Consider the following 114,349-nt stretch of genomic DNA (forward strand, 5'->3'; position numbering starts at 1 on the left):
GGCGCCGGTGGATGCGTATTCCGCAGGACTGCAAGCGCCCCTCGGCATCAGTCGTGCGGGGATCGATCGCCGCCCATCATCAGCGCCGAGCCGGTCATGCCCCGGAACCCAATGGCTGCATCTATCTCCGGCCGAAGTTTCGCTACCACCGAGCCGATCCGATGTTCACTCCAGCCAGCGATGCGCGTTTACAGGGACCTAAGTCTGACCTGCCTGCGCAATGGTCTTGTGCACGGCCGGCGTCGGGAACAACTGCGCCCGTCTTCAGTTGATGGCGTCACCTCCTCGAGGAGACATCGGCGCAGAATCAGTCCCTTCATGCGCTGATTAGGGTCCGCCTGCCATTGCTGGATTTGGCAGGCGGACCCTTGGTTCGGTACGCTCCAGATGGAAAGCGGGTAAGCTCGGGATCACTCATCATCCCAGAAATCCCGTAGAGACGTATGGCGGAGGTCTTCCTCGCCCCTGAGATGCTTGACCTGGCTTGACATCCGAGACGACCTCCCAGCGCGCGCATGCAGCGGGGTCGCCCTCAGCCTTCCAGCGCCTCGTGCTGGTAAAGCTCGTCCATGCTGAGCGTCGCCAGGGCGGCGAAGGGTGCCTGCTTTTTCACGCGGCCGTGGCTCAGGATCACGACGTCGTCGCAGAACGAGATGGTGCTGCGATGATGGCTGATGACGATGGTGGTGCGACGGCCGGCGCGCGACTTGAGCGTCTCGACGATTGCCGCTTCCGACAGGCCGTCCACCGCATTGGTGGCTTCGTCGAGGATGAGGATATCGGGATCGCGCACCAGGGCCCTGGCCAGCGCGATCCGCTGCCGCTGTCCCGCCGAGAGATTGACGCCACGATAGCCGACGACCGTCCGGTAGCCCTGCGGCAGTTGCTCGATGAAGCCATGCGCTTCGGCCAGTTTTGCCGCGCGCTCGGCGTCATCGGCCGAGGCCGCGTCCTGGCCGTAGATGATGTTGTCGAAAATCGTGCCGTCGACCAGCTCCAGCTCCTGGCTGGCGAGCGCGATGTGCTTTCGCCATTGGCTGGGGTCGATGCGGTCCAGAGGCGATCCATCAACGAGAATCCTGCCGCTATCCGGTTCGACGAAGCGGCACAAAAGGTTGACGATCGTCGTCTTGCCGGCGCCCGACCGGCCGATCAGCGCGGTCGAGCGGCCGCTACCGATATCGAAACTCGCCGCATGCAGCACCACCGCGCGCTGCTCCGAGCCGGAATAGGTAAAGGTGACGTCCTCGAACTTGATGCCTTGGCTGAGCCCGGGGAACGCTGCGCTGCCTTGCGGCGGCTGGGGCTTGTCTGACGGGTCCAGCATCCACGTCACCTCTTCCAGCGATCCGCTGAGGCCCTGCAGCTGGCTCCAGGCCATTTGCAGCGACCGCATGTAGGGCTGCAGCCTGTAGAGCAGGATGACGAAGGCGACGATCAGCGGGAAGGAAACATTGGCGAACCAGGCGCCGATCACCACCGCCAGGAACAGCATGGCGTGCAGAACCTCGGTCAGCGGCGGCAACGCTCCCTGGCGGGTTAAAAGCACGAAGGCCGCCCGGCGCACCGCGTCGGATGCCTGGTCGAAAGCCGCTTTCTCGCGTTGCTCCTGGCCAAAAATGCGGATCAGCCGCCCGGCATGCACCAGATGCAGCATCTGCGATGCGAGCTGGCTGTTGCGGGAGGCGACGCTGCGGCTCGGCGCCTTCAGATTGGCCGACAGCACGGCGTGCGCGACCTGGACCAGCGCCAGCCCGAGCGTCACCAGCAGCGTCATCTGCCACGACAGGAGCAGCAGGAAGGTCAGGAGGATGATTGCGGCCGACGCGTTGACGATTGCTCCCAGCGTGATCTGGATGGCATCCGAGGCCCGCCAGGATTCGTTGGAGATGATGTTGAGCAGCCGTCCGGGGCTTTGCTGCAGGAAGAACGGGTAGCCCACCCGCAGCAGCTGCTCCGACAGCGCGCTGCGGATCGAATGGCTTGCCTTGCCGTAGATGAAGGTGGTCAGCAGCGTGTTGGCAAAGGCGAACAGGTTCTTCAGCACGATCGAGCCGAGGATGGCGACCGAAATGACGATCAGCCGGTCGCGCTCGCTCAAGCTCGATCCGACATGCTGGAAGACGGCGGAGAAGCCAGCCATGCCGGTCTGCCCCTGTTGCCCCATGATTATGTTCAGCAACGGAATGATCAGGCCGATACCAAAACCTTCAAGCGCGGCGCTGAGCAGCCCGAGCACCACCACGGCAGGAAGCAGGCGCAACTGCTTTCTTCCGAGCGCGCGGCGCAGCATCGGCAGGCTGGGCGGCATCAATCGCATGGTGGCGGATCACCTCGCCTCGGCATTTGCCTGTTGCTCCTGTCGCATTTGCGCCGGTTGCGGCGATTTCGCCAGCAAAAGCACCGCGAACTTGGCCGCGCCGAGCAAATTCATGCCGACGATCGGCCAGTGCGACAGCTTGAGTTCACGGTCGAACAGAGGGCCTTTCACCAGTTCGCGCAAGGCCGCCCTCATCGACCAGTAGCAATGCCGAAGCAGCCACGGCGCGTGGCGGATATGTTTCAGGCAAAGCCCGCCATTACCCATGCTGTAGTCGCGGTGCAGCTTTTCGATGGCCTTGCGGTCGCGCCGGCCGTGATGGTGATAGATGGTCATGTCGGGCACATATTCGACCGGAATCCCAAGCAGCACCGCCCGCACCAGATAGTCCGTATCCTCGGCGGAGCGCAGCGGGCCGCCGGCGCCGAACCGTTCGTCGAAACGGCCGATGCGGGCGGCAACATCGCGGTGCATCGTCATGTTGCAGCCAAGCACGAAGCCGCCGGGATGGACATCCGGCGTAAGCCGCGCGCGCACCGGCGACCGCTTGATGGTGAACGGCAGGTCGCGAGGATCGCCGATCTCGACGCGGCCACCGCGGATGACCCGTTCGCCGGCCGCATAGTGCCGCTGCAGATCGCGCAGATAATCCTTGTGGACTGCGCAATCATCATCGACGAAAACCAGCACGCGGCCCCGCGCCCGCTCCAGCCCGGCATTGCGCGCGGCCGCCAGTCCAGGTCGTGGTTCGCGAATGGCCGTGAACGGAATGTCCGAAAGTTCGGCTATGCCGGCCAGCCGCTCTGCTGTGCAGTCGGTCGAACCGTTGTCGACAACCACCAGTTCGGCAGAGAAGGCAGCGTAGGCGCGGCACGCGGCCTGGATCGACTTTATGCAAGGCTCGAGCACGTTGACGCGGTCGCGTGTGCAGACAATGAAGCTGACCTCCGGTGCCGGCCCGTGCTGCGGCCGGGGCGACATGGCCGCCGGCACCGTCGAGCGGCCGCGCTGCTGGAGCTGATGGGATTTGACGAACATGCGCTGCTAGCTCAACTGGTTCGAAGGCAAAACCGCCGCGGCCGGCACGGACTGCAGATACCGCGACAGGGCATCCACCTGCCTGGTGACCGACATCGAGGCGAGACTGAAACGCGGCGCGAAGGCACCGGTGCGAAACACGTACTGCTCGCGCCGCCGGATGAGTTTCCATTTCGCCGTCCGCGTCAGGAATTCGTGCATCAGCAGCGGCTGTCTTTCCCCCGATATCAGCTGATAGAGGAAATAGAACAGGTTCAGCGTGCCAGCCTGGTAGCTCGGCCTCGTCTCGGCCGGCAGCGCGGCAATCCTTTCTTCAAGCGAAAGGATCCATTCGGCGGCACGGCGAACCGTGTCCATCGACAGGACTTCACCGATGCCGCGGAGGTCCTGCGTCTCTTGTACGAGCCCTTCGCGCTCGAGGTTCTCGGCGACGATCTTCAAATGCGTCCTGCGCATTTCGCGCTTGTGCCTGTTGGTCACGCTGTCGTCATGGATACGATAGGCGATCAGGCTTTCGGGGCTCATGGCCGCCGGGTAGCGGTCGGTCAGCCGCCTGAACAGGTCGAAATCCTCGGCATGCTTGTAGCTGGTATCGTAATATAGAACATCTTCTTCTATGACATTCCTGTTGTATACCACGGTGGAATGCATGAAGATCGTGAAGAACATCGACAATATACGCAGCGGATTGTCCTGGAATATCGGATCGGGCGAACCCCTGACGACGCGGTTGCCGAGCAAGGTATCGAAACCCGCGCCGCATAGAGCGAGGTCAGGCTGCTGGTTGAACAGCGCGACCTGCCGCGACAGGCGCTGGGGATAGGCGATGTCGTCGGCGTCCATCCTGGCGACCAGATCGCCGCGCGCCACGGCCAGGCCTTCGTTCAAAGTTGCGATCAGGCCGCGGTTTTCGCGTGAGATGATCGAGATGCGGCTGTCGGCCTGGCGGTATTTCTGCAGGATCTGCAGCGAGTTGTCGGTCGAGCCGTCATCGATGGCGATGACCTCCAGACGCTCGTAATCCTGCCGCAGGATGCTGCCCAGCGCAGCGGCGAGATAAGGTCCGGCATTGTAGATCGGCAGCACGACGGACACCAAGGGAGCAGCCATGATCAGCTCCGATCGGTTCGCTGCAGCTTGCGCGGCAAGGGTGACGTGCCACCATCGAGCGGCCTGCCCGGATATGCTCCCGCCGCGAGCCATCCGGCATTGCCCACGTCGATGCCTGCCGGGATGGCGCCGCGGCCCTTTCGAGCAACATAGGGGAAGTGGCGTTTGAGGCTGTTGAGCGGCTTCTCGAAAAGCAGCCACGAGACCGAGGCCAGCATGAGCGTCGCAGTTCCCGCGACCAGGAACCGTCCCGGCCCTTGTTCCGAGACGTTGAGCGGGATCCACGGCTGCGATTTGACGACCAACGCCAGCACTATCGGATGGTAGAGATAGACGCCGTAGCTGATGCGGCCAAGGCCAAGCAGCGGCGGCAGTTCGAGAAGTTTTCCGATATAGCCGCCAACCCCTGTCGAACAGCTTGCAACGATGACCACCAGCGGTACGAGAGGCAGTATCTGCAACAGCAGCCAGAGGCCCCATTCCTGCACCGGATTTGCCGGCGCCGGCGCAAACCACTGCAGAACGAAAAACGCCACAGCGAGCCCCGGCCAGCCATTTCGAAGCCATTGCGGCAAGCCGGCTGTTCTTGACCGGTAGGCGGCAAGCAGCGCGCCTGACGCCAATGCGTCCATCGACGCCGGCGGCAGCAGGTCGCGTGCCAAACCCGGCGTTCCAGCGATCGGCCAATAAAACCGATAGGCCAGCGACAGCACGATAACGCCGATGCAGATCGATTCGAGGCGCCGGCGCGGCGCCAGCAGGACGATCAGCGGCCAGACGATATAGAACTGCTCCTCGATGCTCAGGCTCCAGAAATGGCAGAGCAGCCAGGGCGTCCATTCATTCTGCGCCGCGTACCAGAAATTCGACAGATAGAACGCATGCCAGACCAGTGATCCTCTAGACTGCTCCAGGTCCACCAACCAGACGAAACCCAGCACGGCGAAATAGGGCGGGAATATCCGCAGCGCCCGCCTGATATAGAAGGATCTCAGCGCCGGTCCGGCTTCGAATTCGGCGGCCGAGCGGGCTTCGAGCAGCAGGCGGGTGATCAGAAAGCCGCTCAGCCCGAAGAACAGACGCACGCCGATATGGCCCCAGAACGAGGACCCTCCAGCCGCGAAGAAATGGGAGTACAGCACCATCGTCACGGCGATGGCCCTCAGCGCGTCCAATTGGGTGTCGCGCGCATTTCCCATTAGTGACGTACGCCGGCGGGACGGCGAAACTGCCAATCGGTCAATATAGCGGCTTCGTTCACGGCGCATTCCAATCGGAAGCGCCCCCCTTGCGCAGAATAGGACCACCATTGTGCAACGCAACACAAAAAGTTGACACATTTGAAACAGGAACGTGAGGCACGGCTAATAAAAGCCAAAAACAGCAGGAACCAGCCCGAATTGTCCATTTTTGACGATTTTCTCGCACTCCCTTGGCCCGCCGATATCGGCGGCAGGGTGCTGCGATGCAGCATGTTCGCCGCCATCACGGGCGCGCAAGATCTGGGTCTGGACACAGATGCCCCCACAGGACCGGCCGGCAACCGACGCTCGGCGACCTTTTTGCTGCGCTGGCGCGGCCTGCTGTTAACGCGACAACAGTGGGAGCAAGCGCAAGCTTCCCGCCTCCGAGTTACGCCTCCTTGCTGGCATTCGCGAGCACCACTGCGCGACGCTCCGGGAGCCCCAATCCGACGAGCGCGCCGGCGAGCGAGAGCAGAGCGGAGACGTCGATTGCCGAGGTGAAGCCATCGCTGAACGCGTCGGTGGACGAGAAGCTTCCAGTGCCGGCGAACACCGCACCGGCGATCGCGATCCCGGATACGCCACCGAGGAAGCGGAATGTGTTGAACGTGCCGGCAGCCTTGCCGACCTCCGGCCGGGCGACCGCATTGAGAACCGCGTTCTGCGCGGCAGGCATGGCCATCGACACGCCGGCACCGGTAATGATCAGCGGGGCGACTAGCTGGATATAGGGCAGATCAGGTGCTGCGATCTGCGCCAGCCAGGCCATTCCAGCCGCTTGCAGGATCAATCCGGCCACGACAAGCCAGCGCTCGCCAACGCGGTTGATCAGGCTGCCGGCGATCGGTGCGACCACGAAAAGCGTGGCGGTCCAAGGCAGCAATCCCATGCCGGCGCCGAGCGGCCCACGGCTCTGGGCAAACTGCAGAAACTGCGGCAACAGGAACACGAGCCCGTACATGGCGGCGCAGAGCAGGAAGTTCGCCCCTACGCCCGAGGAGAATGCGCGCGCCTGAAAGAACCGCAAAGGCAGCATGGGCTCACGGGTACGCAGCTGCCAAAGGACGAATGCGATGGCCAGAAGCAGCCCGGCCGTCAGCGCCGACAGCACTTCAGAGCTGCTCCAGCCCACGATGTTGCCGCGCATCAGGCCCCAGACCACTCCGAATGCCGCCGCAGTTACCAGCACGACGCCGAGGACATCGATTGCCGTGCCCGGCCCGTAACTCTCCGGAATCCGACGCATCACCAGCGGGATGAGAACGATTCCGACCGGGACATTGAGCCAGAAGATCCAGTGCCAGGAGAGCCCTTCGGAAATCGCACCGCCCGCCATCGGGCCGATGATCAGAGCCAGGCCGGTGATGCTGCTGAAGATACCCAGCGCCTTGCCTCGCTCCTCCGGGGGAAAAGCGACGCTCAGCAGCGCCATGGCCAGCGGCATGACCATTGCGGCACCTGCGCCCTGGACCGCACGGGCCGCAATCAGCAATCCGGCATTGCCAGCGAGCGCGCAGGCAACCGACGCTGCGACGAACAACGCCAATCCGGCAACGAGCGTACGGCGGCGGCCGAACCGGTCACCGAGCGCAGCCCCGGTCATGAGCAGGACGGCAAAACTCAAATTATAGGCGTTCATCGTCCATTGCAGCGTCTCCAGCGAGGCATCGAGCTCGACCCGCATCGTGCTCAATGCGGTCGCCACAACCATCGCATCGAGAACGACCATCAAGGAGCCTATCGACGTGAGGGCGAGAACCCAGACCTTCGTTGATCCCGCACTTTGCTTGCTCATGACTATGGCGCCTCCGGCTTGAACAAAGGGCTAGCCAAGTTCACGAGCCCATGATCCAGAGACGCGTAGGGATCATGAAAGGATTCCAGCTAGAGAAAGTTTTTTCGACCGAATCCTTTTGCCATCGTCGAGCGTCTATAGGACGCTGCGCCCGATGGCGGGCGCCTCTGCCTGGGAGATACGCATGAAATCGACCCTTGTGCGATGACCGGATCCGCAATCGGCACGCCAGAAGGACGGGAGCCATTTGACCGGCTGCTCGGCGAATTACGGCCGAAACTGCACCGTTATTGCGCCCGCATGACCGGTTCGGTGATCGATGCCGAGGATGTCGTCCAGGAAGCTACGGTCAAGGCGCTCGAGGCGTTCCCCGGGACCGGGCCGATAGCCAATGTCGAGGGCTGGCTGTTTCGCATCGCGCACAATGCCGCGCTCGACCACCTACGCCGTCGCGCCAGGGTGGATGCCGCGCATATCGTTGAGGATATCGATATGATCCCTGACCCCGGTATGTCGGCCGAGGGTCGACACACCGCAGCCGCAAGCCTGCAGACCTTCATGCGCCTGCCCGCGACGCAGCGTAGCAGCGTCATCCTCATGGATGTGCTCGGCTATACGATCGAAGAGATCGGCAACATTATCGACAGCAGCGTTCCGGCGGTGAAAGCCGCACTGCATCGCGGCCGTTTGCGCCTGCGCCAGGTCGCCGGCGAGCCTCACGATCGGCCTGTGCCGGTGTTGGCCGAGGCCGAACGGGCGCGTCTGGCAGCCTATGTAGAGCGGTTCAACGCCCGCGACTTCGATGCGATCCGCGACATGCTGGCCGAGGACGTCCGGCTTGACCTCGTCAACCGGCTCCGGGCGAGTGGCCGCACGAAAGTGGGCCGGTACTTCCATAATTACGCGGGTATCCACATTGGCGGCTGCTTCCAGGCCTGGTGGATCGGCAGCCAGCCATTCTGGTGATCGATCCGGACGACTCGGCCAGAGGGCTAAAATATTTCATCCTGCTGGAATGGGCCGGCGACAGACTGGCGAGAATTCGCGATTTCCGCTATGCGCGCTACACGCTTGATGGCGCCGAGGTGGTGCCTCTGCTTGCATAGCAATTCGCGTTTCATAATGCCGAACACTGCCAGCTATTTTTGGATCGCGGCCGCTTGCCATCCAAGCGGCCGCCCTTTTCCGCCGATCCTGCTTTAAGCCGGTTGCAACTCCCTGCGCGGCAGCGGCGGGAAGGCGATCGCAATCGCCATCGCGCCAAGCCCGACAAGGGCCGAGCCGATGAACAGCCAGGAATAGCTGGCATAGGCATCGAACACCATGCCGCCGGCGAGCGGGCCGAAAGCCATGCCGAGGCTGGACAGCATGGTTACGGCACCGAACACCGTGCCGAGGATGCGCTGGCCGAAATATTCCCGCGCCAGCACCGCATAGAGCGGCATGACGCCGCCATAGGTGGCGCCGAAGATGACGGCGAGCGTGTAGAATTGACCAAGCTCGCTGACCGCCAGATAGGCGGCGATGACCACGGCCTGTATGGCCAGCCCGGTGATCAGCACCGGCTTGACGCCCAACCGATCGGCAAGCACGCCGTAAAGCAGCCGGCCACCCAGCCCTGCCAGGCCCTCGATACTGTAGATGCTGACCGCCGCCATCGGCGCTATGCCGCACAGCATCGCATAGCTCACCATGTGGAAGATCGGCCCGGAATGCGCCGCGCAGCAGGCAAAGAAGGTCAGTCCCAACACGATGAATTGCGGCGAGCGCAGCGCCTGCGGAACCGTCATGCCGGCACCCTCGGCGGCAACGCTTGGGGTAGCGCTGTCGGCAGCGGGTTGGGGCGGCTGGCGCACCAGAAGCGCGGCCGGCAGTAGCAGCACCCACGCGGTTATGCCGATGTCGAACATCGCGGTGCGCCAGTCGTAGGCCGAAATCAGCCAGCGGGCGAACGGCGAGATGGTCATTGGCGCCACGCCCATGCCGGCCGAGACCAGCGAGACGGCGAGGCTGCGGTTCGTGTCGAACCAGGCGGAGGTCAGCGCGATCATCGGCGCGAAGAAGGCGCTTGCCGCGAGGCCGACGAGCACGCCGTAGGCCAACTGGAAAACGAGTAGCGAACCGGTGCGGCTGGCCAGGACCAGCGCCAGGCCGAGCAGCACGGCGCCGGTCATGACGACGATGCGGGCGCCGAAGCGGTCGTAAATGGCGCCCCAGGCGAAGCCGCCGAGACCCATTACCAGGAAGTTCAGCGTCATCGCACTCGATATGCCGGCGCGCGACCATTGTGTGTCGAGCGCCATCGGTTCGAGGAAGATCGCCAGCGAGAACATCGCCCCGAGGGCAACACAGGTCATCAGTGCGCCAGCCGCGACGATAACCCAACGATAGGGAAGGCTCATTTCACTTTTCTCCCATGTCGGAAGCGTTGATACGGCACGACCTTTTCGAGCTTCGCCGAGCCGCTTGCGTCCGAAGGACGTTGGAGATGTCTTGAATCCGACAATCCGGTTGCATTTTTTATCCAGTCGGCGCGATGGCGCCATTCCACGGCTTTCTGGATTGACCGCGCACCATTCGAAGCTAGATTTCCAATCGGCGATCAGGAGCTGTCAAGCATGGCAAATCAGGAACTTCATCGCGGCCGTCTCATCGACCACCTCCAGCTGGTGGTCAGGGATCTCAAGGCCAGCCGCCGTTTCTACGAGGCGGTTCTCAACGTGCTCGGCATCCCGATCGGTGGCGCCGGCAATGATTATTTCTGGGCCGACGAGCTGTTCATCTCCAGCCCCGACAGCCCGGCGGCCCTGGGAAAGCTGACCGGCCGCCACCACCTGGCCTTCCAGGCAAAGGACCGTGCGATGGTCGATGCCTTCTACAGGGCCGGGCTTGAGGCCGGCGGCACCGACAATGGTGCGCCGGGCGAACGATCCTACCATCCCGGCTATTACGCCGCCTTCCTGCTCGACCCCGACGGCAACAACATCGAGGCCGTCCACCACGGCCCGGCCAGCCGCAGCGCCGATTCAGTGAAGATCACCTTCTAGCTTCCGGTAAAGGTGGTTCGCACCGGCCGGCACGGTTGGTCTCTGCCAAACCTGGGTGCTTGCGTCAGACCGCGTCTGCCCTATCGCGTCAGTGCCGCCATTTGGCCCACCAGGAAATTGACGAACAGTCGCGCCCGGACCGGCAGCTGTCGCCCGTAGGCATGGACGATGTGCACCGGCATGGTCGGCATCGCCACCTCGGGCAGGATGCGGACCAGGCGACCCGTGTCGAGATCGTTCTGCACGGCAAACCGCATCAGATGCGCGATGCCGGCGCCGGCAAGTGCCGCATTGCGGATGGCGCCGCCGTCGTCGGTGTCTAACCGCCCATCCGGCACGATCATCGTACCGTCGGCAAACGTGACCGGATAAGGCCGGCCAGCCATCTGGTGGCGGACGAATTCATGGTCCCGTAAATCCTCGACCGATGCCGGACGGCCGCGCCGCTCGACATAGGCTGGTGAGGCCACCAGCATGATCGGCAGATTGGCGATCTTGCGCGCGACGAGCCCAGTGTCTGAGAGCGGCCCCATGCGCACCGCAACGTCATAGCCTTCGCGGATCAGGTCGGCGTGGCGGTCGGTGACGCTGAGCTCGACCTTCACTTCGCCATGCTGCGCAAGGAACGCTTGCGCCCATGCCGCGATCAGGCCGCGACCGAGTTCGACCGGCGCTGTAACGCGCAGCAGGCCGCGCGCCGTATCGGCCATCTGGACGATGTCTTCGGCATCGTCCAGCGCCCTTAGCAGTGGCGCCACGCGCTCGTAGTAGGCGAGGCCTTCGCTGGTGAGCCCGAGCCGACGCGTCGAGCGCTGGATCAGCCTGACGCCGAGCCGGCGCTCGAGCCGCGCCACGCTTTTCGACACCGCCGACGGGCTGGAGCCGACCAGCCGGCTGGCGGCATGGAACGAGCCGGCATCGACCGTGCGGACGAAGGCGACGAGACCGGCGGTCTTTTCGAGGATGGTGGTCATTCCGGAATTCCAGGCACGAAAGAACGGATTGTGGGCACCATAATACGCGTTTCGATCATGATTAAATACCGCTCATCGTCAACAAAGGAGAGATTTGATGAGCAAGCTGAACGGCAAGGTCGCCATCGTCACCGGCGCCTCCAAGGGTATCGGCGCCGCCATCGCCAAGAGTCTTGCCACGGCCGGCGCCGCAGTGGTCGTCAACTACGCCTCGTCACGGGAAGGCGCCGACCGCGTCGTCGCCGAGATCGAGGACCGTGGCGGCCGCGCCGTCGCCGTCCAGGGCGACGTGTCGCAAGCGGCTGATGTGCGCCGCCTGTTCGAGGCGGCGAAATTGGAGTTTGGCGGGCTCGACATACTGGTCAACAATGCCGGAGTCTTCGCATTCGAGCCGCTGGAAGCGATTACCGAGGCCGAGTTTCACCGCGAGTTCGACACCAATGTGTTGGGCATCATTCTGACCACGCAAGCAGCAGTGAACCATTTTGGCGCGGGCGGCGGCAGCATCATCAACATAAGCTCGGTCGCCAGCCGCAATCCGCAGCCGAACTCGCTCGTCTACGCCGCGACCAAAGGTGCGGTGGACACGATCACGCTGTCGATGTCGCGGGAGCTCGGCGCACGCAACATCCGCGTCAACGCCATCGCGCCCGGCGGCATCGATACCGAGGGCCTCGCGCGCATCGGCATCATCGGCAGCGAATTCGAGAAGCAGATTATAGCCATGACGCCGCTCGGTCGCTTCGGCCTCCCGACGACGTCGCCCGCGTCGCGGTGTTCCTCGCCTCCGACGAAGCGTCCTGGCTGACCGGCGAGCGCATCACCGCCTCCGGTGGCTGGCGATAGGCATGGAGGGCGCGAACCTGCCGGCTCGCGGACCGTGCTACCCGCGGCGCGACGCACTGCAATCGATGACGAGAGCGATCTAAGCCCTATGTAGCAGCGAGGGAGGAGCGCCGTGCGCCATCGATGACGGCGAGATGCCAGGGAGGTAACGGATGACGGGCGACGAAAAAGCAATCCGAAAGCTGGTCGAGACGTGGATGGATGCGAGCAAGCGTGGAGACATCGCGACCGTCCTCAGCTTGATGACGGACGACGCGATCTTCATGGTTCCCGGCCGGGAACCCTTCGACAAGGCGATCTTCGCGGCAGCCGCGCGGGAGACGGCCGGCGTTCATATCGACGGCACGAGCGATATCGTGGAACTACAGCTTCTCGGCAATTGGGCCTTCATCCGCAGCCGCATCGACATGACCGCGACCCCGCCGAATGGCGAGCCGGTCCATCGATCGGGATATGCGCTGACGCTCCTGCGCAAGGAGGCGGATGGTGAGTGGCGGCTCGCGCGCGATGCGAACCTGCTGACCCTGCAAGGCTAGAGCCGGTCTCCGGCATCGCTGCACCTGAAGGCGCGCCAGGGGGAGCGATTAGATGGCGAAGATGCGATGCAGGTCGCCCTGAACAGCGTTCCCCTCCTCTACCCGATCACACCGGCAAAAGGGCGTTCGGCTTGACATCGGCGATGGAGGCGAAGGTGTGCGTTTCGCGCACGCCGGGCAGCGGCAGGATGACCCGCTGCAGGAAATCCTGGAACACCGCCATATCGGCGATCCGCGCCTTGACCAGATAATCGAAACCGCCAACCACCATATGGCACTCCAGAACCTCCGGAGCTTTCGCCACGGCTTCGGCAAAGCGGTCAAAGACGTGCGGCGCCGTGTGGTCAAGCCGGACCTCGATGAACACCAGCGTTCCCCGGCCGACCTTGCGCGGATCGAGCATGGCCCTGACCGCGGTGATGAACCCGTCGCGGAACAGGCGCTTCACCCGCTGGCTGGTTCCGGTCGGCGACAACCCGACGCGCCCGGCAAGATCAAGCGTCGTCCGACGGCCGTCTTCCTGGAGCAGCCTGAGCAGGCTGCGGTCTATCTGGTCGAGATCCTCCATTCCACAATCCACGCTATCTCAGAGATTTTTGTGCTTATTTCACGCAGAGATGCCAAAAACAACGTATTTCATCACATAAAACGTCGCAATAACCTGCGCTTCCCTCTCTCACCTAAGCAAACGCGGTGAGCCGATTTCGACGACCACAGGAGTGCAGGATGACCAAACAAGCGTTCAGCCCAGCCGGCAGGAGTGCGGCGGAAATCAGCAAGGGAACGACCGAGATCCTGGTGCTGAGCGAAGCCGACGTGATGGCATGCATCGACCTCAGCCAGCTTCTCGATGTTCTGGAAGACGGCTTCAAGGCGCTGTCACAAGGCAAGGTCGTCAATCCACCCCGACCACAACTCGACATCCCCGGGGCCGGCTACAGCCTCGCCATGCCGGCCTGGATGGAGGGCATGAACCTGACCGTCAAGATCGTCAATGTCTTCGAAGGCAACCTGGCAATCGGCCTGCCCAGCCACCTCGCCACCATCAGCCTGTTCGATCCGCTGTCCGGCCTGCCGGTCTGCATCATGGACGGCACCTTCATAACCGCGGCGCGAACCTCCGGCTCCGCCGTGCTGTCGGTGCGCGCGCTTGCGCGCCGGGATGCCAGGATAGCGACAGTGGTCGGCGCCGGCGTGCAGGCCAACCAGCACCTGCATCTGTTGCCGCTGGTGCGCGATTTTGCCGAAATCCGTGTCGCTTCGAAGAGCTTCGACGATGCGGCAGCACTTGCCCGGCTGCATCCGTCGGTGGTGGCGGTCGCCGACCTCGAGACGGCAGTGCGCAGTTCCGACGTGGTGTGCCTGGCGACCCACTCCTACCAGCCGGTGATCGACGCAGGCTGGGTCCAGCCGGGCACGCATGTCTCCTCGGTCGGGGTGGCGCCGCCCGGCGGTGAAATGCCGATCGAGCTCATCGGCAGATCCAGTCTTTTTGTCGAAACCAAGGATGCATTCAAACCGACCCCGGTCGGATCTTGCGAGCTTGCCGGCTTCGACCCGGATTTCGGCACCGAGCTTGGCGCCATGCTGCTCGACCGCGCGCCGGGCCGCGTTTCGGATCAACAGATCACCACCTACAAGGCGATGGGCATTGCGATGGAAGACATGGTCGCCGCCGACCTCGTCTATCGTTGCGCCCGGCGTTTGCGCAAGGGAAAGCTCATCGTGCTGTAGGCGCGTACCGCGCGCCATGCGGGATCGACGGTGCTGACAATGGCGCTTTCGCGCAAGCGGCCGGGCTAAAGGCCGGCCCCTCAGGCCGGCTCGCGCTTCAGCGCCTGCGCCATGCAGTGAATGCCGCCGCCGGTCTTCGAGATCTCGCTCATGTCGATGGCCGCCACCTCGAAGCCGCGCGCCTTGAGCTGACCGATCAGCGTCTGGCTCGAGGTCGGCGCGATTACCCGATCCTTGCCCAGCGACATGAAGTTGCAGCCGAGCGCCATGGTATCCTGGAACGGCACGTCGATGATTTCGTGGCCCTTGCCCTTCAGCCAATCGACGATGCCCGGCTCCGTGCAGGCGAGGCAGACGGCGGTCAGTTTTTCAGCGATCGGCACCACCATCAGGTCGATATGGACATAATATTCGTCGATGAAGGCGATGCGGGTCTCCCAGCCATCCTTGTCGAACCAGGCCTGCACTTGGCGCGCGCCCTCCTCCTGCGTGCGGGCGCCACCGCAGCCGATCAGCACGACGCCGTCCTCGATGACGTTGAAGTCGCCGCCCTCGAACGTGCCCGCGGTGACCATGTCGTAGATCGGGATGCCGAGCTTCTCATAGGTGCGGATCGCCGCGTAGTTCTCGCCGCGCCGCCACCACTGGGCCATGGCGGTGATGATGGCGCCATACGGCGTCATGACGCTGGAATCGCGCGAGTAGACCTGCATCGGCAGTTCCGGCGTCGGCTCGTGCCAGTGGATGTTGACACCGAAATGCTCATAGGCGGCGACCAGATCCTTGTGCTGCGCTTGCGCGATCTGGACGTTGCATGGCGCTTCGCGCAGATGCTTGCGCGACAGCGAGCTGGTCGAGAGATGGCGCAGGAAATTCGGCGAGCCGAGCAGCACGTCGGTCAGAACATCGGTTTCGTTGGCGAAACCCCAGGCGGTCAGCGGCTTGGTGCCGCCGGCCGGGTTGCGGCGCTGCAGCGAAAACGGCTCGGTGACGATGCGGTCATGGACGGTCATGGGGTTTCTCCTCGTGAAGGGCGGCTTGGTTGATCATGCGGCTTGGTTGCTTGGTATCCACCAATCCCGCCCGCGCGGGGTGGTGATGTATTCCGGCCAGCGAAATCCAATCGGCGGATCGTAGTCGCAGAGCGGCGCGATCCAGTTCGAGCCGCCGATGCCGCCGCCGGTGCGGGTGACGAATTCATCCATCGCCGCGTCGCGCGCAGCCTCGTCTTCCAACAGGCGAAGTGCTGCCAGCGCGACCGTCTTTGCGGCGCAGATGACCATCGGGTCGATGGTGGCAGAAATGCCGCCCAGCGCATTCATCGCCCAGGACGGAAACGCGTGGCCGTTCTCGGATCGCAGCGCCGGCCGGGCGACGTAGAATCGTGCCGTCGGTGTATGCCACGACATGTCGGTGTAATCGTCGGAGGTGGAATTGAGCTGCCAAGGCGGCAGGTCGTGGCGCAGTAGCGTCTCGGCCGCCTGTGGTGCAATCAGCCGCTCCAGTTCGTCGATGAATGGTTCCTCGGTCGCCTCGCCCCCGGCATTGACCTGGATTTCGCGGGCGATCGCCTTGGCCGTCTCGTCCCAGCACGGCGGCCCGACCGCCGCCAGCGCGTCGAAGGCAATGCCGGCCATTGCGTGGTTGGCAAGCCCCGGCCGCGACTTCGACACCCAGTGCCGCTCATAGCGGCAGCCGCTCATCCTGGCTGCGGCTTCCGCATTGCGGTCGAGCATGGCGGTGACCTGCTCCGCCATGGCAAGCGTCGGCACGCGGATCATGTACTGGATCTCAGCCAGCCCGGCCGGCAGATTGTCGGCGGTCGCCTGGCCCGCCGTCAGGATCGCCTCGCTGATCGACCAGCCGCCCTGGTGCGGCAGCATGGAATCGCGCAGCGCCTTGGACGCCATATACATCATCATGAGCGCGTCGTTGGCGCCGGGCGCCCTGACTGCCGAATGCGCCTGCGGGATGGGTGCTGCATCGCTTGCGCGAACCCAATTTTCGGGTTCGTCGCACACAAAGCGGTAGATCATCGCATAGGCCGCACCGCAATGCGTGTCCCAGCGCGCCGTGTTGCACAGCGGCAGCATGTAAAAAGGATGGAAGGAGATCATGCCCGCCAGCCCATCGTAATAGCCCTTCGCGGCATGGATCGGCTTCGATCCCCTCACCTTCTCCGCCGGCTCGCCGGTGAAGCGCAGCGTGCCTGATATGCCGTGGCGCTGCATCGCAACCTTGGTCGCCAGCAGCCCGCCGAGGCTGGCAATGCCGAGGCCGGAATGCGGATCGGTGTGGCCGCCGGCCTGTTCGCCCAGCCCCGGGCGCGGTCGCTTCACCGTCGCCGCATCCTGGCAATTGCCAGGTACCGCGTCGTACTCGGCATACATGCCGATCGTCGGGCCGGTCCCGTTGGTCCAGTGGGCGCAGAAGGCGGTCGGCATGCCGCCCGATCCTTCCTCGACCGAAAACCCTTCGTGCTTCAACTGCTCCACATACCAGGCCGCCGACTGGTATTCGCGCCAGGCGGTCTCGCCGAAATCGAAGATGGTCCGCGTCCACGCCGACAGCGACGGCTGGATGTCGTCCAGACAGGCAAGCGCGGTCGCTTGCGCCGAGGTCACCGGTTTCTCCATGGCGGAAAGAAAGCAGTGAAGCGCCACGCCAAAAAGTGATATGTTTTCCCGGCTCATGCAAATTCGGTTCACCTCTTGAGAATTCCCTCGACGCAGGCGCTGCGCGCCCTCGACAGTTTTGCCCGCCACGGCAGCGTCTGGCGCGCCGCTGACGAACTGCATCTGACCCGCAGTGCCGTCAGTCATCAGTTGCGCCTGCTCGAACGCGATCTCGGCTTCGATCTGCTCGAACGCATCGGCAAAGGCGTGGCGCTGACGCCACGCGGCCAACGCTATGCCAGCGACGTGCGCAAGGCGCTGACGGTGCTGGGCGACGCGGTGACACGCCATGCCGGCACCGGCATCGGCGGCTCATTCAGTGTCAGTTGTACGCCGGGTTTCGCCTCCCTGTTCCTGTGCACCCATATCGGCGAGTTCCGGCAGATGTACCCCGATGTCGCGCTACGCATCCTGACGCCGCGGCGTCTCGACGACGTGAGCAATGCCGAGGCCGATGCCTTCATCGCCTTCGGCGTCGGCAATTGGCCCAACCGCGCGGTCGAGCTGTTGTGCGGGATCTCCTTTACGCCGCTGTGCAGCCCGACGCTGCTCAACAAGATCGGCGGCTTCTCCAAGCCGGCCGACGTGCTGCGCGCCAATCTCCTGCATCTCGGCGATACCGAGGACTGGGCGCGCTGGCTGGCGCTGTCCAAGGTCGAGAACCCCGACCCGGAAGGCGGCATCTTCTTTTCCGACATGAACCTGGTCTTTTCGGCGGCGATCGCCGGCCAGGGCATCGCCATGGGCGACGAGCTGACCAGCGGCCGGGCACTGAGCGAAGGCCGGCTGGTCCGCCCCTTCGACATAGCGATCAATTCACCGCGCTCGTATTTTCTGGTTTCCGAGCACGCCAAGGCGGCGCATCCGGTGCTGGAGGCGTTTGGGCGGTGGCTGAGGTCGAAGCTGTCGGAGAACCAGCGTTAATCTCCCCCCTCGAGGGGGAGATGGCCGCGAAGCGGCCAGAGGGGGTCGGTCCAACTGGGCTCGGCCTGCTGCTGCAGAGGAGGTTGGCACTTCAAGCGAAGCGACCCCCTCTGTCGCCTTCGGCGACATTTCCCCCTCGAGGGGGGAGATTGGCGCATAGATGAATCAAATTTGCCGATCAGGCGAAAACTATTCGGTTGCGGTGAGCCGCCGCCCTGCCTACGATTTCGCCTACGCTAAGGAAAGGGCAGGATGCAGCAACCCGGCCGGGCCGCAGAGATCAAGGCAATCGGGATCGGCAAGAGCTTCGGCTCGTTCCGTGCGCTGGACGATCTGACGCTCGATATCGGCCGTGGCGAGTTCCTCACCCTGCTCGGCCCCTCCGGTTCCGGCAAGACCACCTTCCTGATGATCCTTGCCGGCTTCATTCAGCCGACCGACGGTCGCCTTTACAGCGACGGCATCGACATCACCGAGCGGCCGGCCGAGCAGCGTGCCGCCGGCATGGTGTTCCAGGGCTATGCGCTGTTCCCGCATATGAGCGTCGAGGCCAACATCGCCTTTCCGCTCAGGGTGCGAAAGAAACCGGCGGCCGAGATCAAACGCCGCCTCGGCGAAATGATCGAGCGCGTCGGGCTGAGGGGCCACGAGAAGAAACTGCCGTCGCAATTGTCCGGTGGCCAGCAGCAGCGGGTCGCACTGGCGCGGGCGCTGGTGTTCGAGCCGGGCGTACTTTTGCTCGATGAGCCGTTTTCGGCACTCGACAAGAGCCTGCGCGGCCAGATGCAGGCCGAGATGAAGCGGTTGCACCAGGAGACCGGCACCACCTTCGTCTTCGTCACCCATGACCAGAGCGAGGCGCTGGCGTTGTCATCTCGCGTCGCCATCTTCAACCATGGCAAATTGCTGCAGGTCGGCGCGCCGGACGAGGTCTACGACCGGCCGGACAACCGCTTCGTCGCCGAGTTCCTGGGCGAGATCAACATGCTGCCGCTGAAGGGCGTGCGCCCGGCCGACAATGGCTCGACGGGCCTCTGCGAAGACCGCGCGATCAGCATGCGCTGCAGGGCAGAGAAGGTCCGTGGCGATGCCATCCTGGCGATCCGGCCGGAATACATGTCGATCGCCCGCGAAGCCGCGGCAGGCGAGAACGGCATTGCCGCGACTGCCGTCGCCTCGACCTATCTCGGCGCTGCAACGCGGCTCGATCTGACGACGCGCCAAGGCGCCAAGGTGACGGTCTCGGTGCCGAACGAGGTCGCCGCCTCTGCCCTCAGCAAGGGCAATTCCGTCTGGCTGACCTGGCCCGCGGAGAAAGGCTTCCTCCTTCCGGATGGAGAGCAATGACGATCGGCGTGGCGAATTCGCCAAGCTGACATTCAGGAAATACCAACGACAAAAAAGGGGAACTGACATGACAAACCAAACCAAGAAAAATTCCATCGAGGCGCTGTCCGCCAGGGCAGTGCGCGGCGAGATCTCGCGCCGGCAGTTCACGCAGCTGGCCGCACTGGTGCTGGCCGGCACGCCGATGCTGCTGCGCTCGACCGGCGCCTTTGCCGCGGCTAAGGAACTGGTGCTGGTCAACTGGGGCGGCGACGCCATTACCGCCTATGACGCCGCTTACGGCCAGGCCTTCACCAAGGAGACCGGCATCACCGTCAAGATGGACGGTTCCGGCCCGACCGAAGGCGCAATCGCAGCGCAGTTCAAGAGCGGCGCGCCGACCTGGGACCTGGTCGACGTCGATCCGTTCTCGGCCATCACACTCGGCGCCCAAGGTATGCTCGAGCCGATCGACTATGCGGTCGTCGACAAGAAGAAGATGCGGCCGGGATTCGGCTGGGAGTACGCTGCCTCGACCTATTTCTTCTCCTACGTCATCGCCTACGATGCCGAGAAATACGGCAGCCAGGCACCGACCGGCATGGCCGACTTCTTCGACGTGGCAAAATTCCCCGGCAAGCGCTCGCTCTACAAATGGGGCGTGTCGAGCTGGGAAGCGGCACTGCTCGCCGACGGCATCGCGCCGGCCTCGCTCTACCCGCTCGACCTCAAGCGCGCGCATGACAAGATCGCTGCCTTCAAGGAAAACGTCGTCGCCTATTGGGGCGGCGGCGCCGAAAGCCAGAGCGTGCTGCTCAATGGCGAGGCCTCGATGGCGATCGTCTGGTCGACCCGGGCTTCGCTCATCGAGCAGGATTCCGGCGGCAAGATCAAGTTCATCTGGGACCAGGGCCTGATCTCGCCCGGCGCGCTCGCCGTGCTCAAGGGCAATCCCGGCGGCAAGGACGCGGCGATGAAGTTCATCGCCAGCACCCAGGACCCGGAGAAGGAACTCATCATGTTCGACAAGCTCGGCCAGGGTCCGGCCAACCCGGCCACCGATGCGCTGATCCCCGCCGACAAGAAGCGCATCAACCCGGTCGATCCCGAGAACATGAAGAAGCAGATTCCGCTCGACATGGATTGGTACGCCAAGAACTACGGGGCAGCACTCGACGAATACACGAAGATCATCTCCGCCTGACAAGCCGGGATAACCGGATGAGAGCATACCTCTCCGACAGGATGGGCGCGGCGCTGTTGATGGCGCCGCTGCTCCTCTTTCTTGTGCTGGCCTACGCCTGGCCATTCCTTGGCGTGGTTAAATGGAGCTTCACCCTGCCCACGCCGGGGCTGGGGCAGTACAATGCGCTGCTCACGGATCAGTTGGTGCAGTCGGTCTTCATCCGCACGCTGCGTATCGCCGCGATCGTGACGATCGTTTCGGTTGCCGCCGCCTACGCCATCACCGTTGTCTGGGTACGCGGCACGCCGGTGCAGCGCGTCGTGGCCGAGTTCTGCATCCTGGTGCCGTTCTGGATCTCGGTGCTGACGCGCGCCTTCGGCTGGGTGGCGCTTTTGTCCAATCGCGGCCTGATCAACACCTGGCTGCAGGCGGTCGGCTTCATCTCGGAGCCGCTGGCGCTGGTGCGCAACGAGTTCGGCGTTATCGTCGGCATGACGCATTTCCTCATCCCCTTCGCGGTGTTTCCACTGGCCTCTTCGATGCGAAGCCTCGACGACCGTGTGCTGCTGGCGGCGCGCGGCCTCGGCTCCAGCCGCATGCGCACCTTCTGGTCGGTGTTCGTGCCGATGACCCGCTCCGGCATCATCGGCTCGGCGCTGATCGTCTTCGTCTTTTCGCTCGGCTTCTTCGTCACGCCGGCGATTCTCGGCGGCGGCCGCAGCGTGATGATCGCTGAGCTGATCTATCTCCGCATCTTCCAGAGCCCAGACTGGGGCCTGGGCGCGGCGATCAGCGTGGTGCTGGTGTTATTCGTCGGCGCGCTGATGGCGCTGCTTTTCCGCTATATCAGGCCGAAGCAGTTGGTGTAGCGCGATGCCGACCTACCGCCCCGGTCCCGTCTCGCTGGTCCTCGCCGCCCTCGTCGCGCTGTTCCTGCTGTTGCCGCTGCTCGCCGTCATCCCGGTATCGCTGACGCCGAGCCGCATGCTGGCGATGCCGTCGGGCGAATTGTCGCTGCGCCATTACCGGGCGCTGATCGAGGATCCGCGCTGGATCAATTCGATCTTGCTCTCGATCAGGATCGGCATCGTCAGCAGCGCCTTTTCCACCGTGCTGGCACTCTGCTTCAGCCTCGGCATCTGGATGTTCCAGCCGCGCTTCACGGCAGCATTGGTCGGTTTCGTGCTGCTGCCGATGGTGGTGCCGCCGGTGGTCTCGGCAATCACGCTCTACTTCCTGCTGACCTCGATCTCGGGGTTCTCGTCGTTCTTCGGCTATGACACCTGGCTGGGTGTCGCCATGGCGCATGCGGTGATGACGGTGCCCTTCGCCACGGTGCTGATCCTGGTGTCGCTCAGCCAGCTCGACCGCCGCATCGACCTCGCCGCCCGCGGCCTCGGCGCCACCGTGTGGGAGCGCGCCACCCGCATCATCATGCCCAACATCAAGTTCGGCATCGTCACCGCGGCGTTGTTGTCGTTCGTGCTGTCCTGGGAGGAGATCGGCGTCACCCTGTTTATCACCTCGGTCAACGCCATCACGCTGCCGCGCTTGATGTGGATGGGCCTGCGCGACAACATCGACCCGGCGATCGCCGCACTCTCGGTGATCCTGATCGTCATCACCGTGCTGGTGCTTGTGGCGCGCAGCGTCGTGGTCAGGCTGCGCGCGGCGCAGTAGACGCGCCTCACGCCGTGGTGACTGGCGCAAATGAAACCTTGCGCTACGATTTTCGTTATAAGTAGTTCAACACGTCGAAGGCTCCGCCATGACCCAAGGATGGTTTTCCAAGCCGGTTGCGGTTGCGGTCGGCATCGTGGGAGATATCCGCAACATTTCCAACGCACGGCAGGCTGTCGAGTTGCTGGAAACCCACTGGCGTGACGCCGGCAGCGCCAAACACGGCTTGGCACTGCGCACATGCCGCCGCGCCATGAGCGACGATCGCTGGACCGAAGCCGCCAGGGATGCGTTCGTCGAGGCCGCGCGGGAAGCGCATGTCCTGGTCGAGCGAGCCGTCGAACCGGAGAACCGGTCCAGGCAGGCGGGACCGTGATCGATTTGTGATAGCCTCGGTGGTCCGGCGGATCTATTGCATCTCAGGCAGCATGCAGCCTTGGAATGGCGCTGACGTCAACCTCGCGTTCCGCGTGCCACGCATCGTAGGCGGCCTGCATCCTGAGCCAGATCGCGGCGCCGTCGCCGAACATCTTTCCAAGACGGGCAGCGACAGCCGGCGACACCGGCTTCTTTTCGCGGATGATGTCATAAAGCTGCTGGCGCGAGATTCCGAGCAGATTGGCGATCTCCACCTTGGTCTTTCCGGTTGCCGGGATAATGTCGTCAAGCAGCGCTCCAGGGTGGGATGGGCAGCGCTCCATCGGACGCATCGGCTCATACACGCTCATAAATCGCCTTCTCCAATCTGGCCGCCTCAATGGTACTGTTCGAAATCGACGCGGGCGGCATCATTGGCGTCGAATTCGAATGTGATGCACCACGGCCCGTTGACATGCACCGTGTAGCGGGTCGGGTTAAAGCCCTCCAAAGCGTGGAAGTCGAAGCCGGGCAGGTCCATGTCATCAGGCCTTTCCGAGACTTCCAAGCGGTCAAGACGGACAAGGATGCGCTTATGCATCTTGGCGTCTATCTTTCCGGTCTTTCCGGTTTGAAAGAGATCTGCCAGCGCCTTGTGCTTGAACGACTTTATCATGCAACATGTAAGCATATTGCTGACGCGGGTCAAGCAGGTGTAAGCAAATAATTTACAGAATGGTCCGAGCCCATCGGAGGCAATAACTACGCCCGCTGGATGCTGGGCCCGGCCAGCCGAATACCTGGCGGACCTATGTCACGGCACTATCCGCTAACCCATCGCATGGCGGATTCTCTTGGACAGGCGGCTCAAAAATGCCGGCCTCGACGACGCATCAAGCTTCCACGACAGCACCGCGGTCGCCATTTTCCGCGGCAACACCCCGACCGACAGGAACCAGGCGGCAAGGATTGCACGCCGCCGCAGGGATGCGGTCATTTCGAGGCTGGCGACGGCGCCGGCCGCCCCGAGCGCCAGCCGGGAATCGTCGGCCACGGGATGTCGGTCTCTGTCCGCGCAAAGCGACGCCAGCCGCTCTTCCAGGTGGACCGGATCGTGGCGGACAGCATCCGACGGCACGATGGTCAGGCCGATCCCGGAGGCCTGGTCCGACAGCGCCTGCATGCGGCGGAAATCGTGAGTTACCCGCCAGCGTGCCCGCTCGGCGAGCTTTTCACCGAAGACCGAATGATTGGCGCCATGGATCCGGTAGGCGCCGAGGCATTCGTCGATCGATTGGACATGCCCGTACATCGGCGCCAGCGTTGCCAGATAACCGTCGGCGCCCTGGCGGAACTCCGGCTCCGGTATCGGCATGATCGAGTCGAGCGTTGCGCGGTCAAAGGCCAGCCCGCTGGTCACTGTCGTCTGATAGCGGCCCTTGTGCAGGAGTTTCGGCATGACGTCGCCGCTGTCGAAAGGCAATTCGGGCGGCGGAAAGACATCCTTGATGCGTTGCCCCTCGTCGACGATATGCAGTCTGGACTGGACCTGAGCGGTTGCATCATCCCAGGTTTCGACAATGGTGGAGACGGCGGTTGGATAAAGATAATCGTCGGCGTCGAGGAACAGGACGATCTTGCCCGAGCTCGCCGCAAAGCCGGTGTTGAACGCCGCCGCGTGTCCGCCATTTTGCGCCCGCGGGCATGCGAGTATCTCATCGCGATAGGATTCCATGATTGTCGTGGAATTGTCCTGCGATGCATCGTCGACGACGATGACTTCGACTTCCGCGTAGTCCTGCTCGAGGGCGCTGTCGATGCTGCGTTTGAGGAACCGCGCATAGTTGTAGTTCGAGATGATGATGGATACCGGAATGACAGGCTGCATCGCGTTTGACCTCGCATCTTGCTTTGGTTCGGCAAAGGCCCTCATGGGCCTGCCCCTCTTCAAGTGCCCCTCTTCAGGCGCGACGAGTTCCCTCAGAAAAGCTTGCGCTTTCCACCAGGAGGACGGGTCACGTTTCGCTTGCGACTTCGCAGTGAGGCCGCCATTGCCTTCGAGGGCTGCCGCCATAGTCAGAACGCGGTCGGCAGCAAAAGCTCCGACGGTTCGGCAAGGATGATGTTGCAAACCGAGCCCGACGGAAATGTCTCGCTTCACGATCAGGTCGGGAGCGAAGCGGACGGGTGCCCTGAAGGCATGGCGGATACTGGCCTGCAAATGCGGCTGGAACAAGCCCCGCCTCGAAAATAGCGCCACTTCAGGTTGCGTTTCAGGCGGCATGCCGCGACCCGCCGCCGCTGTTGCCCCGAAGCCGGCGAACCGCCTCCGGGGCCTTGTGGGCATGTGGCCTAGACGGTCAGGCGGCCTGCAAACCCGGCAGCGACAGGTCGACTTCCTCCGGCAAGTCGCCGGCCATGGCGGCGGCAAACTTCGTCTGGTCGAGTTCTCCCTCCCAGCGCGCCACCACGACCGTCGCCACCGCGTTGCCGATGAAGTTGGTCAGCGCCCGGCATTCCGACATGAAGCGGTCGACGCCGAGGATCAGCGCCATGCCGGCGACCGGCACGGTGGGGACGACCGAAAGCGTTGCCGCCAGCGTGATGAAGCCGGCGCCGGTAATGCCGGCGGCACCCTTGGAGCTCAGCATGGCGACGGCGAGCAGCAGGATTTGGTCGCCGTAGGTGAGCGGCGTGTCGGTCGCCTGCGCGATGAACAGCGCCGCCAGCGTCATGTAGATGTTGGTGCCGTCCAGATTGAAGGAATAGCCGGTCGGGATGACCAGACCGACCACCGAGCGGTTGCAGCCGGCGCGCTCCATCTTGGCCATGAGGCCCGGCAATGCCGCTTCCGAGGACGAGGTGCCGAGCACCAGCAGCAGCTCTTCCTTGATGTAGCGGATCAGCGCCAGGATCGAGAAGCCGTTGTAGCGGGCAACCGCGCCGAGCACCACCAGCACGAACAGCAGCGCGGTCAAATAGAACGTGCCGATCAGCATGGCGAGATTGGCGATCGAGCCGATGCCGTATTTGCCGATCGTGAAGGCCATGGCGCCAAACGCGCCGATCGGTGCGGCCTTCATCAGGATGGCGACGAGGCGGAAGATCGGCGTGGTCAGCGCCTGCAGGAAATCGACAACCGGACGGCCGCGATCGCCGACCAGTGCCAGGGCGACGCCGAACAGCACCGAGAAGAACAGCACCTGCAAAATGTCGCCCTGCGCGAAGGCGCCGGTGATGGTGTCGGGGATGATGTTCATCAGGAAGCCGACGATGGTTGTGTCGTGCGCCTTCTCGGCATAGGCCGCCACCTTGGTGGTATCGAGCGTTGCCGGATTGATGTGCATGCCGGCGCCGGGCTGGACGACATTCGAGACGACTAGGCCGACGACCAGCGCCAGCGTCGAGAACACCAGGAAATAGATCATCGCCTTGCCGGCGACGCGGCCGACCTTCTGCAGGTCGGAAACGCCGGCGATGCCGGTCGCCACGGTCAGGAAGATCACCGGCGCGATCACCATCTTTACCAGCTTGATGAAGGCGTCGCCGAACGGCTTCATCGCCTCGCCGGTTTCGGGATAGAAATGGCCGAGCAGCACGCCGGCGGCGATCGCCGCCAGCACCTGCACATAAAGATGCCGGTATAAGGGAAGTTTGCCGCGCGGCTCGGCGGCAGCGATTGCTGTCTGCATGACGTCCTCCATGGCGCCCCGATCGAAAGCTCGACTCCCCGGGGCAGTTGTTTTGAGACCAGCAGCCTCGCGACTGCTGAATTCGTGTTTGCAACAGCCGTGCCAGATACGCAGAAGAGTGCTTCAGCATTGATTTTATTGAGCATTCGCAAACGTCCGCACTGCCGGACGCATGGTCAAGTGCGACTCTCCGCATAGGTCGAATTGTGTTTTGTGCGAGTTCATGCACAAATGGGCGATGCTGCAACGCCCCGCCGGTGCCTTGTCTTCGACGCCCGAGCAACTCGCCAGGCGGGCGCGCCGAGCCTGGCTGCTGTTTGCGGCCGTCGCCCTGCTGATCGTCACCGCAGCGCTCTACGGCGCCGGCCTCTACGGCCGCACCGCCGAGGTCGAGACCCTGGCGGCGCAGGGGCGTACCGACGCCAATCTGAAGGTCGCGCTGCTGCGCGCCGTGCTCGAAAGCCCGCGTGCCCTGCCCCTGCTTTTGTCCGCAGACCAGCAAGTGCGTGACGCGCTGACGCAGAAAAATGCCGCGGCAATCGATGTGCTGAACCGCAAGCTCGAGGGGCTGGTCTCCGGCACCAAGGCGTCGGTACTCTATGTCGTCGGCACCGATGGACTGGCGATCGCCTCCAGCAACTGGCGCGAGCCGATCAGCTTCGTCGGCAATGACTACCGTTTCCGCGATTATTTCTCCGGCGCGATGCAGGCCGGAACCGCCGAGTATTTTGCGCTCGGCAATGTCAGCAAGCGTCCCGGCCTCTACATTTCGCGCCGCGTCGGCGATGCAGCCGCACCGCTCGGCGTCGTCGTCGTCAAGATGGAGTTCGACCAGCTCGAAGCCGACTGGCGCGAGGCGAACCGCCCGGCCTATGTCAGCGACGAGAATGGCGTCGTGCTGATCACCAGCGTGCCGTCCTGGCGTTTCATGACAACCGCACCGCTGGCCGCACCTAAGCAAGCCGCGATCCGCGACAGCCAACAGTTCGGCGATGCGCCGCTTGTGCCGTTGCCGATCATGCACGCGCAGGCACTCAGCCCGGATGTGTCGATTGTCCACGCGGTGACGCCCGGCGGCAGCGACGCGGAGTATCTCAGCCTTTCCACGACGGTTCCTTCGACCCCCTGGCGGCTCGACTATCTGATCCCGGCTGAAGCGCCGATCGCTGCCGCGGTCCGCGAAATGCGGCTTCTTGCGCTCGGCGTCGTCGTCCCGCTCCTCGGCCTTGCCGCGTATCTGTTGTGGCGCCGGCAGTCGGCGCAGATGCGGATTGCCGCTGAACAGGCAGCCCGCACCGAACTCGAACGCCGCGTCGTCGAACGGACCGAGGATTTGAGCCGCGCCCGCGACCGGCTGCAGGCCGAGATAACAGGCCACCGCAGCACGGAAGCCAAGCTCCAAATCGTGCAGCAGGATCTGGTCCAGGCCAACCGCCTCGCCATCCTCGGCCAGGTCGCGGCCGGCGTCGCCCATGAGATCAACCAGCCGGTCGCCACCATACGCGCCTATGCCGACAATGCCCGCACCTTCCTCGACCGCAAGCAGACCGGGCCGGCCGAGGAAAACCTCGGCGCTATCGCAGCCCTTACCGAACGCATCGGCTCAATCACCGAGGAGTTGAAGGCATTTGCCCGCAAGGGCCGCACCGCCGCCGAGCCTGTCGAATTACGTGGTGTTATCGAAGGCGCCGTCATGCTGTTGAGAAGCCGCTTTGCCGGCCGGCTCGACGCATTGGCCATCGACCTGCCGCCGCCGAGCCTCAAGGTCATGGGCAATCGGGTGCGGCTCGAACAGGTGCTGATCAACCTCTTCCAGAACGCGCTCGAAGCACTCGACGGCCGCGACGACGCTCATGTGCAGGTGTCGGTCGAGGAGACCGCGGACGGCGTGACGGTCGGCGTGTCCGATAACGGACCAGGCATTCCGCCAGGGATCCTCAAATCGCTGTTCACGCCGTTCAACACCTCCAAGGAAAAAGGCCTTGGCCTTGGCCTCGTCATCTCGAAGGACATTGTCGCCGATTATGGCGGCCGCATCGAGGTTTCAAGCGACGACAGCGGCACCCGCTTCACCATTCATCTCCAGACAGCAGCGTAAGCCATCATGACGAACGACAATGCCGCGCCGGTGATCCTGATCGACGACGACCGCGATCTCCTCAAGGCCACCGTGCAGACGCTGGAGCTTGCCGGCTTCTCGGTCTCCGCCTTTGCGGTGGCGGCTGAGGCGCTGGCCGGGCTCGACGCCGGTTTTACCGGCGTCGTGGTGTCGGATATCCGCATGCCTCAGATCGACGGCTTGCAGCTTTTCAATCGCATCCTGCGGCTGGATGCCGACATTCCCGTCATCCTCGTCACCGGCCACGGCGACATCGCCATGGCCGTCAAGGCGATCAAGGACGGCGCCTACGACTTCATCACAAAGCCCTTCGCCGCCGACCGGCTGGTACAGAGCGTGCGCCGCGCAGCGGAAAAGCGCCGCCTGGTGATGGAGAACCGCGCCTTGCGCGAGGCGGCCGGAGAGGCGCAGGACGGCCTGCCGCTGATCGGCCAGACACCGGCGATGGACAGGCTGCGCCGCACGCTACGCCAGATCGCCGACACCGACGTCGACGTGCTGGTGACCGGCGAGACCGGCTCCGGCAAGGAGGTGGTGGCAAGCCTTCTGCATCGCTGGAGCCGCCGCGCCAAGGGCAATTTCGTCGCGCTGAATTGCGGCACGCTGCCGGAGACCGTCATCGAAAGCGAATTGTTCGGCCATGAGGCCGGCGCCTTCACCGGCGCGCAGAAGAAACGGATCGGCCGCATCGAGCATGCCAGCGGCGGCACGCTGTTCCTCGACGAGATCGAAAGCATGCCGGTCTCGACACAGGTGCAGATGCTGCGCGTGCTGGAGATGCGCGAGGTCACCCCGCTCGGCACCAACGAGGTACGGCCGGTCGACCTGCGCGTCGTCGCCGCCGCCAAGGTCGACCTCGGTGATCCGCGCCAGCGCGGCGCCTTCCGCGAGGACCTCTACTACCGGCTCAACGTGGTGACGATCTCGATCCCGCCGCTGCGCGAGCGCCGCGACGATGTCGCCCTGCTGTTCTTCTATTTCGTCGACCGCGCCGCCGCCCGTTTCCACCGTCCGGTGCCAAATGTTCCGGCCGCGGTACATCGCCATCTGAGCGACCATGATTGGCCGGGCAATGTGCGCGAACTGGCGCATTTCGCCGAGCGGTTCGTGCTTGGATTGGAGGAAGGCGCCGAAGCACAACCCCCTGCCCCGACCCAATCGGACACCGCCATGAAGCTGCCGGAGCGGCTGGAGCTCTATGAGGCCGACATCATCCGCGAGACGCTTGGCCGCAACGACGGCGACGTCAGGCGCACGATCGAAGCGCTGGGAATTCCGCGCAAGACTTTCTACGACAAGCTCCAGCGTCACGGCATCGTGCGCAGCGATTTTTCCCGGTAGTCGCCGCCGGGCCTCGACCGGGCGGCTCGGTTACTTGGCGTCGTGGAAGATGATACCGACAGTGTGGCGCATGCCGGAGCGAAGCCGGCTGACGCCGTGCCTGAGATTGACCCGGTAATTACCTCGTGTGCCCTGGACCGGACGATTGTGGACCGCGAAGGCGACCGCATCGCCCTGGCGCAGCGGCACCACCTCGGCGCGGCTCTGCATGCGCGGACGCTGCTCGGTCAGCACGAACTCGCCGCCGGTGAAATCCTTGCCTGGTTCCGACAACAGGATCGCCACCTGCAGCGGGAAGGCAAGATCGCCGTAGAGATCCTGGTGCAGGCAGTTGAAGTCGCCGGGAACATATTGCAGCAGGAGCGGCGTCGGCCGCGTCTGGCCCTGCTCGTGGCATTGCTCGAGGAACGCGGCGTGTTCGTCGGGATAGCGCTGCGCGATACCCATGCGCTCGTTCCAGTCATTGGCGACCGCGGCCAGGCGCGGATAGAGCGCGGTGCGCAAGCCGCCGATCAAGTCGGGCAAGGGATAGCGGAAATAGCGGTACTCGCCCTTGCCGAAGCCATGCCGCGCCATATGGACATGGCTGCGGAAATGGCTCTCGTCCGAATAAAGTTCGGCAATCTGCCGGCACTCCTGCGGCGTCAGCAGCTTTTCCATCACCGCGCAGCCATAGCCGCTCAGCTCATCGGCCAGCGTCCGCCAATCATATCCGGCAACGCGCAGCTCCGCCGATTTCACCGCCGCTTTCGCGCCTGTCGAATGGATGGTCATGGCTTCGCCTCCTGTGGCTTCTGGTCATTGAGATGGGTGAAACGGCGCGCGCGGACCACCCGTTTCTTGCCGGGTGAGCCTCGCGGGATGGGACACCATCCAATTTCCCATTTCGTTGTTGTGCGCTAAACTTGTTCCACTTCAACGGGCCGCCACCCCCATGATCGTCCAGACCTGCATCAATGGCGCGCGCAGCGCCGATTATCATCCGCAACTGCCGCTGACGGCGGAGGCCATGGCGCGTGACGGCGCGGCCTGCATCGCCGCCGGCGCCGCCGAACTGCATGTTCATGCCCGCGGGCTGGACGGTCGCGAAAGCCTGGCTCCGGCGGCGATGGACCGGACGGTGCTGGCGCTCCGCCGCGCCTGCCCGGGGACGCTGATTGGCGTGTCGACGGGTGCCTGGATCGAGAACGACGACCAGCGGACGCTGGCCGCGATCGCCGCCTGGAGCGAGCTGCCCGACTATGCCTCGGTCAATCTCAGCGAGAATGCAGCGCCCGCCGTCATGGAAAGCCTGCGACGGCGCGGTATAGGCATCGAGGCCGGCCTCGCCTCGGTCGCCGATGCCCAGCGCCTGGTCCGCCTCGACCACAGCAGCCAGGTGCTGCGCATCCTGATCGAAATCTCCGAGCAGGAGCCGGACGCGGCGCTGGAGGTCTGCGACGGCATCGCCGCGGTGCTCGACGGCGCCGGGATGCGCCGGGCGATCCTACTGCACGGCGCCGACGCCACGGTCTGGCCTTTCGTGCACCGGGCGGCGGAGCGCAACTGGTCGACGCGCGTCGGACTGGAAGACGGCAAGGAGCTTCCTGATGGAACGGTGGCGTCCGGTAACGCCGCGCTGACAGCGGCAGCCGTCGCGATCTTCGAGACCAGCCGGTAACGCGAGGAAAGCGTTGATGACGGCCATTCTCCTCTTCACAGGGGAGATGCCAAGTTTTGGCAAGGAGGGCAGCACGAGGGGCCTGCCCGTTGACGCTCCGGACCAAACCCGAAAAGCCCCGGCCGAAGTCAGGCGGATCTAGAGTGCGGCCGCACGATAATGTCAGTAAATCTTATATAAAACTTTATGTATTAATTAAACCGGCGATTAATCAGCACATCAACGATCCCGTATGTTAATGTTCTCCTGCTTCGGGGACCATTTTTTAATGAACATCATTCCAGAGAATGATCACGCTGCGCCGCGTCGGGTTCAACAGTATACATCGATACAGGTCTTGCGCGGGCTGGCAGCTCTCATGGTTGTTGTCTATCATCTTCCGGCCGCACTGGGCATGCTCGATCTGCGTATTCCCATTCTAAACAGTGGCGTTGACCTGTTTTTCGTCATCAGCGGTTTTGTCATGGTTCTCTCGACGGAGAACAGACGTCGTGACCACCGTGCTTTTTTGATGCAGCGGTTCACGCGCGTCGTTCCGTTCTATTGGGTTATGACCTTCCTCATGGTCGCCGCACTTTGGTTGTTTGCCGGTCGTGCAGTGTCTCTTGAGCAGACCACCAATAGCCTGCTTTTCATACCCTATCTCGATACGGTCACAGGCTATGTCCAACCGGTGCTTGGCGTGGGTTGGACGCTCAATCTGGAAATCCTGTTTTACATTCTGTTCGCGGCGACTATGGGTTTTGGCAGGTTGACGCAAATGGCCGCGGTCGGCGTTGTCTTTGCAATCGCCGTTGCTGCACGCATCATCTTCAAACCCGCCGCCGACACTGTGCTGTTTTTCTACACCACGCCAATCCTGTTTGAGTTCCTTGCCGGCATGGCTCTCGGCCACCTGGTCCGCGGGCTGACGCGTTTGCCTGTTTTCCTGGGTGCCTCGGCAATCGTGTTCGCCATCATGTCCGTGCTGGTGATGGTACTTGGCTTCAACTTGCCGCGAACCCTTGCTCAGGGAATCCCGGCGTTGATCCTTGTCGCGGCTTGCATCAGCCTGGAAAGCTACTTCCGGCTTTTTGCTCCTCGCGTGCTGGCAATATTGGGCGATGCTTCCTACTCTCTCTATCTAACGCACCCTATCGTGCTGCTTGCGACCGCTCCTGTCGTTGCAAGCGCCAATCTGTCACCATGGCTTGCAGGCGTGGTTATTGTCACCGCCTGCATTGCCGTCTGCCTGGCCAGCTACAGTTTTATTGAAAAGCCGCTTTTGGCCATATCGCGGATGAGCCGTTCCGCCCATCAGGTGAAGGCGCAATGAGTTGCTGCTGCGCCCCCACCAACTTGGTCGGCGTGCTATGGAGGTGCGTTGCACCTCTTGCGCACCCTCGAACACAGCGCGTCCCGAACGGCGCTGTCCCGCCAGCCTCAAACCGGCGGCGCTGAACCTCCAAAGGTGTCCTGAACACAAAAAAACCGCCTCGGCGGGCGGGTCGTCGGTGTGAATCAGCACCATATCCAAATTAGTAGCATAGCTGCCGGCACAAAGCAAGAACAAAATGTGGCGACATCGACGAAACTGCCGATAGGCACAGCGGCACGGCGGATGACATGGCTCTTGCCGTTATTAAAAATCTCTCATAAGGTATTTTCATATCAGAAAGAAAATACGATAGTTTCTTTCCTTTTATGAAAGCCTGAGCGTTTGCGGGAACATCTGGATCAGACCGACCGGCGACTGGTCAAGCTGCTGTCGCAAGATGCGCAGCTTGGCGTCAACCGCCTCGCCGAGAAGATGGCGATCTCGGTGCCGACGGTGCGCATGCGGCTGCGCAACCTGCTCGACCGCAACCTGCTCAAGATCGTCGGGCTGCTCAACCTGACCGAACGCCCCGAGCTGATCTCGGCGATCGTCGGCATCAATGCGCAGGGACGCGGCCGCGCCCGGGAACTGGCGCAGCGCATCTCCGAACTGCCTTTCGTGAACTCGGCCGCCGTCGTCACCGGACGCTTCGACATCATCGTCGACGTGACCGTGGCCGGTGATGTCGCCGATCTCTACCGCGTCACCAGCGAGCTGATCCCCGGCGCCGGTGAGCCGGGCGAGGTCGTGCGCAGCGAAACCTTCGTCGTCATGGCGTCCTGCAACAAATGGGTCAGCCTGCCGGAAGGCTGCTGGTCGGACGAGACGCGAAAGGAAATGGCATGAAGATCGCGGTTCTCGGCGGCCTCGGCCTGCAAGGCCGAGCGGCGATCGCCGATCTCGTTGCCAGCGACGGCGTCGAGCAAGTGGTCTGCCTCGACACCGCAACCGACGGCGCTGCGCGGCTTGGCGGCCTGACCGACCTTGCCCGGGTGCGTTTCGTCGTGCCGGAGGGCGCGATCGGCCCAGCATTGGCCTATGTGATGAAGGACGTCGACGCGGTCATCGACCTGTTGCCGCAACCGCTGATGCGCGAGGCGGTGCAGGCGGCGATCGCGACGCGCACGCCGCTGGTCACCACCAATTACGGCAAGGCCATCGCCGACCTCGCGCCGAGGCCGAAAAGGCCGGCGTTTCGATCGTCACCGAATGCGGGCTCGACCCCGGCATCGACCTTGTGCTCTACGCGCGCGCCGCAGGCCAGTTCGACACCATCACCGCGATCGATTCCTACTGCGGCGGCATTCCCGAGCCGAAGGCGGTGGTCGAGCCGCTGCGCTACAAGGTGAGCTGGAATTTCGACATGGTTCTGGTCAGCCAGAACCGCGACAGCGTGCTGGTCGAGGACGGCAAACGGGTCGATGTGCCGGCCGCCCGCCAGCACGACAATCGCTTCATCCACGAGATCGAGGTGGCGGGGCTAGGCAGGCTGGAAGCCTTCCCCAATGGCGACGCGCCGCATTACGCCGGCATGCTCGCCGCCGCCAAGGAGCTGCAGCGCTCCGGCCGCTATTCGCTGCGCTGGCCCGGCTGGTCGGCGTTCTGGGCGCCGCTGAAGCAGCTCGGCTTCCTGTCCGAGGACAAGGTGCCCGGCACCGGCGTTAGCCCACGCGAATTCCTCGGCCGGCTGCTTGGCCCGCAACTGCAATATGGCGCGGACGAAAAGGACCTTTGCGTCATGCGCAACGTCTTTGTCGGCAGCGAAGGCGGCCGCCGCAAGACGGTGACCTCAGAGCTGGTCATCGAGCGCGACCTCGCCTCCGGCCTGTTCGGCATGAGCCTCGGCGTCGGCTATCCCGCCAGCATCGTGGCGCAGATGCTGGCACGGCGCGAGATTGCCGCGCCCGGCCTGCTCAACCCGCTGCTGCATGTGCCCGATGGCCGCTTCCTCGATGAGCTGGCCAGGCGCGGCATCAAGGTTGCCGAAATGGTGAGCTGGGACTGAAGGATTTTCGAACGGTGGTTGCCGCCGGCAACGGCGCCGCCGCTCAAAAGGCACCCCAAGGGGGTGAAACGACAAGTGGAACAACAAACGACAACAAGGAGGAATGCCCAAATGAACATTGCCAAGCTTTTCATCGCCGGACTTGCGCTCGCCGGCCTTACCGCTGCCGCCAGTGCGGGAACGCTCGACGAGATTACCAAGCGCGGTGAGTTGCGTGTCGCCGTGCAGACGCAAGGACCGCCCTTCTCGCTGGTCGGCGCCGCAGGCGAACGCACCGGCAGTTCGGTCGAACTCGCCGAACTGATGGCCAAGGAGATGGGCGTCAAGATCACCTTCCTCGACTTCGACTGGGACGGCCTGATCCCGGCGCTGCTGTCGGGCAAGGCCGATCTTCTGGTCGCCGATATGACGCCGACACTGGCGCGTGGCATGAAGGTCGCCTTCACCAAGCCTTACATGTACACGGGCAGCACCGTCTTCACCAAGGCCGGGACCGCCTTCAAGTCCACCGAGGACTGCAAGGCCAAGGGTACCAAGATCGCGGTGCTGCTCGGCGCCACCGGCGAGAAGGAAGCCAAGGCCGCCTTCCCCGATGCCGACATCAAGAGCTACAAGGGCGGCGGCCCGCTGCTGCTCGACGCCGTCAACAACGGCCAGGCCGATTGCGGCGTCAACGACGTCTCGGCGGTCAAGGGCCAGTCGACCGCTTACCCGGCCGGCAGCTTCATCATCATGCCGGACATGCTGTCGAAGGAGCCGCTGGCCTTCGCCACACGCTATGACGAGCAGGACCTGCTGGTCTGGATGAACCTGTTCCTCGACCAGGTCAGCCTCGACGGCCGCCTGCAGAAGAACCTCGATTACTGGGTGAATTCCGACGCCTGGAAGAAGGATCACTGAGTAGAGTGAATGGTGAATGGTGAATAGTGAATAGTAAGTAGGGAGTAGGGAGTAGGGAGTAGGGAGTAGGGAGTAGGGAGTAGGGAGTAGGGAGTAGGGAGTAGTAAAGCGCTACTCGCTACTCGCTTACGCCATACTCACTACTCACTATTCACTATTCACTATTCACATTCACCGCCCCACCATGCTCGAAAACTTCAGCTTCCGCACCATCGTCGAATATCTGCCCCTGTTCGGGCAGGGCCTCGTCACGACCGTGTGGCTGTCTGTCCTCTCCTTTGCCGGCGCGCTCGCCGTCGGCATCGTGCTCGCCGCAATGAATTTGCAGCGCGGCCGGCTGTTCCGCGTCCCGGCCAAGGCCTATATCGACGCGGTGCGCGCCACGCCGCTGCTGGCGCAGCTTTATTTCCTCTATTTCGGCCTGCCGCGGCTCGGCCTCATCCTGCCCGAGTTCGTCGTCGGCATCCTCGCTTTGTCGCTGAACAGCGGCGCCTATGTCGCCGAGATCATCCGCGCCGGCATCCTGTCGATCCCGCGCGGCCAGGTCGAGGCCGGCGTCGCCTCGGGCATGACCTATGTCCAGCGCATGCGCCTCGTCATCCTGCCGCAGGCGTTCAAGGTGACGATCCCGCCGCTGCTCGGACAGGCGATCGTGCTGGTCAAGGATTCCGCGCTGTTGTCGCTGATCTCGGTCGCCGAACTGACGCGCGCCGGACAATTGCTCGCCTCCGACCGCTTCATGCCGGCGGAAGGTTTCATCACCATCGCCGCCTTCTACCTCCTGCTCTATTACGGGCTGAAGGGACTGGCGGCGCTCTCCGGGCGCTGGCTCGGCCTGGCGGGGGCACGGACATGATCTGGCAGCAGCTGCAAAGCGTCGCCGGCAGCTATCCCCTGGCGCTGCGCGGCCTCGGCATGACCGTGGTGCTGTCGCTGATCAGCCTGGTGCTGGGCACGCTGCTCGGCTTCGGCCTCGGCATCCTGCGCACCGGCGGCAACCGGCTGATCAGCGGCGCGATCGGTGCCTGGGTCGACCTGATCCGCGGCACGCCGTTCCTGGTGCAGATCTTCCTGATCTTCTTCATCCTGCCGGAACTCGGCATCGAGCTCGACGCCTTCACCGCCGGCATCATCGCGCTGACCAACCTGGCCGCCTGCTTCATCTGCGAGATCGTCGTCGCCGGCATCCGCTCGGTGCCGACCGGCCAGGTCGAGGCAGCACTTGCGTCCGGCCTGTCGCGCTGGCAGCGCATGCGCCAGGTGGTGCTGCCGCAGGCGATGCGCATCGTGCTGCCGCCGCTGGTCGGGCAATATGTGCTGCTGATCAAGGATTCCTCGGTCGTCTCGGCCATCGGCCTCACCGACCTCACCCGCGTCGGCTGGCTGGTGGTGCAGCGTGTACCCAATGGGCTGCTGGTCTTCTTCCTCGTCGGGCTCGGTTACTTCATCGTCTGCTACCCCCTGATCATGCTGGCCCGCCGGCTGGAGCAACGTATCGGCGCGGCGCATGGCGAGGTGCAATTGTGATGTCGAACCCCAGCAAAAATGGCACCGGCATGATCGAATTTCGCGGCGTCAACAAATGGTTCGGCCAGCTCAACGTGCTCAGGGATATCACGCTGAGCGTCGAGCCTCGCGAAGTGGTCGTCGTCTGCGGCCCGAGCGGCTCGGGCAAGAGCACCTTGATCCGCTGCATCAATGGGCTGGAGACGATCCGCGACGGCGACCTGACGGTCGACGGCCAGCGCCTCGGCGACCCCGCCACCAACATGACGCGGCTGCGCACCGAGATCGGCTTCGTCTTCCAGTCGTTCAACCTCTACCCGCACAAGACGGCGCTCGAGAACGTCACCCTGGCGCCGATCCATGTCCGCAAGATCCCGCGCGCTGAAGCCGAGAAGGCCGGGCGCGAATTGCTCGCCAAGGTCGGCCTCGCCGACAAGGTGAACGCCTATCCGGCGCAGCTGTCTGGTGGCCAGCAGCAGCGCGTGGCGATCGCCCGCTGCCTCGGCATGCGCCCCAAGATCATGCTGTTCGACGAGCCGACCTCGGCCCTCGATCCCGAGATGATCTCCGAAGTGCTCGACGTCATGGTCGCGGTGGCCGAGGAAGGCATGACCATGATGGTGGTGACGCACGAAATGGGCTTTGCCCGCAAGGTCGCCCAGCGCGTTGTGTTCATGGACGCCGGCGCCATTGTCGAGAGCGGCACCCCGGACGAGTTCTTCTCCAACCCGAAGACCGACCGCAGCCGCGCCTTCCTGAGCAAGATCCTGCGGCATTAGGGCTAACAACTCAATTAGCTGACTGCCGGCTGCGACCGAGATGAGTGGAAATCGACCTTAGGACTCGCGCACCGTGACCTTGGTCACAGCTCTGTCGCCACGCTCAATCTTAATGCGCTTGTCACTCGGGATAGGCGGTGGAGCTACGTTAGCAATCTTTCCATCCTCTAACCGATCCGCAGTCAAAAGCTCTTCCCCTTTCGCCGTCTTTAGGCGCTCTAATTGATTGATTACAATCCTGACATGCCGGCCTCCCAAACGAAAAAATCGGACAAGAATATTGTTAATAGCGAGCAGGCAGGCGGAAGAAGCAACTTGCGAATTAGAGAAAGCGCATCACGCTTTCAATATAGCGGCCGAGTCCCTGGCCCTCAATATCAACTAACGGACGTGGTTTACACAGCATGCCGAGAGGTCTGCAGAGGGTTCAACTCGGTCGTTCAGAATGATTGGGTTTTGACCTAAAACGTCAGCCGGCCGTGGCCGGCGTCTTCAGCCAAACGTCGCCAGAGGGTCGGCGCTGATCTCGACCCAGCCGACGGGCTGAAAGAAGCACAGTTCCGGCTCGATGGCGCCGGCAGAGCCGATGGTCCCGCCAGCGCAATTCCTTTCTCTGCCCGTTTCGGACCGACGCTTCTCAGAACGCGAAATCCGCGGACTGAACGACATCGGCTGGGAGCCAAGTTTCATGAACTTGCAAGATCTCGGGCCCCCGGCTGTAGCCGCGATCGCGGACCACCATCGTCGTGACCCGGCCATTGTTCGGTTGATCGGAGTCCTTCGCGTCGCGTTGCCATTCGTGGTAGTTCACGACCGCCAGGTCGGCGCTTTGATGGCTGATCCGGATGTCGCGTATCTTGATACGGAAGGCCGGATTCGATCCGTAGATGCTCTTCATGTAACCTGCGAAGTCTTTTTTCCCGAACGCCCTGCCGCCTGGCATGATGGCGACCAGATCTTCGCTGATCCGGTCGAGCGCGTTCTTCTTGAACGTCGCATCGTCGCCACGGCATCGGCCCGTCACCCAGTCGGTGAAGAATTCGTGGACGTCGTGGATCGTCGCTTCGATTTCCTTCGTTTGAAGGGACATTTTTTCCTCCTGTCTTACGATGATGCTGGATCAGGCGCTTTGCGCTGTGGCTTGCCCGACCGGAGGCTCCTTGAGGACAGCCCGTACCACGCGAGCCACAGGCACATGAGAAGCGAGGAAATCAGCCAGATCGGACCTCCGATGCCGATCCCGAGCTGCTCACCGAGTGTCCACCCGGTTGCCGAAAGGATACCGAACGCCGAGCCGACGATCGCGGCCCATCGGGGCAGTATCCCGACGTCATCGCGGGCGTCGTGATACGCGACAAGCGCTGTCGCCAGGGCGAGCGCCCAGAATCCGTTACCCATGCCGCCGGAAAACGCCCACCAGGTCATGAAGGCGCTGGTGTCACCCCGGTCCGCCGCGACCGCGACCACCGATGCCTCGGCGACTGCGGTGGAGAACGTGGTCAGGGCGCCGAGAGCCATCACCATCCAGGCAGAACTCAGCATCGGCGAATGCCGGACCCGGGGGTTGAGCGCCAGGTTCAGGAACGAAGCGCCGGCGATCAGGAACAGCGCCGCTGCCGCCGTCCAATGGACCGTAGCCCATCGCCCATGGCCCTCGGCGATATTCTGCATCTGAACAGACAAATCCGCGTCCGGTGGCCCGTGAAAGACGAGCGCAGCCGCCAGCAGCAGCGTTCCGGTGGCGAGCCAGACACCGCCCGGCCCGCTCATGTTGTTATTATTCGTTTGCATCGGGAAAACCTCCTGCGGCCTTTACCACGCCATGAGGTTTAGACCCGCGCCACGGTTGCCCGCTTCGGCGTAAGTACCCACGCAACGAGAAATTTTGGCTTGGGTAGGATTACCCAAACACGTCCATGCCGATCAGGGCGTGCTCGACCGCATAGGCCGTGGCTGCCGCGCGCGTGCGCACGTTCAGCCGCGTCAGGATATCGCTAACGTGACGGTCTACCGTCCGCTGGCTCAGACCGAGCTCGCCGGCAACTTCCGGGTTGGTCAGGCCTGACGCGATCAGGCGCAGAACCTGCGTCTGTCTGGGGGTGAGAACTTCGCTGCCTGTCGCCGTCATAGTGACCCGCAGCTTGCCGGCAACGGCTTCGTCGGGGCGCGCGCCGAGCTCGCGGAAAAGTCTTATCGCTTCGTCCAGTTCGGTCCGCGCCGCTTCAGTATCGCCGGTTGCGAGACAGGCCCGCGCTGTCAGCACCCGCATCCGGGCAAGATGATAGGGCGCCCGAAGCTCCCAGAGGATCGCTACCGCGCGCCGGATATGGGCCAATGCCTCCGCGGCTCGACCAGCATGGATCAGCACCCGCGCGGTAGCCTCAGCGGCTGCGGCGCGGACTGCATCCGCGGAATATTGGCGCGCGCAGTCGTGCAGTGTTTCGCACAGCTCCCAAGCGTCATCGGCCGAACCGACAGCGAGAGTGATTTCCACCGCAGCCGGCAAGAGGCGGAGTTTGCCCGGCATGTCGTCGACGGACTGCAGTGCGCGGCGGATCGCCGAAAGGGCCGGCTGCTCGTGCCCCTGCTGAAATCGCATAAGCGCCAGCCCCGGCTGCGGATCGAACCCGAGCCTGCTCGCTGCGCGATAGGCGGCATCGGCCTCGTCCCATTGGCCGCGGAGGCGAAATACCTCGCCCTTCTGGTAGAATGCCGGACCGGCGTGGTGCTTCGAGGGCCCCTGCTGAAGGCGGATGCTGGCGACACCGGCCTCGCGGCCGGCCTCGTCCCAGTGGCCGTCGAGGATCAGGATTTCGGCCCGGTGGATCAGGCATCTGCCGGTGAAGGCAACGATGTCGGGCTGTCCCGCGCACCATCCGACCAGCGCCGATGTCCATTCCCTCGCCCGGCCCGTGGCATGAAATTTCTGACAGATCTCGATCACGCTGCAGTAGACCAGCCCGGTGACGATTGGTGAGAGCCGGCCCGAGGTGACCGAAACCATCACCTCGTCCAGCAGTTCGAAGCCGCGCACATAGTCGCCGCGCAGGATCAATATCCGCCCCTGAAGGTGGCGCGCGATAGCCAAGAGGTCCGGATCTTCGCAGCGCTGTCCGATCTCCGCGGCACGTGTTGCGTGCGCGAATGCTTCGTCCGGACTGTCGGCGGCGAGGCTTTGTTCGACCATTGGGAGCTGAAGGTAACCGTGTTCTGCACATTCCTGCGTATGATCCTCGACCAGCCGGTTGGCGCGCGTCAGCCATCCGCTGCCTTGGGCGAATTCACCGCGAAACATCAGGGTGAGCCCGATCCAGAAGCCGCAACGCGCTGCGGATCGTTCGCGTCCGTTCCGGAGATGCTCTTCGAAGGCCCTTTCGTAGTCCCGAACGAATTCCTCCTCGCGCCCAAGCATGTAGGCGGTTTCCCCGAGGCGCTGGAGCTCGGCGCCGCCAAGTTCACTGCAGCGGTCTCTGTCTGACAGTTCGCGGTGAAGTCTGGACCAATCGCCGCGATTGGCTAGCTCCGCATACGGATCCGATGCAACTGCACCGTCTTCCGGCGACTTGTCGGGTGATCGGTCGGAGGGCGCGGGCATAGCCTCAGAATAGCACATATTTTGCTGAGGAGGTGGCGGCAGATTACCGATGTGACAGAAGTTCGTTTCGGGCTCAATCGAGCCGTTCATCGCGTCCGCCGCCGAGGACCGGGAAGGGTGGAATGCTGCCATTCGTCTCGTCGACGGGAACGAGTAGGTAGCGCCAATATCGCGACATTCATGGCGCTTCTCAAAGCTCCCCTCGCGCAACGGCTCGATCGACCCATTTCTGCCGTTCCGATATCGGCCTCACCACCTCCAAGGCGGACATTCACCCATTATTCGGCGAAAAATTCGGCGAAAAATCTCGTTCCGATCAAAGCCGCCCTACTTCGTTGCAGCGGCTGCGGTTTCCCCCGGCGGCATAATCCGCATCATGAAGGTCGACACCGCTTCCCCGGGTTTGAACGGGCCGGGAACCTGGTGGCTGACCGGCTTCACACTTTGGAGGAATGCCGCGATCGCCATGGCGTCATCCGCGGTGAGATGCGCAAAATCGCGCCAAGGCATGATCGGCGCCAGGATGCGGCCGTCCGGCCGTTCGCCGGTCTGGATCGCGGTGACGATCTGCTCCGGGGTCCAGCTTCCGATACCGGTCTCCTTGTCAGGCGTGATATTACGGCCGACAAAGACACCAAGGCCAGGAATCTCGAAGCCCACATCTGAACCGCCAAGGAAGTGCGACATGTCGGGCTTCCCGAAGAAGTAACCGGATGTGTGACAGTCGCTGCAGCCGGCAATCGTAACCAGATATTCGCCGCGCGCGATCTGTGTGTCATCGGCCATGGCCGCGTAAGATGGCAGGGCAACAATCGACGCTGTCAAGAATGCAAGATGAACTGGTGTCCGAAACATTGCTTCCTCCCTGTGGTCTGTTCGTGGTTTGTCCGTCGACCTCCCGCGCCGTCAACCGGTCGCAATTCCCCGATTTTAACCGCGTCGGGGACGCTGAATTCTAGCATGGCCAGCACGTAGTAACTATCAGCGATCAATTGGACCGTCGGCACTTGTCGTGCCCCGTTGAGCGCAAGTGTGATGGAGCGTGCTCAGCCGACGCACAATGCCTTGTTTTGGCGCGATCGAGCCACGCACGGTGATGGATCGACTTCGTCGCCTGAAATGCCTTGTACGGTCGGACCGGGTCGAACTCGGTCGTTCAGAATGATTGGGTTTTGACCTAAAACGTCAGCCGGCTGTGGCCGGCGGCTTCAGCCGAACGTCGCCAAAGGTTCGGTTCGGACCTCGACCCACTGGCAGCGCCGGCTCTCGTGATAGAAGGACAGGAAGGGCGGCGGGAACGCAGGGTCCGCGAAAGCGCCCACCGGGATGACGGTCAGACCGGGCTGCGTGTCGATCCGGTAATGGACGGTGGTGCCGCAATCCGGGCAGAAGCTGTAGATGACGCGGCCGCCCTCGTCGCCAATGCGCGTGAACTCCGCCGAGCGGCCCTGGACAAAAACGTCACCTTCCTCAAACCACGCGTTGAAGCTGAACGCGCTGCCGGTGCGTCGCTTGCAGGCCAGGCAATGGCAGACGAGACGCGTACCGGCTCGCCCGAGCAGGTGGCTGACAGCTGAGCGCAGGAACATTCGGCGCGCCGCGTGATCATGGCTGGCTCCTCTCACGATTCCCTGAACGATATCGCTGCGTATCGGTGCTCAATTCGGCCCGCTTCTCATCCGAGACGACTGCGAGGTCTAGGACCTTCTGCAATTCGGCCGCGTGGCGGAACGACGGTTCAGCCTGGACGCCGCTGCGGACCGCATCGACGAAGCGCTGGTAGTTGGTCGGCACCGTTCCGGCGTCCAGAACTTGCCATTTGGCGTTCTCGACATCCTCGCCGATGCAGGCTTTCAGCTCCGAGCCGGTCAGATTGTGCACGACTTCGATGCCGCCCTTGTCGCCGTAGATGCGCAGGCGGAGTTCGTTCAAATGGCCGGTTGCCCAGCGGCTGGCATGGACGACGCCGAAGGCGCCATTGCTGAAATCAAGCGCCATGGTGAAGCTGTCGTTGGCGTCGAGCTCGTATTCGCCGATCCGGTTGCCGGGCGCCTTGTCGAAGGATCTCAGGCGGCAGAACACATGGTCGATGTCGAGCGCCGCGCCATAGCTGGCGAAATCGAGAATGTGGATGCCGACGTCGCCCAGCACGCCATTGGAGCCGTGGCCGCGCGACAGCCGCCACAGCCATTTCGGATCGGTGCGCCAGTCGCCCCAGAACTTGGATATCAGCCAGCTCTGCAGATAGGACGCCTCGACATGCCTGACGGTGCCGATCTCGCCTGCCAGCACCATAGCGCGCGCTCTCTGCAGCGGCGCGACATTGCGATAGGTCAGGTTGACCATGTTGATGATGCCGGCCCGCTCGGCGGCATCGGCCATCTCACTGGCTTTCTGGTAATTTTCGGCCAGCGGTTTCTCGCACAGCACCGGCTTGCCCGCCGCGATCAGCATCATGGTGGTCGGATGGTGGATGCGATCGGGCGTCACGTTCGCCACCGCGTCGAACTTGCCCCATGCCAGCGCCTCGTCCAGCGACGCGAAGCGGTTGGGGATACCGTAGATGTCCGAAAACTTGTCGACACGCGTGCGGTCGAGATCGACGGCGCCGATCAGTTCGACGCCCTCGATCTTGCCGAACTGCCTGGCGTGCTCCTCCGCCATCCAGCCGGTGCCGAGTATCAACAGACGCATGATTCTTATCCTTAGGACAGGGCTTTATCTTCTTGTTCGATCATGGATTTGTCGTCTAGCGGAAGCCGGCTTCGCCGGCGGAATGAAGTTTTCCGCCGCGCTCGACGATCGGCTCGAGCGCCTTTTCCACCGGCACGTTCGGCGCATCGAGGATGGCCGGATTGGCGCCTTGCGGGTTGTGCGCCCATCTCACCGCATTGCGCAGCACCTTCTGGACATTGGGGTCGTGATAGGTCGGATAGGTCTCGTGGCCCGGCCTGAAATAGAAGATGTTGCCGGCGCCGCGGCGATAGGTCAGCCCCGACCGGAACACTTCGCCGCCCTGGAACCAAGAGATGAACACGGTCTCGAGCGGCTCCGGCACAGCGAACTGCTCGCCATACATCTCCTCGTTCTCGAGCTCGAAATACTCGCCGATCCCGGCAGCGATCGGGTGGTTGGCGCTGGTCACCCAAAGCCGTTCGCGCTCGCCGGCCTCGCGCCATTTCAGCGTGCAGGGCGTGCCCATCAGCTTCTTGAAGATCTTCGAGAAATGCCCGGAATGGAGAACGATCAGCCCCATGCCTTCCCAGACGCGGCGCGCCACGCGCTCGACCACTTCGTCGGCGACGGCGCCATGGTCCTTGTGTCCCCACCACAGCAAGACGTCGGTCTCGGCCAGACGGTCGGCCGGCAGCCCATGCTCCGGCTGCTCCAGCGTTGCCCACGACACTGATATCTCCGGGTCGAGCTTCAGTGCATTGGCGATCGTCGCATGCATGCCCTCGGGATAGATGCCCGCGACCACCTCGTTGGTCCGCTCATGAATATTCTCGCCCCAGACGACAGCGCGTATTGTCATGATGTCCTCGTGATTGTTTGAAGCTGGAGCCGCCCCTACGGGTCAGTCATAATATCCTCGGCCGGGAATGAAAACCGTTTCGCGGCCGGCTGCTGACAATCTGTTGGAAAGCGGGCGGGAAAGTCCACGCGGCAAAACCAGCGATGCCGGCGGGACAGCGCCCTGGACAGCGGCCCCTCTGTCCTGCCGGACATCTCCCCCACTTGTGGGGAGATGGCTGTCATCGGCGATTTCGCCAATCGCCAACGTTGCAGGATGGCAGCAGACAAACGCGAAGTCCGATCTCCCCCCTCGTGGGGGAGATGTCCGGCAGGACAGAGGGGGGCGCGAAGGAACGCTACAGAGCGGCTTTCATTCTCCGCCGCCCGCGAGCAATCTACGCGCCGCGGCCCTCTTGGGCGACGCGTGTCAGCGGCTTCGACAGGCGCGGCACCACGACAAGGCGCTTGATCTTGCCTTTCTTGTAGGCGGCGAGGAAGCGGGCATAGTCCTTGAAGACGACGCAGCCATTGGATTCGGCGCGCCCGCCGCGCAGCATGTAGGTGTGGGCGAGCAGGCCGTCGCGGCCATATTTGTTGCTGCCGCTGGCAGGGGTGAGACGCAGTGCCTCGACGCCGTGGAAGCGCGATTCCCGCATCGTCAGATTGTAGGTATCCGGCGGCGTCGGGCCGACATTCTTTTTGTGAACGTAGCGTGGCTGGTCGACCATCGCGCCCAGTCCCGAATGTGCCTCCAGCCGCGAGCCGTCGGGCATGTAGACGGTCTTGGCCGAGATGTCGTAGACGGCGACGCCAGTACCCATGTTGGGCGTGGTGAACAGGTTCCTGAAGGCTCCGCCGAGTCCGCCGGAAGGCATGTCGGGCTTGGCATAGGCCAGCATGTCGCCGCCCTGCGTCTTCGACCGTTTGCCCGGCTTGCCCGATACGGCCGGCACTGCCGCTTGTGACGAATTGCGAGGCGACAGGCTGCCGGGTTGCGTCTCGACCGGCGGCGCTTCGGCCGTCTGCACCTTGCTCGCCTTGGCGGTCCTGGAGGCCTGCGCCTTGGGCGGCTCCGTTTTCGATGCTTGATCCTTTTGCGCCTGGGCCTTTGGCGCCTGGTCTTTTGGCGCCTGATCTCTTGACGCTTGAGCCCGCGGCGCCTCGGCCGGCTTATCGATGTCCGCCCGCGGACGCAGCGTCGGCAGCGGAATGCTGTCGGGCATGTCGTCTTGCGGCGGCAGCGAGGCTACCTCGACCTCAGGTTCTTGCGGCTCTCGTGAGGCTGCGGGCTCGCTTGCCGCGATGGCTGCCGGGAGCACATCGATCATCTGCTCCGGCAATGTATTCGCCAGCGCCAGCGCAAGGCGCGACGAGCGTTCGATCTCCGCCACCTCCGGCCCGAAGCGCACCGGTGCCGGGCCGTTCGGGTCGGGTATGCGTACCGGCTCGGCGAACCGCGCGTCGGCCGGCAGGCTGGCGAGCGTGACGGGTGAGCCGGCTGAGGCACGGGCAAAGGCGGCGGCAAGCTTTTGCGGCGACAGCGCGGCCTTGGCGACCACGTCGTCGAAGCTCGATTGCCGCGACGCATCAGCGACAAGCGGCACGGTGTTGCGCTTGAGGCGGGATTTTCCCTGGTGGACGAAGTTCGACGCCGACCGCAGGCAGTTGGCATCGCATCCGTGCTGCAGCAGCTTGGCCGACAGCGCCGCGTTTGCTGCGGCCCATGTCGGGGCCTGCGCCTTTGCAAGGCTGCGGCGAGGATCGGCGAGCGCGATGGTGCGCGGCGCGAGCAGGCTTTGCGGGAGACCGTTGGAAGCGGCGCTGAGCGAGGTTCCCACTGAATAAAGGCCGGCCAAGGTCGCCACCGACCATAAAGCAATGGCTGCGCCGACGGCCGGAACCGCGACCCAGCGCAGGCCGGGCCTCATCGAAGTCAATCCAGTTGCAGGACTGTCACCCCGGGTTTTCGCACTTACAAACGCCATTCAACCACTCTCAATCGGCCGATGCCGGCTAGCGGATTTCGCAGCCGTGACATTCACAGTTCGCCTGGTGCCCCCAGCACGCTTTGCGTCTGTTGCCGATTGATTCAAAAGATGGACAAAGTTGGTTAACCAATCCCTCTACCGACCGCCGATTGGGCGACGGTCACACCGAAAAACACCCTCCAAAACCTGCATAGTTGGCAAAACTGCCCTCCAATGATGACTTTGCTGCCCGTTTTTGTCGGCCGAGTCAAGAAAGCGAAATGACTAGACCTTGCTGGGCGGAGTCGGCCATGGCTGCGAAAGTGAAGCCGGGCCGACGAGAATCGCGCGGCCGGCAGCCGCCGCCATCAAGCCCCGGCGATCGGTCAAACCGGCGATTATCGACCTGGCACTTGTCGACCTGCCACTCGGGCGAATGAACGTTAACGTCTGAGAATTCGGGATAGCGGCAAGATGTTTGCCGCACAGCAGCTGAATGTCGCCAAGTGCCGGAGCGGGATATCCAACACTTAGGCCACAGCCACCACTATGTGAGCCTGGATTTTGGCAGCAACCTCGCCGCTGCCATGCCTGTCTGCAATCGCGGCTGCGGCGTAGTCGGTTGCAGCGTCCAGTTTTCCCGCCTCTCTGGTCTCGATTTCATTGCGAAGGAGAGTGCCCTGGCAATAAGCAACGGCCGGAACGCGCGGCGAGGAGGCACGGCTTTGTTCGGCTCTCGTCTCGATCACCACACCGGAAAAACCTGCGTCCTCCAGCTCGCTACGGATCAGTGCCGTATCGTGGTAGCCATGCGGCGTGCGTGCCAGAAAGCGCGGCGGATCGTTCGGAAAAATCCTCGCCAGGGCATTCGTCACATCGTCCGCAAATACATTCTCTTCGATGCGATCCCATACGCTGAATAGAAAATGTCCTCTGGGCTTCAGGACTCGCCGGGCTTCACGATAGGCAAATGAGCGGTTGGGAAAGAACATCGCACCGAACTGACAACAAACGAGATCGAAGGCCGCATTTTCGAACGGTAGCGCCAGAGCATCAGCCTGACGCCATTTGATGCGATCGTCGGGAGCTTGCCGCGAAGCGGCGTAGTCGAGCATCGGCTGGTTGAGGTCGGTTACGACATAGCTTGCATCGGCGGACAGTTTTGGCGCCAATGCGCGGGTGACAACCCCGGTGCCCGCGGCGGTTTCCAGAACGGCGCTTGGCGACAAGGACGCTGCCCGTCGTGCAAGATCTGCGGCGAACGGCTCGAAAATCAACGGCACCATATAGCGGTCGTAGTTTTCCGGAATTGAGCCGGCGAATACCTTGTCCGTTTCCAACATTGCTATCCCCCGCCGTCCGTTTGATGGCTCGCCAGCATAGCATGGAATTGTTTGCTGTTCGGTCGCATTCGACCGGGAGGCGGTTCGCTCCCGGAAGCTCCGAAACGCCGTACTGCAATTATCTGCATATGTGTTAATATATTGTGGTCATGCGCATTGGTGCGTGGCCAAACATAAAATGGGAGGATGCGATGAAAACCATAAATCGCAGGTCTGCAATTGCGCTCGGCGTGACGGCGGCAGCGGTAACGCCTTTGTTCACGCTGGCGGCTGCTGCAAAGGTCAAGAAATACGGCCCGAAGGAAGGCAAGGAGATAGCCCCCGGCGTCAGAGTGGTCGAGGTCGGCACCGGCAATTCCGACATCCCCGCCTACAAGAGCATCTCAATTGTCGATGTGGTCTTTCAACCGGGAGCAGCCGCCCCTGCAATGGTAATGGACAACGACATGGTGTGCACCATTGCCGCCGGTGAATTCACGATCAAGAAAGCCGACAAGGAGTTCAAGCTCAAGGAAGGTGACGTATATACCTGCTCCAAGGGCAAGACCGACGCGGCAGCCAACACCAGCAAGGTGGTCGGCATCCACCGCATCGCCGTCTTGATACCTGCCTAGCGCATACCGACGAAATCGGCCCGCGTCCTCTTCGGAGACGCGGGCCTTTTGATGACGTGCGTGGCCTTGAGCGGTTCATCGTTTCACCGCTTCGACCGGTCGACTTCGTCCAAGTGTGGTGAGGCTCATGCTGTTCATGGTTTTCCTCCCGATTTTTACTTATGAGCGGTTCTCCCTCCGCCCGCTTTGAAAGGGTGCGATTATATTAGAGATCGCGCAGGTTTCCGGCTGACTGCTGCATTGGCGGAGTGGCAATCGGCAGCGCGCTGAGCGTTTTGGAGTTCACGAAATGGCCCGGTGCTCTTCCCGAGCTGCCCCCCAGACCTCGCGCGCCGCGTCTGCATTCAGTGCCGCGATTCCCAGGCCGACGATCAGATCCGGCCACGCCGAGCGCCACAGGAAGGCCGTCACCAATCCGGCCAGTATGATCGCAACATTGGCGACCGCATCGTTGCGGGCCGAGAGGAATGCCGCCCTGGTAAGACTGCCGCTGTGATGGCGGTAGCGCGCCAACATGTAGGCGCATGACAGATTGACCGCGAGAGCGCCCAACCCCGCCAGCGTCAGAGCCGTTGGCTGCGGCGGCACCGGCATGTTGAACTTTTCCCACGCGGTCCACAGCGTCGCCAGGCCCGGCACCAGCAGGATAAGCGCCAGCGCCATGCCGACCCGCGAGCGGGCACGCAGCGACCATCCCATGGCGAGCAGTATGAGGAGATTGACCGAGGCATCTTCCAGAAAATCGACGCTGTCGGCGAACAGCGACACCGAGCCGATCGCCAGCGCGACGGCGAATTCAATGCCGAAATAACCCAGGTTCAGCAGTGCGACGACAAGCACCACCCGGCGAAGGCCGTCCGACGTGATGGCTTGCTGCATGGTCTGCCCTAACACGATGCCGTTGTCGCTCTTACCAGCTGCTCTTCCACCGCAACAGCCGCATGGCATTGGCCGTCACCAGCACCGTCGCCCCGGTGTCCGCGAGAATGGCGGGCCAGAGGCCGGTGATGCCGGCGATCGTCGTCACCAGGAACACTGCCTTCAGGCCCAACGCAATGGTGACGTTCTGCTTGATGTTGGCCATGCTTGCTTGGGACAGCCTGATCATGGCCGCAACGTCGCCGACGCGTCCATGCAGCACCGCAGCGTCAGCCGTTTCAAGAGCCACATCGGTGCCGCCGCCCATGGCAATGCCGACATCGGCCGCGGCAAGTGCCGGCGCATCGTTGATGCCGTCGCCGACCTTGGCTACCCTAAGCCCCTGCCCCTTCAACTCGCCGAGGATGCGCTGCTTGTCCTCCGGGAGCAGTTCGGCGCGCGCCTCGATGCCGAGCTGTTTGCCAATGGCAGCCGCCGTGCGCTTATTGTCGCCGGTTAGCATGACTGTCCTGATGCCTGCATTGGTCAGCGCCTTTAGCCCGGCGAAAGCATCCGGCCGGGGTTCGTCGCGCATGGCAATGAAGCCGGCCAGCGCGTTGTCTACAAGCAGCACCGCCACTGACTTGCCTTCATCGTTCAATGCCACGATGCGTGCCGCCTGGTCTGCTGGCAGCAGGTTTATCTCGCCCGCCGCGACTGGCGATCCCAGAAACAGGTTCTTGCCGCCGACACGACCGATAACCCCTTTACCGCCGATCGCTTTGGCTTCGGCGGCAGGCGGCACGGGAATGTTGCCGGCTTTGGCCCTTTGGAGGATGGCCAAAGCGAGGGGATGGCTCGAGCCGATCTCAAGCGCTGCCGCGAGCGAAAGGATGTCGCGTTCACTGGCACCCACCGCAACGACATCGGTGACCTGTGGCTTGCCGAGCGTCAGCGTGCCGGTCTTGTCGAACGCCACGGCGGTGATGGTCGCGAGCCCTTCCAGCACCGCCCCACCTTTCATCAGCAGGCCGCGCCGGGCTCCGGCCGAAAGCGACGCCGCGATCGCCGCCGGAACTGAAATGACCAGCGCGCACGGGCAGCCGATGAGCAGCAGCGCCAGCCCCTTGTATATCCATTCGTTCCAATCGCCGCCCAAGAGCAGCGGCGGTGTGGTGGCCACGAGCGCCGCGACGGCGACAACGCCGGGCATGTACCAGCGCGAAAAGCGATCGATGAAGCGCTCGGTCGGCGCCTTGTTTTCCTGCGCCTCCTCGACCAGCTTGATCACGCGTGCAATCGTGTTGTCTGCGGCGGTCGCCGTCACCTTGACGCGCAGCACGCCGTCGCCGTTGATAGTGCCGGCAAAGACCGTGTCGCCGACGTCCTTGCGCACCGGCACGCTTTCACCGGAGACGGGTGATTCATCGATGGCGCTCCCGCCTTCGGTGATCTCGCCGTCAGCCGGAATCCGGTCGCCCGGCCGCACGAGGATGATGGCGCCCACAGCCAGGCTTTCTGCCGGCACCTCGCGGGTCTGGCCGTCTTTCTCGACGAACGCGGTTTTGGGAACGAGAGTCGTGAGCGCTTGAATACTGGACCGTGCGTTGCCGGCCGCAACCCCTTCGAGCAACTCGCCGATCAGGAACAAGAAGACCACCGTCGCCGCTTCCTCGCCGGCACCGATGATGACGGCCCCGGCCGCCGCCACAGTCATCAGCATTTCGATTGTGAACGGAATGCCTGCCGCTGCGGCCATGGCCGCTCGGCGCGCGATCGGAGTCAGGCCGAGCAGCATTGCGGCGATGAAGGCCCACTGGCCGGTCGCGGGCCAGGCGTAATCAATCGCGAAAGCCACGGCCAAGGCGACTCCGCTGGCGATGGCCAGGCGGCCCTTGGCGCTGTCCCACCATAGCTCCGACGCCGGCGCATCATCGTTATCATGTAACCCCGCTACGTTCTCGTCGTGATTGCGCCTTCCGTCGGCATGGTTGTCGGCGGATTGATCGGACGCCGGCGTCCCAGACTTGGAGGTCAGCGGAGCGACGGCGTAGCCGAGGCCGGTGACCTTCCTCTCGATCGCGCCGAGATTGCTTTCGGGAGTATGAGTGACCGTCAGAATGCCCGCCGAAACGGATACGTTGATGTCCTGAACACCAGGCATCCGCCGCACGGCCGTATCGATTTTGCTGGCGCAACCGGCGCAATCCATGCCTTCCACACGGTAGCGGGTCTGTTGTTTGGTCGCAGCCATGATGAACCTCTTGTATCTTCGACCGCGACGCTACATCCTCTAGCGACTAGAGGAGCAAGCGAAATGTCAACAGGTGTGACCATCGGTGAAGCGGCCCGACACAGCGGCGTGAAGGTTCCAACCATCCGCTACTATGAGCAGATAGAGTTGCTTCCTGCCGCTGCCCGCAGCGAAGCCAATCGCCGGCAGTATGAAGCGGCAGACTTGCGCCGGCTCGCCTTCATCAGGCACGCGCGCGAGTTGGGGTTCGGGATCGAAGCCATCAGGGCGCTGCTGACGCTGCAGGATAATCCCAGCCAGCCTTGTGCGACCGCCGACGCCATTGCCCAGGCGCGTCTGGCCGACGTGGTTCAGCGGATACGCAGCCTTACAGCATTGAAAGCCGAGCTGGAGCATATGGTCGAAGGCTGCCGGCACGGAAAAGTCTGCGAATGCCGTGTCATCGAGGTGCTGGCGGATCACGATAAATGCGAGCATCCTCACCATTGATTTGCCAGAGCAGAGCTCGCGTCAGCCCCGATGTCGCGGCATCCGGAGCTTGCAAAAGCCGCACTTTACGGTCAACCTGAGCGGATGATGGCACGCCTGTCACCAAAACACCTCCTGGTCATGCTCCTCGCGGTCGTCGTGACCGCCGGGTTCAGCCTATCCGCCGCTCAGGCTGCCGTCATGTCGGCCAGGATGGCAGTCGACGGCCGCATGACCATGGCCGCGGATACCGGCACCACCGACGCCGACATGGCCAAGATGGCCGATGCCAGGGACGGTGACTGCAACGCTTGCCTCAAGGGCTCGGCCGGCAATGACAAACCGATGCAATGTGCGCCGACCTGTGTCGCACCGGTTCTGGCGGTGCTGCCGGAAGCTTTCCCCGTGACGGGACTGCCGCGGGTCGAGCTGCCGTCGGCGCTTACCGCCCCGTTCCTGCACGGGCGAAGTCTGCTGCCCGAGCCATTCCCTCCAAGACCCAGCGCTCTCGTCTGACGCCGTTTCTGCCGTTCCACGGCTGATTAGCGGCGTTTGATCGCCCGGTTGCGCGTACTGCGCAGCGGGCGCGGTGGCAATTCAATCGACGTCGCGACGTTCGCCGTCGGTTACCGCAAGGGTCACAAAAGTGAATTCCGTTTCAAATCCGTTCATAACACGCCGCAAATTCCTGCTTGCGGCAGCAAGCATTGCCGCCGCGCCGATCCGCCCTGCGCTGGCGATGGCCACGGGCGAATACCGGATCAGGGTGGCGCCGGGCCAGGCACGGTTCGCCGGCCCTGATGGTCCGCGCACTCCGGTATGGGCCTATGATGGCACGGTCCCCGGCCCGACACTGCGCTTACGCCAGGGGCAGCCCGCTCGGATCATCGTCGAGAACGGACTGGACGAAGACACCACGGTTCACTGGCATGGCATCCGGCTGCCGAACGCCATGGATGGCGTGCCCGGCCTGACGCAGAAGCCGATCAGGCCAGGTGAAAATTTCATCTATGAATTCACCCCGCCCGATGCCGGCACCTTCTGGTATCACCCGCACGCCAACAGCCTGGTCCAGCTCGGCCGTGGCCTTGCCGGCGCACTGGTCGTCGAGGAGGTCGAGCCGGTCGCCGTCGACCGTGACATTCTGTGGCTGCTGCAGGACTGGCGGCTTGCGGCCGATGGGCAGATCGCCGGCGGCTTCGGCAGTGCCATGGATGCGTCGATGTCGGGCCGCGTCGGCAATGTCGTCACCGTCAACGGCACGGGGCCAGGCGATCGGAGCGTGAAGGCCGGCGAGCGCGTCAGGCTGCGGCTCGCCAATGCCTCGCTTGCCCGCATGATGGCGCTGCGCTTCGAAGGCCACCGTCCGGTCGTCGTCGCCATCGACGGCCAGCCCTGCGATCCGCATGAACCGGAGGGCGGTCGCCTGGTGCTGGCGCCCGCCATGCGCATCGACATCGTGCTCGACATGCAGGGCCACCCCGGTAGCCGCCACGCGGTGATCGACGATTTCTACGACGGCCTCGCCTATACGCTGACCACGCTGGCCTATGACGCAGCGCCGCCGCTGAGAACCCATCCGCTCGACACGCCTGTCGGCCTGCCGCGCAACCCCTTGCCCCAGCCCGACCTCGCTGGCGCCGAGCGCCAGGAGATCGTCCTGCAGGGTGGCATGATGGGCGGCGGCAAGCTCAAGGGCGTCGGCGGCATGATGGGCATGGGGATGATGGGCATGAACGGCGGTGCGGCCTGGGCGATCAACGGCATGTCGATGACCGGCGACGGCCATGCCGGCATGGCGCCGCAGTTCACGCTGAAACGCGGTGTGACCTGCCATCTCACCATGCGCAACGAAACCGCCTGGTGGCACCCGATGCATGTCCACGGCTTCAGCCTGTCGGTCATCTCGCGCAACGGCTCGCCGGTGCCGCACCGGCAATGGCAGGACACGGTGCTGCTCGCCCCCAAGGATACGATCGAATGCGCCTTCGTCGCCGACAATCCAGGCGACTGGATGCTGCACTGCCATGTCGCCGATCACCAGATGGCCGGCCTGATGACGACGTTCCGCGTGACCTGAAACTTTTATCCAACCAAGGAGAACTGCAATGAAACTGACCTACCGCCTTGCCGCACTGTCCCTGCTGATCGCAACGCCGCTGCCCGCCTTCGCCGCAACGATCAACGCCGTCATGTACAAGAACCCGCAATGCAGCTGCTGCGAGTCCTACGCCAACTATCTCGAGCACAACGGCTTCAAGGTCGACATCAAGCCGGTCAACAATCTCTCCCAGATCAGCAGCGATGCCGGCGTGCCGGCCGACCTCGAAGGCTGCCACACGCTGATGGTCGACGGCTATATCGTCGATGGCCTGGTGCCGGTCGAGATCGTCAAGAAGCTTTTGACCGAGCGCCCTGCCATCACCGGCATAACGCTCGCCGGCATGCCGGCTGGCGCCCCAGGCATGGGTGGCGAGAAGCAAGGCCCCTTCGTCGTCTACGCCTTCACCAAGGACGGCAAGGCGCCCACCGTCTACGCGACCGAGTGAGGACATTGTGAGCAAACTAGCCATGGTCCTGGTTGGCATGCTGCTGGCGTTTTCGTGGCCGGTATCAGCCGCTGAGCCGCCGCAGAACTTTGCCGTTCACGAGGCGCCCGTCCCCGTGCCGGAAATCAGCTTCGAGGATGGCAATGGCAAGCCGAAAATGCTTGCGGATTTCCACGGCAAGGTCGTGCTGCTTAACGTCTGGGCGACATGGTGCGCGCCCTGCCGCAAGGAGATGCCGACGCTCGATCGCCTACAGGCCAAACTCGGCGGTCCGGATTTCGAGGTCGTCGCGTTGTCCATGGACCGCGCCGGTCCTGAGATTGTGAAGAAGTTCTTCGCCGACATCGGCATCAAGCACCTCGCCCTCAACATCGACGTCTCGGGCAGGGCCATGTTCGCCATCGGCACCGTCGGCCTTCCGGCAACCCTGCTGGTCGACCGCGACGGCAAGGAGATCGGCCGGCTGATTGGGCCGGCCGAATGGGACGCCCCCGACATGGTCGACTTCATCCGCAGCCGCATCGCCGCCAAGTGAGAAAGGGACAGATATGTTCGGGCTAAAGGCTCGCTGCGTTGCATCGGCTTTGAACGAATGGAGGTGCTTGCTGCTAAGCGTAATTGCCATTGCGGCGCTGACCGCGGGCTTTTCGTATCAGGCGCAAGCCCACTCGCTCGACGAAATCGACGCCACGCTTGAGGCCGACGAGAAATATTTCCAGCCGATCGACAAGCCGGCGCCTGATTTCACGCTGCGCACCGCCGACGGGCGTGTCGTGCGGACGGCCGATCTGCGCGGCAAGGTGGTCGTCCTCCACTTCATCTACACGTCGTGCCCGGATGTGTGCCCCCTTCATGCCGAGAAGATCGCCGAGATCCAGAAAATGGTGAACGGCACGCCGATGAAGGACCGGGTCAGCTTTGTGACCATCACCACCGACCCGACCAGGGACACGCCGGACGTGCTCAGCAAATACGGGCCGGCGCACGGGCTCGATCCCGTCAATTGGCTGTTCCTGACCACGATGGAGGATCAGCCGGAGGATGCGACCCGCAGACTGGCGGAGGCCTTCGGCCACAAGTTCACGCTGACGGATGATGGTTATCAGATGCACGGCACCATCACCCATGTGATCGACAAGGAGGGCCGCTGGCGGGCGAATTTCCATGGCCTGGATTTCGCGTCGGTCAATCTCGTCACATTCGTCAATGCGCTTACCAACAATGTCGAGCGCCCGCACCATGAGCAGGAAACGGGATGGTGGACGAAAATCAAGGGCATGTTCTGAGGCATCATTTGCACGTGCCGGCGGTCCGGCGAAACAGAGGGAAGGAGAACCCTGTGACCCACAAGTCCAATCCATTGAGCGGAGCCGTCGGCAAAATGGCCCGTGCCGTCATGCTGGCCGGCGCGACGATCTGGCTCGCGCTCGGTCTCCACAATCAGGCGATCGCCGCGGGCGAGATGTCCCAGGACCAGTTCGACCAGCGCATTCACGACTACATTCTTGCGCATCCCGAGGTGCTCGTGCAGTCGCTGCAGAGACTCGACGCCCGCCAGCGCGAGGCTGCCGCAAAAGAGGCGAAAGCCGCTTTGACGGACAAGGCGGACGAGATTTTCCGGGACCCGGCGAGCCCGGTCGGCGGCAACGCCGAAGGCGACGTCACCATGGTCGAGTTCTTCGACTACAACTGCCCCTATTGCCGGCAGGTTGCGCCGATCATGGCGCAAGCAATGGCCGACGATCCGCAGCTCAAGATCGTCTACAAGGAATTCCCGATCCTCAGCACGGATTCCGTATTTGCTTCCAAGGCGGCTCTCGCCGCAGTGCGCCAGGGCAAATACATGGCGTTCCACAAGGCCTTGTATGCGGTGAAGACGCGGGTGACCGAAGCGGTCGTGCTGAAGGTGGCTGCCGACGTCGGTCTCGATGTGGCTAAACTGAAGACCGACATGCAGCAGCCCGATATCCAGGCGTCGATCGACCGGAATACGCAACTTGCCCAGGCGCTGAAGATCAGCGGAACGCCAAGCTTCGTCGTTGGCGAGCAGATTTTCCCCGGCGCGACCGACCTCGCAACGATGAAGAAACTGATCGAGCAGGCGAGGACCAGCAAATGAGCCGAATATTTTGCCCAAACCGACGGACTGTTGTTCTGGGAAGCGCCTTTGGCGCCGCTGCGGTCGTGAGCCTGCTCAAGGGGCCGGATTTGGCGATCGCCGCTGAGCATCCCGATCTGGCACGCCGTTTCAGATATCTCAGCCAGAACGGCAACAGCACGTGTTCGACCAAGTTCACGGAATCGATCGCGACCATGCCGGCAACGGCGCGGATCACGGGCTCGTGCTGCAGCCCGATGGAGACGAAGCGCTATGCCGAGCAGGTGAGCGGCCTGGCCAGGTACCGCGAGATCGCGATGATCCCAAGCGATCCGTACGATATTCCGGCCGGCATCGCACAGAAGATGATGCCCTACTACGATGTGAAACTCTCCGGCGAAGAGCAGCAGGCCTACGACTATGCGATGGCCAATTCCAACGAGAAAGGCCCATGCTGCTGCCAATGCTGGCGCTGGAAAGTGTATGGCGGGCTGGCGAAGTTCCTGATCCGCGAGCACGGTTTCACCGGCAAGCAGGTCGTCGACGTCTGGGATCTCTCAGACGGCTGCGGCGGAGGAGAGTAGAGCCGGGCGACAACTCGGCTGCGGTTCAACAAGCGCTCTCAACCTGTTCTACCTTCTTGAAAGGAGCGCTTGACCTTCGGGTGGCTGGAACCGTTAGGCTCATTGCTAACTTCCGGAGGTCGTCCAATTGCGGACCGAACCATGAATGTCGAAAGGCAGCTACTGGCCCTGTCAGAGCGGCATATCGGCAAGGCAGATCAGATGTCGCGGAACACTTGCTGCGGGCGCTGGAGGCGCTGGATTAAAGCCCTGCCCTTTCGGAGTTACCGCGCGGCCAGCATGTTCTGGCCGAAGCCTATTATGAACTCGTTCGTCGATAGCATTGAACGTGCCTTGATTGACCGGCAAGCCACCGCCTTCGTGGGCTGATCGAGTTCGCCTTGACGGGCGTACATGGCGAACTAGTTCCCCTCGCAATCGCCGGTGGCAGCGGCGGCGGGAGGGATGATTGTGATGATGATGGACGGTTCAATGTGGATGATGGGCGGCATGGCGCTCATTTGGGTCCTGGTGCTTGTCACCCTCGTGCTCGCGATCGCGGCGCTGGTCAAATATTTGCGAACCTGACGGCATAGGCAGTCGGGGTCAAAAGAGCAAAAAGGGCGGAAAGTTGTAGTCGTCATCGGAAGCAGCAGCATCATCGGGTCGGCGTCGGAACTGGTCCGGCCCCTCGGCTCTTAACGTCTGTCGCCTTCGGCCCTCTCAGGAGTGGCAAATCGCCGGCTATGAGGTCTGGATGGCGAAGCGCAAAGACACGGTTATTGTTACCGGCAGCACCGGCTTCATCGGCTCGGCTCTGGTCAACAGCTTCGCCGACCGGTTTGCTCTCGTCGGCCTCGACCGGGCGGCGACGCGTCAGCCGCCGCCGGCCGCGGAGTGCGTCTGCATCGACCTGACATCGGAGGACGCCGTGGCAGCCGGCTTGGCGCGCGTGCGGACGGCCTATGGCGCCCGCCTCGCCTCGGTGATCCATCTTGCGGCCTATTTCGATCTCACAGGCGAACGGAACCCGCTCTACGAAAAGATTACGGTTGGCGGCACCGAGAAGCTCCTGCGCGCCCTGAAACAATTTGAGGTCGAGCAGTTTGTCTTCATGAGTTCGATGCTGGCGCACAAGGCTGGCCGACCGGGCGACATCATCGATGAGGATTGGCCGCTCGAATCGAACCTACCCTACCGCACCTCGAAGATCGAGACCGAGCGCCTGATCCATGAGCAGCACGGGGCGATCCCTGTCGTCTATGCCAGGCCGGCCGGCGTCTATGATGATCTCGGCCGTAACGCATTCCTCGCCAATCAGATTGCGCGTATCTACGAAGGGGATCCGACCGGGCATGTATATCCGGGTGACCTGCGCACCGGGCAGTCGTTCCTGCATCTGGAAGACCTCACCGATGCGGTGGCGCGCCTTATAGATCGGCGGAAGAAACTTCCCACGGAGCTGGCGCTGCTTCTCGGCGAGCCTGAGGTCATGGGCTACGGCGAACTTCAAGCCGAGATTGGTCGGTTGATCCGTGGCGAGAACTGGGAGACACGGGAGGTGCCGAAGGCGCTCGCCAAGGCGGGTGCCTGGGTCCAACAGGACGTGCTGGGCGAAGAATCATTCGTTCGTCCCTGGATGGTCGATATCGCCGACGACCACTACGCGATCGATATCAGCCGTGCCCGCAATGTCCTCGGCTGGCAGCCCCGGCATTCCCTGCGCGAGACGTTGCCGCGGATCGTCGACGCGCTCAAGGCAGATCCCGCCGGCTGGTATCGGGCCAACAAGCTCAACGCCGCCAAGGTGGCCGGCAGCGGAACAAAAGCGCGAGAGAAAGACAAGGCGTTCGAGGCCAAACACGACAAGATGAAACCCGGACACATGGCCGAGATGGCGGGGATGGGCAAGCAGATGCTCTGGGCTCATTTCCTGGTCATCACGCTTGGCGTGTGGCTCCTCACCAGCCCGCTTCAGTTCGCGCTGTTCGATCCGGCGGCGGCCGGCACTGTGCGTGACGTCACGCAAGAGCGTGGACTGTGGGAACCGGTGCTGCGCAACGCGCTCACCGGCTGGAGCGACATTGTCTCGGGCTTGCTGCTGATGCTGTTTGGCGGGCTCGCACTGTCGCCGCGTTTTTCCTGGGCGCAATGGGGCACGACGATCGCCGGCCTGTGGCTGCTGTTCGCGCCGCTGTTCTTCTGGACGCCGAGCGCCGCCGCCACAATGAACGACACGATCGTCGGCGCGCTGGCCATCGCTTTCTCGGTGCTCGTCCCGATGATGCCGGGCATGAGCCACGAAGGGATGATGGACGAGAGCACCGTTCCGCCTGGCTGGACCTACTCGCCGTCATCCTGGCTGCAGCGCCTGCCGATCATCGCGCTCGGTTTCTTCGGTTTCCTCATCGCCCGCTATCTCACTGCCTACCAGCTCGGCCATGTGGGTGCTGTCTGGGAGCCGTTCTTCCCCGGCGGAGACGGCAGGAACGGCACGGAATTCATCATCACATCCGACGTTTCTCGAGCCTGGCCAGTCGCTGATGCCGGGCTTGGCGCCGTGGCCTATATGATCGAAACCCTGATGGGCGCGATGGGCACGGCGACCCGCTGGCGCACCATGCCCTGGATGGTGACCTTCTTCTTCATCCTGGTGGTGCCGCTCGGCGGCGTCTCGATCTTCTTCATCATCATCCAGCCGATCATGATCGGCACCTATTGCACACTGTGCCTCATTGCGGCGGCGGCCATGCTGGTCATGATCCCGCTGACGCTGGACGAGGTGGTCGCCATGGGCCAGTACATGCTGCGCAGCGTGCGGGCAGACCGTCCGTTCTGGCGCACCTTTTTCCAAGGCGGGCCGGAGCCGAACGGCGAGGCGGACAAGAACGATCCCGGCTTTTCCACCGCGCTTGCCGCACAGTCCGCCGCAGCCATTCGCGGTGTCACGTTTCCATGGACGCTGGTCGCATGCTGTATCGTCGGCGGTTGGCTGATGGTCTCGCGGCTGGTCTTCGGCACGGCCGGCGCCATTGCAAACAGCGATCACCTCTCGGGCGCCATGATCATCACGATCGCGGTCTGCGCCATGGCCGAGGTGGCACGGCCGTTGCGTTTCCTCAACCTGCCGTTCGGGTTATGGCTGATCGCAGCGCCCTGGCTGCTCGACGGCGCGACCAGAGGTTCGACATTGAACAATGCCGTTGCAGGGCTAGTTGTGATCGGCCTCAGCCTGCCTCGGGGGCGCCGAAGCAAGGAGCACTACGGCTCATGGGACCGCTATGTCGCCTAGACGAAGCCTGGAACCGGCTTGGTCTTGCCGCTCAGTTGCGCGCCCAGCGTCAGTGCCTGCGGGAAATTCTGGACGATCGCCGCCATCAAGGTGGCGCTGCCGGGGCGAAGGGCAATTCCGGCAACGGCCGCGGCGGCGTAGACCCGTGTCGAAAACAGTCTTTTCCAGGCCGCCTCGTAGCGTCTGGCGGCAGCCTCGCGCCCCGCTCGGCCACCTGGAGTGGATGCGAGTTCGCATGCCAGCAACCAGCCGGACTGAAGCGCCATCGAGATGCCCTCGGCGATGACAGGATGAGACTCTCCGGCTGCATTGCCGACGCGGAAGATGTCCCCTTCGTAGCACGAGCGAATTCCCGGCCGGATCGGACCTGCGGCAAGCCACGGACCGTCGAGGAGAGCCGGTTCCAGGGCGTCCCTCACGCCCCGGCATGAATTCAGGAGATGCCGGGAGACCGCATCGGCGGCCGACACGTGGCTCCGTTGTTTGGGGCCATATTGTTTACGCAGCCGCGCGAGCATATCGCGCCGGATGCAGCACGAGATCGACAACCGGCCATGATCCGCCGAAACCATGCCGCCATAGCCGCCGGGGAAGGCCAGCAGAGGCATCAAATCCGGCGCCAGGAACGACCCGGTGAAATGCGCCTTGAAGCCGAGCAGGTCCGACGGGCGATTGGCCTTTGCGAGCTGGCTGGGCAATGGTCCCGGTTCCCAGGAGCCGTGAGCGGCGACAATCACCGGCGCACGCAACATCGCCGCTTCATCCCCGGCCTGAATTCGCACCCTTTGCATCTCACCGTCCGGCTCGATGGCGACGGCGCGGCAGGGCTGGAAGATTTCGACACCCGCCGATCGCGCCGCCTGTAGAAGCAGAGAGTCGAGAATGTCCCGGCCGAGCGCCCGGCCAAAGCCATCTTTCGCACGAGGCCCAGCTCCTGCACGTGGCATTGCCGCGTCGACGCAGGTCTCGCCGGAAAACAGGCCGACGCGGCGGATTTCGGGGCCGGCATTGGTACGCCAGGCATCGCCGATCTCGAGCTGGTCGAGAAGCGCAAGATTGCTTGCCGAGATGTATTCGCCGCAGACCTTGCGGCGTGGAAACGCGGTCTTTTCCACAATTGCCACGGCCCATCCGCGCCGGGCCAGCGTGAGCGCGACGGAGGTGCCCGCCGGGCCGGCGCCGATGATGATCGCGTCATGGTTCGACAATCGCGTCATGGGTCGTTGCCGGCGCTGGCGCCGACGAAGACGTGGGAAAACAGGCCGGCGCGCCGTTCCTCGACCGGTTTGCCGTTGGCCGCAAGCCAGAGACCGGAAAGCTCGCTGCCGCGAAAGCCGGCACGCACGCTTTGCGCCGCGTCGTTTCGTGTGACGTCGTTGGCGCCGATTGCCGGCAGAAGACGGGTCGCGGCCAGCGGCAGTTTCGCCCGCAGCGGCTCTGTCGCGATGAGCAACGGGGCTTTCGGCCTGATCAGCGAAAACAGACGCACGAGCTGCGCATCGTCGAGGTGATGCAGGAACAGATTGACGGTGACGGCGTCGAACGGCGCACCCTCGATCTTTCCTGCCCAGTCGAAGACATCGGCGGTGACGCCTTCGGCCTTCCATCCCAGCCTGTCAAAATCACCGCGCAATTGCGCGGTGACGAGGTCGACGCGGTCGAGCATCACCAGTTCGACCCCGGGCCAATGCCTGGCCATGCGCCGCGCCACCGCCAGCATGAAGGAGCCATCGCCGGCGCCGATCTCCAGAATGCGGCGTGGCGGCGTTGGCACGAACCTCCTGAGCAACGACGTCATGATCGGCACCTGAAACATCAGCATATTGATGCGCCGAAGGTCGCGGCGCGCGGCCAGCGCTCGCGAATCGTCGGCCGCAAGTCCGTCGAGGATTTCCGGCGCGAGCTGCCGGTGCTCCAGGCCGCTCATGACACCGTTCGAAAGAGCATGGTTTCGGCCGTCAGCCCGGGTCCGAACGACATGCCGCAGCCGAGCAGGCCGGGTGGCGCCTTCAACATCTCCTTCATCACGAACATGACGGTCGCCGACGACATGTTCCCATACTGGCGCAACACCTCGCGCGATGGTTCCAGCGCGGTGGGCTCCAGTTCCAGGGCCCTTTCGACGGCGTCGAGCACCGAACGTCCACCCGGATGCACGGCCCAAAGGTCGATTGCCTCGGTCGGCCGGCCGCCGAGCATGGCGGCCTGGCTGTTCCGCAACGCCTCATGAATCGCTGCCGGCACCTGGCCGGAAAGAACCATTTCGAAGCCGTGGTCGCGAATATTCCAGCGCATCAGATCCCGCCGCTCCCTCGCCACCAGACAGTGAAAGCTATCGAGCTCGATGCCGGCCGGCTCGGCGGTAATGAGCGTGGCCGCGCAGCCGTCGCCCCAGAGGCAGAACGACAGCAGTTTTTCCAGCTCGGTGGTTTCGCGCAGATGCATCGTGCAGAGCTCGATATTGACCAGCAGGACCTTGGCCTGCTGGTCGGAGCGGACGATGTGGCGGGCCAGCTTGAGCCCGTTGATCGCCGCGTAGCAACCCATGAAACCGATCATCGTGCGTTCGACACTATCGGGAAGCCCGCAACGCGCGATCAGCTCCAGATCGATGCCCGGCGCCGAAAAGCCAGTGCAGGTGGTGACGATAAGATGGGTGATGCGGGAAGCGTCGTCGCCAAGCTGCAATCCGTCGATGCCCTTTTGCGCCAGAACAGGTGCGGCATCGTCGAACATCGCCATTCTCGCCGCTGTTCCGGGAAACGCGCCCCGGATGAAGGTCCCGGCCAGGTCGGCAGTTGGTCCTTCGGGGTCGGACGCCGGCGCAAAGCAGGAATAGCGGTGCTCGATGCCGGCAAGATCGGCCATGCGTTCGAAGAGTCTCCGGCGATCGGCCGCGAGCATGGAAGCCGCGAAACGCAGGTAGAATTGATGAACCTCATGCTCCGGCACCGCCGTCGCGATCCGGTTGATATAGGCGTTGACGGGCATATTCTGTCTCCTCGGCGTGTGCACGGTGTAACGTGCCGCCGGAGGGTCTTTGCTCATCGGCACCCGGTGTCGAACACCGGGTTTTGAGCGCTGTTCGATAAACGTTTCCGAAAACTGATTTCTTCCCGAAGGTTCAGTATGTGTTGGCAGGCAAACGGTTGGAGCCGGCGGGCGGTTGCGTCAGGCATCCAAAATCGCCACATCATGTTGACCTTCCATCTACTGGAAGGTCTATTTCCTCCGACAAAGGAGATTTTCCACCATGAACATCGGTATCGCATCCGAAAAATCCGGCCTGCCGTCCAAGACGATCCGTTATTACGAGGACATCGGGCTCTTGCATCCGGCTCGGACAGACAATGGCTATCGCGATTACTCGACGGCCGATATTCACCGGCTGCGCTTCCTGCAGCGCTCGCGAAGCCTGGGGTTTTCGGTCGACGAATGCCGCCAGCTGCTGTCGCTGTACCAGGACAGGGAACGTGATAGCGCCGACGTGAAGGCGATCGCGAAAGCCAAGCTGGTGGAGATCGACAGGAAGATCGCTGAACTGGTCGGATTGCGCGGCTTGCTCCACCATCTGGTCGGTCACTGCCACGGCGACGAGCGGCCGGATTGCCCGATCATCGACGAGCTGGCAGGACAAGGCGTCGCCCAGTGAGGCTCGCAGCCGCTGTAACGGTGCTATCGCTTGCCTGCGTCTCTGTCGTGCTCGCTGCCGCCCATTCGGACCATGATGCGGTCATCGAGGCTCGCCAGACCTCGATGAAGGAAATGGCCGCGGCGGCAAAGGCGATCGCTGGGATGTTCGACGGCAAGCAGGCGTACGACGCCGCGGCCTTCAAGGCGGCGGCCGAGACCATCCGCGCCCGCACCGGCCCTTCCCTGATTGCCGAATTCCCCAGCGCGACATTGGGCGCGCCTTCAGGCGCCAAGCCGGATATCGACCCCGCCCGCGCGGAGTTCGAAGGGCTGGCTCGCCACATCGGGACGCTGGCCAGCGCCCTGGCCTCCGACGCCGAGCGGGCGCTGCCGCGCATCACCGACGACATGAGAATGGGTTCCGGCCTGGCGATGGGCGGTGGCAGCCTGCTTGGCAAGCGACCATCACTCGCGGAAGCCGATCCCACTAAATTGCCGGCGGAGCACCTCCTGCATCTCATCTTGCAGGATTGCTCGAGCTGCCATTCGAAGTTCCGGCAAAAGGTCGAGTGATAGCGTCAGCTCCGCTGCAGCTGACCCGCCATGAAATTGCGCCAGCCGCCGAAATGCGAAATCTCCTTTGCATCGGTGAGGCCGGCACTTTCGACGAGGAAGCCTTTCGGCGAAGTTCCGTCATCAAGCAGAAGCGTCCCGATGCCGAGCGGCGGCGGGATCGCGGCAACAAAGCGCCCGAACGCTTGTGGCGAGAGCCGCCAGACTTCGACCTCGATCGCTGCCCCCTTGCCATTGCAGCTGCGCTCGAGCCCCGGTCGCGACACCGACTGGCCGGCGAGCGCATAAAGCCGGTAGAGCGGCGCCGTTCTTGCCGCCCGGGCGAAAATCGCGCCGAGCTGCTGCAACTGGCCGTTCAGCGCCATCCCCGATAGATGCGCGCCGACCACGGCCAGCTCGATCGTGCCCTCGTCCACGTCCACGCGAACATCGCCACGCGGCGGCAGCGGCCAGCCTGTAGCGCCCAGCGCAAGGCCGCTTGCCGCATGGACATCCTGCGCAAGCGACGCCGTCAGATGGTCCTTGCCCGCCGCGGCAAGCAAGGTGACGCTCATCGGCAAACCGTCGCTACGAATTCCGGCCGGCACGGCTATGCCGCACATGTCGAGCAGATTGACGAAGTTGGTGTAAGTGCCAAGCCGGCTGTTGGTGACGATCGGATCGGCCAGCACCGCTTCGACTGTGTAGTGCGTCGGCGCGGTCGGCACGCAGAAAACGTCGACCGAGGCGATGACCGGCGCAAGCTTGGCCTTATAGCCTTGCAGGGCATAGAGCCCCCTGAAAGCGTCCGCGGCGGAAAGTTTTCGCGCACCGCCGATGATCTGCCGCGTCACCGGATGCATGGCGGCCTCGTTGGCATCCATGAAGTCCCTGATCGCGGCGTAACGCTCGGCTACCCAGGCGCCTTCGTAAAGCAGGTTGGCGGTGGCGTAGAAATCGCCGAACGGGATTTCGACCAGCCTGCAGGCCAGCGTCTCCAGCGAGGCAAGAGCGGCCGCGAAGCCCGACTGCATCGCCTCGTCGCCGAAGAAGGTCCAGTCCGCCCTGGCCGGCACGCCGACAGTCAGCACCGGCGGGCGCGCGGCAAGGCCCTGGACGCCGGGGTCACGCGAATAGGGGTCGGCGTCGTCCTTTGCCGCCGCCGCCTCGAACACGCGGTAGGCGTCATCGACGGTGAGCGCGAAGACCGAGACGCAGTCAAGCGTGCGGCAGGCCGGCTCGACGCCGGCGGCCGACAGCGCGCCGACGCTCGGCTTCAGCCCGACGATGTTGTTGAGGCCGGCGGGTATGCGCCCAGAACCGGCTGTGTCGGTGCCGAGCGCGAACGAGACGATGCCGCGCGCGGTTGCGACGGCCGAACCGCATGAGGAGCCGCCCGGCACCAGTTTCGGGTCGATCGCATTCCTCGGGATCGGATAGGGCGTGCGCACACCGACCAGGCCGGTGGCGAACTGGTCGAGGTTGGTCTTGCCGACGACGAGCGCGCCGGCGGCCTTGAGCCGCGCGACGACGGTGGCGTCTTTCGCCGGCAAGTAGGCATATTCCGCACAAGCCGCCGTGGTCGGCATGCCGGCAACATCGATGTTGTCCTTGACCGCGAACGGCACGCCCCACAGCGGCTTTGCCACGGGATCGAACGGGCCGAGCTTTTCCGCCTCAGCAAGCAACTCCGCCCTGCTCGCCAGATGGATGAAGATGCCGGGGTCATCGGCCGCCGCGAGCCGCGCATGGACCGTATCGATCATCTCGCCGATGCTGACGCCGGCCTGATAGGCAGCGTGCAGGCTCGCTATGTCGAAGCGGATGTCGCTCATTTGGCCTCGCCCAGAATGACTACCGGCAGGTTCCACTGGATGAGCACCACGCAGCCATCCTTCGTCCACACCGAATGCTCGGTTCCGACCGGGTTCAGGATCACGCTGCCCGCGGCATGATCGCCGTTCTCGTCGCTCTGTGTGCCTTCCAGCACGATGATCGTTTCCAGCCCGGCATGGCGATGGCGCGGCACGCCGGCGCCGGGCCGGTAGTTCAGGATGGCGACCGACGGTTCCATCGGTCCACCCTTGAGCAGCCAATGCGCCGTAATGCCATCGCGGAAAGGCTCGAACGGCAGATCGCGCCAGCCACCATTGAGGAGGCCGGCAAAGGCAAGGTTAGGCATTGGCAATCCCCTCGAGCACCTGGTCTGTCGTCGCCGTCCAGCCGACGATGGCGCCCTGTGCCCTGATCATGGCAAGGGCTGCCGCCTTGAACTCGGCAAAATAGCTCTCGGTAGCATCCTCGGCCAGCAGGCATTCATAGCCGCGGTCGTTGGCCTCGCGCATCGTCGTCTGCACGCAGACCTCCGTCGTCACTCCGGCAAAGACCAGTTGCTGTGCGCCGAGCCGCTTCAGGTCATCGCCGAAGCTGGTGGCATAGAACGCGCCCTTGCCCGGCTTTTCGATGACGATTTCGCCAGGCAGTGGCGCAAGTTCATCGAGGATCGCCGTTCCCGGCTCGCCGACGATCAGCACACGACCCATCGGCCCGACATCGCCGATCCGGATCGATGGGTTGCCGCGGTTGCGCTTGGCCGGCGGCAGATCCGAAAGGTCTGCCTTGTGGCACTCCATCGTGTGGATCACCGGCAGGCCAGCGGTGCGGAACCCCTCGATCAATCTCTTCACCGTCGGCACAATCGCCGCCACCCGGCTGACGTCGTTGCCGAGGCTGGCGCCGAAGCCGCCGGGTTCAGCGAAATCGCGCTGCATGTCGATGACGACCAGCGCCATCGCCTCAGGCTTGAAGGAGAACGGAAACGGCAGCGCCTCGATCTCCGCCATCAGTGATGTCCCGCCATGTGCTCGCCGATCGTCTGCACGCTCGCCTGCGCAATCGGCGTCTCGTAGACCAGCGCGCCGTCCGACATGACGAAGATGCGGTCCGAGAGCTCGAGCAGCTCATCAAGGTCCTCCGACATAAGGAGCACCGCGGCGCCGGCATTGCGCGCCTTCATGATGCGGGCGCGTATTTCGGCGACGGCGGAGAAGTCGAGGCCGAAGCAGGGGTTCGACACGATGAGCAAATCGACCTCGCCGGTCAGTTCCCGCGCCAGCACCGCGCGCTGCACATTGCCGCCCGAGAGCGACGAAATCGGCGAAGCGAGGGATGCCGTCTTGACCTTGAACTGTTGGACCAGACGGGCCGCGTAGTCCCTGATCGCGCTCATCCTGATCCAGTTGACCGGCTTGCCGGCCTCGTTGAGGTCGAAGGTCCGGAAGGCCATGTTTTCCGCCACCGTCATCTTCGGTGCGCAGGCATTGCGCAAGGGCTCCTCCGGAATGAAGCGGACATTGAGAGTGCGCGCCTCGCTGCGGCTGGCGCCATAGGGCGAGCCTTTCACCAGAACGTCGCCGCCATTGCGCGCCCGCTGTCCGGCAAGGACTTCGAGAAACTCCTTCTGGCCGTTGCCGGAGATGCCGGCAATGCCGACGATCTCACCCGACTTCACATCGAGTTCGCCGATGTCGATGGTTTTCAAGCCGGTGCGGTCGGGCGCCTTCAGCGACTTTACCGTCAGCACCTGCCTGGCGCCGGCCGGCACCGGGGCGCGGCTGTCGAGCGCGGCGATCGGTTGGTCGCCGATCATCATCGCCGCCATCTGCTTGTGGGAAAGTTCGGAGACCTTTCCGGTTCCGGTCAGCCTGCCCTTGCGCAGCACGGTGATATCGTCGGCAAAGGCCGTCACCTCGTGGAATTTATGCGAGATCATCAGCACGGTGAGGTCGCCGGTCCTGGTCATGTCGCGCACCAGGCCAAGCACTTCGTGTGCCTCGCCGGGAGTGAGCACCGAAGTCGGCTCATCGAGCACCAGGAAACTGCGGCCGAGATAGAGCTGCTTGATGATTTCGAGCTTCTGCTTCTCGCCGGCCGCAAGTTCCGCCACCTTGACGTCGAGCGGCAGCTTGAACGGCATCCGCTGCATGAATTGCGCAAGTGCGGCGCGCTCCTTGCGCCAGTCGACGACGCCGGGCACCTTCTCGCGCGAAATAACCAGGTTCTCCGCGCCGGTCAGCGACGGGACCAGGGTAAAGTGCTGGTAGACCATGCCGAGCCCCAATGCCGAGGCATCCTTCGGACTGGCGATCGCGACCTCGCGGCTATCAACCAGCATGTCGCCGGCGGTCGGATGGTAAAAACCCATCATGCATTTGACCAGCGTCGACTTGCCGGCGCCGTTTTCGCCGAGCAGCGCATGGAACGATCCCGCCGGCACCTTGATCGAGACGTCGTCCAGCGCGGTCAAGGCGCCGAAGCGCATGGTCATGCCGATGGTCTCGACGCCGACGGCTTTCTTGCCGATGCTTCCGCTCAAGATCGTGTCCTCACGGCAGCTGCGCGACGAAGGATGCCGAATTCGACACCGCGCCGAACACGCCGCCCTGCATCTTGATCATCTTGATCGCGGCGAGATGGTTGCCGTAATCGGTCGCGCCGCAGCAATCCTCCAGCATGACGCATTCGAAGCCGCGATCGTTGGCCTCGCGCATCGTCGTGTGGACGCAGACGTCGGTGGTGATGCCGGTCAGCACGATGTTGTCGATGCCGCGCTGGCGCAGGATCAACTCCAGGTCGGTGGCGCAGAACGAGCCCTTGCCCGGCTTGTCGATGATCGGTTCGCCCGCCGCCGGATAGAGGTCGGGGATGATGTCCCAGCCGGGTTCGCCGCGCACCAGGATGCGCCCGCAAGGTCCGGGGTCGCCGATGCCGGCATTGATGCGGCGCGAACGCCAGCGCTTGTTGGCCGGCAGGTCGGCGAGATCGGGCCGGTGGCCCTCGCGCGTGTGGATGATGGTGTAGCCCTTGGCCCGCATGGCTGCGAGCACCGACTTGATCGGCTCGATCGGCGCCCGCACCAGCGAAAGATCGTAGCCCATATGATCGACATAGCCGCCCGGCCCGCAGAAATCGGTCTGCATGTCGATGATGATCAGTGCCGTATTGTCCGGCCGGAGCTCGCCATTATAAGGCCATGGATAAGGGTCGGCATCGATGTAGCGCTGGGTGATCTCGGCTCTGGCGTTCATCGGAAAAAACTCCAGTCATTTGGTGATCGACAATTCGCCCGGCGCGCCGGCAAGCGAGCGGCTCGGCGACGAGGTGGCGATCATGATGATGAGCGTGAGGATGTAAGGTGCGGCGTAGAAGAGATAGTAGCCCTGCGTCACCCCGACCGACTGCAACGCCGGGCCCAGCGCGCCGGCGCCGCCGAACAACAGTGCCGCGGCAAAGCAGCCAAGCGGGTTCCAGCGCGCGAAGATGACCAGCGCCACCGCCATCAGGCCCTGCCCCGACGAGATGCGTTCGGTCCAGCTGCCGGGATAATAGAGCGACAGATAGGCGCCGCCGATGCCAGCGAGCGCACCGCCGACACCTGTCGCAAGCAGGCGCACGGTGTTGGGATTGAGGCCCATGGCGCGCGCCGCATCGGAGCTGTCGCCGACGACGCGCACGATCAGGCCGGCGCGCGTATTGCGGAAGGCCCACCATAGGAACACGGCAAGTGCGGCACCAATCAGGAACAGGATGTTGACGTTGAGCGCCGCCTGCACCTGCGGGATATCCGACCAGCCACCGAAGGCGATGGCCGGCAGGTCTGGTGCCGAGGGCTGGATGAACGGCTTGCCGAAGAAGAAGGCGAGACCGGAGCCGAACAGCATCAGCGCGATGCCGATGGCGATGTCGTTCACCCCGCGGAATTTGCAGATCCAGCCGTGGAACAGCCCGAAGCAAAGACCGGCACCTGCGGCAGCCAGCAGGCCGAGCCATGGCGAGCCGGTCATCACCGCGACGGCGTAGGCGGTCATCGCACCGAAGACCAGCGTGCCTTCGAGGCCAAGATTGATGCGGCCGGAGCGCTCGGTGATGGCTTCGCCGAGCGAGACGAAGATGAAGGGCGTCGAAACGCGGATGGCGCCGCCGAGGATGGCGAGCGGCACGCCCCACAGGCCGATCTCGGTCGCGTCCATCAGGAGCCCCTCTTCCACAGATCGGGATTGAAGACCTTGAAGCGGCCGTAAAAGGTTTCGCTGAACAGGATGACGACGAAGAGCATGCCTTGCAGCACCAGCACGGTGGCGTCGGGCAGGTCCATGCGGCGCTGGATCAGCCCGCCCGAAGCGCCGATGCCACCGAGCAGGAAAGCGACCGGGATGATGGCGAGCGGATTGTGGCGGGCGAGGAAGGCGACGAGGATGCCGGTATAGCCGTAGCCGGCGGCGAGCGAGGCGTTGGCGCTGCCTTGCACGGCGCCGACCTCCAGCATGCCGGCCAGCCCGGCACAGCCGCCGGCGAGCCCGGTGAAGCCGACGATCAGCGGCCCGACGGCAAGCCCTTGCACCTGGGCCGCCCTGACATTGCCGCCGGCGATGCGAGCGGCAAACCCCCAGCGCGTCTTTTCGATCAGCAGCCAGGACAGGACGCAGGCGAGAATGCCGACGACGAGGCCCCAGTGCACGTCCATGCCTGGAATGTTGCCGATGCGGTAGGCATCCGCCAGCGGCTCGGTCGAGGGTTTGTTGAGCGAAGCCGGATCGCGCAGAGGCCCTTCGACCAGATGGTTCATCAGCGCGATGGCGATATAGGCCATCAGCAGACTGGAGATGGTTTCGTTGACGGCGCGGTAGTGGCGGAGTGCGCCGACGGCACCGATCCAGATGCCGCCGGCGACCACGCCCGCCACGCCCATCAGCAGGATGACCAGAAAAGCCGGCGCGCCATTCGCCGCGACGCCGATGGCGGCGGCGGCAACGCCGCCCAGCACGATCGCGCCTTCGCCGCCGATGACGACGAGGCCTAGTCGTGCCGGCAGCGCCACGCAGAGCGCTGCCAGTAAAAGCGGTGCTGCCCGCGACAGCGAGTTCTGGATCGAGAACCACGAGCCGTAGCCGCCGCGCCACATCGTCTCGTAGAGTTGCACCGGCGATTTGCCGACCAGCGCGATGAACACGCTGAACAGCGCCATGCCGACGATCAGCGCCGCGAGCGGTATGACGAAGGCTTCCGCCCGCCGCGCCGTCCATTCGATCGCCGCCGGATAATTCCTGGCGCCAAACAGCGCTGGTGCGCCCGCAGTGCTGACAGTGTCTGCCATGGCCCCGTCTCCGATCCGGTTCAGGCGGTCGAACCGACGACGCCCTCGACCAGGTAGTCCATGCTTTCGAGTTCGAGCGCGGTCTCGGCGAAGGCCTGGCCTTCGGTCGCGACGACGACGCCCTTGTTGCTCTTCAGCGGACCCTTGATGACGGAAAAGCCGCCTTTCATCATTTCGGCCAGCGTGCCGTCGAACTGCTTGCGGGCGGCGTCGCCGACGGCGGGGCCGAGCGGGCTCATCTTGACGAAGCCGTCGGCCAGGCCGCCGCGCGTGAAGTTGGGCAGCGGCGTGCCGGCCACCAGATCGTCGACGAACATCTTGTAGACCTTGGCCCAGTTCCATTCCGCGCCGGTCAGGTATTTTTCCGGCGCCAGCGGGCTCTGGTTGGCATGATAGCCGCAGACGAAGGCGCCACGCCCGGCCGCCGTCTCGACCACCACCTTGGGGCTGTCGACATGGCAGGTGATGACGTCGGCACCCTGGTCGACCAGCGCATTGGTGGCCTCCGCCTCCTTGACCGCCAGCGACCACTCGCCGGTGAAGATCACCTGGCAGGTGATGGTCGGGTCGACCGAGCGCGCGCCGAGCAGGAAGGAATTGATGTTGAGCAACACCTGCGGGATCGGCTTTGCCGCGACGAAGCCGAGCTTCTTGGCTTTGCTGGTGTGACCGGCGACGACGCCGTTCAGATACTGGCCCATGCCGATATAGCCGAAATAGGAACCGGCATTCATCGGATGCTTGTCCTTGTTCCACATGCCACCACAATGGCGGAACTGCACGTCGGGGAATTTCGCGCACATGGCGAGCATGTGCGGATCGAAATAGCCGAACGAGGTCGGGAAGATCAGCGACGCACCGTCGAGATTGATCATCGATTCCATCGTCTTCTGCACGTCGACCGTCTCCGGCACGTTCTCCTCCTCGACGACGGAAATTCCTTCGATCCCCTTCAGCGTGGCGGCCCCTTCGGCATGCGCCTGGTTGTAGCCGTAATCGTCCTTTGGCCCGACATAGATGAAGCCGACGGTGGCCGTCGCGGCGAAGGCCCTGCTGATCGGAAACGATGCGGACGCAAGGCCGAGCGCCGCTCCGGCGGCGGAGGTCTTGAGCAGGTCGCGGCGGCTAAGCATGAATCTCTCGGACATTGAATGCTCCCTCTGTGGGGCCTTTCGGGGCCGGTTAACACCTCAATGAAAGAAGTGTATGCAATCAGCATGCCAGTTTCAGAAATGAGATTTATTCAGCAATATCAATGAGTGTGTCGATGTGGGCTGCACAAAGCCGGAGCAATTGCATACACTTTTTGCCTCCAAAATCGCCAATTTGACATGAAGGCTAAAACATAGGCATACAGAGATGCGGAGGAATCGAAGCCGGTGAGTGGCTTACGGCTCTAGCGAAAAGACTGGACGGAGGAGACGTGTCGGGAAAGCGCAATTTGATCAGGTCGGGCACGACCGTCGATCAGATGGTGAGGGCGATCAGCGACCGGATCGTCACCGGTTTCCTGCGCCCGGGCGAAAAGCTCGACGAGGCCTCGCTCGCCGCCCGCTTCGACGTCTCACGCACGCCGATCAGGGAAGCGCTCAGCCGGCTCAGCGCCATGGGGCTGGTCGAAAGGCGGCCGAACCGCGGCGCCACCGTCGCCGTGGTGACGCAGGAGCACCTCGCCTCGATGTTCGAAAGCATGGCCGAGCTTGAAGCGATCTGCGCGCGGTTCTCGGCCGAGCGCATGACCGCTGGCGAGCGCCGAACGCTGGAGGCCGAGCACCAGGCCTCGGCGCGCTTGGTGCAGCTCGGTGCCGAAGAAGAGTATGAGCTTTTCAACACCGAATTCCACACCCGGCTCTATCGCGGCGCCCACAGCAAGCACATTTATGAACTGACCGTCATGACCCGCGGCCGGCTGGCGCCGTTCCGGCGCGCGCAATTCATGCTGCCCGGGCGGCTGGCCCAGTCCTGGCAAGAACATGACGCCATCGTCACCGCAATCATGCGCGGCGACAGTGCGGCGGCCGGAACAGCCGCCAAGGATCATGTCTCGATCGTCAGCGAGGCGAGCGCCGTCTTTGCGATCGGCGATCGCCCCAAAGGCAGGACCGAGCCGTTCCCGACATCGGCTTCCTAACCGTCAATCGACCAGCACGGCGACCACGGCAGCGCAGTCGCCGGCCTTGACCAGTCCCGGAAAATGCCGCGCCGCCAACAGACCGGACATTTTGGCGCGGATCTCCTGCGGAGCGCCGCCGGTGCGGCCTATGGAATGGATACGTGCCAGCACCTGGTTCTCTGCCACCGGCTCGCCGAGATCGATCATCGTTTCGATCATCCCGTCGTCCTCGGCGAACGAGAAGCAATCGCCAGACGGCATATCGAGCCAGCGGGTTGGCTGCATCTCGACCGCGCCGGCGACGATGCCGGCATGGCGCAGCACATTGAGCACGCCGCGACGTGCGATCCGCACCGTTTCCGCGCGCGAAGTCCCGCCGCCGCCAAGCTCGGTGGTGATGAACAGCTTGCCCATCTCTTCGGCGGCAGTGTCGAACATGCCGACCGCGTCGATCTCCAGCATTTTCATCGACCATGGTGCGGAGAAGGCTTCAACCGCAGCGAAACCCTTCGCTTCCAGCACCTTGTCGGGCCGGATGTGGGCGGCGCAGAACGGCACGAAGTCGAGCGTCTTGCCGCCGGAGTGGAAGTCGAGCGCGATGTCTGTACGGGGCAGAAGCTCGCGCTGGAAATAATCGGCGATCTTCTCGGTCACCGTGCCGTCGGGCCGGCCGGGAAAGCTGCGGTTTAGATTGCCCTTGTCGATCGGCGAGGTGCGCGTGCCGGCGCGGAACGCCGGATAGTTCATCGCCGGCACGATGATGATCGTGCCGCTGACGTCTTTCGGGTCGAGCGTACGGGCGAGGTCATAGAGCGCCAGCGGCCCCTCGTACTCGTCGCCATGATTGCCGCCGGTGAGCAATGCGCTCGGCCCCTTGCCGTTGCGGATGACGCAGATCGGGATCATCACCGATCCCCAGGCGGAATCGTCGCGGCTGTAAGGCAGGCGCAGGAAACCGTGCTGCACGCCGTCGCGCTCGCAATCGACGGTCGGTGTGATCGGTGACGGGCGAAGGCTGGACATCGGGCTCAATTCTTCACCACCAGTTTGCGCGGCACATTCGCCAGGCACTCGACGCCCGTCTCGGTGATCAGGATGGATTCGGTGATTTCCAGCCCCATCGTCTCAAGCCACAAGCCGGTCATGAAATGGAAGGTCATACCGGGCTTCAACTCGGTGCGGTCGCCTGGACGCAGGCTCATCGTGCGCTCGCCCCAGTCAGGCGGATAGGAAAGCCCGATCGGGTACCCGGTGCGATTGTCCTTGACGATGCCGTACCGCTTCAGCACCGCGAAGAAGGCGTTGGCGATGTCCTCGCATGTGTTGCCGGGCTTGGCGGCGGCAAGTCCCGCCTCCATGCCTTCCAGCGTCGCCTTTTCGGCATCGAGGAATTCCTGCGTCGGTTTACCAAGGAACACAGTCCGGGAAAGCGGACAATGGTAGCGGTTGTAGCAGCCGGCAATCTCGAAAAAAGTGCCCTCGCCCGACTTCATCGGCCTGTCGTCCCAGGTCAGATGCGGCGCCGATGCGTCAGTGCCTGACGGCAGCAGCGGCACGATCGCCGGATAGTCGCCGCCAATGCCATCGACGCCGCGCGTGCCGGCATCATAGATCTCGGCGACCAGGTCGCATTTGCGCATGCCGACCTCGATCTTGTCGACAATGCGCTCGTGCATTGCCTCGACGATGCGGGCGGCTTTGCGCATGTAGTCGATTTCGGTCGGGCTCTTCACTGCGCGCTGCCAGTTGACGAGTGCCGTGGCGTCGACGAAGCGGGCATTGGGCAGATGTCTCTGCAGCGCTGCGAAGGCAGCGGCCGAGAACCAGTAATTGTCCATCTCGACGCCGATGCTGAGCTTGCCCCAGCCGCGATCGGAGAGCACGCTGGACAGAAAATCCATCGGATGGCGCTCGGTCGACTGCACATAGTGGTCGGCATAGCCGACGATGTTGTCGTGCGCGAGATAGGCGGTGCGCTTGGCGCCGTTGGCGTCCTGGCCGCGCCCGTACCACACCGGCTCGCCCGACGGCGGCACGATGACAGCCTGGTGCACGTAGAACGACCAGCCGTCGTAGCCGGTCAGCCAAGCCATGTTGGACGGATCGCTGACGAGCAATAGATCGACGCCCTTGGCCTCCATGACCTTCCGCGTCTTGGCGAGGCGCTCTGCATATTCGCCGCGCGAGAATTTCAAATTGGGCTGCATTGTTCTTGGTCCTCGTTTGTTGGGCCTTGCGGCCAGCATCAGCTTTCGAAAATCGTACCGGTCTTGGCTGCACGCGCACGGTCGCGGGCGAGCGTGGCGATCGCCGTGTCCTGCACGCCGGTGCCGGTCAGGTCGGCAATGGTGATGTCGCTGTCCGAGCGCCGGCCATGCCTTTCGCCGGCGATGATGTGGCCAAGCTCGGTGATTTCGGCATCGGACGCCATCACGCCCGCCGCGATAGCATGGTGCAGCTCGCCCAGCCGGCGCGTCTGTTTGGCGCTATCGGCGACGTAGAGATCGGCCATGCGCAGGATCGCCGGCGCGATCTCGTTCTTGTGCTCGGCATCCGAGCCCATGGCAGTGATATGCTGGCCGGCGGAGACGAAGCCGGCCTTGATCAGCGGCTCGGTCGACGGCGTCGTGGTGACGATGATGTCGGCATCGGCCACAGCCTTTGCCGCGTCGGGCTCGGCGTGAACGGCGATGCCCAGTCTTTCGGACAATGCGTCGGCCGCGGCCTCGGCCTTGGCGGCATCCCTTGCCCAGATGCGGGCTTCCGTGATTGGCCGCACCAGCATCAGCGCCTCGAGCTGCAGTCCGGCCTGAACACCGGCGCCGAAGATCGCGGCAACGGAGGAACCCGGCCGCGACAGATGCTTGGCGGCAACCGCGCCGGCCGCCGCCGTGCGGATGTCGGTGAGATAGCCATTGTCGAGCAGCAGCGCCTCGACCAATCCGGTTTTCGCCGACAGCAGCACCATCATGCCGTTGACGCTGGGCAGGCCGAGCTTGGGATTATCGAAAAAGCCGGGGCTGATCTTGATCGCAAAACCGTCGATACCCGGTACATAGGCGGTCTTGACGTCGACCTCGCCGCGATGCTCTGGAATGTCCAGCCGCAGGATCGGCGGCATCGCCACCGGCAAGGTAGCGAGCGCCCGGAACGCGTTCTCGACGCAGGCGATGGCATCGAGATCGAGCTTCACGATCTTGCGCAATTCAGCTTCGGTGAGGATCGTCATACGGCTCATGCTGCGCTCTCCGCAATTGCTTCGCCGCAGATGATCTTGCGGTGCAGTGTCATATCGATGTTGCGGCCGGACAGCACGAGCACCGTCGGGCCGCTCGCCCTGACCTTGCCGGCAAGCACGGCTGCGATGCCGACCGCGCCGGCGCCTTCGACGATCTCGCGCTCCTGCTCATAGGCATGGCGGATGCCGGCGGCGATCTCGTCCTCGCTGAGCAGGATCACATCGTCGAGCAGGTCGCGGCACATCGAGAAGGTCAGCCGGTTGTCTAGGCCGATGCCGCCGCCGAGTGAATCCGCCAGCGTCGGCAGTTCCTCGACCAAAACCGGATGTCCGGCGTCGAGGCTCGCCTTCATCGCCGCACCGCGCGCCATTGAAACACCCATCACCTTCGTCGCCGGGCTGACGCCCTTGACGGCAGCGGCAACGCCAGCCGCCAGCCCACCGCCAGAAAGCGGCACCAGCACAAGGGCGGCATCAGGAACCTGTTCGATGATCTCCAGCCCGAGCGTGCCTTGCCCGGCGACAATGGCGGGATGGTCGAAAGGCGGCAGCATGATCAGCCCGTCCTCGGCGACCAGCCGCTCGACCTCCTGCTGCGCATCGTCCTGGCTGTTGCCGACGATGCGGATCCCGGCGCCGAGCCGGCGGATCTCGTCCAGCTTGTTCTGCGGCACCAGCCGCGACATGCAGATCGTCGCGTGGATACCTTGCAGTCGAGCGGCATAAGCCAGCGCCCGGCCGTGATTGCCGGTCGAGGCAGCGACGACGCCACGCGCCCTCTCCTCTTCTGTCAGCGAGGCGATAGCGTTCGAGGCACCACGCAGCTTGAAGGCGCCGGTGGTCTGCCGATGTTCGAGCTTGAGATAAACAGCAGCGCCCAAGTGCTGGGAAAGACTCCGGGAAGTGACGGTCGGCGTACGCTCGACCTTACCTGCGATGCGCTCGCGCGCGGCGTGGATATCGGAGAGGCTTATCCTGGACGTGGTCATGGCTCATAAATCAGTTCAGCGGCAGCGTCATCAGACGGCCGAATTCAGGACGCGACATCTTATCTCCGCAAAGCCGCAGGCAATTCCAGGCCGTCGCCTGGTTGCTGGTGACGACAGGGCGGCCGATGGCCTCTTCCATACCCACAACTGCCGCCGCGGACCGCAGTGCCGTGCAGGAGACAAACAGCGCGTCCGAGTGTTCGGCCGTCGCCTCGCGAGCCAGATCGACCAAGGATTTCGGCGCAATCCGCGCCATCTCGCGGTCGTCCTCGAAGCCGAGGCAAGTGAAGCTGGCGATCTCGAATCCATGCTCGCTGAAATAGGTCGCCATCGGCCGGCTGGTCTCGACCGTATAAGGGGTAAGAATGCTGATCGTCCTGGCGCCCAGCGCCTTCAGGCCGCGCACGCCGGCCATCGGCGGCGTAACCACCGGCGCGCCGGGTTTCGCGGCCTGCACCGCGGCCTCGATCTCGGCATCGCCGATCACGACGGAGGCCGAGGTGCAGGAATAGCAGATCGCATCGAGCGGCTCGTCGGGCAGGATCAGGGCCGCGGCCGCCGTCAGTGACGGCTGCATCTTGCGCAAATTGTCCGGCGTCGTCGGGTTGGCGTAGGGGATGCGCGCGACATAGACCCCGATGCGGTCGCTTGCCACCATGCGGTGAAAATCCGGTTCGCTCGTATGGTCGGTGGCAAGGATGATCAGGCCGACCCGCTTTTCCAGCGGACGCGCATCGAGCGGCGGCCGGGCCGAATGCAGGCGGATTTCGGGTGCAGCGCTCATCTTTCGATCCGCCCATAACGGTGTTCCAGCCAGCGCAGCAGCACCACCGAGAACAGGCTGATGGCGAGGAAGAAGGCGCCGACCAACGTGATCGGTTCGATATACCGATAATAGGTATTGGCGACGCTCTTGGCCTGGTTCATCAGTTCCAGCACGGTGATCGCCGACAGCAGCGGCGTCTCTTTGAACATGGCGATGAAATAATTGGCAAGCGCCGGGATCATCGGCGGAATTGCCTGCGGAATGATGATGTGCGTCCAGGTCTGCGTGGCGTTCAGATTGCAGGCCTTGGCCGCTTCCCACTGGCCGCGCGGAACATTATCGATGCCGGCGCGGTAGACCTCGGCCGTGTAAGTGCCGTAATGCAGCCCGAGACCGATGACGCCCGCCACCAGCGGCGGCAACAGGATGCCGAAATCCGGCAGCACGTAGAAGATGAAATAGAGCTGCACCAACAGCGGCGTGCCACGGATGAACTCGGCAAGGAAACCGACGGTGCGCGACAGAGCCCTGTTCGGCGACCGGCGCGCCAACGCGATGCCCAGCCCAACGATGGCCGCCAGTACCGAGCCGAGCAGCGTCGCCAGGATGGTGATCTTCACCCCCTCGATCAGCGTCGGCAGGATCTGCCGGACAAAATCCCAATCCCATTCCATTAGCAGGCCCGATCCATCATACGCGCACCCCGTCGAGGCCACGAGCCATGCGGCGTTCCAGCGACCGCACGCCCCAGGAGATGAGCAGCGCCAGGACGAAATAGATGACGAGGATGGTGCTGAACGGCACCAGAGTATTGCCGGTCTGCGAGCGCACCACCTGCGCCTGGAAGGTCAGGTCGGCGAGCGAGATTAGCGAAACGACGGCGGTGGCCTTGAGCAATTCAATGGCGTTGTTGCCGAAGGTTGGCAGCATCACCAGAAGCGCCTGCGGCAGGATGATATGGCGCATGGCTTGCCAGCGGCCGAGATTGAGGGCGGTGCAGGCCTCATATTGTTCGCGGCCGATAGACTTGATGGCGCCACGCACCACTTCCGCCGCATAGGCGCCGACATTGAGGCCCAGCGCCAGCACCCCGGCCTGCAGCGGCGTCAACGAAATGCCGGCAAAAGGCAGCACGAAATAAGCCCAGAACAGCTGCACGAAAATCGAGGTGCCGCGGAAGAACTCGATATAGGCGGTGGCCAGCGCGCGTAGCACGAAAAACCGCGACAGCCGCCCCAGCCCGGCAAGAAAGGCCATGACCAAGGCCAGCACCGACCCCATCAGCGTCAGCTCGATGGTGACAAGCGCTCCTTGCAATATCAGGCCGAAATAGCCGGACCATTGGGTCATTGGGGCTAAGCGTTTCCTCGCTTGGTGATCATTACAGAACGCCGGCGCCGCCCCTCATCCGCCTGCCGGCACCTTCTCCCCGTTATAGGGACGGGGAGAAGGGTGAAGCTCCAGCGTTGACGCCCCCCTCTCCCCGTTTTTGACGGGGAGAGGCTAGGGTGAGCGGCACTTTTTACTTCGCCGAGCAGAGCTTGTCGCGGCTCGTCGACATTGCCGCCGCCGCCGAGAAGCCGTAAGGCTCGATGATCTTGGCGAACTCGCCGGACTTCTTCAGTTTCGCCAGCTCGACATCATAGGCGTCGCGCAGCGCTTCGTCGCCCTTCTTGAAGGCCGCGCCGTCGCAATAGACCGGCGCACCGACCACCGGCGCGATGACTTCGAGGTTCGGATCATTGGCTTTCTTGACCAGGTCGTTAATCGACAGCACGGGCAGCGAATAAGCATCGATGCGGCCGTCCTGCAGCATCTTCAGGCCGCTCTGGCCGTCCGGCACGACGATGACGCGCTCGCGCGGCACACCTGCGGTGAGCGCCAGCTTCTCTTCAGTGCCGCCACCCGGCGCGCCGATCGTGGCGCTCGTGTCCTTCGCGACGTCCTCGTAGCTCTTGAAGCCCTTCGGGTTGCCCTTCTTCACCAGCATCGCCTCGGCGTCGCACAGCACCGGTTCCGAATAGGCGACCGCAGCACAACGTTCCGGCTTCATGAACAGGCCGGCAGTGACGACGTCGAAACGGCCGGCCTGCAGGCCGGGAATCATGGCGCCATATTCCGAGATCGAGGCGACGATATCGTTGACGCCAAGGCGCTTGAAGATTTCACGGGCAACGTCAGGCGCCGCACCCGAAACCTTGCCGTCGGCAGCGACCGCCGTATAGGGCGGCTCGTTGGCGATGGCGACGCGGGCAAAGCCTTGCGCCTTGAGCTCTTCGAGCTTGCTGTCGTCGGCCGAGCCGGCCGTCGAGGCGGCCAGCACCGCCGTCAGCGCAATACCGGCGACGCCGGCCAAAATGGCAAATTTCTTCATTGTTCCCAACTCCTTGTTTGTCTGTCTTCTTGGCTTGCTTGAGGCGTCGCCGCCTCGCATGGCAGTCAGACCCGATGTCCGGCCGCAATGATCTTCTTCAGGAAACCTCGCGTACGCTCCTGTTTGGGATGGCGGAAAATCTCGTCGGGCTTGCCCTCCTCGACTATTCTGCCGCGATCGAAGAACAGCACCCGGTCGGCGAAGTCATGGGCGAAACCCATCTCGTGGGTGACCAGCAGCATGGTCATGTCGGTCTCGGTGGCGAGCTTGCGCATGACGTTGAGCACCTCGTCGACGAGCTCAGGGTCGAGCGCCGAGGTGACCTCGTCGAACAGCATGATTTTCGGCGACAGCGCCAGCGCCCGCGCAATCGCGACGCGCTGCTTCTGGCCGCCTGAAAGCTGCGCCGGCATCGCTTTGGCCTTGTCGACCATGCCGACCATGTCGAGCAGTTCCATCGCCCGCTTTTCGGCGGCGGCCCGCGGCACGCCTTTGGTCAGCATCGGTGCCAGCGTCACATTGTCGATGACACATTTGTGCGGAAACAGATTGAACAGTTGGAAGACCATGCCGATCTTCTGGCGCATTTTTGCCAAATGCCGTTCATCGGCCGTCAGCAGCCGGCCGTTACGCTCCATGTGGTACAACTGTTCGCCGTCGACTTGGATGTGGCCGCTGTCGATACGCTCTAGCGTCATCAGGATGCGCAGGATCGTCGTCTTGCCCGAACCCGATGGACCGATCAGTGCCAGCTTCTCGCCGGGCATGACTTGCATCGAGAGGCCGTCCAGCACCTTGAAGGTGCCGAAGCTTTTTGAAATGCCGTCGATCTTGATGATGGGAGCCGACAATGAATTTCCCGTGCTGGAGAAGCTTGCCTTTAACGATGCGGATCGCGGCAAATCATGTCAATCAAGAAAATAATATCATGACAATATTTCGGATTCCGCACAATTTCGCGCCATTCGCCGTCTAGATCGCAAGCAGGAGATGCTCGGGATCGCCGAGCAGAAGCTTGGTGACAACGCCGAGACCGGCACGCAGTTCCCCCTCCGTGGTCGAGCCAAGCGAAATCCGCACAGCTGGATGCCAAGGCATCTGCGAAATGCGAAACGACGTGCCGGGCGCGATCGCCACGCCCTGCAGGCGGGCCTGGGAAACAAAGCTTTCCTCACCGCGGTCATCGGGCAGTTGCAGCCAGACATGCAGCCCGTCGCGATGAGCGCGATAGTCCACTCCGGCAAGCACCTCGGCGGCTATGTCCAGACGCCGCCGCAAAGCCAGGCGCTGCCATCGCACGAGTTCCATCGCGGTGCCGTCGGTCACCCATTTGGTGGCGATCTCGGCCACCAACGGCGTCGCCATCCAGTTCGAGACGAGATGGCGATTGGCGACCGCGGCGACATAACGATCGGGCGCCGCGAGATAGCCGATGCGCAGGCCCGGCACCACGATCTTGGTGAAGGAGGTGACGTAGAGCGTGCGCTCGGGCGCGAAGGCGGCTACCGGCGGCGGCCGGTCCTCGACCAACGGGCCGAGGACGTCGTTTTCGATAATGGCGATGTCATGCCTGCGCGCAACGGCGGCAATCTGTTCGCGCCGGCCGGCATCCATCAGGGTGGCCGTAGGGTTGATCACCGACGGCTGCACGAACACGGCGCGGATGTCCGACAACCGGCAGGCCTCGTCCAGCGCTTCCGGGATCAGCCCATTGTCGTCGATCGGCAAACCCTCAAGGTTGAAGCCGAGATAACGCGCCAGCGGGATCAGCGTGTGGTGACCGATCGCCTCGGTGGCGACGGTCGAGCCGGGCGGCGCCACGCTCATCAGCGCCACTGTCATCCCTGCGGTGGCGCCGTTGGTCAGGCTGATGTTCTGCGGCGACGCGTCGAGGCCACAGAGGCGCAGCCACTCGACACCCACCGCACGGTGGCGCGGGAACACCATGTTCGGCCTGAACGACAGTGCCGAGCTCGACGGCAGGTTTTCGGCGAGCCAGCCCAGCGCCTGCCTCAGCCGCTCCAGATGCATCGGTTCGCAGACCGGCTTCAGGATGGAGAGGTCGATGAGCTCGCCCAGCCGCTCCGGCAAATAGGGCGGCTCCGGCTCGCGGCGCTGCGTCTGCACGAAGCTGCCGCGGCCGACCTCGCCGGAAACCAGCCCGCGGCGGATCAATTCCTCGTAGGCGCGGCTGACCGTCTGCACGGAAAGTTGCAGATCGTCGGCCAGTTGCCGGTGCGTCGGCAAGCGCGCGCCATTGGCCAGGCGCCCGTCATGGATGGCGCGCGCGAACTGGTCGGCGAGCGATTGATAGGCCGGCCGCCGGATAAGAGCGGGATCTGGTCGCCAAAATGTCATGACTTATTAGAGATCGAAATCAGTGCAATTGACAATCGAAATAATGCGCCGTCATGGTGTCCGGCACTAGAAGTGGACGATCATGGCTGCAGCGAAACTCGATCCGATCGACCTGAAAATCCTCGACGCCATCCAGCGCGACGGCCGCATCACCAAGCTGGCGTTGGCCGAGAAGGTCGGCCTGTCGCCGACGCCTTGCTGGATGCGGCTGCGCAAGCTGGAAAAAGCCGGCATCGTCTGCGGCTATCATGCCAGGATCGCCATGCGCGCCATCGCACCGGTCGCCACCGTGCTGATGGAGGTAACGCTGGCTAGCCACCGCCAGGCCGATTTCGACCGTTTCGAGCGCGTCATCCGCGACATCCCCGAGATCGTCGCCTGCTGGTCTGTCGGCGGCGGCGTCGATTACCTGCTGAAGGTGATGGCGCGCGACATCGACGCCTATCAGCGGCTGGTCGACACTCTGCTCGAGCGCGAGATCGGCATCGACCGCTATTTCACCTACATCGTCACCAAGACGGTGAAGGAGGAGAGTGTGCTGCCAGTGGCGGATCTGTTGCCGGCATCCTCCTGATACCGGAGAGATCGTCTGGCCGGGCAGGGCAATAGAGACAATCTCTCTACGTGCAGGCACGCAAACAGCCTCTCTGTTTGCGCGGCAGAGATAGTCTTGCGGCATCACCCGAACCGGGAGCCCGATGATGTCCGCACATTTTGCCCGCTCGCACCGCCATGAAGCGCTTGATCGCCTTGCCGACCGGCGGCTGCTGCGCGAACTCGCCTATGTCGCTGGCCACTGGACGGCGAGCGAGACCGCGGAGAGTTTCGAGGTGACCGATCCGGCCACCGGATCCACCGTCGCTTTCGTTGCCGCGCTCGATGCCCGGCAGACCACATTGGCGATCGATGCGGCATCGCGCGCCTTTCCTGCCTGGCGCGCATTGCTGCCGCAGGAACGGTCGAAAATCTTGCGAAAATGGTTCGATCTGATCGTCGCCGCCAAAAATGACCTGGCCCTGCTTATGACGCTAGAACAAGGCAAGCCGCTGAAGGAATCGCGCGGCGAGATCGACTACGCCGCCTCTTTTGTCGAATGGTATGCCGAGGAGGCCAAACGCCTCAACGCCGAAAGCGTCACCAGCCATCTGCCAAATGCCGAGATGGTGGTGCGACGCGAACCGCTTGGTGTCGTCGGCGTCGTCACCCCGTGGAATTTTCCCGTGGCCATGCTGACCCGCAAGGCGGCGGCCGCCCTCGCCGCCGGCTGCACCATCGTCGCGCATCCTTCCTCGGAAACGCCGCTGTCTGCACTGGCGTTGGCCGAGCTTGGCGAACGTGCCGGCCTGCCGGCTGGCGTGTTCAACGTTCTCACCGGCAAGGCTTCGACCATCGTCGGGCGGATGTGCGAAGATCCGCGCGTCCGCGCCATGAGCTTCACCGGCTCGACCGAGGTCGGCAGGTTGATCGCCGCGCAGAGTGCGCCGACGATGAAGCGTCTTGTGATGGAACTCGGCGGTCATGCGCCGCTGATCGTCTTTGCGGATGCCGATATCGACAAGGCGGTGAGAATAGCCGTCGACGCTAAATTCGCGACCTCCGGCCAGGACTGCCTCGCCGCCAACCGCATCTATGTCCAGCGTCCGATATACGATCGGTTCTGCGCTGCTTTCGCTAAACGCGTCGAGGCATTGCGGGCCGGCAATGGCCTCGCTGACGACACCGAAATCGGACCCTTGATGCACGAACGCGCGGTCAAGAAGGTCGAGGAGCAGGTGGCCGATGCGCTCGCCAAAGACGCGCGTTGCCTGACCGGCGGCAAGCGCCATCCTGCCGGGCCGCTGTTCTACCAGCCGACCCTGCTCGCCGACGTTGGAGACGACGCTTTGATCATGCGCGAGGAGACCTTCGGTCCGGTTGCGGCCGTGACGCCCTTCGACAGCGAAGAGGAAGTCGTCGCCCGCGCCAATGCCACCGAATACGGCCTCGTCGCCTATGTCGTCACCGAAAACGGCGGTAGGCAATTGCGCATGGGCCGCGCGCTCGACTATGGCATGGTCGCCATCAACCGCGTCAAGATCACCGGCGCGCCGGTCCCCTTCGGCGGCGTCAAACAGTCCGGCATTGGCCGCGAGGGCTCGCGCCACGGGCTCGAAGCCTTTACCGACTTCAAATATCTCTGCCTCGACGTGGCGTAACGCCCCGTCAGGCTTTTGCTTTCAAGGAGTAAAAAATGCTCGACCAGTCCAACGAACTCGCCGCCTGGGATCGCGATCACTTCTTCCATCCCTCGACCCATATGGGAACGCACGCGCGTGGCGAGAGCCCGACGCGGGTGATCGCCGGTGGCGAAGGCGTCACCATCTGGGACAATAACGGTCGCAAGAGCATCGATGCCTTCGCCGGGCTCTACTGCGTCAATGTCGGCTATGGCCGCCAGAAGATAGCCGACGCCATCGCCGCGCAGGCCAAGAACCTCGCCTATTACCACGCCTATGTCGGGCACGGCACCGAGGCATCGATCACCCTTTCCAAGATGATCATCGACCGCGCGCCCGAGGGCATGTCGAGGGTCTATTTCGGCCTCTCCGGTTCCGATGCCAACGAAACCAACATTAAGCTGATCTGGTACTACAACAACGTGCTCGGCCGGCCGGAGAAGAAGAAGATCATCTCGCGCTGGCGCGGCTATCACGGCTCCGGCATCATGACCGGATCTCTGACCGGCCTCGACCTGTTCCACAACGCCTTCGACCTGCCGCGTGCGCCGGTCCTGCACACCGAGGCGCCCTACTACTTCCGCCGCGCCGACCGCTCGCTGAGCGAGGAGCAGTTTTCGCAACACTGTGCCGACAAGCTCGAGGAGATGATTCTCGCCGAAGGGCCGGAGACGGTCGCCGCGTTCATCGGTGAGCCGATCCTCGGCACCGGCGGCATCGTGCCGCCACCTGCCCTCTACTGGGAAAAGATCCAGGCGGTGCTGAAGAAGTACGACGTGCTGCTGGTTGCCGACGAGGTCGTCACCGGCTTCGGCCGGCTGGGCACCATGTTCGGCTCCGACCACTACGGCATCAAGCCCGACCTGATCACCATCGCCAAGGGCCTGACCTCGGCCTATGCGCCGCTGTCGGGCGTCATCGTCTCAGACAAGGTCTGGCAGGTGCTGGTGCAGGGTTCCGACAAGCTCGGCTCGCTCGGCCATGGCTGGACCTATTCGGCGCACCCGATCTGCGTGGCCGCCGGCGTCGCCAACCTGGAACTGATCGACGAGATGGACCTAGTGCGGAACGCCGGCCAGACCGGTGCCTATTTCCGCGCCGAGCTGACGAAAGCCGTCGGTGGTCACAAAAATGTCGGCGAGGTACGCGGCGACGGCATGCTGGCGGCAATCGAGTTCGTCGCCGACAAGAACGATCGCGTGTTCTTCGACGCCTCGCAAAAAATCGGGCCGCAGGTCGCAACCGCTCTTGCGGCAAGCGGCGTCATCGGCCGGGCCATGCCGCAGGGCGACATTCTCGGTTTCGCGCCGCCGCTCTGCCTGACGCGGGAAGAGGCCGATATCGTCGTGTCGAAGACGGCCGACGCGGTGAAGAGCGTGTTTGCAAACATCTGAAGAGCCGACATGAATGCCATGACCAAAACCCTCCCCGCCACCATGGCCGCCGTGCAGCTGATCGGGCACGGCGGGCCGGAAAAGCTCGTCTACCGCACCGATGTGAAAGTGCCCTCGCCCGCCCGGGGCGAAGTGCTGATCAAGGTCACCGCTTGCGGCATGAACAACACCGACGTCTGGGTGCGCCAGGGCGCCTACGGAACGGAGGAGGATGCCGCCGCTGTGTCGACCTGGCGTCGTCAGGGCAATACGCTGAGCTTCCCGCGCATCCAGGGCACCGACACGGTCGGCAACATCGTTGCCGTCGGCGACGGCGTTTCGCCAACCCGTATCGGCGAGCGAGTGATGGTCGACTTCTCGATCTACAACCGTGACGACGATTCACTCGCCGACATCGACTATATGGGCCACGGCCGCGACGGCGGCTATGCCGAATATCAGGCGGTGCCGGCAGAGAATGCCCATGTCGTCGATACCGATCTCAGCGATGTCGAGCTCGCCACTTTCTGCTGCGCCTACCTCACCGGCGAACAGATGCTGGAACGCGCAGCATTGAAGGCCGGTGAGCGCGTGCTGGTCACCGGCGCCTCGGGCGGCGTCGGCTCCGGCATCGTGCAGTTGGCGCGGGCACGCGGCGCCATTCCCTATGCGGTTGCCGGCAAGGGCAAGGAACAGGCCGTGCGTGACATCGGCGCCGAGGCGGTGATCACCCGTGGCGTGGCCGACCTGCCGGCAGCCGTGAACGAGGCGACCGGCGGGCGGCCAATCGATGTGGTCGCCGACCTGGTCGGCGGCGCCATCTTCAATGACCTCTTGCGCATCTTGAGGCCCGAAGGCCGCTACACCACGGCCGGCGCGATCGCCGGCCCGGTCGTCCAGCTCGACCTGCGCACCATGTACCTGAAACAGCTCCAACTGCATGGCTCGAGCCAGGGCACGCGGGCGGATTTCCGCCGCATAGTGCGCTACATCGAGGACAAGAAAATCCGGCCGCTGGTCGGCGGCGTCTACAAGCTGTCCGATTTCCATCGCGCCCAGGCGGATTTCATCGCCAAGGATTTCGTCGGCAAGCTGGTGGTCGTTCCGGATGCGGCCGCCAAAATAGCGCGTCGACCACAAACGCCTATGACAGGCTCGGGCCGTTCGTGGACGCGGTGAGGTCGAGCGCCACATCCAAGCAGCGTTTTCGTGATGGCTTTGTTTATCTGAATGAGCAAACCCATTCTGATTTGGCTGCACGCCGGCAACAAGGATTCCTGACCTCTCCTGCGGCGTTATAAGGTTTTCGCGATTTTCTTATAACCCCCGCTTGCGTCCCTTGAGGTCATGGCGCTATAAGAGAACCGCATTTTTCTTATAACCGGAGCCGCCCGACATGAAGACGGTCGACCTCGTTTACCGCACGATGTATGCGGAACTCGTCCAGCGATCCTTGGACGCAGCCTTCGAAACGGATTTCCCTACGACGGGCAATCTCGTCAAGGTGCCCGTCAAGGGCAAGGTATACTGGTATTTCGAGGAAACGCAGCCGACGAAGACGCGACGGTATGTCGGGCCTGACAGCGATCCCGAGATTGCAAAACGCGTCGAATCCTTCCGTCAGATCAAGGACGACCTCCGCGCCCGCAGGAAGCTGGTATCCACGCTCGTGCGCGAGGCAGGGCTGACAGAACCCGAAAGGTTCACCGGGGATGTCGTCGAGGCGCTGGGGAAGGCTGGCATCTTCCGCTTGCGCGGCGTCCTGGTCGGCACAGTCGCCTTTCAGTCCTACGCGGGCTATCTGGGCGTGAAGCTGCCCGGTGCAGCGTTGCAGACGGGCGATGCAGACTTCGCCCTATTCCATTCCGTGTCGGCCGCGGTCGAGGACAGCCTGCCGCCCATCCTCGAAATCTTGAGGGAGATCGACCCAACCTTCAGGGAAATCCCTTACAGATCAGATCCCGGACACGCGACGCAATTCGAGAACGCAGTCCGATACAAGGTCGAGTTCCTTACACCGAACACGGGCAGCGATGACTACGCCGATCATGCAACCTCGATGCCGTCTTTGGGCGGTGCATCCGCGCAGCCTCTTCGGTTTCTCGATTTCCTGATCCACGAACCAATCAGAACTGTGCTGCTGCATCGATCGGGAGTGCCTGTCGTGGTACCGTCGCCCGGACGATATGCGGTTCACAAGCTGATCGTTGCCTCGCGCCGACAGAACAACGCAAACGGCGTGGGCAAGCGGGAAAAGGATGTCCACCAGGCAGCACTTCTGGTCGAGGCACTGGAAGCTACCCGTCGCCAGGACGATCTCGCCATCGCGTTTTCGGAAGCGTGGGACGGGGGGAAACATTGGCGTGAAGCGATACAAAAAGGACTTGGCTTGATTCCCCAGAAACAGCGTGGCGACGTCGAGGCGACGATCGTCAACGCACTTTCAGGAATCGGCGAGGAACTGGAAGGATTCAGCGCCTCATCTGCGAAAACAAAGCACGGAGACTAAACGGCAGCAACGGGTGTGGAGGGTAACCTTCTGCCAGCCGTCGCCGAGGCGTTTTTGTTTTCAGGTTTCAAAATCGACTTTGCCTATTCAGCTCTGCGATCGGACCTGCTTGGCGGCAGCCTCGAGCGACCGTTCAAACGCGTCGATCACCTGGTCGACCTGCGGCTCGTTGATGATCAGCGGCGGGCAGAAGGCCAGCGCGTCGCCCATATTGCGCGAGATGACGCCGTTCTGCTGCATAAAACCGTTGACGAGCCCGCCCAGCGCGCCGGCCGTCTCCCACGGCGTCTTGTTTGCCTTGTCGCCGACCAGCTCGACCGCCGCGACCAGGCCGATGCCGCGCACCTCGCCGACAAGCGGGTGCGAAGCGAGCGTGCGCAGCCGCTTCTGCAAATGCGCGCCGACCGCACGCGCATTGCCGACAAGGTCGCGCTCCTCGATCAGCTTCAGGTTCTCGAGCGCGACCGCTGCCGCAACAGGATGGCCGCCGCCGGTGAAACCGTGGCCGAAGGTGCCGATACGGTTGCTCTCGTCGGCGATCGGCTCGAATACCTTGTCATTGATCAGCAGGGCTGAGATCGGCAGGTAGGACGAAGAGATCTGTTTCGACAACACCATGATGTCGGGCCTGATGCCGAAGGTCTGCGAGCCGAACATCTCACCTGTTCGGCCAAAGCCGCAGATCACCTCGTCGGCGATGAGCAGGATGTCGTATCTCGATAGCACCGCCTGTATCTTCTCCCAGTAGCCGGCCGGCGGAACGATGACGCCGCCGGCGCCCATGATCGGTTCGCCGAAAAAGGCGGCGATGGTTTCCGGTCCTTCGGCGAGGATCAGCTTTTCCAGCTCGTCGGCGAGCCGCGTCGAAAACAGCTCTTCGCTTTCACCCGGCAGCGCCTCGCGCCAATGGTGCGGCGTCGAGGTATGCAGCACATTGGCAATCGGCAGGTCAAAGGAAGTGTGGTTGTTGGGCAGTCCGGTCAGGCTTGCCGAGGCGATGGTGACGCCGTGATAGCCCTTCTTGCGGCTGATGATCTTCTTGCGCGCCGGCTGGCCGAGCGCATTCGACCGGTACCAGATCATCTTCATGGCCGAATCGTTGGCCTCGGAGCCGGAATTGGTGAAATACGCCTTGCTCATCGGCACCGGCGCCATCTGCACCAGCCTCTCGGCGAGATCGATCAGCGGCGAATGCGATTTGGAGCCGAAATCGTGATAGTAAGGCAGCTTCGACATTTGCCGTACTGCCGCATCGACCAGCCGCTTCTCCGAAAAACCGACCGCGACGCTCCAAAGCCCGGCCATCGCCTCGATATAACGGTTGCCGGCGAGGTCCTCGACATAGATGCCGTCGCCCTTCTCGATAATGAGCGGCCCCGATTCCTGATGCTTGCGCGCATTCGTATAGCCATGCATGTGAAAGCTTATGTCGCGGGCTTCGGGAGAATTCGGTCGTGCATCCATGACGGCTCCTGATGCTGCACGCGGAACAGTCCTGCCGCCGGTCCGGCTCGGCAGGTCCCCGTGCGTTATGCCGTTTGATGCATCTTTCTCGAACGGTATAGTGTCAAGCGCTTTCGGCAGGGCCAGCGGATGGATGGACGCATGCAGAACTTCGGCTTGACCTAACCGTGGACCATGTCGACTGCATTGTCGCCGGCGCCGGCGTTGTTGGCCTGGCGATCGCGCGAGAGATGGCGCAGCGCGGCATCGGTACGCTGGTCCTGGAAGCCGAGAGCGCTATCGGCACCGGGACAAGCTCGCGCAATTCCGAGGTCATCCATGCCGGCCTCCACTATCCGGTTGGATCGCTGAAGGCCCGGTTCTGCGTGGCCGGCCGGGAAAGACTCTATCGCTATTGCGAGGAGCGGGCGGTCCCACACGCGCGCTGCGGCAAGCTCATCGTTGCCACAAGTGCCGAACAGGAGCCGGTGCTCGCCTCAATCCGGGCCAATGCACGCGCTTGCGGGGCCGGCGACCTGGTGCCTTTGAGCGAAGCCGAGGCGCATGCGCTGGAGCCCAGCCTTAAGTGTACGGCGGCGTTGCTGTCGCCGGCCACCGGGATCATCGACAGCCATGCCCTGATGCTCGCCCTGTTGGGCGACGCCGAGGAGCACGGGGCGGCACTTAGTCTCAACACGCGCATCGCCTCCGGCCGCATCGAAGCAGGCCGCGTCGTGCTCGAGACGGTGGACGCTGCCGGCGGCGAGCGCTTCGAGATCGCCACTCCGCGTTTCGTCAATGCCGCCGGGCTTGGCGCCGCAGCACTTGCCGGTTCGCTTGAAGGGCTCAATCAGCAATTCGTGCCAAAGCTCCATTATGCCAAGGGCAATTATTTTTCGGTGGCCGGCCGGGCGCCGTTCTCGCGATTGATCTATCCGGTGCCCGAACCCGGCGGGCTCGGTGTTCATCTGACACTCGATCTCGACGGCGTCGCCCGCTTCGGGCCGGACGTCGAATGGACCGATCAACTCGACTATCGCGTCGACCCGGCTCGTGGCGAGCGCTTCTACAGCGAGATCCGCAAATACTGGCCGGACCTGGCCGATGGCAGCCTGCAACCCGCTTACAGCGGCATCCGGCCAAAACTGTCCGGTCCCGGTGAGGCCAATGCCGACTTCGTCGTCCAGGACGTGGCGGTGCACGGCGTGGATAGCCTGGTCAACCTGTTCGGCATCGAAAGCCCCGGCCTGACCTCCTGCCTGACGATTGCCGACCATGTCGCGCAGTGCCTCGCGCCGAAGTTGTAGCGTGCGGCGCCACGCGCCATGATCTGCACTGTATCAAGGCGCATTGCGTGAACTTTCAGACGCAAGTCGCCTATGAGGCACATCGCGCACTTGCAGCCCGCTCCGCGCTCTGATTCCCTGCATTCTGGGCTGTCCTGATTCGCACTGCCCGGTTCAGAGTTTTCGCAGTGCGCCCGGGACAAGCTTCCAGCGACCACTCGGCGTATCCAGGGAGAACGGCAATGAACACCGCGACGAGGCCGGTAATCTCGGAGATGAGGCCCAAGATCACCGTCGTCGGGGTCGGCGGCGGCGGCGGCAACGCCGTCAACAACATGATCGCCGAAGGCCTGCAGGGCGCGGAATTCATCGTCGCCAACACCGATGCCCAGGCCCTTGCCATGTCGAAGGCAACGAGGCTGATCCAGTTGGGCGCTCATATCACCGAAGGTCTCGGCGCCGGGTCCCTGCCCGAGGTCGGCCGTGCCGCGGCCGTGGAATCCATCGACGAGATCATGGATCACCTTGCTGGAACGCACATGTGCTTCGTGACCGCCGGCATGGGAGGCGGAACCGGCACCGGTGCCGCGCCTGTTATAGCGCAGGCAGCGCGGGCAGCTGGAATACTGACCGTTGCCGTCGTCACCAAGCCATTCGTCTTCGAAGGCAGGCGCCGCATGTACGCTGCCGATGAGGGCATCGAGCGCCTGCGCGAAAGCGCCGATACCGTCATCGTCATTCCCAACCAGAACCTGTTCAGGATCGCCGACGCCAGAACCACGTTCGCCGACGCCTTCGCCATGGCCGACCGGGTCCTCTATGCGGGTGTCGGCTGCATCACCGATCTGATCGTCAAGGAAGGCCTGATCAATCTCGACTTCGCCGATGTGAAGTCGGTGATGCGCGACATGGGCCGCGCCATGATGGGAACCGGCGAAGCCGCCGGAGAAGGCCGCGCCAAGAAGGCAGCGGAAGCGGCAATCGCCAACCCGCTGCTCGACGAAGCTTCGATGATGGGCGCCAAGGGCGTCCTTGTCTCGATATCGGGCGGCATGGACATGACGCTGTTCGAGGTCGACGAAGCCGCTACCCGCATCCGCGAGGAGGTCGACAACGATGCCGACATCATCGTCGGCGCCATCTTCGACAAGGCACTCGCCGGAAAATTCAGGGTGTCGGTCGTGGCGACCGGCTTGCGGCGTGGCTTGGAGATTCCACTGCTTGCCGAACCGGAAGTTCGCATGAACTGAACGCGTATCGCTGCAACTCGCTCAGCCGACTGCCAGCCTCGCGTCACCAGGGCCGCGCGCCGTCGATGACTTCCATGGCGCGTGCAGCAAAACGGCCGGCCAGCGGTGCCACATCCGCCGCATCGGCCGCAACCGCGCTGCCGGCCAGCACGCGGTCGGCGATGCCGACGAAGATCACGGCAAAGCGGAACATGGCAAACACCAGATGGAACCGCTGCAGCGGCGCCGTCGGCACGGCGTGGGCGAAGTAATGATCGAGGAATTCGCGCTGTGTCGGAATCCCGAGGGCTGCCTGATCAAGGCCGAGGATGCCGCCATATTCGTCCGATGAGGAATGCCAGGGCATCGAGCAGAAGCCGACATCGGCAAGCGGATGACCAAGCGTCGACAATTCCCAGTCGAGAATGCCGATCACCTCGGGCCGCTCGGGATGGAAGATGAGATTGCCGAGACGGAAATCGCCATGCGCGATCGAGACGCGGCCGTCATCTGGCGGAAGATGTCGCGGCAGCCATTCGGCGACGGCTTCGAGCGCGGCAATGCGCTCGCTCGGCGATTCCCGCAACTGTCTGGTCCAGCGCGCGATCTGTCGCTCAAAATAGTTCCCGGGACGGCCATAGTCGCCGAGCCCAACCTCTTCCGGCCGGACTGCGTGCAGCTTTGCCAGCGCCTCGGCCGTGCCGAAATAGATGCCGCGCCGCTCGTCCGGCGCCAGTCCCGGCAACGAGCCATCGTGGAACACCCGGCCGTCGAGCCGCTGCATCAGATAGAACGGCGTGCCGAGCGGCTCGTCGCCGTCGTGATAGAGCACCGGCCGCGGCACCGGCACCTTTGTCGACGCTAGCGCCTTGATCACCCGGTACTCGCGATCGACCGCATGAGCGCTGCGCAGGATCGGTCCCGGAGGTTTCTTGCGCAGAACCATGCGGCGGCCGCCATAGTCGACGAAATACGTCGGGTTGGATTGGCCGCCGACGATCCGCTCAAGCGACATTTGGCCATCGCCAAAATGCGCTCTCAGAAAATCCTCCAGGCGTACTGGATCGAAATCCATCCTCATTGCCAGCTCAGCGGTTCCCGCCGCGACCTGTTTCGTCTTGTCTGCCGGCTTCGACATGCCAGCGCCAGAAGCCCGCACCTTCCTCGTTGAGAAAGCGGTTGAGCACCATCTTGTGGACCTCGTCGGCGCCGTCGACCAGGCGAGCCTGGCGGGCGTAGCGGTAGATCCATTCGAGTACAGTGTCTTTCGAATAGCCGCGGGCGCCGTTGATCTGGATCGCCACGTCGGCGGCGTCGTGCAGCACGTTGGCGACCTGGATCTTGGCCATGGAGACCTCCTTGCGGGCAAAGCCGCCGCGATCGAGCTCCCAGGCCGCCTTCATCACCAGCAGCCGCCCGATCTCGATGCGCATGGCAAGGTCGCCGAGCATCAGCTGGATACTCTCACGGTCGGCCAAAAGCTGCCCGAAACCGCTACGCTCGGCGGCATAGGCGCGCGCGATCTCGATGCAGCGCTTGGCAAGCCCGAGCCAACGCATGCAATGGGTGAGCCGCGCCGGACCGAGCCGGACCTGGGTAACCCGGAGGCCGCTGCCTTCGCCGGCAAGCACGTCCTCGACCGGGACTTCCAGGCCGTCGAACTCCAGCTCGCAATGGCCGCCATGTTCTTCCGGTCCCATGATCTCGATGCGCCGCACGATCCGCCAGCCCGGCTGGTCCTTGTGGAACAGCAAGGCCGAAAGGCCGTGACGCGGATCGTCCGAAGTGCGCGCAATGAGAATGAAGTGGCTCGCCTCTTGCGCGCCGGTGATGAACCATTTGCGGCCTTTGACGACATATCTGTCGCCACGCCGTTCGGCTCTGGTCATGATCATCGACGGGTCGGAGCCGCCGCCCGGGTGCGGTTCCGTCATTGCAAAGGCCGAGCGCACCTTGCCCTCGACGATCGGTTTCAGCCATCTTTGCTTCTGCTCCGGCGTCCCCAGTCGCTCCAGCACCATCATGTTGCCGTCGTCGGGGGCCGCGGAATTGAACACGACCGGACCGAAGATCGAGCGGTTCATCTCTTCATAGCAGACGGCCATATCCACCTTGGAAAGGCCGGCCCCGCCGGTCTCGGGTTTCAGTTGCAGGCACCACAGGCCGGCTGCTTTCGCCTTGCCCCGCAGCGTTTCAAGCAGCGGCAGCGCAATATTGCCATGGCCGTCATAGCAAGCCTTGTCAGCCTCGAGCGGCAGGATTTCGCGCTCGACGAAATCGGCGATCCGGCTGCGGAAGGCCTCGGTTCGGACGGAAATGTCGAAATTCATGGCGCTCACAAGGATGAAACGAGATGCCGCCATCGGCTCCGATGGTCGCGGCCGGTAGTGTAACTGCCGTCGTTGAATGGGAGCAACAGCAGTTCGCCGGCCGTTCCTTGCGCACGTCAAAGCGCCGGTTCGATATGGATCGATGCCGGCGTGCTGCCGATGGCGGTCGAATTCCAGGATCAAAGAGTACTCAGGTTTCGTATGGCTAACGTCCGCGACAATGCTCAGATCAATTCGAGGACAGCGCAGCCATAGCCGTCCAGCGTCAACACTCCGGAGACAGGTCCTTCGCTATCGAGCAGGTTGCTGCCGAAGGGAACGCCGGTTACCGCAACGGGCGTGTCTTTGATGTTTTGCACGAACAGCAGCCGGCGTTCGTCATTCTCGCGCATCGTGACCTCGACGCCGTCCGGCAGATCCGGAACCAGAGGCTCCACATTCGCATCCACGAAAGTGCGCGTAGCGAGTTGAGCTGTCAGCTCCGGGGTTAGATAAGTGCCGACATAGAGCACACGGCCCTTGCCGACGGCGCGGGAGGTAATTGCGGGCGTTCCCGCCGCATAGCGGTTCGACCAAACCCCTACAATTTCGACTTCCGGTTCGACTGCGAGGTTCTCATAGAAATAACCGGCATCGAACTCGTGGTTTCCGACGGTGAAACGACGGATACGGCGGCTGGATTCGGCCGGTCTGTCGGGAGGAATGACGAGCCCGCCGGAGCGCGACATGGTATTGAACAGGCCATTGGCCCCGGGTGCCGCCAGCCGCCCGAAATCCTCGACGCGAACGCCGGTCAGCTTCGACAGCGACTGGCCCGGCGCTGTCTCGCGGATGACGTGGTTGTTTTCGTCGCGGGTTCCCGTGCGCGCGCCGATGATGACGGTACCGCCATTTTCGGCAAAGACTTGCAGCCGCTCGGTCCAGCTGTCCTTCCAGATCACCCAATGCGGCACGTAGAACACCTTGAGCTTCGACAGATCGTCTTCCGGGTGGATGAAGCCGCAGGCGATGCCGCGGTCATAGCAATACTGATGCAGCAAGGTTGCATCATCCTGCGGACTTGGCAGGCCGATGGGGAAGGTCTTGTGGGCTTCCTGATTGTCGAAGTCCGAGCCGGCGATGCCGACATCCATCCGCACATGGGTGCCTAGGATCTTGTCTTTAAGCGCCGTCATCTCGGTGGCGAACTGCCTGGCTTCGTCATAGCGGCGGCGAGCGACATCATCGTGATCGATGATGCCCATCCAGTATATCTCGGCGCCGAAATGTGCGGGACGCCAGCGGAAGAACATGATCCCATCGGCGCCACGCGCAACCGACGACATCGCCATGCGTCGCATTTCGCCCGGCTCCGGCGTCAGCGTGCAGAAGCCCGGCTGGGCGCCAAAACCCGACTGTTGTTCCGGCACTATGTAGTTGCCGGAAAATCCCCGGCAGATGTCGAGATGCAGCGCCTGGATCTTGGCGTGATTGCCGAGGCGAAAGAACTCGTCATAGAGGAACGGATAGATGTCGTAGCCGACGAAGTCGAGATCGGTGGAGAATTGGCCGCGAAAGTCGATGTCACGCAATCCGCCGAGATTGTGGAAGATGAACCAACTGGCATTCGCTTTTCTCAGGATCTCGACCTGGTCGTGCTGGAACCGTGCTGTCGAAAAGCCGAGAAAACGGTGGTAGTCCTGGAGGTGACCGGGACCGGGAAAGGACGGGGAAAAATCCAGCGGGAAGACAATTTCGCTGAAATCGCCGTAAGCCGTCGCCCAGAAATCGCCACCCCAGGCGAAGTTCAGCCTGTCTATCGTCTTGTAGGTTTCCTGGAGATAAGCCTGGAATTCCTTCAATGCCGACGGCGAATAGGATTCCGGCATGCTGGTGTTGAGTTCGTTGTCGGTCTGCCAGCCTATGACATTTGCATTGTCGCGGTAGTGGTCCGCCATCGCGTTGGTGATCTTGCGGCTATAGTCGCGAAACACCGGGCTGCTGGTGTCGGCATACTGGCGCGAGCCGTGGCCCATCGACCGGCCATTTCCATCAAGCCGCAGGATTTCCGGATGCTTTGCGGTCAGCCAGCGCGGCGGAGTGGCGGTCGGCGTGCACAAGATCGTGTTGACGCCGTGACGCGCCAGCCCCTCGATTGCCCGGTCGAACAGGCTGAAATCGAAGATGCCTTCACGCGGTTCGAAAATGTGCCAGGCGAATTCGCCGAGGCGGGCGACGTTGAAGCCGGCCTCGGCCATGCGCCTGGCGTCATTGTCCCAGTAACTCTCGTCCACATGCTCGGGGTAATGCGGCGCGCCGACCAGAAAGCGGTCGGTCTGGATCGTGCGCCAGACCGACAGGGCGCGGCCGTTTGAAGTCTTGTTCACGAAGGATACTCCTGCAGGTCAGTCGGTGATGGTGGATTTGCGGGCACTGATTGTCCGCTCATCGACAGAGGAAAAGAGATAGACGTCACGCGGCTCGACCTTGAAGCCGACGGTCGCATCGGCGGCGACGGCACTCGCATGGCCGATCTGGACGGTGACGTTGCCGCTGCCGCTTTCGGAACTGACGCATTGCAGCGGGCCGGCGTCGGCATAGAGGATGGTCTCGCGGCCGAGATGCTCGACCAGCCGTACCCGTCCTGCAAAACTCGCTGTCCCTTCCGCGGCCAAGCTGATGCTCTCCGGCCGAATCCCCATCGTCACCCTATCGCCGACCTGTACGGATGCCGCTTCCGTCAGTTCGACAGTCAAAGGAGAAAGACCGGCGGTCGACAGCGTGGCGGCGCCGCCGGAGACGGCGGCGACGGTCACTTCGAAAAAATTCATCCGGGGTGCGCCGAGGAAGCCCGCGACGAAAAGGTTGGCCGGATTGCGATAAAGTTCGAGCGGAGCGCCCACCTGCTCGACCGAGCCGCGATTGAGCACGACGATACGGCTCGCCATTGTCATCGCCTCGGTCTGGTCGTGCGTGACATAGACCATGGTGGCGCCGAGCCTGGCGTGCAGATCGGAAAGCTCGACGCGCATCTGCGTGCGCAGCGCTGCGTCAAGGTTGGATAGCGGTTCGTCGAACAGGAACACGTCGGGCGAGCGGGTTATGGCACGGCCGATCGCCACACGCTGACGCTGGCCGCCGGAAAGCTGTTTCGGCCGCTTGTCGAGCTGGTCGGTAATGCGAAGGATCTTGGCGGCTCGCAGCACGGCGGCATCGATCTCGGCCTTGGGGCGATGCGCCATGCGCAGGCCGAAACCCATGTTCTCGGCGACCGTCATATGCGGGTAAAGCGCATAGGACTGGAAGACCATGGCAATGCCGCGCTCACCCGGCTCGGTGGTGGTGACATCACGGCCGTTGATGAGAATTTCACCGGTCGAGACGGTTTCAAGCCCGGCGATGATCTTCAACAGCGTTGACTTGCCACAGCCGGACGGCCCGACGGTGACAATGAACTCGCCCTGTTCGACGCTGAGATCGATGCCGCGCAGCGCGTGGTAGCTGCCATAATTCTTTTGTATCTGCCGGAGTTCAAGACTGGTCATGGAGCCCTGCTTGCGAAATGAGTTTCGGATCGGGGCGACGCCTTGAAGCCATGGTCGCTCATCCCTTGACCGCTCCCATGGTGAGGCCGGTGATGAAGTGCTTCTGCATTAGGAAGAACATGGCAACCGGCGGCAAAGCCACAACGATGGTTCCGGCCGAGATCAAGTTCCAGGCCGAAACCCATTCGCCGCGCAGGTTGGCCAGGCCGGCGGTTACCGGTTTGACGGTATCGCTGATGGTGAGCACGACCGCCCAGAAATAATCGTTCCAGATGAAGGTGAAGAGCAGGATCGCCAGCGCCGCAAGAGCCGGCCGCACCAGCGGCACCACGACATGTACCAATGTCTGAAACGGTGTCGCGCCCTCGGCCCTGGCGGCCTGAAACAGTTCTCCCGGCAACGCGGCGATGAAGTTGCGCATGAACAGTGTCGCAAACCCGGTCTGGAAGGCGATGTGGAAGATGATCAGGGCGGCCATCGTGTCGTAGAGGTTGAGCCGCACCATGAGATCGCGCACCGGGATCATCATGATCTGGTGCGGCAGGAAGTTTCCGCCGACGAACAGGGCGAAGACGAGCATGTTGCCGCGAAAACGGTAACGGGCGAGCACGAACCCGGCGAGCGTGCTCAAGATGAGAACGCCGATCACCGAGGGGATGGTGATCGTCAGGCTGTTGAGGAAGTAGCGGGCCATCGGCGTCTGGGTGAAGACCGCCGTGTAGTTGTCGACCAGGCCGAATTGGGTCGGCCAGCCCCACAGATTGCCGCCCATGACATCCTGCGTAGAGCGGAACGAGGTAAGGATGATGGCAAAGAGCGGCGCCAGCCAGACAATCAGGATGCCGACCACCAGCACGACATAGAGGCCACGCTGCCAAATAGCAATCTCGGGAATCGGGCGGGGAAACATCAGCCGCCTCTTTCATCGGCGCGGATCATCCGCGTCAGGTACCAGGCGATGAAGACCGCCATGATCACGAACAGCACCGAGGCAATGGCCGCGCCATAGCCGAAGCGGTAGGAAAATATGGACTGCTCGAACATCTGATAGGCAAGCACCTCGGACGAACCGAAGGGGCCGCCGCTGGTCATCACCGAGACCATGTCGAAGGAACGCAGTGCGCCGACGACAGTGACGGCGATGGCGATAAAGGTGACCTGCGTCAGCTGCGGCAACACGATGTGGCGCAGCATGTTCCAGCCCCTGGCGCCGTCGACCCGCCCGGCGCCGATCAGGTCCTCGCTGAGATTGTTGAGGCCGGCGAGATAGAGCACCATGCAGAAGGCGATCTGCGGCCACAACGCTGCGATCACGACGGCGAAGGTGACGAAATTTTCATCCGACAGCACTGCCGGGGCGGTCGCGCCGAAGGTGCGGAATATCAGGGCGAGAAGTCCGAATTCCGGCGTATAGACCCAGGTGAAGACCACGCCGACGGCAACCGAAGCCAGCACCAGCGGAATGAAGAACAGCGATTTGAGCAGGCGCATGCCGCGGATTTTCTGGTTGACGAGCAGCGCGATGGCGAGGCCGAGCGGCGGCGCCAGCATGAACATCACCAACCAGATCAGATTGTTCTTCAGCGAAACATAGAACTGCGGGTCGGCGAACAGTTCGCGGTAGTTGCCGAGGCCGATCCAGACCATCGGGCTGAAGCCGTCCCATTCGTGCAGGCTGATCCATAGGCTCTCGACCGCAGATGCCAGAATGACGACGGAAAACAGCACAGCGGCGGGCAGAATCAGAAGTGTCGGTGTCAGCCACCAGCGATGGCGGCGCCAAAGCTTCGTCATTTTGGGAGACCTCATTCACGGAAAGCATCGGGGAGCAGAGCACGAACCCCGCTCCCCTCCGCTGGGAGGCGCTAGATCTTGAAGATCCGGCGACGGGTTCCCTCGAGACGCTGAAGAATGGCGTCCCGGCGCTCCGGCTTGGCCATGAATTCCTGGAAGCCGACCAGGCCGGCCTGGGCCATGTCGGGATCGGTATCGCGGTCGTAATATTGCGATGTGCCGGCCACCGTCTTCAGGCTTTCCACGGCTGCGTTGACCAGCGGATCCTTGCTGGCCGGAAGGTCGTTGCGCGGCGGAACGTTGCCGCCAGGTTCCAGATAAGGGCCGAAATTTTCCGGCTGGTAGAAGAAGGCGAGGAACTCGCGGGCACCCGCCTTGTTCTTGGCGTTGGCCGGGATGTGGACCGAATTGACCGAGAATTCTTCGTAGCGGTCGAGGGCGCCGTCAATCTTCGGGAAAGGAGCGAATGTCAGCTGCTCGAGATCCTGCTCAGGGAAAGTAGCCTTCACGAAGGCACCGAGGTTCATCATGCCGGCCTTCTTCTGGGCGAGGAAGGCGCCGGCCTCCTGCCAGCCGAACGACGTCTGATCCGGTGTGAAGAAACCCTGCTTGATCAGCTCTTCCCAGTGGTCGAAAACAGGCGTCAGCGCCGGGTCGGTGTAAGCCATCTTGCCGTTCATCAAGGCAAAGTGCTTGTCGAGACCGTTGATCCGCAGGTTCATCTGGTCGAACCATCCGGCCGCCGGCCAGAGTTCCTTGGTGCCGATGCTGACGGGAATAAGGCCGGCAGCCTTGGACTTCTGGCCGTAAGCCAGGAATTCGTCCCAGGTCGCCGGCACCGTCAGTCCGTGCTCGGCAAAGACGTCCTTGCGATAGAACATGCCCCACATCGTGCCGCCAGTCGGCAGGCCATACTGCTTGCCGTCGACAGTGACGGCACCGGTCATGGCACCCAGCACGTCCTTGTACTTTTCCTTCTCGAACAGATCCGAAATGTCGTCGAACAGGCCGCGGGTGACGAAGGCGCGCATGCGGTTTCCGGAGAACCAGAAGCAGACATCCGGCGCCCCGGCGACAAGGTAGTTGCGGATCGCGGTCTTGTGGGCCTCGTGATCCATATTGTTGATCACAACCTTGGTGCCGGACTGCTTCTCGAAGTCGGCCGCAATGCGCCGCAAGATCCGCAGGGCATCGGCATTGTTTTCGTCTGAAATGATGGTGACTTCGCTCGACTGGCTGAGTGCCGGCATCGGGAAGCCCGCGAGGGCTCCAGCGGAAATGCCCCCAGCTCCCTTCAGGAAATTGCGCCGCGTCGACGGCTTTTCAATCCACTTGAACGTCATTGTTACTCCTCCCGTGTTGTCAATTTCTCTACTGGCACACCGGCCGGCGCGGTTGTTCTTCTCACCGGCACCGCTCACCTCCCGGGCAAGGGAATATGCTTGCCCGCTCCTTCAGAGCGCGGTGATATTGCTAACCGGATTAATTTCGCTGACCCCCGGTTCGGGTGTTGAACAGTCGGGCAAACTTATGCATACGTTTTCTCGAGAGGCAATAATTAATTTACAAAATTAAGAAAGCGGATCCGTGAAGCTCAAGGGTGACCCGAGCACGACTCGGGCGATGAACCGCAGACTGATCCTCAATCTCTTGCGGCAGGAAGGAGCGCGCAGCCGGGCCGACATAGCGTCAGTTACCGGCCTTAGTCCGGCAGCGGTCACCTTCGTCGTGGCCGACCTCATCGAGGATGGCCTGCTGATCGAAGGCAAGACAGTCGTGGGCTCGGCTGGGCGCCGCCCTATCCCGGTGGATATCAACTATGCCAACGGCCTTGCCATAGGTTTCAAGCTGATGGTCGGATCGGTCGAATGCGTGGTCACCGATCTTGCGACCAATCCGCTGGGCTCTCTGCGCGTCAAGCTCTCGGACAGCGATCCCGACCATATCATAGCGACCTTGGCCAAGGCGGTGCCGGAGCTGATTTCGATTGTCGATCGGCCCGCTGCCAAGCTTGCCGGGATCGGCATTTCAATGCCTGGCGTCATAGACAACCAGAAGGCTGTGTGTATCCGCAGCAATCGCTACAACTGGGACAACGTTCCCCTTGGCCCGATGCTGGCCGAACTGGTAGACGTCCCCGTGTGGCTTGAGGACGACACCAATGCCTATGCCATTGCCCAGCAACTCTTCGGCCTCGGACGCCAGCACCGCAATATGGCCGTGCTGGCGATCGGCGTCGGAATCGGCTGCGCGCTCGTCTTCGATGGCAAACTCTATCGCGGCGCGAACGGTGCCGCCGGCAAGTTCGGCCACAGCTCTTATGAGGAGAACGGCCGCCTTTGCGAGTGCGGAAAACGCGGCTGCTTGATGGCCTATTACGCCGAGCCGGCGATCCTGCGCACCTGGCGCGAAGCCACCGGGCACAACGAAACGGATAGCAAAGTCAGCCTTATGGCAGCCTTGGCAGACCGCGAACCGCGAGCCGTCGCCATTCTCGAAGAAGCCGGACATGGCATCGGCCGGCATCTCGCCAATCTTGTCAACATCACCGACCCGGAGGTCATTGTCGTCGGCGGTGAAGCCGTGTCGTTTGGCGATGCGCTGTTTGGCCCAATGCGGCTGACGCTTGGGAAAAATACCTTTCGCGCGGCACCACCAATGCTGCTGGACTGGGAGGACAATTCCTGGGCAAGGGGAGCGGCTGCTCTCGTAACGCAGAAGCTCTTTGATTTCGAAACATCTGCCGGCAACGCCGCTCCGCTTTCAAAGCCGGCCCTATGGTCGGCATAGGTGAGTGAAACAGACAGCCCTGCGCCTCAGGCCGCCCGAACGCTGCGCGCTCCACGCGCCCAGGCCGGCAGCCAATCGCCATGCGCAACCAGCAAATCATCGACCAGCGACCATATCTGGTCGAGGTCGAGCTCGGCCGCCGTGTGCGGGTCCATCATCGCCGCGTGATAGATGTGCTCGCGGTTCTCGGTCATCAGCGCTTGGACCGTCAGCTCCTGGACGTTGAGATTGGTGCGGATCAGCGCGGTGAGCTGCACCGGCAGGTCGCCAATGAACGTGGGTTGAATGCCGGAGGCGTCGACGAGGCATGGCACCTCGGCCGCGCAATTATACGGCAATGTCGTGATGCAGCCATTGTTGCGGACGTTGCCGTAGATCACCGACGGCTCGCCGGTCCAGACCGAGTTCATGATCGAGGACGCATATTCCTTCGACTGCTCCACTTCGATCTTGTCAGCCGAGCGATAGGCTTCCGCTTGCCCCTTCCAGCGTTCGATCTGCTCGATGCAGCGCTTCGGGTATTCGTCGAGCGGGATACCGAATTTCTCGATCAGATCCTCGCGCCCGTCCTTGATGAAATAGGGCGTGTATTCCGCGAAATGTTCGGAGCTCTCGGTGACGAAGTAACCGAGGCGCTTCAGCATCTCGTAGCGCACCTTGTTCGGGCAGCGCGGATTCCATCCAGGCTTCGGCGCCCGCCCTTCGCTGTAGGCGCGCAGCAGATCCGGATAGAGATTGCGGTAGGAGCCGTCCGGCTGGCGATGCTCGAACTTCAGGTAGAAGGCCATGTGATTGATGCCGGCCGAGCGGTAGCGAATCTCCTCGCAGGGAATGTCGAGATCATGCGCCAGCTCCATTGCCGTGCCTTGCACCGAATGGCAGAGGCCGACCTGCTTGATGTCGGGGTATTTCTCCGCGATCGCCCAGGTGTTGATCGCCATCGGGTTGACATATTGCAGCATGATCGCCTGCGGGCAGACCGCGAGCATGTCCTCGCAGATCTTCCAGAGATGCGGCACGGTTCTCAACCCTCGCATGATACCGCCGACACCGAGCGTATCGGCGATGGTCTGGCGCAGCCCGTATTTCTTCGGAATTTCGAAATCGGTCACCGTGCAGGGCTCGTAGCCGCCGATCTGGAAGGCGACGACGACGAAATCGGCGCCCGCCAGCGCCTTGCGCTGGTCCGAATAGGTTTCGGCTTTGGCCTTTACGCCAAGCGTCGAGATCAGCTTGCCGACGACGATTGCGCTTTCCTCGAGCCGTTGCGGATTGATGTCCATCAGCGCGATCGTCGCGCCGGATAAAGCCGGACGCTGCAATATGTCGCCGACGATGTTCCTCATGAACACCGTCGAGCCAGCTCCGATGAAAGCGACCTTGGGATTTCTTGCCACAACAACCTCCGGCATAAGCAATTAGGCTACCTCGAAAGCGGCTTTGACCAGCCGTTCGGTGTAAGCGGTCTTGGGATGGGACAGGACTTCGTCGACCGGCCCCTCTTCGACGATCTTGCCGTGCTGCATGACGATGACGCGGTGGCACAGCGCCCGCACGACCTTGAGGTCGTGCGAGATGAAGATGTAGCTCAGGCCCCGTTCGCGCTGCAGCTTGCGCAGCAATTCGATGATCTGCGCCTGGACCGAGAGATCCAGCGCCGATGTTGGCTCGTCGAGTACGATGAATTCCGGTTCGAGCGCGACGGCGCGGGCAATCGCAATACGCTGGCGCTGGCCGCCGGAAAACTCGTGCGGGAAGCGCGAGAGGATATCGCCGGGCATGCCGGCGCTGATCAGCGCCTCGCGCACCCGCTCGATCCGATCGTTCCTGGTGGCGCCCATGCGGTTGACGACCAGCCCTTCCTCGATGATCTGGCCGATCGTCATGCGCGGGTTGAGCGACGAGAACGGATCCTGGAAGACGACCTGCATGCGCGACCGCAACGGCCGCATCTGCGCGCGCGAACAGCCATGGATCGGCTGGCCATCGAAATAGATCTCGCCGCTGTCCGTGGTGTTGAGCCTGAGCAACGCCTCGCCGAAGGTGGTCTTGCCCGATCCGGATTCGCCAACGAGACCCAGCGTCTCGTGCCGCCGAAGGGTCAGGCTGAGGCTGTCGACGGCGACGAGTTCGCGCAGGTCCGGCCTCATGAACGTGCCATGCCGCAGCATGAAGGAGACGCGCACATTCCTAGCTTCAAGAATAACGTCGGCGCCTTCCGGCAACGGATTTGCCTGGCCGCGCGGCTCGGAGGCAAGCAGGTGACAGGTGTAGGGATGCTGCGGATTGGCGAACAGCTTCTCCGTCACATTGTGCTCGCGCATCTCCCCATGCTGCATGACGTAGACATAGTCGGAGAACTGCCGCACCACGGTCAGGTCGTGCGTGATCAGGATCACCGCCATGCGCAGTTTCTTCTGCAGGTTTCGGATGAGATTGAGGATCTGCGCCTGAACCGTAACGTCGAGCGCCGTCGTCGGCTCATCGGCGATCAGCACATCGGGATCGTTGGCCAGCGCCATGGCGATCATTACACGCTGGCGCTGACCGCCGGAAAGCTGGTGCGGGTATTGTTTCAGCCGCGCTTGGGGTTCAGGGATTTGCACCTGCTGCAGCAGCTCGAGCGCCCTTGCTTCGGCCTGCCTGCGGCTCATCTTGCGATGCACCCGTATCGCCTCGACGATCTGGCTGCCGATCGTGTAGATCGGGTTGAGCGAACTCATCGGCTCCTGAAAGATCATCGAGATGCGGTCGCCGCGCAGTTTGCGCCGCGCACGCTCGGAAAATTTCAGGATGTTCGCCCCGTTGTATTCGACAGTCGATTTCGGCGACACGACTGCGCGCTTCGACAACAGTCCCATGACGGTGCGCGCCCTCACCGACTTGCCCGATCCCGACTCGCCGACAATGGCGATCGTCTCGCCGCGATAGAGCTGGAACGAGATGTCCTTGACGGCTACGATCATGCCGTGTTCGACCTTGAAATCGACGGCGATGTTGCGGGCATCAATGACCGGGTTTTCCGAACGGCCGTCATGGTCGAGCCGGACAGGCGGTGCGAAGGATTTGACGAGCGCGTGTTGCATCATGTCATGCTCAATAAGGATCGACCGCATCGCGCAGTCCATCCCCAAGCGCGTTGAACGCGAAGACGGTGACAAGCACGAAGCCGACCGGCGAAAGGATCCAGGGATAAGTGCCGATGACCGAATAGGTCGCGGTGTCTTGCAGCATCAGGCCCCAGGAGATCAGCGGCGGCTTCACCGCGAAGCCGAGAAAACCGAGGAAGGATTCGAGCAGGACCACGCTGGGGATTGCCAACGTGACCGCAACGATCACGTGGCTCATCACGTTCGGAAAAATGTGTTGCATGATGATGCGGCCATCTGTGGCGCCGACCGCCATCGCCGCACGAACGTAGTCGATCCGCGCCAGTGCCAGGGTCTTGCCGCGCACTTCGCGCGACATCTGCGCCCAGCCGAGTGCCGACATGACAACAATCACGAAGGCCAGGAAAACATTCGTCGGCGCCGTCACCGGAACCAGCGAGGTCAGCGCCAGATAAAGCGGCAATTGCGGAAACGCGAGCACCAGTTCGACGAAGCGCTGGACCCAGACGTCGAATGTGCCGCCGAAATAGCCCGACACCATGCCGACCGTCGTGCCGATCACGGTGACGATGAAGACCACGGTCAATGCGATCATCAACGAGATGCGCGAACCATAGATCGCACGAGCCAGCACATCGCGACCGAATTTGTCGGTGCCAAGGAAGTGCACCGGCTGGCCGTCGGTCGAGCCGAAGAAGTGCCGGTTCGCGGGAAGCAGGCCGAGCAGTTTGTACTCCGCTCCCTTGACGAAGAAGCCGAGCAGCCGCGGATGGTCGTAGTCCGGCCCGACGACGGGTTGGAAGGTGACCGGGTCGAGGTCTTCCGAATCCGCCAGGGCATAGACGCGTGGCTGGAAGACGAAGTTGCCGTCCTTGTCATGGAAGCTCATCATCTGCGGCGGGGCGAAGCCGACATCGGTCACCTTGGGATCCATCGGTGCGAAGAAGTCGGCAAACACCGCCAGCAGCACCAGAAACGCGACCAGGATGAGCCCGGCCATGCCGGTCCAGGACCGTTTCAGGCGGCGCCAGACGAGTGCGATGTAACTCTCATTGCCGCGCGGCTTGATCTTGGCCGGTTCCTCGGCAATTGGCGGCAGCGAGGGCTCGAAAGCAAGCATCTCAGGACCCTGCATATTGGCGCACGCGCGGATCGAGCATGACGAGCAGCATGTCGGCGATGATGTTGCCGACGATCAGCGTCGCCGACAGCACCATCATGAATGTCGCCGTGACATAGACGTCGCCCACCGCCATCGAGCCAACGATCGCCGGGCCGACGGTCGGCAGGGCAAAGATGATCGCGGTCTCGATCTCGCCGGTCAGCATATAGGGCAGCACCACGCCCTGATACATGACCAGCGGATGCAGCGCATTGGGCACCGCATGGCGCATCACGACCGCACCGCCGCTAAGGCCCTTGGCGCGAGCGGTTTCGACATATTGCGCATTCAGCGTGTCGAGCAGATTGCCGCGCATCACCCGCATGTTGTAGGCGAGCCCGCCGAAGGTGGCGATGGCGACAACCGGCCAGACATGCCGGACGAGATCGACGAACTTCGCCCAGGACCACGGCGCCCCGCCAAATTGCGGCGAGAAGAAGCTGCCGATCTCGGAGACGTTGAATTGGAAGACCAGCAAATAAACGATGATCAGCGCCATCAGGAAGCGCGGCACCGTCATGCCGAGGAAGGAAATCGCTGACAGCGTACTGTCGATCCAGCTGTACTGCCTGGTCGCCGCCCAGATGCCGAAGGTGATACCGAGGACCGATGCCAGCAGATGGCACACCAGCGCCAGGAGCAGCGTGCGCGGCAGGCGCTCGCCCACCACATCGGCCACCGGCTTATTGTAATAGAGGCTGTAGCCGAAATCGCCGCGGGTGATGATGCCGCCGATCCAGTTGAGATACTGGACGGGCAGCGGCTTATCGAGACCGTGTTCTATCCGATAGGCCTTGGCCTGCGCGTCGGCCTCGGCGAATGAGGCCCCGCCCTGATTGATCAACTGCGAGCGGATGTAGTCGGCATAGTCGCCCGGCGGCGCCTGGATGATGGCGAAGGTGACCAGGCTCAGAATGGCGAGGACCGGGATCGCCGACGCTATGCGCGTGAGCAGGAATCGCAACATCGGTCGGTCCGCTTCCTTGTCTAGCCGGTCGCTCTCTTTGAGCGTACGGAGGTTTGCTTTGTCCGGCCGCGCCAACTGGCGCGGCCGGAGGTCTCAGTCAGGGGAGGTAAACCTAGTTCATCGGGCCCTTGTCTCCGGGCTTGCCGGGAAGCTCTTCGGGGAACAGCTCGTATTTGGCCTGCTTGTCGGCAGCGACAAAGACCCGCTCGCGGACAATCGAATCCTCGGCCCAGTTGAACATGAAGATCGGCGTGCCCTGCGGGATGTTGGAGAAGCGTTTGTTGATGATCAGCGCGCCGGGATATTCCGTCAGGCCGACATTGTAGACGTGCTCGGTCGAGATCTTCTGGAACTCTCTCATCAGGCTGGCGCGCTCGTCATTGTCCGCGGACGAGACAAATTTGTTGACGATGTCGACGAGGTCCTTCTCGAAAGGCATCATATCGACCTCGCCGTTTTCCGGCGCACGATGGTCCCAACTGGTTCGTGGACCGACCGGGGCCAGTTGATCGGTATTCTGGACGACGGAAGTCAGCTCCTGATCGTTGCGCCGTACCAGCCAGTCGAAGCGGCCGGAGTATTGCGAGGCATCGCGCTGGGTGCCGTTGAGTCCGTTGAGCACGATCCGAAGCCCTAGCTTTTCCATCTGGGCGACTACACCTTCGGCAAGGCTCTTGTCGGTAGTGTAGTCGTTGTTGACGAGCATCACGATCTCGACATTCTTGCCGCCGGCGGTACCTGCAGGAAAATTGACGAAGCCGTCGCCGTCCGTGTCTTTCAGGCCTGCCTTGGCGAGTTCCGCCTTGGCGCCTTCGAGATCGAAGGGGTAGTAGACCGTCGACTTCCGGTCGTAGAAGCTCGTGCCCGAGGATAAGCCGCCCGGATAGATGGCAGTGAACGGACCCTTGACCAGCGAGTCGCCGAGCGCCTTGCGGTTCAGCGCCATGGTGACGCCCTTGCGGAAATCCTCGTTGCGGTTCAGCTCGCGTATCGCCTGTCCGCGCTCGTCGGGGTTGCCCCAGCCATTGGCTGAGAAATTCATGCGCAGATTATAGCCGATCAGCCGCGCGCCGAACGCAAGCCGTGCCGGTGCGTCCTTTTGCGCCGCGCGCTTCAGCGAGGCAACGAAGTTCTCCGGCTGCTCCAGATTGGAGAAGTCGCCGGCTCCCGCGACGGCCTGAACGTCGCGGTCGGCCCAGGTCGACAATTTGTAGTGCAGTTCATTGAGATACGGCAGTTGGTTGCCCTTCTCGTCGACCTTCCAATAGTACGGATTGCGACGCATGACGATGATGTCGTCGGGGCGGTATGCCACCGGCACCCAGGCACCCATCACCGGCATGTTCATATATTCCGGCGGGAACGCGTTCTTGAACTGCTCGTAGGTGTTCTTCGAATATTTCGGATGCTGCGGCTTGAGGATATGCGACGGGCCCGGACAGAAGGTGCCGTAAGCCATGGCGTAAAGGTATTGTTTCGGAAAGGCGTCCTTGAACGTCCACTCGACGGTGTAGTCGTCGATTTTCTTCAACGTCGTGCCGACGCCGAAGGTCTCCTGCGTCGCGCCGTTCAGCGGCGACACATTGGGGTCGATCACCTCGTCGTCCCAATAGAACATCACATCGTCGGCGTTGAATGGAACGCCGTCCGACCATTTCGCGCCCTCGACCAGACGCATCGTCAGCGTGTGGCCGTCCTTGGACCAGTCCCAACTCCTGGCGAGGTTCGGCAGCGGCTCCGTGTCCTTGGCCTCGACCTGGAAAAGCGGCGCGGTGCGCGTCAGGCATTCGGAAAGGCCGATGTCGATGCCGCCCCAGCCTTGCGTCTGGCCGGCGCCATAATTCCAGCCTTCCGGCCGGCCGCCGATGACATGGCGCATCGTATCGCCGTAAACGCCGATGCCATCCGGCATGTTGCCGGTCTTGAAGACCAGCGGCTCCTTAGGCAAACGGTCCTTGACCGGCGGCAGCTTGCCCGCCTTGACGTATTTCTCGGTGACCCAATCCGGTTCGTGATATTCCGGCAGTGCCTTGAATTCCAGGATGGAGTCGCGCGCGACGTATTTGATCTTTCCCTCGGCGGGGAATTGCGCGGGCACCGGCGGCACGGTCGGCTCGGATGCATACGCGTTCAGCGCCGAGGCCGAGACGCTAAGCGCCAGCCCGGCGAGAATGCCAATGTTTCGAAAATTCCTCATCGTCTCTCCTCCCTGTTTGTTCAGGAGCGCGTTGACGCCGCTCCATTTCTCCTCGAACGAATGTACAGACGGGTGCGGAAAATTCTCCCGAAAGCTCGCCGCGATCCACCCGGTGAAATTCACACGGCCTGCTTGAGAGCCGTTTTTTCCGCACGCAATTCCTCGATCGAACGGACGTCGCGCCTTGCCGCACCGGCCCATTCGCGGGTCTTGATCCTGGATTTCGAAAGCCGTTCCTTCGCGGCCGGCACCGCATCGGCATATTGCGGCAGCCAGCGAGCCTGGGCGACGACCATTTCGTCCACCATTTGCCAAACCTCTTCCGGCGTCGAAACCGCGCCGACCAGCGGGTCGTGCAGGACCGCGAGCTTCAGCAGGTCGATATCGCCGGAGATCGCCGCATGAACCGACATGCGCTGGACGTTGATGGAGGAAATGCAAGTGGCGGCGCAGGCCTCCGGCAGCGTGATGCCGGAGGCCATGTTGATACCGAAGCGGTCGACGAAGCCGGGCGACTCGACGATCGCGTCCTGCGGCAGGTTGGTGATGATGCCGTTGTTCTTGACGTTGAAATGGCCGCGATAAACGCGGTTCGTCTCCAGCGCCTCGAGAATGTGGCTGGCATGCTCGTTGGAGCGCTTGGCGGGGTCTATCGGCCTGGCGGCGGATTCCAGAAATTGCGGGAACTCCGTTTCGAACCAGTTGCGTGTTTCGGTCGAATAACGAAGGTAGCCGCCGGTCTCGCCGTGGATCCAGTCGGACATGTCGATCCAGCGGGTGATTTCGTCCGGCCGCTTGCGATACCAGGGCAGGTATTCGGAAAGATGGCCGTTGCTTTCGGTCGAATAGACGCCGAAGCGCTTCAGGACATCGATGCGCAGCTTTTCCTGCTGCGAATAGACCGGATGCGCCTCGAAGGCGGCAACCAGCTCGTCCTTACCGATCTTGCGGCCGTTGAGACGCAGGTCGATGAACCAGGTCTGGTGATTGATGCCGGAGCAGACGTAGTCGAGCTCGGTGCGCGACTTGGCGCCGAGCACTTCGGCGATCTGGTCGGCGCCATGCTGGACGCCGTGGCAGAGGCCGACGGTATCGACCCTGCCATATTCGATCGCCGCCCAGGTGTTCATAGCCATCGGATTGGCGTAGTTCAGGAATTTCGCCCCAGGCTCGGCGACTTCGAGGATATCCTTGCAGAAATCGAGGATTACCGGAATGTTGCGCTGGCCATAGAGGATGCCGCCGGCGCAGATCGTGTCGCCGACGCACTGGTCGATGCCATACTTCAAGGGAATGCGGATATCGTCCGCATAGGCTTCGAGACCGCCGACGCGAACGCAGCTGATAATGTAGCGGGCGCCCTCGAGGGCAGCACGGCGGTCTGTCGTTGCCGTAACCTTGGTCGGCAGCCTGTTGAATTCGACGACCCTGTCGAGGATCGACTTGATCATCTGGAGGTTGCGCTCGCTGAGATCGGTCAATGCGAATTCGACATCCCTGAATTCAGGAACGCACAAAATGTCGGTGAAGAGCTTCTTGGTGAACCCGACGCTTCCCGCACCGATGATAGCGATCTTGAAACTCATCAGCCTCACCTCGACCTGATCGAATGCTAGGGCAAAGGCGGAGAAAAGAGGCCTGGCCCGCCTGCCACGCTATGCAGGCTGGAATCCGGCACTTCCTCCCATCCGCTCTTTGACCGCGGTTTCTTTTGCTTTTCTCGAGGGATTATGCGCCTTATTCGGCACGCGACCAGAGAAGGATTATGCTTTTAGGGGTAATTTTGTGCTGCGGAACTTGATCGACATCGGGCCGGCGGGCAGGACGGTATCGCTGCCGCGCGGGCGCCAGCGCCTACACACCATGCCGACAAGCACCGGCTATGAAGTGCGCGAGAACGAGGTCTACGACTGGGATGGGCGCAAGCGCGGCCTGACGCCGTTTACCGTGCTCCAGCATACGATCAGCGGCACCG

Annotated in this window: 103 protein-coding genes and 3 pseudogenes (1 of these 106 only partly in view); 45 read left to right on the forward strand and 61 right to left on the reverse strand. The window is 63.1% G+C overall.

The window, feature by feature from the left end:
- Positions 1–532: 532 nt before the first annotated feature.
- The 5 genes from NKI47_RS02475 to NKI47_RS02495 form a co-directional block, all read right to left on the reverse strand.
- Positions 533–2,320, reverse strand: a complete 1,788-nt coding sequence (locus NKI47_RS02475) for an ABC transporter ATP-binding protein (protein ID WP_352587147.1) — start codon at positions 2,318–2,320, stop codon at positions 533–535.
- A gap of 9 nt (positions 2,321–2,329) precedes the next feature.
- Complete coding sequence (locus NKI47_RS02480; protein WP_023677286.1) at positions 2,330–3,358, reverse strand: glycosyltransferase family 2 protein; 1,029 nt, start codon at positions 3,356–3,358, stop codon at positions 2,330–2,332.
- Positions 3,359–3,364: 6 nt separating this feature from the next.
- Positions 3,365–4,468 (reverse strand): glycosyltransferase family 2 protein, encoded by a 1,104-nt coding sequence (locus NKI47_RS02485; RefSeq protein WP_352587150.1) that lies wholly within the window; start codon positions 4,466–4,468, stop codon positions 3,365–3,367.
- A 2-nt stretch (positions 4,469–4,470) separates the two neighbouring features.
- Positions 4,471–5,667 carry an acyltransferase family protein gene (locus tag NKI47_RS02490; protein ID WP_352587153.1) on the reverse strand — a complete coding sequence of 399 codons (1,197 nt, stop codon included), beginning with the start codon at positions 5,665–5,667 and terminating at the stop codon, positions 4,471–4,473.
- A 433-nt stretch (positions 5,668–6,100) separates the two neighbouring features.
- A complete protein-coding gene (locus NKI47_RS02495; protein ID WP_352587156.1) occupies positions 6,101–7,507 on the reverse strand; it encodes a DHA2 family efflux MFS transporter permease subunit in 1,407 nt (468 codons plus the stop codon).
- Between the two features lie 204 nt (positions 7,508–7,711).
- On the opposite strand from NKI47_RS02495, the gene NKI47_RS02500 reads away from it, so the two are divergent.
- Positions 7,712–8,473 carry an RNA polymerase sigma factor gene (locus NKI47_RS02500; RefSeq protein ID WP_352587159.1) on the forward strand — a complete coding sequence of 254 codons (762 nt, stop codon included), beginning with the start codon at positions 7,712–7,714 and terminating at the stop codon, positions 8,471–8,473.
- Complete coding sequence (locus NKI47_RS02505) at positions 8,470–8,613, forward strand: hypothetical protein (RefSeq protein WP_352587162.1); 144 nt, start codon at positions 8,470–8,472, stop codon at positions 8,611–8,613. The genes NKI47_RS02500 and NKI47_RS02505 overlap by 4 nt, the downstream gene beginning before the upstream one ends.
- 93 nt (positions 8,614–8,706) lie before the next feature.
- Here NKI47_RS02505 and NKI47_RS02510 read toward each other — a convergent pair whose 3' ends face one another.
- A complete protein-coding gene (locus NKI47_RS02510; RefSeq protein ID WP_352569124.1) occupies positions 8,707–9,909 on the reverse strand; it encodes an MFS transporter in 1,203 nt (400 codons plus the stop codon).
- Between the two features lie 216 nt (positions 9,910–10,125).
- On the opposite strand from NKI47_RS02510, the gene NKI47_RS02515 reads away from it, so the two are divergent.
- Positions 10,126–10,554, forward strand: coding sequence for a VOC family protein (locus NKI47_RS02515; RefSeq protein ID WP_023677279.1), 429 nt, complete (start codon positions 10,126–10,128; stop codon positions 10,552–10,554).
- 80 nt (positions 10,555–10,634) lie between these two features.
- On the opposite strand, the gene NKI47_RS02520 is transcribed toward NKI47_RS02515, so the two are convergent.
- Entirely contained in the window at positions 10,635–11,528 is an 894-nt protein-coding gene (locus NKI47_RS02520; RefSeq protein WP_352569123.1) for a LysR family transcriptional regulator, read from the reverse strand.
- Between the two features lie 160 nt (positions 11,529–11,688).
- On the opposite strand from NKI47_RS02520, the pseudogene NKI47_RS02525 reads away from it, so the two are divergent.
- Both NKI47_RS02525 and NKI47_RS02530 read left to right on the forward strand, forming a co-directional pair.
- Positions 11,689–12,374: pseudogene (locus NKI47_RS02525) on the forward strand (SDR family NAD(P)-dependent oxidoreductase).
- A gap of 152 nt (positions 12,375–12,526) precedes the next feature.
- On the forward strand, positions 12,527–12,910 hold the full coding sequence (locus tag NKI47_RS02530; protein WP_352587166.1) for a YybH family protein: 384 nt from the start codon (positions 12,527–12,529) through the stop codon (positions 12,908–12,910).
- Between the two features lie 106 nt (positions 12,911–13,016).
- Here NKI47_RS02530 and NKI47_RS02535 read toward each other — a convergent pair whose 3' ends face one another.
- Positions 13,017–13,478, reverse strand: a complete 462-nt coding sequence (locus NKI47_RS02535) for an Lrp/AsnC family transcriptional regulator (protein ID WP_352587169.1) — start codon at positions 13,476–13,478, stop codon at positions 13,017–13,019.
- A gap of 158 nt (positions 13,479–13,636) precedes the next feature.
- Between NKI47_RS02535 and NKI47_RS02540 the strand changes: the two genes are divergently transcribed.
- Positions 13,637–14,644 (forward strand): ornithine cyclodeaminase family protein, encoded by a 1,008-nt coding sequence (locus NKI47_RS02540; protein WP_352587172.1) that lies wholly within the window; start codon positions 13,637–13,639, stop codon positions 14,642–14,644.
- A gap of 80 nt (positions 14,645–14,724) precedes the next feature.
- On the opposite strand, the gene NKI47_RS02545 is transcribed toward NKI47_RS02540, so the two are convergent.
- Together NKI47_RS02545 and NKI47_RS02550 are read right to left on the reverse strand one after the other, a co-directional pair.
- Positions 14,725–15,657, reverse strand: coding sequence for a dimethylarginine dimethylaminohydrolase family protein (locus NKI47_RS02545; protein ID WP_352455436.1), 933 nt, complete (start codon positions 15,655–15,657; stop codon positions 14,725–14,727).
- 33 nt (positions 15,658–15,690) lie between these two features.
- Positions 15,691–17,280: a zinc-binding metallopeptidase family protein gene (locus tag NKI47_RS02550; RefSeq protein ID WP_352587514.1), complete on the reverse strand. Its 1,590-nt coding sequence runs from the start codon at positions 17,278–17,280 to the stop codon at positions 15,691–15,693.
- 75 nt (positions 17,281–17,355) lie between these two features.
- Between NKI47_RS02550 and NKI47_RS02555 the strand changes: the two genes are divergently transcribed.
- The 6 genes from NKI47_RS02555 to NKI47_RS02580 all read left to right on the forward strand — a co-directional run bounded on the left by NKI47_RS02555 (position 17,356) and on the right by NKI47_RS02580 (position 22,811).
- Positions 17,356–18,243, forward strand: coding sequence for a LysR substrate-binding domain-containing protein (locus NKI47_RS02555; RefSeq protein WP_023677271.1), 888 nt, complete (start codon positions 17,356–17,358; stop codon positions 18,241–18,243).
- Positions 18,244–18,495: 252 nt separating this feature from the next.
- Entirely contained in the window at positions 18,496–19,590 is a 1,095-nt protein-coding gene (locus tag NKI47_RS02560) for an ABC transporter ATP-binding protein (protein WP_352587175.1), read from the forward strand.
- A gap of 67 nt (positions 19,591–19,657) precedes the next feature.
- A complete protein-coding gene (locus tag NKI47_RS02565) occupies positions 19,658–20,773 on the forward strand; it encodes an ABC transporter substrate-binding protein (protein WP_352587178.1) in 1,116 nt (371 codons plus the stop codon).
- Positions 20,774–20,790: 17 nt separating this feature from the next.
- Positions 20,791–21,624 carry an ABC transporter permease gene (locus tag NKI47_RS02570; RefSeq protein ID WP_031194462.1) on the forward strand — a complete coding sequence of 278 codons (834 nt, stop codon included), beginning with the start codon at positions 20,791–20,793 and terminating at the stop codon, positions 21,622–21,624.
- A gap of 4 nt (positions 21,625–21,628) precedes the next feature.
- Positions 21,629–22,435 (forward strand): ABC transporter permease, encoded by an 807-nt coding sequence (locus NKI47_RS02575; RefSeq protein ID WP_352587181.1) that lies wholly within the window; start codon positions 21,629–21,631, stop codon positions 22,433–22,435.
- Between the two features lie 88 nt (positions 22,436–22,523).
- A complete protein-coding gene (locus NKI47_RS02580) occupies positions 22,524–22,811 on the forward strand; it encodes a DUF982 domain-containing protein (protein WP_352587184.1) in 288 nt (95 codons plus the stop codon).
- 43 nt (positions 22,812–22,854) lie between these two features.
- Here NKI47_RS02580 and NKI47_RS02585 read toward each other — a convergent pair whose 3' ends face one another.
- The 4 genes from NKI47_RS02585 to NKI47_RS02600 all read right to left on the reverse strand — a co-directional run bounded on the left by NKI47_RS02585 (position 22,855) and on the right by NKI47_RS02600 (position 26,484).
- Positions 22,855–23,163 carry a HigA family addiction module antitoxin gene (locus NKI47_RS02585; RefSeq protein ID WP_352455430.1) on the reverse strand — a complete coding sequence of 103 codons (309 nt, stop codon included), beginning with the start codon at positions 23,161–23,163 and terminating at the stop codon, positions 22,855–22,857.
- A gap of 26 nt (positions 23,164–23,189) precedes the next feature.
- A complete protein-coding gene (locus tag NKI47_RS02590; RefSeq protein ID WP_023677264.1) occupies positions 23,190–23,468 on the reverse strand; it encodes a type II toxin-antitoxin system RelE/ParE family toxin in 279 nt (92 codons plus the stop codon).
- Positions 23,469–23,621: 153 nt separating this feature from the next.
- Entirely contained in the window at positions 23,622–24,680 is a 1,059-nt protein-coding gene (locus tag NKI47_RS02595; protein ID WP_352587187.1) for a glycosyltransferase, read from the reverse strand.
- Positions 24,681–25,152: 472 nt separating this feature from the next.
- On the reverse strand, positions 25,153–26,484 hold the full coding sequence (locus NKI47_RS02600; protein WP_352587190.1) for a dicarboxylate/amino acid:cation symporter: 1,332 nt from the start codon (positions 26,482–26,484) through the stop codon (positions 25,153–25,155).
- 238 nt (positions 26,485–26,722) lie between these two features.
- On the opposite strand from NKI47_RS02600, the gene NKI47_RS02605 reads away from it, so the two are divergent.
- Positions 26,723–28,582, forward strand: a complete 1,860-nt coding sequence (locus tag NKI47_RS02605) for a sensor histidine kinase (protein WP_352587193.1) — start codon at positions 26,723–26,725, stop codon at positions 28,580–28,582.
- Between the two features lie 6 nt (positions 28,583–28,588).
- Positions 28,589–29,944: a sigma-54-dependent transcriptional regulator gene (locus NKI47_RS02610; protein ID WP_352587196.1), complete on the forward strand. Its 1,356-nt coding sequence runs from the start codon at positions 28,589–28,591 to the stop codon at positions 29,942–29,944.
- Positions 29,945–29,974: 30 nt separating this feature from the next.
- Here NKI47_RS02610 and NKI47_RS02615 read toward each other — a convergent pair whose 3' ends face one another.
- A complete protein-coding gene (locus NKI47_RS02615) occupies positions 29,975–30,718 on the reverse strand; it encodes a 2OG-Fe(II) oxygenase (protein WP_352587198.1) in 744 nt (247 codons plus the stop codon).
- 160 nt (positions 30,719–30,878) lie between these two features.
- Between NKI47_RS02615 and NKI47_RS02620 the strand changes: the two genes are divergently transcribed.
- The 8 genes and pseudogenes from NKI47_RS02620 to NKI47_RS02655 all read left to right on the forward strand — a co-directional run bounded on the left by NKI47_RS02620 (position 30,879) and on the right by NKI47_RS02655 (position 38,151).
- Positions 30,879–31,604 carry a 3-keto-5-aminohexanoate cleavage protein gene (locus tag NKI47_RS02620; protein ID WP_023677257.1) on the forward strand — a complete coding sequence of 242 codons (726 nt, stop codon included), beginning with the start codon at positions 30,879–30,881 and terminating at the stop codon, positions 31,602–31,604.
- 268 nt (positions 31,605–31,872) lie between these two features.
- Positions 31,873–32,919 carry an acyltransferase family protein gene (locus NKI47_RS02625; protein WP_352587201.1) on the forward strand — a complete coding sequence of 349 codons (1,047 nt, stop codon included), beginning with the start codon at positions 31,873–31,875 and terminating at the stop codon, positions 32,917–32,919.
- A 384-nt stretch (positions 32,920–33,303) separates the two neighbouring features.
- Positions 33,304–33,807 carry an Lrp/AsnC family transcriptional regulator gene (locus NKI47_RS02630; RefSeq protein ID WP_023677254.1) on the forward strand — a complete coding sequence of 168 codons (504 nt, stop codon included), beginning with the start codon at positions 33,304–33,306 and terminating at the stop codon, positions 33,805–33,807.
- Positions 33,804–34,966, forward strand: a pseudogene (locus tag NKI47_RS02635) (saccharopine dehydrogenase family protein). The gene NKI47_RS02630 and the pseudogene NKI47_RS02635 overlap by 4 nt, the downstream one beginning before the upstream one ends.
- Before the next feature lie 111 nt (positions 34,967–35,077).
- Complete coding sequence (locus tag NKI47_RS02640; RefSeq protein ID WP_352587204.1) at positions 35,078–35,866, forward strand: ABC transporter substrate-binding protein; 789 nt, start codon at positions 35,078–35,080, stop codon at positions 35,864–35,866.
- A 184-nt stretch (positions 35,867–36,050) separates the two neighbouring features.
- A complete protein-coding gene (locus tag NKI47_RS02645) occupies positions 36,051–36,722 on the forward strand; it encodes an amino acid ABC transporter permease (protein WP_023677251.1) in 672 nt (223 codons plus the stop codon).
- Positions 36,719–37,393 carry an amino acid ABC transporter permease gene (locus NKI47_RS02650; RefSeq protein WP_352587207.1) on the forward strand — a complete coding sequence of 225 codons (675 nt, stop codon included), beginning with the start codon at positions 36,719–36,721 and terminating at the stop codon, positions 37,391–37,393. The genes NKI47_RS02645 and NKI47_RS02650 overlap by 4 nt, the downstream gene beginning before the upstream one ends.
- Before the next feature lie 29 nt (positions 37,394–37,422).
- The gene (locus tag NKI47_RS02655) at positions 37,423–38,151 is read left to right on the forward strand and encodes an amino acid ABC transporter ATP-binding protein (protein WP_352744094.1); all 729 of its coding nucleotides are present in this window, start codon (positions 37,423–37,425) and stop codon (positions 38,149–38,151) included.
- A gap of 637 nt (positions 38,152–38,788) precedes the next feature.
- Here NKI47_RS02655 and NKI47_RS02660 read toward each other — a convergent pair.
- The 9 genes from NKI47_RS02660 to NKI47_RS02700 all read right to left on the reverse strand — a co-directional run bounded on the left by NKI47_RS02660 (position 38,789) and on the right by NKI47_RS02700 (position 48,572).
- Entirely contained in the window at positions 38,789–39,241 is a 453-nt protein-coding gene (locus NKI47_RS02660) for a nuclear transport factor 2 family protein (RefSeq protein ID WP_352587213.1), read from the reverse strand.
- Positions 39,242–39,255: 14 nt separating this feature from the next.
- Positions 39,256–39,942 (reverse strand): hypothetical protein, encoded by a 687-nt coding sequence (locus tag NKI47_RS02665; RefSeq protein ID WP_352569100.1) that lies wholly within the window; start codon positions 39,940–39,942, stop codon positions 39,256–39,258.
- Between the two features lie 109 nt (positions 39,943–40,051).
- Positions 40,052–41,563 carry a LuxR C-terminal-related transcriptional regulator gene (locus tag NKI47_RS02670; protein WP_352587216.1) on the reverse strand — a complete coding sequence of 504 codons (1,512 nt, stop codon included), beginning with the start codon at positions 41,561–41,563 and terminating at the stop codon, positions 40,052–40,054.
- 510 nt (positions 41,564–42,073) lie between these two features.
- Positions 42,074–42,601, reverse strand: a complete 528-nt coding sequence (locus NKI47_RS02675; RefSeq protein WP_031211934.1) for a c-type cytochrome — start codon at positions 42,599–42,601, stop codon at positions 42,074–42,076.
- A 353-nt stretch (positions 42,602–42,954) separates the two neighbouring features.
- Positions 42,955–43,335: a GFA family protein gene (locus NKI47_RS02680; RefSeq protein WP_352587219.1), complete on the reverse strand. Its 381-nt coding sequence runs from the start codon at positions 43,333–43,335 to the stop codon at positions 42,955–42,957.
- 16 nt (positions 43,336–43,351) lie between these two features.
- Positions 43,352–44,440: a Gfo/Idh/MocA family protein gene (locus tag NKI47_RS02685; RefSeq protein WP_352576507.1), complete on the reverse strand. Its 1,089-nt coding sequence runs from the start codon at positions 44,438–44,440 to the stop codon at positions 43,352–43,354.
- 55 nt (positions 44,441–44,495) lie between these two features.
- Positions 44,496–45,281, reverse strand: coding sequence for a ThuA domain-containing protein (locus NKI47_RS02690; RefSeq protein WP_352587222.1), 786 nt, complete (start codon positions 45,279–45,281; stop codon positions 44,496–44,498).
- A gap of 376 nt (positions 45,282–45,657) precedes the next feature.
- Positions 45,658–47,190, reverse strand: coding sequence for a tlde1 domain-containing protein (locus NKI47_RS02695; RefSeq protein WP_352587225.1), 1,533 nt, complete (start codon positions 47,188–47,190; stop codon positions 45,658–45,660).
- Positions 47,191–47,759: 569 nt separating this feature from the next.
- Positions 47,760–48,572, reverse strand: coding sequence for a class I SAM-dependent methyltransferase (locus tag NKI47_RS02700; RefSeq protein WP_352587228.1), 813 nt, complete (start codon positions 48,570–48,572; stop codon positions 47,760–47,762).
- Positions 48,573–48,763: 191 nt separating this feature from the next.
- Here NKI47_RS02700 and NKI47_RS02705 point away from each other — a divergent pair, with 191 nt between their 5' ends.
- Positions 48,764–49,186 carry a hypothetical protein gene (locus tag NKI47_RS02705; protein ID WP_352455408.1) on the forward strand — a complete coding sequence of 141 codons (423 nt, stop codon included), beginning with the start codon at positions 48,764–48,766 and terminating at the stop codon, positions 49,184–49,186.
- Between the two features lie 282 nt (positions 49,187–49,468).
- On the opposite strand, the gene NKI47_RS02710 is transcribed toward NKI47_RS02705, so the two are convergent.
- Both NKI47_RS02710 and NKI47_RS02715 read right to left on the reverse strand, forming a co-directional pair.
- Positions 49,469–50,065, reverse strand: coding sequence for a cation efflux transmembrane domain-containing protein (locus NKI47_RS02710; RefSeq protein ID WP_352569092.1), 597 nt, complete (start codon positions 50,063–50,065; stop codon positions 49,469–49,471).
- A 31-nt stretch (positions 50,066–50,096) separates the two neighbouring features.
- A complete protein-coding gene (locus tag NKI47_RS02715) occupies positions 50,097–52,298 on the reverse strand; it encodes a heavy metal translocating P-type ATPase (RefSeq protein WP_352587232.1) in 2,202 nt (733 codons plus the stop codon).
- A gap of 63 nt (positions 52,299–52,361) precedes the next feature.
- Between NKI47_RS02715 and NKI47_RS02720 the strand changes: the two genes are divergently transcribed.
- The 10 genes from NKI47_RS02720 (at position 52,362) to NKI47_RS02765 (ending at position 61,268) form a co-directional block, all read left to right on the forward strand.
- The gene (locus tag NKI47_RS02720; protein WP_352455405.1) at positions 52,362–52,787 is read left to right on the forward strand and encodes a MerR family transcriptional regulator; all 426 of its coding nucleotides are present in this window, start codon (positions 52,362–52,364) and stop codon (positions 52,785–52,787) included.
- Positions 52,788–52,874: 87 nt separating this feature from the next.
- Positions 52,875–53,282, forward strand: a complete 408-nt coding sequence (locus NKI47_RS02725) for a hypothetical protein (RefSeq protein WP_352587235.1) — start codon at positions 52,875–52,877, stop codon at positions 53,280–53,282.
- 130 nt (positions 53,283–53,412) lie between these two features.
- Positions 53,413–54,846: a multicopper oxidase family protein gene (locus NKI47_RS02730; protein WP_352587238.1), complete on the forward strand. Its 1,434-nt coding sequence runs from the start codon at positions 53,413–53,415 to the stop codon at positions 54,844–54,846.
- Between the two features lie 28 nt (positions 54,847–54,874).
- Positions 54,875–55,315, forward strand: a complete 441-nt coding sequence (locus NKI47_RS02735) for a DUF411 domain-containing protein (protein ID WP_352452325.1) — start codon at positions 54,875–54,877, stop codon at positions 55,313–55,315.
- A 22-nt stretch (positions 55,316–55,337) separates the two neighbouring features.
- Positions 55,338–55,850: a TlpA family protein disulfide reductase gene (locus NKI47_RS02740; RefSeq protein WP_352587241.1), complete on the forward strand. Its 513-nt coding sequence runs from the start codon at positions 55,338–55,340 to the stop codon at positions 55,848–55,850.
- A gap of 67 nt (positions 55,851–55,917) precedes the next feature.
- On the forward strand, positions 55,918–56,601 hold the full coding sequence (locus NKI47_RS02745) for an SCO family protein (protein ID WP_352587244.1): 684 nt from the start codon (positions 55,918–55,920) through the stop codon (positions 56,599–56,601).
- A gap of 53 nt (positions 56,602–56,654) precedes the next feature.
- Entirely contained in the window at positions 56,655–57,434 is a 780-nt protein-coding gene (locus NKI47_RS02750; RefSeq protein WP_352587248.1) for a DsbA family protein, read from the forward strand.
- 65 nt (positions 57,435–57,499) lie between these two features.
- Positions 57,500–57,997: a hypothetical protein gene (locus tag NKI47_RS02755; protein WP_352587251.1), complete on the forward strand. Its 498-nt coding sequence runs from the start codon at positions 57,500–57,502 to the stop codon at positions 57,995–57,997.
- Positions 57,998–58,138: 141 nt separating this feature from the next.
- Complete coding sequence (locus NKI47_RS02760) at positions 58,139–58,366, forward strand: hypothetical protein (RefSeq protein WP_352587254.1); 228 nt, start codon at positions 58,139–58,141, stop codon at positions 58,364–58,366.
- 367 nt (positions 58,367–58,733) lie between these two features.
- The gene (locus NKI47_RS02765; RefSeq protein WP_352587257.1) at positions 58,734–61,268 is read left to right on the forward strand and encodes an NAD-dependent epimerase/dehydratase family protein; all 2,535 of its coding nucleotides are present in this window, start codon (positions 58,734–58,736) and stop codon (positions 61,266–61,268) included.
- Here NKI47_RS02765 and NKI47_RS02770 read toward each other — a convergent pair.
- Genes NKI47_RS02770 through NKI47_RS02780 form a run of 3 tightly spaced genes read right to left on the reverse strand, consistent with a single transcriptional unit; the run spans position 61,265 to position 64,259 of the window.
- Complete coding sequence (locus NKI47_RS02770; protein WP_352587260.1) at positions 61,265–62,485, reverse strand: NAD(P)/FAD-dependent oxidoreductase; 1,221 nt, start codon at positions 62,483–62,485, stop codon at positions 61,265–61,267. The two genes, NKI47_RS02765 and NKI47_RS02770, sit on opposite strands and share 4 nt — an antisense overlap.
- Positions 62,482–63,195 (reverse strand): methyltransferase domain-containing protein, encoded by a 714-nt coding sequence (locus tag NKI47_RS02775; protein WP_352587263.1) that lies wholly within the window; start codon positions 63,193–63,195, stop codon positions 62,482–62,484. Before NKI47_RS02775 ends, NKI47_RS02770 begins: the two co-directional genes overlap by 4 nt.
- The gene (locus NKI47_RS02780; protein ID WP_352587266.1) at positions 63,192–64,259 is read right to left on the reverse strand and encodes a type III polyketide synthase; all 1,068 of its coding nucleotides are present in this window, start codon (positions 64,257–64,259) and stop codon (positions 63,192–63,194) included. Before NKI47_RS02780 ends, NKI47_RS02775 begins: the two co-directional genes overlap by 4 nt.
- A 262-nt stretch (positions 64,260–64,521) precedes the next feature.
- Here NKI47_RS02780 and cueR point away from each other — a divergent pair, with 262 nt between their 5' ends.
- Positions 64,522–64,920 carry a Cu(I)-responsive transcriptional regulator gene (cueR, locus tag NKI47_RS02785; protein WP_352587269.1) on the forward strand — a complete coding sequence of 133 codons (399 nt, stop codon included), beginning with the start codon at positions 64,522–64,524 and terminating at the stop codon, positions 64,918–64,920.
- Positions 64,917–65,474 (forward strand): cytochrome c, encoded by a 558-nt coding sequence (locus NKI47_RS02790; RefSeq protein WP_352587272.1) that lies wholly within the window; start codon positions 64,917–64,919, stop codon positions 65,472–65,474. Before cueR ends, NKI47_RS02790 begins: the two co-directional genes overlap by 4 nt.
- A 5-nt stretch (positions 65,475–65,479) precedes the next feature.
- Here NKI47_RS02790 and atzF read toward each other — a convergent pair whose 3' ends face one another.
- Genes atzF through NKI47_RS02830 form a run of 8 tightly spaced genes read right to left on the reverse strand, consistent with a single transcriptional unit; the run spans position 65,480 to position 73,754 of the window.
- Entirely contained in the window at positions 65,480–67,288 is a 1,809-nt protein-coding gene (gene atzF / locus NKI47_RS02795; protein WP_352587275.1) for an allophanate hydrolase, read from the reverse strand.
- Entirely contained in the window at positions 67,285–67,635 is a 351-nt protein-coding gene (locus NKI47_RS02800) for a cupin domain-containing protein (RefSeq protein WP_352576466.1), read from the reverse strand. The genes atzF and NKI47_RS02800 overlap by 4 nt, the downstream gene beginning before the upstream one ends.
- Positions 67,628–68,296 carry a cysteine hydrolase family protein gene (locus NKI47_RS02805; protein WP_352576464.1) on the reverse strand — a complete coding sequence of 223 codons (669 nt, stop codon included), beginning with the start codon at positions 68,294–68,296 and terminating at the stop codon, positions 67,628–67,630. Before NKI47_RS02805 ends, NKI47_RS02800 begins: the two co-directional genes overlap by 8 nt.
- Entirely contained in the window at positions 68,296–69,828 is a 1,533-nt protein-coding gene (locus NKI47_RS02810) for an ABC transporter ATP-binding protein (protein WP_352587279.1), read from the reverse strand. The genes NKI47_RS02805 and NKI47_RS02810 overlap by 1 nt, the downstream gene beginning before the upstream one ends.
- 10 nt (positions 69,829–69,838) lie before the next feature.
- Positions 69,839–70,540, reverse strand: a complete 702-nt coding sequence (gene biuH / locus NKI47_RS02815) for a biuret amidohydrolase (protein ID WP_352587282.1) — start codon at positions 70,538–70,540, stop codon at positions 69,839–69,841.
- A gap of 15 nt (positions 70,541–70,555) precedes the next feature.
- Positions 70,556–71,482, reverse strand: coding sequence for an ABC transporter permease (locus NKI47_RS02820; RefSeq protein ID WP_352587285.1), 927 nt, complete (start codon positions 71,480–71,482; stop codon positions 70,556–70,558).
- Positions 71,482–72,606 (reverse strand): ABC transporter permease, encoded by a 1,125-nt coding sequence (locus NKI47_RS02825; protein ID WP_352587288.1) that lies wholly within the window; start codon positions 72,604–72,606, stop codon positions 71,482–71,484. The genes NKI47_RS02820 and NKI47_RS02825 overlap by 1 nt, the downstream gene beginning before the upstream one ends.
- A gap of 20 nt (positions 72,607–72,626) precedes the next feature.
- Complete coding sequence (locus NKI47_RS02830) at positions 72,627–73,754, reverse strand: BMP family ABC transporter substrate-binding protein (RefSeq protein ID WP_352576456.1); 1,128 nt, start codon at positions 73,752–73,754, stop codon at positions 72,627–72,629.
- Between the two features lie 323 nt (positions 73,755–74,077).
- Here NKI47_RS02830 and NKI47_RS02835 point away from each other — a divergent pair, with 323 nt between their 5' ends.
- Complete coding sequence (locus tag NKI47_RS02835) at positions 74,078–74,737, forward strand: GntR family transcriptional regulator (RefSeq protein ID WP_352455454.1); 660 nt, start codon at positions 74,078–74,080, stop codon at positions 74,735–74,737.
- Positions 74,738–74,740: 3 nt separating this feature from the next.
- Here the strand turns inward: NKI47_RS02835 and doeB are convergent, their stop codons facing one another.
- From doeB to ehuR, 10 genes are all read right to left on the reverse strand, one after another.
- A complete protein-coding gene (gene doeB, locus NKI47_RS02840) occupies positions 74,741–75,742 on the reverse strand; it encodes a N(2)-acetyl-L-2,4-diaminobutanoate deacetylase DoeB (protein WP_352587293.1) in 1,002 nt (333 codons plus the stop codon).
- A gap of 5 nt (positions 75,743–75,747) precedes the next feature.
- Entirely contained in the window at positions 75,748–76,926 is a 1,179-nt protein-coding gene (gene doeA / locus NKI47_RS02845) for an ectoine hydrolase DoeA (RefSeq protein ID WP_352587296.1), read from the reverse strand.
- Between the two features lie 38 nt (positions 76,927–76,964).
- Positions 76,965–77,957, reverse strand: coding sequence for a cyclodeaminase (locus NKI47_RS02850; RefSeq protein WP_352587299.1), 993 nt, complete (start codon positions 77,955–77,957; stop codon positions 76,965–76,967).
- The gene (gene eutB / locus NKI47_RS02855; protein ID WP_352587302.1) at positions 77,954–78,946 is read right to left on the reverse strand and encodes a hydroxyectoine utilization dehydratase EutB; all 993 of its coding nucleotides are present in this window, start codon (positions 78,944–78,946) and stop codon (positions 77,954–77,956) included. The genes NKI47_RS02850 and eutB overlap by 4 nt, the downstream gene beginning before the upstream one ends.
- Before the next feature lie 10 nt (positions 78,947–78,956).
- On the reverse strand, positions 78,957–79,730 hold the full coding sequence (eutA, locus tag NKI47_RS02860) for an ectoine utilization protein EutA (protein WP_352587305.1): 774 nt from the start codon (positions 79,728–79,730) through the stop codon (positions 78,957–78,959).
- Positions 79,727–80,386, reverse strand: a complete 660-nt coding sequence (gene ehuD, locus NKI47_RS02865) for an ectoine/hydroxyectoine ABC transporter permease subunit EhuD (protein WP_023677202.1) — start codon at positions 80,384–80,386, stop codon at positions 79,727–79,729. Before ehuD ends, eutA begins: the two co-directional genes overlap by 4 nt.
- Positions 80,387–80,402: 16 nt before the next feature.
- Positions 80,403–81,062, reverse strand: a complete 660-nt coding sequence (gene ehuC / locus NKI47_RS02870; protein WP_254819481.1) for an ectoine/hydroxyectoine ABC transporter permease subunit EhuC — start codon at positions 81,060–81,062, stop codon at positions 80,403–80,405.
- A 172-nt stretch (positions 81,063–81,234) separates the two neighbouring features.
- Entirely contained in the window at positions 81,235–82,086 is an 852-nt protein-coding gene (ehuB, locus tag NKI47_RS02875) for an ectoine/hydroxyectoine ABC transporter substrate-binding protein EhuB (protein ID WP_352587308.1), read from the reverse strand.
- A gap of 65 nt (positions 82,087–82,151) precedes the next feature.
- Positions 82,152–82,937 (reverse strand): ectoine/hydroxyectoine ABC transporter ATP-binding protein EhuA, encoded by a 786-nt coding sequence (gene ehuA / locus NKI47_RS02880; RefSeq protein ID WP_352587310.1) that lies wholly within the window; start codon positions 82,935–82,937, stop codon positions 82,152–82,154.
- Positions 82,938–83,058: 121 nt separating this feature from the next.
- Positions 83,059–84,444: a MocR-like ectoine utilization transcription factor EhuR gene (gene ehuR, locus NKI47_RS02885; RefSeq protein WP_352587313.1), complete on the reverse strand. Its 1,386-nt coding sequence runs from the start codon at positions 84,442–84,444 to the stop codon at positions 83,059–83,061.
- 82 nt (positions 84,445–84,526) lie between these two features.
- Between ehuR and NKI47_RS02890 the strand changes: the two genes are divergently transcribed.
- The 5 genes from NKI47_RS02890 to NKI47_RS02910 all read left to right on the forward strand — a co-directional run bounded on the left by NKI47_RS02890 (position 84,527) and on the right by NKI47_RS02910 (position 90,542).
- Entirely contained in the window at positions 84,527–85,018 is a 492-nt protein-coding gene (locus tag NKI47_RS02890) for an Lrp/AsnC family transcriptional regulator (RefSeq protein ID WP_031211913.1), read from the forward strand.
- 127 nt (positions 85,019–85,145) lie between these two features.
- On the forward strand, positions 85,146–86,639 hold the full coding sequence (locus NKI47_RS02895; protein ID WP_352587316.1) for an NAD-dependent succinate-semialdehyde dehydrogenase: 1,494 nt from the start codon (positions 85,146–85,148) through the stop codon (positions 86,637–86,639).
- A gap of 35 nt (positions 86,640–86,674) precedes the next feature.
- On the forward strand, positions 86,675–88,054 hold the full coding sequence (locus tag NKI47_RS02900; protein WP_352587319.1) for an aspartate aminotransferase family protein: 1,380 nt from the start codon (positions 86,675–86,677) through the stop codon (positions 88,052–88,054).
- Between the two features lie 9 nt (positions 88,055–88,063).
- Entirely contained in the window at positions 88,064–89,212 is a 1,149-nt protein-coding gene (locus NKI47_RS02905; RefSeq protein WP_352587322.1) for an alcohol dehydrogenase family protein, read from the forward strand.
- 217 nt (positions 89,213–89,429) lie between these two features.
- Entirely contained in the window at positions 89,430–90,542 is a 1,113-nt protein-coding gene (locus tag NKI47_RS02910; protein WP_352587324.1) for a nucleotidyltransferase family protein, read from the forward strand.
- 87 nt (positions 90,543–90,629) lie between these two features.
- Here NKI47_RS02910 and NKI47_RS02915 read toward each other — a convergent pair whose 3' ends face one another.
- Entirely contained in the window at positions 90,630–92,006 is a 1,377-nt protein-coding gene (locus NKI47_RS02915) for an aspartate aminotransferase family protein (RefSeq protein ID WP_352587327.1), read from the reverse strand.
- Between the two features lie 167 nt (positions 92,007–92,173).
- Here NKI47_RS02915 and NKI47_RS02920 point away from each other — a divergent pair, with 167 nt between their 5' ends.
- Together NKI47_RS02920 and ftsZ are read left to right on the forward strand one after the other, a co-directional pair.
- Complete coding sequence (locus NKI47_RS02920) at positions 92,174–93,292, forward strand: NAD(P)/FAD-dependent oxidoreductase (protein WP_023677190.1); 1,119 nt, start codon at positions 92,174–92,176, stop codon at positions 93,290–93,292.
- A gap of 221 nt (positions 93,293–93,513) precedes the next feature.
- Positions 93,514–94,521 (forward strand): cell division protein FtsZ, encoded by a 1,008-nt coding sequence (ftsZ, locus tag NKI47_RS02925; RefSeq protein WP_023677189.1) that lies wholly within the window; start codon positions 93,514–93,516, stop codon positions 94,519–94,521.
- A 43-nt stretch (positions 94,522–94,564) separates the two neighbouring features.
- On the opposite strand, the gene NKI47_RS02930 is transcribed toward ftsZ, so the two are convergent.
- The 7 genes from NKI47_RS02930 to NKI47_RS02960 all read right to left on the reverse strand — a co-directional run bounded on the left by NKI47_RS02930 (position 94,565) and on the right by NKI47_RS02960 (position 103,491).
- The gene (locus NKI47_RS02930; RefSeq protein WP_352587517.1) at positions 94,565–95,581 is read right to left on the reverse strand and encodes a phosphotransferase family protein; all 1,017 of its coding nucleotides are present in this window, start codon (positions 95,579–95,581) and stop codon (positions 94,565–94,567) included.
- Between the two features lie 7 nt (positions 95,582–95,588).
- Positions 95,589–96,830: an acyl-CoA dehydrogenase family protein gene (locus NKI47_RS02935; protein ID WP_352576516.1), complete on the reverse strand. Its 1,242-nt coding sequence runs from the start codon at positions 96,828–96,830 to the stop codon at positions 95,589–95,591.
- A gap of 224 nt (positions 96,831–97,054) precedes the next feature.
- Positions 97,055–99,196, reverse strand: a complete 2,142-nt coding sequence (locus tag NKI47_RS02940; protein ID WP_352587330.1) for a beta-galactosidase — start codon at positions 99,194–99,196, stop codon at positions 97,055–97,057.
- Positions 99,197–99,214: 18 nt separating this feature from the next.
- Positions 99,215–100,354 carry an ABC transporter ATP-binding protein gene (locus NKI47_RS02945; RefSeq protein WP_352455369.1) on the reverse strand — a complete coding sequence of 380 codons (1,140 nt, stop codon included), beginning with the start codon at positions 100,352–100,354 and terminating at the stop codon, positions 99,215–99,217.
- A gap of 58 nt (positions 100,355–100,412) precedes the next feature.
- Positions 100,413–101,264, reverse strand: coding sequence for a carbohydrate ABC transporter permease (locus tag NKI47_RS02950; protein ID WP_352576430.1), 852 nt, complete (start codon positions 101,262–101,264; stop codon positions 100,413–100,415).
- Positions 101,264–102,148, reverse strand: coding sequence for a carbohydrate ABC transporter permease (locus NKI47_RS02955; RefSeq protein ID WP_023677182.1), 885 nt, complete (start codon positions 102,146–102,148; stop codon positions 101,264–101,266). The genes NKI47_RS02950 and NKI47_RS02955 overlap by 1 nt, the downstream gene beginning before the upstream one ends.
- Before the next feature lie 71 nt (positions 102,149–102,219).
- A complete protein-coding gene (locus NKI47_RS02960; protein ID WP_352576428.1) occupies positions 102,220–103,491 on the reverse strand; it encodes an ABC transporter substrate-binding protein in 1,272 nt (423 codons plus the stop codon).
- A 244-nt stretch (positions 103,492–103,735) separates the two neighbouring features.
- Here NKI47_RS02960 and NKI47_RS02965 point away from each other — a divergent pair, with 244 nt between their 5' ends.
- Positions 103,736–104,938, forward strand: a complete 1,203-nt coding sequence (locus NKI47_RS02965; RefSeq protein ID WP_352569054.1) for an ROK family transcriptional regulator — start codon at positions 103,736–103,738, stop codon at positions 104,936–104,938.
- A gap of 26 nt (positions 104,939–104,964) precedes the next feature.
- Here the strand turns inward: NKI47_RS02965 and NKI47_RS02970 are convergent, their stop codons facing one another.
- The 6 genes from NKI47_RS02970 to NKI47_RS02995 form a co-directional block, all read right to left on the reverse strand.
- Positions 104,965–106,335 (reverse strand): alpha-glucosidase/alpha-galactosidase, encoded by a 1,371-nt coding sequence (locus NKI47_RS02970; protein WP_352587335.1) that lies wholly within the window; start codon positions 106,333–106,335, stop codon positions 104,965–104,967.
- A 21-nt stretch (positions 106,336–106,356) separates the two neighbouring features.
- A complete protein-coding gene (locus NKI47_RS02975) occupies positions 106,357–108,024 on the reverse strand; it encodes an ABC transporter ATP-binding protein (RefSeq protein WP_352587520.1) in 1,668 nt (555 codons plus the stop codon).
- A 10-nt stretch (positions 108,025–108,034) separates the two neighbouring features.
- Positions 108,035–109,168: an ABC transporter permease gene (locus tag NKI47_RS02980; RefSeq protein WP_352576427.1), complete on the reverse strand. Its 1,134-nt coding sequence runs from the start codon at positions 109,166–109,168 to the stop codon at positions 108,035–108,037.
- A 1-nt stretch (position 109,169) separates the two neighbouring features.
- Entirely contained in the window at positions 109,170–110,177 is a 1,008-nt protein-coding gene (locus NKI47_RS02985; RefSeq protein ID WP_031211897.1) for an ABC transporter permease, read from the reverse strand.
- Positions 110,178–110,289: 112 nt separating this feature from the next.
- The gene (locus tag NKI47_RS02990) at positions 110,290–112,374 is read right to left on the reverse strand and encodes an ABC transporter substrate-binding protein (RefSeq protein ID WP_352587338.1); all 2,085 of its coding nucleotides are present in this window, start codon (positions 112,372–112,374) and stop codon (positions 110,290–110,292) included.
- Positions 112,375–112,493: 119 nt separating this feature from the next.
- Positions 112,494–113,960: an alpha-glucosidase/alpha-galactosidase gene (locus tag NKI47_RS02995; protein WP_352449637.1), complete on the reverse strand. Its 1,467-nt coding sequence runs from the start codon at positions 113,958–113,960 to the stop codon at positions 112,494–112,496.
- A gap of 71 nt (positions 113,961–114,031) precedes the next feature.
- Here NKI47_RS02995 and NKI47_RS03000 point away from each other — a divergent pair.
- A pseudogene (locus NKI47_RS03000) lies at positions 114,032–114,349 on the forward strand (AraC family ligand binding domain-containing protein); it runs 686 nt beyond the window's last position.

Origin of the sequence: Mesorhizobium sp. M0633 (assembly GCF_040320645.1) — a bacterium.
Taxonomy (GTDB): Bacteria; Pseudomonadota; Alphaproteobacteria; order Rhizobiales; family Rhizobiaceae; genus Mesorhizobium.

What these genes read in the sequence shown, in the direction of transcription:
- NKI47_RS02475 (WP_352587147.1), bottom strand. Translation starts at nt 2,320, where the DNA reads ATGCGATTGATGCCGCCCAGCCTGCCGATGCTGCGCCGCGCGCTCGGA.
- NKI47_RS02480 (WP_023677286.1), bottom strand. Translation starts at nt 3,358, where the DNA reads ATGTTCGTCAAATCCCATCAGCTCCAGCAGCGCGGCCGCTCGACGGTG.
- NKI47_RS02485 (WP_352587150.1), bottom strand. Translation starts at nt 4,468, where the DNA reads ATGGCTGCTCCCTTGGTGTCCGTCGTGCTGCCGATCTACAATGCCGGA.
- NKI47_RS02490 (WP_352587153.1), bottom strand. Translation starts at nt 5,667, where the DNA reads ATGGGAAATGCGCGCGACACCCAATTGGACGCGCTGAGGGCCATCGCC.
- NKI47_RS02495 (WP_352587156.1), bottom strand. Translation starts at nt 7,507, where the DNA reads ATGAGCAAGCAAAGTGCGGGATCAACGAAGGTCTGGGTTCTCGCCCTC.
- NKI47_RS02500 (WP_352587159.1), top strand. Translation starts at nt 7,712, where the DNA reads ATGACCGGATCCGCAATCGGCACGCCAGAAGGACGGGAGCCATTTGAC.
- NKI47_RS02510 (WP_352569124.1), bottom strand. Translation starts at nt 9,909, where the DNA reads ATGAGCCTTCCCTATCGTTGGGTTATCGTCGCGGCTGGCGCACTGATG.
- NKI47_RS02515 (WP_023677279.1), top strand. Translation starts at nt 10,126, where the DNA reads ATGGCAAATCAGGAACTTCATCGCGGCCGTCTCATCGACCACCTCCAG.
- NKI47_RS02520 (WP_352569123.1), bottom strand. Translation starts at nt 11,528, where the DNA reads ATGACCACCATCCTCGAAAAGACCGCCGGTCTCGTCGCCTTCGTCCGC.
- NKI47_RS02530 (WP_352587166.1), top strand. Translation starts at nt 12,527, where the DNA reads ATGACGGGCGACGAAAAAGCAATCCGAAAGCTGGTCGAGACGTGGATG.
- NKI47_RS02535 (WP_352587169.1), bottom strand. Translation starts at nt 13,478, where the DNA reads ATGGAGGATCTCGACCAGATAGACCGCAGCCTGCTCAGGCTGCTCCAG.
- NKI47_RS02540 (WP_352587172.1), top strand. Translation starts at nt 13,637, where the DNA reads ATGACCAAACAAGCGTTCAGCCCAGCCGGCAGGAGTGCGGCGGAAATC.
- NKI47_RS02545 (WP_352455436.1), bottom strand. Translation starts at nt 15,657, where the DNA reads ATGACCGTCCATGACCGCATCGTCACCGAGCCGTTTTCGCTGCAGCGC.
- NKI47_RS02550 (WP_352587514.1), bottom strand. Translation starts at nt 17,280, where the DNA reads ATGGAGAAACCGGTGACCTCGGCGCAAGCGACCGCGCTTGCCTGTCTG.
- NKI47_RS02560 (WP_352587175.1), top strand. Translation starts at nt 18,496, where the DNA reads ATGCAGCAACCCGGCCGGGCCGCAGAGATCAAGGCAATCGGGATCGGC.
- NKI47_RS02565 (WP_352587178.1), top strand. Translation starts at nt 19,658, where the DNA reads ATGACAAACCAAACCAAGAAAAATTCCATCGAGGCGCTGTCCGCCAGG.
- NKI47_RS02570 (WP_031194462.1), top strand. Translation starts at nt 20,791, where the DNA reads ATGAGAGCATACCTCTCCGACAGGATGGGCGCGGCGCTGTTGATGGCG.
- NKI47_RS02575 (WP_352587181.1), top strand. Translation starts at nt 21,629, where the DNA reads ATGCCGACCTACCGCCCCGGTCCCGTCTCGCTGGTCCTCGCCGCCCTC.
- NKI47_RS02580 (WP_352587184.1), top strand. Translation starts at nt 22,524, where the DNA reads ATGACCCAAGGATGGTTTTCCAAGCCGGTTGCGGTTGCGGTCGGCATC.
- NKI47_RS02585 (WP_352455430.1), bottom strand. Translation starts at nt 23,163, where the DNA reads ATGAGCGTGTATGAGCCGATGCGTCCGATGGAGCGCTGCCCATCCCAC.
- NKI47_RS02590 (WP_023677264.1), bottom strand. Translation starts at nt 23,468, where the DNA reads ATGATAAAGTCGTTCAAGCACAAGGCGCTGGCAGATCTCTTTCAAACC.
- NKI47_RS02595 (WP_352587187.1), bottom strand. Translation starts at nt 24,680, where the DNA reads ATGCAGCCTGTCATTCCGGTATCCATCATCATCTCGAACTACAACTAT.
- NKI47_RS02600 (WP_352587190.1), bottom strand. Translation starts at nt 26,484, where the DNA reads ATGCAGACAGCAATCGCTGCCGCCGAGCCGCGCGGCAAACTTCCCTTA.
- NKI47_RS02605 (WP_352587193.1), top strand. Translation starts at nt 26,723, where the DNA reads ATGCTGCAACGCCCCGCCGGTGCCTTGTCTTCGACGCCCGAGCAACTC.
- NKI47_RS02610 (WP_352587196.1), top strand. Translation starts at nt 28,589, where the DNA reads ATGACGAACGACAATGCCGCGCCGGTGATCCTGATCGACGACGACCGC.
- NKI47_RS02615 (WP_352587198.1), bottom strand. Translation starts at nt 30,718, where the DNA reads ATGACCATCCATTCGACAGGCGCGAAAGCGGCGGTGAAATCGGCGGAG.
- NKI47_RS02620 (WP_023677257.1), top strand. Translation starts at nt 30,879, where the DNA reads ATGATCGTCCAGACCTGCATCAATGGCGCGCGCAGCGCCGATTATCAT.
- NKI47_RS02625 (WP_352587201.1), top strand. Translation starts at nt 31,873, where the DNA reads ATGAACATCATTCCAGAGAATGATCACGCTGCGCCGCGTCGGGTTCAA.
- NKI47_RS02640 (WP_352587204.1), top strand. Translation starts at nt 35,078, where the DNA reads ATGAACATTGCCAAGCTTTTCATCGCCGGACTTGCGCTCGCCGGCCTT.
- NKI47_RS02645 (WP_023677251.1), top strand. Translation starts at nt 36,051, where the DNA reads ATGCTCGAAAACTTCAGCTTCCGCACCATCGTCGAATATCTGCCCCTG.
- NKI47_RS02650 (WP_352587207.1), top strand. Translation starts at nt 36,719, where the DNA reads ATGATCTGGCAGCAGCTGCAAAGCGTCGCCGGCAGCTATCCCCTGGCG.
- NKI47_RS02655 (WP_352744094.1), top strand. Translation starts at nt 37,423, where the DNA reads ATGATCGAATTTCGCGGCGTCAACAAATGGTTCGGCCAGCTCAACGTG.
- NKI47_RS02660 (WP_352587213.1), bottom strand. Translation starts at nt 39,241, where the DNA reads ATGTCCCTTCAAACGAAGGAAATCGAAGCGACGATCCACGACGTCCAC.
- NKI47_RS02665 (WP_352569100.1), bottom strand. Translation starts at nt 39,942, where the DNA reads ATGCAAACGAATAATAACAACATGAGCGGGCCGGGCGGTGTCTGGCTC.
- NKI47_RS02670 (WP_352587216.1), bottom strand. Translation starts at nt 41,563, where the DNA reads ATGCTTGGGCGCGAGGAGGAATTCGTTCGGGACTACGAAAGGGCCTTC.
- NKI47_RS02675 (WP_031211934.1), bottom strand. Translation starts at nt 42,601, where the DNA reads ATGTTTCGGACACCAGTTCATCTTGCATTCTTGACAGCGTCGATTGTT.
- NKI47_RS02680 (WP_352587219.1), bottom strand. Translation starts at nt 43,335, where the DNA reads ATGTTCCTGCGCTCAGCTGTCAGCCACCTGCTCGGGCGAGCCGGTACG.
- NKI47_RS02685 (WP_352576507.1), bottom strand. Translation starts at nt 44,440, where the DNA reads ATGCGTCTGTTGATACTCGGCACCGGCTGGATGGCGGAGGAGCACGCC.
- NKI47_RS02690 (WP_352587222.1), bottom strand. Translation starts at nt 45,281, where the DNA reads ATGACAATACGCGCTGTCGTCTGGGGCGAGAATATTCATGAGCGGACC.
- NKI47_RS02695 (WP_352587225.1), bottom strand. Translation starts at nt 47,190, where the DNA reads ATGAGGCCCGGCCTGCGCTGGGTCGCGGTTCCGGCCGTCGGCGCAGCC.
- NKI47_RS02700 (WP_352587228.1), bottom strand. Translation starts at nt 48,572, where the DNA reads ATGTTGGAAACGGACAAGGTATTCGCCGGCTCAATTCCGGAAAACTAC.
- NKI47_RS02705 (WP_352455408.1), top strand. Translation starts at nt 48,764, where the DNA reads ATGAAAACCATAAATCGCAGGTCTGCAATTGCGCTCGGCGTGACGGCG.
- NKI47_RS02710 (WP_352569092.1), bottom strand. Translation starts at nt 50,065, where the DNA reads ATGCAGCAAGCCATCACGTCGGACGGCCTTCGCCGGGTGGTGCTTGTC.
- NKI47_RS02715 (WP_352587232.1), bottom strand. Translation starts at nt 52,298, where the DNA reads ATGGCTGCGACCAAACAACAGACCCGCTACCGTGTGGAAGGCATGGAT.
- NKI47_RS02720 (WP_352455405.1), top strand. Translation starts at nt 52,362, where the DNA reads ATGTCAACAGGTGTGACCATCGGTGAAGCGGCCCGACACAGCGGCGTG.
- NKI47_RS02725 (WP_352587235.1), top strand. Translation starts at nt 52,875, where the DNA reads ATGGCACGCCTGTCACCAAAACACCTCCTGGTCATGCTCCTCGCGGTC.
- NKI47_RS02735 (WP_352452325.1), top strand. Translation starts at nt 54,875, where the DNA reads ATGAAACTGACCTACCGCCTTGCCGCACTGTCCCTGCTGATCGCAACG.
- NKI47_RS02740 (WP_352587241.1), top strand. Translation starts at nt 55,338, where the DNA reads ATGGTCCTGGTTGGCATGCTGCTGGCGTTTTCGTGGCCGGTATCAGCC.
- NKI47_RS02760 (WP_352587254.1), top strand. Translation starts at nt 58,139, where the DNA reads ATGAATGTCGAAAGGCAGCTACTGGCCCTGTCAGAGCGGCATATCGGC.
- NKI47_RS02765 (WP_352587257.1), top strand. Translation starts at nt 58,734, where the DNA reads ATGGCGAAGCGCAAAGACACGGTTATTGTTACCGGCAGCACCGGCTTC.
- NKI47_RS02770 (WP_352587260.1), bottom strand. Translation starts at nt 62,485, where the DNA reads ATGACGCGATTGTCGAACCATGACGCGATCATCATCGGCGCCGGCCCG.
- NKI47_RS02775 (WP_352587263.1), bottom strand. Translation starts at nt 63,195, where the DNA reads ATGAGCGGCCTGGAGCACCGGCAGCTCGCGCCGGAAATCCTCGACGGA.
- NKI47_RS02780 (WP_352587266.1), bottom strand. Translation starts at nt 64,259, where the DNA reads ATGCCCGTCAACGCCTATATCAACCGGATCGCGACGGCGGTGCCGGAG.
- cueR (WP_352587269.1), top strand. Translation starts at nt 64,522, where the DNA reads ATGAACATCGGTATCGCATCCGAAAAATCCGGCCTGCCGTCCAAGACG.
- atzF (WP_352587275.1), bottom strand. Translation starts at nt 67,288, where the DNA reads ATGAGCGACATCCGCTTCGACATAGCGAGCCTGCACGCTGCCTATCAG.
- NKI47_RS02800 (WP_352576466.1), bottom strand. Translation starts at nt 67,635, where the DNA reads ATGCCTAACCTTGCCTTTGCCGGCCTCCTCAATGGTGGCTGGCGCGAT.
- NKI47_RS02805 (WP_352576464.1), bottom strand. Translation starts at nt 68,296, where the DNA reads ATGGCGGAGATCGAGGCGCTGCCGTTTCCGTTCTCCTTCAAGCCTGAG.
- biuH (WP_352587282.1), bottom strand. Translation starts at nt 70,540, where the DNA reads ATGAACGCCAGAGCCGAGATCACCCAGCGCTACATCGATGCCGACCCT.
- NKI47_RS02820 (WP_352587285.1), bottom strand. Translation starts at nt 71,482, where the DNA reads ATGGACGCGACCGAGATCGGCCTGTGGGGCGTGCCGCTCGCCATCCTC.
- NKI47_RS02825 (WP_352587288.1), bottom strand. Translation starts at nt 72,606, where the DNA reads ATGGCAGACACTGTCAGCACTGCGGGCGCACCAGCGCTGTTTGGCGCC.
- NKI47_RS02830 (WP_352576456.1), bottom strand. Translation starts at nt 73,754, where the DNA reads ATGTCCGAGAGATTCATGCTTAGCCGCCGCGACCTGCTCAAGACCTCC.
- NKI47_RS02835 (WP_352455454.1), top strand. Translation starts at nt 74,078, where the DNA reads ATGGTGAGGGCGATCAGCGACCGGATCGTCACCGGTTTCCTGCGCCCG.
- doeB (WP_352587293.1), bottom strand. Translation starts at nt 75,742, where the DNA reads ATGTCCAGCCTTCGCCCGTCACCGATCACACCGACCGTCGATTGCGAG.
- doeA (WP_352587296.1), bottom strand. Translation starts at nt 76,926, where the DNA reads ATGCAGCCCAATTTGAAATTCTCGCGCGGCGAATATGCAGAGCGCCTC.
- NKI47_RS02850 (WP_352587299.1), bottom strand. Translation starts at nt 77,957, where the DNA reads ATGAGCCGTATGACGATCCTCACCGAAGCTGAATTGCGCAAGATCGTG.
- eutB (WP_352587302.1), bottom strand. Translation starts at nt 78,946, where the DNA reads ATGACCACGTCCAGGATAAGCCTCTCCGATATCCACGCCGCGCGCGAG.
- eutA (WP_352587305.1), bottom strand. Translation starts at nt 79,730, where the DNA reads ATGAGCGCTGCACCCGAAATCCGCCTGCATTCGGCCCGGCCGCCGCTC.
- ehuD (WP_023677202.1), bottom strand. Translation starts at nt 80,386, where the DNA reads ATGGAATGGGATTGGGATTTTGTCCGGCAGATCCTGCCGACGCTGATC.
- ehuC (WP_254819481.1), bottom strand. Translation starts at nt 81,062, where the DNA reads ATGACCCAATGGTCCGGCTATTTCGGCCTGATATTGCAAGGAGCGCTT.
- ehuB (WP_352587308.1), bottom strand. Translation starts at nt 82,086, where the DNA reads ATGAAGAAATTTGCCATTTTGGCCGGCGTCGCCGGTATTGCGCTGACG.
- ehuR (WP_352587313.1), bottom strand. Translation starts at nt 84,444, where the DNA reads ATGACATTTTGGCGACCAGATCCCGCTCTTATCCGGCGGCCGGCCTAT.
- NKI47_RS02890 (WP_031211913.1), top strand. Translation starts at nt 84,527, where the DNA reads ATGGCTGCAGCGAAACTCGATCCGATCGACCTGAAAATCCTCGACGCC.
- NKI47_RS02895 (WP_352587316.1), top strand. Translation starts at nt 85,146, where the DNA reads ATGTCCGCACATTTTGCCCGCTCGCACCGCCATGAAGCGCTTGATCGC.
- NKI47_RS02900 (WP_352587319.1), top strand. Translation starts at nt 86,675, where the DNA reads ATGCTCGACCAGTCCAACGAACTCGCCGCCTGGGATCGCGATCACTTC.
- NKI47_RS02905 (WP_352587322.1), top strand. Translation starts at nt 88,064, where the DNA reads ATGAATGCCATGACCAAAACCCTCCCCGCCACCATGGCCGCCGTGCAG.
- NKI47_RS02910 (WP_352587324.1), top strand. Translation starts at nt 89,430, where the DNA reads ATGAAGACGGTCGACCTCGTTTACCGCACGATGTATGCGGAACTCGTC.
- NKI47_RS02915 (WP_352587327.1), bottom strand. Translation starts at nt 92,006, where the DNA reads ATGGATGCACGACCGAATTCTCCCGAAGCCCGCGACATAAGCTTTCAC.
- ftsZ (WP_023677189.1), top strand. Translation starts at nt 93,514, where the DNA reads ATGAACACCGCGACGAGGCCGGTAATCTCGGAGATGAGGCCCAAGATC.
- NKI47_RS02930 (WP_352587517.1), bottom strand. Translation starts at nt 95,581, where the DNA reads ATGAGGATGGATTTCGATCCAGTACGCCTGGAGGATTTTCTGAGAGCG.
- NKI47_RS02935 (WP_352576516.1), bottom strand. Translation starts at nt 96,830, where the DNA reads ATGAATTTCGACATTTCCGTCCGAACCGAGGCCTTCCGCAGCCGGATC.
- NKI47_RS02945 (WP_352455369.1), bottom strand. Translation starts at nt 100,354, where the DNA reads ATGACCAGTCTTGAACTCCGGCAGATACAAAAGAATTATGGCAGCTAC.
- NKI47_RS02950 (WP_352576430.1), bottom strand. Translation starts at nt 101,264, where the DNA reads ATGTTTCCCCGCCCGATTCCCGAGATTGCTATTTGGCAGCGTGGCCTC.
- NKI47_RS02955 (WP_023677182.1), bottom strand. Translation starts at nt 102,148, where the DNA reads ATGACGAAGCTTTGGCGCCGCCATCGCTGGTGGCTGACACCGACACTT.
- NKI47_RS02960 (WP_352576428.1), bottom strand. Translation starts at nt 103,491, where the DNA reads ATGACGTTCAAGTGGATTGAAAAGCCGTCGACGCGGCGCAATTTCCTG.
- NKI47_RS02975 (WP_352587520.1), bottom strand. Translation starts at nt 108,024, where the DNA reads ATGCAACACGCGCTCGTCAAATCCTTCGCACCGCCTGTCCGGCTCGAC.
- NKI47_RS02980 (WP_352576427.1), bottom strand. Translation starts at nt 109,168, where the DNA reads ATGCTTGCTTTCGAGCCCTCGCTGCCGCCAATTGCCGAGGAACCGGCC.
- NKI47_RS02985 (WP_031211897.1), bottom strand. Translation starts at nt 110,177, where the DNA reads ATGTTGCGATTCCTGCTCACGCGCATAGCGTCGGCGATCCCGGTCCTC.
- NKI47_RS02990 (WP_352587338.1), bottom strand. Translation starts at nt 112,374, where the DNA reads ATGAGGAATTTTCGAAACATTGGCATTCTCGCCGGGCTGGCGCTTAGC.
- NKI47_RS02995 (WP_352449637.1), bottom strand. Translation starts at nt 113,960, where the DNA reads ATGAGTTTCAAGATCGCTATCATCGGTGCGGGAAGCGTCGGGTTCACC.